The following is a 115343-nucleotide window of genomic DNA, read 5'->3' on the forward strand; positions in this document are numbered from 1 at the left end:
GTAAACGACATCGGCGAAGTCAATATCGACGCGGACCTCATCCAGAGCGAGGTCCGCACCTTGGAAGGCGGATCGCAAAACGAGGTGGTCGAGCTCTCCGGAGGCTGCATCTGCTGCACCATCCAGGGCGACCTGGCCCTCGCCGTCATGGACCTCGCCAAAAAAGGCAACATCGACCACATCGTCATAGAGGCGACCGGCGTGGCGGAGCCCACCCAGATCGTGCACACCTTCCTCACCCCCGGCCCCAACGGCAAGTCGCTGGAGGAAGTCGTGCGTATCGACAGTTTGGTGACAGTCGTAGACTCCGCCTTCTTCCTGCGCGAGTGGAAGGCCAACGCCGCCAAAGGCACCTCCCGCGAACTGCTCCGCCAACAGGACGAACGCCCCGTCTTCGAACTCATCGTCGAGCAAATCGAGTGCGCCGACATCCTCGTGCTCAACAAGATGGACGTCGTCAACGAAGCGGAACGCAGCGAAGTCCGCGTCATCCTCGACGAGCTCAACCGCCGCGCCATCAAGCACGAGTGCGAAAACGGCCAGCTGCCCAAAGACGCCATCCTGCACAACGGAGCCTTCGACCTAGACGCCACCCTATCCGGCGCCAGCTGGCTGCAAAGCCTCAATAAGCAGGACCAGGAGTCTGGCCCCGCCGACCCTATCGAAGACAAATCCACTCCCAAGCTCTTCCGCAAAGTCGAAAACTCACCCAGCGCCCTCTTCTTCCCCAGCATCTCCAAGGCACTCGACCCCATCGCCAAAGCCCAGCAAGGGCTGGTCACGCTCGTCTACCGCTCGCGCAAGCGCTTCCAGGCCGACAAGTTCGCCCACATCATCAACACCTCCATCCCCGGACTGCTGCGAGCCAAGGGCTACTGCTGGATCGAAGGCAACGACCAGCAAGTCGGCTTCCTCTCCATCGCCGGCTCCACCACCCGCTGCGACTTCATCGGCAGCTGGTGGATCACCGCCCTCGAAAAGGGCAATATCGACCGCTCGCAAATCCCCGCCGAAGTGGAAAAGAAATGGGAGTCACCTCACGGCGACCGCCGCCAAGAGCTCGTCTTCATCGGCTTCCACCTCGACCGCGACCGCCTGCAAGCCGAACTCGACGCCTGCCTCGTGGACTAGGTAGGAGCGAGCTTGCTCGCGATCCCCGTCACACCCCCAAATAGCGCCCGCTTTCCTCGAACACCTCGCCCGGCACCCCCAGCGCCGCCTTCAGCATCACATCCCGATCCCACGGGTTGCGCACTCGCGAAATCCGCCACATTTGCCCGATTGTCAGGCGAAGTGGATACAGCCAAGGCGACACCATCGGCGTATTCGTCAGCGGATGATCCGTACCGTAGAGCAGCCGCCCCTTGAGCCGCTCGTCCGCCAAAACGCGCGGCAAAAACCGCTTTCGGTTAAACTGGGTCAGGGTCGAAATATCCGCCACCAAATTCGGGAAACGCGGCATCATCTCCAGCAGTCGCTCCACGTTGCACTGCCCCTCGTTCTCGCCCGCGCTCGCCACATGAGCCGCGATCACCCGCACGCCTAAGCGCAAGGGCAGCTCCAGCAGCTTGGGATCCCCCAAGCGATTGTCGGTGCGAGAGAAAGAATCCTCGTGCCCAGTGTGCGTCAGCAAGGGCAAGTCCAGCTCCACCAGCTTCCGGTAATAGGGTGCCAGCCGCTCATCGCTGGGATCGATATTCTGAATATTCGGTAACCATTTTATTAAAACTGCCCCCTTTTCCTTCGACCATTCCAGCTCCTCGAGCGCGTCCATACGATACGGGTGCACGCTCGCTCCAAAGAGCAAGTGCTCGTACGCCGCCGCCGTTTCCCCTACGAAGCGGTTCGGCACCCAGACCTCCACCGCCTCCTCGAAGATTTCCCCGTTGTCCCGATACGGCGCGTCCATCGCCAAGATCACCGCCGCCCTTACATGCTTCGATTCGCCGATCGCCCGGTTGATGCCATCCAAAATGAAGACGTCCCCATGCTGAGCCAGCAGCTTCTCGTTGCAGCCAAAGATCTTCAGGTAGACGCGAAACCGCCAACTTGCCCGCAAAGCCGCCGAGATCCGAGCCTCGCTCCCGCCAGCCCCGATCCCCGCCGTGTGGCAATGCATGTCCACCACCCCCGTCGGCACCTCCTCCGCGACCGGCCCCATCGGCCCCTTCCAACATACGATTCGCCAAAGCTGCAGACCGCCCAGCAGCACCAAGAAAAACAAGAGGAACCCCATCCCAACCAACAAGCGGCAAAACGTCTCCGCGCACAAGCAGCGAAGCCGCCGCAGCTAAAATCTGACGTTACGAAACATTAACCGCCCGCTCGAACTCATGTCTCGCTAAAAACCGGCATTCATCCCTCTATCGCAGCCGTAAGTCCCACACATGTGGGACAACCCCACAGCCTCACTATGTCTTCCCCGCAGAAATCAAAGGCGCCACTCGCCATCCTCGTCCTTGCAGCCCTCGCCATCGCCGGCTACTTCATCTTTCGTTCCTCGGACGCCGATTCCGACGAAGGCCGTCGCGACCGCACGGCCGCCGTCGCCGTCGCCCCCATCGAACGCCGAGCCATCGAGCTGCGCCGCGTCTTCAGCGGTGCCTTGGAAGCCCACTCCAAGTTCGTAGTCGCTCCCAAAGTCGCTGGCCGCGTGCAAGACATTCCCGTGGACATCTCCGACGAGGTCCATCGCGGCGACGCCGTTGCCATCCTCGACGCCGCCGAGTTCGACCAAGCCGTCCGCCAAGCCGAGGCCGACCTAGCGGTAGCCGAGGCCAACCTCGCCGAGGCCAAGAGCGCGTTGGAAATCACCCTGCGGGCCAACCAGCGAACCACCACCCTGCGCGAACGCGGCATCGCCTCCGAGACCGAGTTCGACAACGTGCAAGCCGAGCTCCTCGCCCGGCAAGCCCAAGTCAAAGTCGCCGAGGCTCAAGTCATCCGAGCCGAATCCGCGCTCGAGTCCGCCCGCATCCGCCTGAGTTACACTCGTATCACCGCCGACTGGTCCGGAGACGAAGATCGTCGCGTCATCGCCGAACGATACGTGGACGAAGGCGAAACCGTCTCCGCCAACGAACCCCTGCTCCTCATCGTCGAGCTCGATCCCATCACCGCCGTCATCTACGTCACCGAGCGCGACTACGGCCTGCTCAAACCGGGCCAGGAAGCCCGCTTCAGCACCGACGCATTCCCCAACCAAACCTTCCTCGGCCAGATCGACCGCATCTCCCCGGTTTTCCGCGAAAACAGCCGCCAAGCCCGCGTCGAGCTTTCCCTAAGCAATCCCGACCATTCGCTCAAGCCGGGCATGTTCGTGCGGGCCAACATCACCTTGGACCGCGTCGAAGACACCACCGTCATCCCTTACGCCGCCCTCACCCGGCGAGGGACCGAAACCGGCGCCTTCGTCATCAACGAAGACTCGAAAACCGTACGGTGGCAACCGGTCAAAACGGGCATCCGCTCCAACGATTCCATCCAGGTCCTCGACGCCGACCTCAGCGGACGCGTAGTGGTCCTCGGCCAGCACCTGCTCGACGACGGGGCAGAAGTCACCATTCCCGAAGACGCAACTCTCCCTGAAGCGCCATGAGCCTCTCCGACCTCAGCGTAAAACGCCCCATTTTCACCACGATGGTCACCCTCATCGTGGTAGTGCTTGGCTCCGTTTCCCTCGCACGACTTAAGATCGACCTCTTCCCGAGCATCGAGCTGCCGACCGTCAGCATCAGCACCAGCTACCCGGGAGCCAGTCCCGAGGTCATGGAAACCCTCGTCACCCAAATCATCGAGGAAATCATCTCCACCGTTCCCGGCGTGGAGGAAGTCACCTCCCAGTCCTCTGAGGGCCGCAGCCGCGTGCGCGTGCGCTTCTCTTGGGGAACCGACATCAACGCCGCCGCCCTCGAACTCCAAGCCACCTTGGAAGACGAGCTGAACGAACTGCCCGACGGCATCGAGCGACCCCGCGTCTCCAAGTTTGACGTGGATTCCTTTCCCGTCGTCATCCTCGGCGTCTCCGGCGACATCGACCCCATCGAGCTGACCGATATCATCAACAACGAGATCCGCTTCCGCTTCTCCCGCGTACCGGGCGTCGCCCAAGTCGACCTCTGGGGCGGCTTCGACCGGGAAATCCGCGTCGAGATCGATCGCCAACGCCTGCAAGCCCTCGGCATCCCCCTCAACCAAATCCTGCAAGCCCTCCGCGATTCCAACTTGGACCGCCCCTCCGGCACTATCCAGGAAGGTCGCTACGAGATCGCCCTGCGAGCTCCCGCCCAGTTCCAAAACCTCGACCAGATCCGCAACACCGTAGTGGACACGCGAGACGGCGCGACCGTTACCCTCGAACAAGTCGCCCTCGTCAAGGACACCTACGAAAAGGAAACCCGCATCGTGCGGGTCAACGGGGTACAAGGCATCCGCGTCGCCATCCGCAAGCAGGACAACGCCAACACGGTTGAGGTTTCCCAAGCCATTCTGGAAGAGATCGAGCGTACCAACAAAGACTATCCGCTCATCAACATCGTTCCCGTCACCAACTCCGGCAACTTCATCGAACGGTCCATCGAAAACGTCTCCCGCTCCGTCCTCTACGGAGGAGGCCTGGCCATACTCGTATTGCTTTTCTTCCTGCGCGACTGGCGCTCCACCCTCGTCATCTCGCTGGCCATCCCCATTTCCATCATCGCCACCTTCGCCCTGCTCTACTTCGGGGGCTTCACCTTGAACATGATGTCGCTCGGCGGACTCGCCCTCGGCGTAGGCATGATGGTCGACTCCTCCATCGTGGTCCTGGAAAACATCTTCCGGCGGCGCGACGAGGAAGGCGAACAACCACGCATCGCCGCCGCCAGCGGAGCGCGCGAGGTGGCCACCGCCATCATCGCCTCCACCATCACCACTCTGGTTATTTTCCTCCCGCTCATCTTCGTGCCCGGCGTGTCCGGCATCCTCTTCCGCGAGCTGGCCTACACCGTCTCCTTCTCCCTTGTCTGCTCCCTCGTGGTGTCTCTCAGCCTGGTCCCCATGCTCTCCGCCAAGCTGCTGCGCGGAAAAATCTCCCGAGAGGAGAAGCGAAACAGCCCTTTCCGCCGCCTTTCCGAAACCTCCGAACGTTGGTTCCAAGCACTGGAAGGTGGATACAAGAACATGCTCAATCGAGCCCTCCGCCACCGCCGCTGGGTTCTCATCGGAGCCGGATCCACCCTGCTGCTCAGCGTACTCCTCGCCCCCATGATCAGCAGCGAGTTCCTGCCCCCGAGCGACGAAGGCGAGGTCGGGGTTTGGATGCGCGCCGAAAATTCCACCCGCCTCGAAATCGTGAATTCTCTCGCCCAAAAGCTGGAGGAGATCGCCATTCCCGCCGTGCCGGAAGCCATCTCGCACGTCACCGACGTCCGAGGCGACGGAGCCGGCATCACTTTCAACCTCGTCCCTGCCAGCCAGCGCGATCGCTCCAACGAAGAGATCGCAGAAGAACTGCGCGACCTGCTCGAGGGCAAAATCCCGGGAGTCCGCGCCGGAGCGTGGGCCCCGCGCGGGCAAAACCTGCTCAACCGCCTGCTCGGAGGCGGCGGACAAGGCATCGAAGTGGAAGTTCGCGGTCCCGACATCCCCACCTTGGAAAAGCTCGCCCTCGACGCCAAAGCCCGCATCGAGCAGCTAGAAGGCGTCACCGACGTGGACACCAGCTTCGACGACGGCGAACCCCGCCAGGAGATTGCTATCGACCGCGACAAGATCGCCGACCTCGGCCTCTCCGCCCGCGACGTCTCCGAAGTCCTGCAAACCGCCATCGCCGGTTCCCGCGCCGGAAACTACCAAACCGAAGGCAACTCCTACCGCATCCTCGTGCAGATGGCCGACGCCGAACACCTCTCTATCGACGAAGTGCTCGACCTCACCCTGCGCACGCCCTCCGGCGAACTGGTTGCCCTGCGCAACCTCGTCACCAACGACTTCGGCCGAGCTCCCTCCAGAATCGAACGCCGCGACCAACAACGCCTCGTCACCCTCGACGCCGAATTCGAAAAACGGGCCCTCGGCGACGTCTCCGCGGAAATCGACGCCGTGCTCAACGAAATCCCCCGTCCCTCCGGCTACGTTTTCCGCATTACCGGATCCTGGGAAGAGCAGCAAAAAACCTTCAACCAACTCATCATCGCCCTCGGCCTCGCCATCATGCTGGTCTACATGGTGCTGGCTTGCCAATACGAGTCCCTGCGAGACCCCACCATCGTGATGGTCGCGGTCCCCATGGCCGCGATCGGCGTCATCCTCACCCTCATCCTTACCGGCACCACCATGAACCTGCAGTCCGGCATCGGCTGCATCATGCTGGGCGGCATCGTGGTCAACAACGCCATCTTGCTCGTCGACCAAGCCAGCCAGCTCCGCCTCGAAGGCACCGGCGCCCGCGATGCCGTGGCGGAAGCGGGGCGCCGCCGCTTGCGCCCCATCCTCATGACGACCTTGACTACCGTGCTCGGCTTGCTTCCGCTGGCCCTCGGAATCGGCGAGGGAGCCGACGCCCAAGCCCCACTCGCCCGGGCCGTAATCGGCGGACTTGTCGGTTCCACCGCTATCACACTCCTCCTCACCCCCATCGTCTATTCCATCGTCCACAGCAAGCGCAGCAGCAGCGACGCTCAATGAAACCCTCCCTCTCCATTTTACTCGCCACCGCATTGCTCAGCGGCTGCGCTTCCGTCTCCCAAACGCCTCCACTCGATCCTGTAAGCGTCACGCCAAGAGACGAGGACCGAAGCGTCACGCCCTACATCGAGTGGAACCCACGCCCTCTTGCCCGCTCCGGCGACCAGCTAACCCTCTCCGTAGAAGAAGCCATCTTCACCGCTCTCGAGCGAAACCGCGAGCTGCGTATCCAAACCCTGGAGCCCGTCAAAGCAGGCGCTTTCGAGCTCATCGAACGCGGCCAGTTCCGCCCCGAGCTCTACGGCGTACTGCAGGCCGGCGAAGAGGAAGTCTCGGAAAATTCCCGAGCCACCGGCGAACAATTCAGCGTTACTGGACGCGATGCTGGCGGCGAAATCGGCATCCGCCAGAGCCTCGCCACCGGCACCGACATCGAGTTGTCCATCGAGCAAGACCGCTCCATTTCCAGCCGTACCCCCGAACAGCAAGAAGCCCGCCTCGGCCTCAGCGTCACCCAGTCCCTGCTGCGCGGCTTCGGTCCCGCCGTTAACCTCGCCTCCATACGTCAGGCTCAACTGGATACGCTCGCCAGCCAATACGAACTTCGCGGATACACCGAAGCCTTCGTAGCAGAAGTCGAGTCCGCCTACTGGCAATACGTGCTCGCTCGCGAAGAAATCGCTATCTTCGAAAGCTCGCTCGAGTTGGCCCGCCGCGAACGCGACGAAATCGAGGGCCGCATCGAAGTCGGCGCCCTCTCCCAAACCGACGGCGCCCTCTCCCGCGGCGAAGTCGCCCGCCGCGAAAGCGCCCTCATCGACGCAAGGGCCTACCTGGACGAGCAACGCTTCCGCCTCGTCCGTCTGCTCAACGCCAACCTAGACGGCTCCCTCGACTTCCAAATCCTGGCCACCAGCCAACCGGACGTCGACCACGAGCCACTGCACGAAATCGAAGCCCGCATCGAGCTCGCCCTCCAAAAACGGCCCGACCTCAACGAAGCCCGGCTCCGACTCGCCCAAGACCGCCTGCAAACCGCCGTCACCAAAAACGGACTACTGCCGCGACTCGACCTTTTCGTTACCCTCGGCAAAACCGGCTACGCGGATACCTTCCTCGACTCCTTCGAAAACATCCAAGAGGACAGCTACGACGTGACCGCCGGCCTGCGCTTCAACCAGTTTCTCGGCAACGCAGCGGCCCGCGGACGCGATATGCTAGCCCGGGCCAATCGAGCCCAAGCAGCCGACGCCGTGCTCAACCACGAGCAAATCGTCCGTCTCGACGTGCGCCTCGCCGCCAACGAAGTCGAGCGGGCTCGCCAACAAATCGAAGCCACCGCCCAAATCCGCATCCACCTCGAGGAAACCGTACAAGGAGAGGTCGAACGCCTAGAAGTCGGCTCCACCACTGCCCTGCAAGTTGCCGAAGCCCGCCGCGACCTGCTCGCCAGCCGTATCCAAGAAGTGGAAGCGCTCATCTCCTATCGCCTCGCATTGATTGACCTTTACCTCGCTGAAGGCAGCCTACTCGAGCGACGCGGCATTTCCCTTTAAACCCCGCGTCCTCTTCATTAACCCGTCCTAAACCCCATCACCACCATGCCCCACAAGCTCCTCCGCAGCTCATTGCTCCCCCTCGCAACCTCATTCCTCTTGCTGCTCTCCTCCTGCGCCGACAGCGAGAAAAGCTTCGTAAGCATCGTCGACCAAGACGGACGCTACGACTTCGCCACCTCGGACGGCAAAACGCTGCTCAGCTACCAACACGCCGTCTACCCCGCCCCCGAAGGCGTCGATCCCGCCTTCGCCCGCAGCGGCTTTATCCATCCCGTGAATACGCTCGCCGGACAACTGCTCACTCGCATCCAGCCCGACGATCACTACCACCACTACGGAATTTGGAACCCCTGGACCCACACCTCTTTCCGAGGCAAGGAAGTCGACTTCTGGAACTTGAAGAAGAAACAAGGCACCGTCCGCTTCGCCGGACTCGAACAGCTCAGCCAAGGCCCAGAGTTCGCCGCCATCACCGTCTTGCACGAACACGTCGCCTTCAACGAGGACGGGAGCGAAACCATCGCCCTGCTGGAAAACCAACGCATCCAAGTGAGCGCCTCCGAGCGCCCAGACCGCTACTACCTGGACATCAGCAGCAGCTACCAGTGCGGAACCGACGAGCCCTTCACCATCGTGGAATACCGCTACGGCGGGATGTGCTGGCGCGGCCCCGCTTCCTGGAACCACGAAAACAGCAGCATCCTCACCTCCGAAGGCATCACTCGCGAAGGCGCCGACGGCAGCCGGGCCCGCTGGGTTCTCGGCCAAGGACCGCTCGACGGCAAAACCGCCGGCATCGCCATTCTGTCCCATCCTAGCAACTACAATTCCCCCACTCCCTTGCGCGTCTGGGAAAAGGCCAACCACTACGGCGAAACCTTCATCAACATGGCTCCCACCAAAACCCAAGATTGGCGGATGGAACCTGGAGAAACCTACACCTTGCGCTACCGCATGATCGTCTATTCGGGCGAAATCACCGCAGCGGCGATCGACGCGGAGTGGGAAACCTTCGCCTCCGAGGCCCCCTAGAGCCAGCGAGAGCAAGCGCTGAGGCAAAAAACCCAGCGCATAAGCCTTTCTTCGCTATCGACTTGAACCTGCGAGTCCCTAAAAAGAAAGCCTAACTCTTGCTCTAGCTCGCTGACTCTTTCGATGAACCTCTTTCCGCGTGGAATAAAGGCCGCCTGCATTTTCGCTTGCCTCATCACAGGCTTGCTCGGGTCGCGAACCCATGCGGAGCCGATCGAGCAAGATACCGTGGAGGCCGCCATGACACTCCAGCTGCTCGGCTTCACCGAATGGCCGGACTCCGGCGATAGAGACGACCAGGCCCCTCGAACCATCGGGATCATGAACTCCAGCGCCAGCTACCTCGCCTTCGAGGCCTTGCTCAACGATCCGCGATTCAAGGGCCGTTTCGTCATCGTCCCCGTCAACGGCCAAACCCCAAACGAGGAGCTCTTCCGCTGCGACGTCCTATTCTTCAGCGACCCCGACCCCATCGAAATCCCTCGCCTGCTCAAACGAATCGAAAAGCGCCCCATCGTCCTGATCGGCACCTTCGAGGGATTCCTCGAACAAGGCGGACTCGTTAACCTCGTCAAGAAACAGCGACGCCTCGGATTCGAGGTCCACTTGGACAACTCGAAACGCCACGGCATCGAATTCCGCGCCAAGCTCCTGCGACTCGCCAGCAGGATCGTGCAAGAATGAGCTCCCCCGAATCAGGCAACGTTAGCCCGCTGTTCCGCTACTACCAAAGCCTCTCCATCCGCAAGAAGCTGGTGGCGCTCATCTCCGCGGTCGCAGGATTCGTCACCATCGCATCCATGCTCACCTCCTTCGTCATCGAGCTGACCTCCTTCCGCATGCGCCTGCTCGAGGAGTACGAAAGGACCGCCCGCATGACCGCGAGCAACTTGGAGACATCCATCAGCTTCCGCGACGAGTACGACGCCCACGACATGATCTCCGTCCTCTCCCAGAGAGAGCAGATCGTTTGCGCCGTCGTATACCTGACCGATGGATCCGTGCTCGCCCAGTTCCAGCGACAGGACAGCAACGAGAAACCCACCAGCCTCGTCTCTATGGAGGAGGATACGCGGATCTCCGGAAACTACATCACCGTCAACCAACCCATCTCCCCCAAGGGAACCTTGGACGGCTACCTCGTTTTCAAGGCGGAACTCGGCGAACTGAAAGACTTCATCTTCGCCCGCTGCCTGATCTTCTTTTCCCTCATCGTCGCCTCCCTCGGAACTGCCATCATCCTCGCGAAACAGCTGGGCAGCCACGTCTCGAAGCCCATCATCGAACTCGCGAACACCGCCGAGCGCATTACCAAAGACCACGACTTCTCCACCCGCCAACCACGCCTGAGCGAAGACGAAACCGGACAGCTAGTCGACGCCTTCAACGAAATGATGGCGGAAATCGAAAACCGCTCCGACGAGCTCGTGCAGGCTCGCGACAAGGCCGAGGCCTCCAGCAAAGCGAAAGACGACTTCCTCTCCGTCATCAGCCACGAGCTGCGCACACCGCTAAATCCAATTATTGGATACGTTGAAATCTTGCTCCGCAAAGCGAAAGAAGCGGAAGACCGCAAGCAACTGGGCCTAGTGCGCCAGTACGCCGAGCACCTACAAAGCCTCATCGACCGGGTCATCGACTACAGCCGCTTCGAGCGCGGCGCCGTCAGCCTTAACCTCGACCCCGTCAACTACCAGCGCCTCTGCCAAAACGTGGTAAACCTCATGCAGCAGCAAGCGGACGAGAAAGGCATCGCCCTAAGCTACTCCCACACCTTCGAAAACGAGGAGATCCAGAAATACACAACGATCTCCACCGATAGGGTTAAGCTGCAGCAGGTCCTGCTCAACCTCGTGGCCAACGCCCTTAAGTTTACGAACAACGGTAGCATAGAAATCCGCAGCCACTTGCGACCCTGCGACCAGCAACAAGCATGCCTGCGTATCGAAGTTCAGGATACTGGAATCGGCATCGATGAAGCGAACCGAGAACATGTTTTCCGCCCCTTCTCGCAAATCGACGTCAGCCTCACCCGACAGTACAGTGGAATGGGCCTCGGGCTCGCGATCACGCAAAAGATCGTCAACGCAATGGGTGGCCGAATCGACTTCGAGAGCAAACAGTCGGTGGGCTCCACCTTCTGGCTGGAAATTCCCGTGACCTTCACCGAGGGCAACGAGCCAGATCCGGAGTCCGCAGAGGGGCTCAAGACCATCGACTCCAAGCAATCCTGCAAAGTGCTCCTCGTGGACGACCAAGCGGTGAACCTCGAACTCGGCGAATTCATGCTCAGCAACAGCGGTCACCAGGTCACCTGCGCCCGCAGCGGAGAGGAAGCCATCGAACTGGCCCGAAAGCAGCGATTCGACCTGATCATTCTCGACATCAAAATGCCCAAGATGAACGGCTACGAAACCGCTCGAGCCTTGCGCAAGCAAGAGCCAGCAGGACAACGTACCCCCATCATCGCCATGACCGCCCACGTCAACTCGCGCGGCATCGAGCAATGCACCGAGGCGGGAATGGACGACTCCCTGCCCAAGCCATTCAACACAGATCGACTCAACGAAATCATCCGCAAGTGGCTCGCTTAGGCAGCGCTTTTCTTCTCAGACGCCGCCGCAAAAGCGCTCCCCATTTCATCGGTACCCTCATCAAAACGGCCGTCCGCGGGTAGGGAGCATGCGACACTCGCGCCTTGCGAGGACACGCGCTTGTCACGCGCCACCCAGCGTCACCCAAAAACGAAAGGAGCCCCTAAAAGCGTATCCCAGCCTTAATCGTCAACCCACGCCCCGGACCGATATGCCCTCGGTTTAGCAACAGCCCGTTGATCGGATTGCTCGGGTAACGAATCTCCGTGTCGAAGACATTGTTGAGGTGGAAATTCAAATAGAGTTTTTCCCAAACCTGCTCCCAACGAAGGTTGAAATCCATCACCACGTAGCTGTCTACCGGATCGCCAAAGTAGCCATCTTCGAACATCGGGGTCGCCTCTTCATCCACGTTGTAGAAAGACAGCATGTCATCCACATAGCGGCCGAGGACAGCAGCCGAGAAGTCGCCGCGCTTGTAGGACAGCTTGGCATGGCCGAGAAAATCCGGGGAGTAGCTCAAACGCCCCTCTGGAGTCTCCATCGACTCGGAGTGCTGCATCGTCACACCAAACTCGGCCCGCAGCCCCTCGGAAAAATCCTTGATCAACAAGACTTCCACCCCATCTGTATCCACTTTTCCACCACGCAGCAGGTCGGTATCGACCAAGCCCGACGGCTCGATTTCCAAGGCTTCGATCAGGAGATCGCTCAGCGAGTTGTGGAAGAGGCTGGCGCTGAGGTGGAGATTCTCCGAGGACCAGCTGTAGTTGATCTCGCTGGTGCGCGAGCGCTCGGACTCGAAACTCGGGTCGCTGAAATTCGGAATCTTCGTTGCGTCGCCAACCATAAACTTGAGCACTTGGGACTCGCTCGGCTGGTAGATGAGCGACACGCGCGGCGTACCGTTTTCAAAACCGCCCTTCGCGCCGCTTGGCAAAGGCGTTCCGGTGTCCACCGGCTCGTTGATGTAAACGAAGCGATCGAATCCGCTCATTTTCTCGATGCGGTACCCTGCCACCAAACTCCACGGCTCGCTCAACTGGTAGCTCACCTGCCCAAAGAGCGATCGGATATCCCGATCGTCGACCACCACCGATTCGTGAAGCAAACCCACCGCCGGCACGTGCGTGTACTCGTAGAAATTCTGCATCCGCTGCAGGTTCACCCCTCCCAGGATGCGCAAGTCGTCGGAGGGCGAGTAGGTGAGCAAGGACTCCAGCTCCCAGTTGTCGAAGTCACGCGTGTTGACGCCCACGAAACCGGGAAACAGCGCGTCGTAGTTTTCCGCGCTGTAGAAAGAGGTATAGGTCAGGCGCGTATCCAAGCTGAAGGCGTCCCCCAGCGGCACATCCACGCCCGCCGATATGCGGGCTTCCTCGCTAGAGCGACGGTTTCCCTCGTCCACCGCAGGCAAGCCAGAATAAGACTCCACCTCCGCATCGTTCAGGCCTAGCTCGAAGTAGAATTGTTTCCAAGCCGCGGAGAGCTGGAAGTACTCAGACCGCTGCTCCAGACGCCCCGCCAAGGAGGTATTGTCCGGAGTCACCCCGTAACTGGAAAGCCAATCCCTGCGATCCTCCCCCACCAGCTCCAGGAGGTCATGATCGTAGCCGTCGGTCTCCGAATAGCCCGCATTAACGATCACATGGTGGTCCTCGCCAAACTCAGACCAACGCCCCGCCGCCCGAGTCGTGCCGCGGGCTCCATAGGAAACGCTGAACTGGTCGTCGCTGTAAGATCCGTTGGTAATGATATTGATGGCTCCGAAAAAGGCTCCGTTGCCATAGATCACGCTGTTCGGACCTCGCGAGACCTCGATCCGGTCGATCGCCTCCACCGGCACTCCCAAGCCTTCCATGCGAGTCGCGAACAAATCCTGCCGCATCTGCGGCACGCCGTTCACCAGAATCGCCACGCTGCTGTTTTGCATGCGCCCATTCCAGTAACCTCGGATGCCGAAATTGCCGCTTACCCCCGTATAGTTGTCGATGTTGTAGAAACCGGGGACGTTCTCGAACACCTCCGTCAAAGTCGTGTACCCGAAGGTTTCGATGTCCTCCCGGCCTATCAGGTAAACGCTGGCAGGCGTATCCCGAATCGCCTCCGGGACCTTGCCCGGGGTCGTGACCTCCACCTTCATCAACTCGTCCAACGAAAGCGAAGCCACGTCCAAGCCCTCTCCCCAAAGCAAGCCGCTTCCGCTCAAGCCCAAGAGAGCGACGAGCCGCATCTTCGAAAACGTGCTTGGAGAGCTGACAATCATTCAGGAATGGAAGGGAGGATCGTGTAAGAGAAACGGCGAAACAACATCAGAACCAAAGCTGAAACCTTTTCAAGACCCAGCTACGATCCTGCAGTTGATGACTAAGTATCAGACGCGCCCGCGTCCAATGTTAACGCGCAGGAAACGCCTCCGACGGCCTTCGCCACCCGCACAAGCCTAGCCACTAACCAAAAATTGCAACCTAATTAAGTATAAACCCTCAGTTTTTATCCCAGAATTCGCCTCAGCTCGCCCTCCGGAAAACTCGACAGGCCAAGCCGCCTCGCCTATGCAAGGAGGCTGAGCTTTCTCCTAAATCCAACCCAAGACTGAAATGCTACCCATCGTCCTCATCCACGGCTACTCCTCCGAAGGTTCCGACAACACCGCCCAAGACATCTACGGTACCTTGCCGGCAGACCTCCGCGAGGAGTTCGGGGCGGAAACCCTCGACATCAACCTCTCCCGCTGGATCTCCCTCAGCGACGGGGTCGCCTTGGACGATGTCAGCTTCGCCATGGAACGCGCCCTCGCAGCCCACGCCGACACCCTGTCGGATGGCTTCCACGTCGTCATCCACAGCACCGGAGCCCTCGTGGTCAGAAACTGGATCAAGCGCTTCAGCCCCAAGCCCTGCCCCATCCAAAACCTCGTCCACCTCGCCGGAGCCAACTTCGGCAGCGGACTCGCCCACATCGGCCGCGGACAGCTCGCCCGCTGGGCCCGTTTCTTCCAAGGCACCGGACGCGGCGTCAAAGTCCTCGACGAGCTTGAATTCGGAGCGACCAAGACCCTCGACCTGCACAGCCACTTCACCGAAACTGGCAACGACATGTACAAGGACTACCAAGTCCAGGAATACTGCATCATCGGCTCCCAGACCCTCTCCGCCATGCGACACATCCCCGTGCGCTACATCAAGGAAGACTCCTCCGACAACACCGTACGCACCTCCGCCGGAAACCTGAACTACAACTTCCTGCGCGTCTCCCCAACCGACGCCGCCTACTCCCTCAGCGTCGACGATCTCCAATCCCTCATCCAGCAACGGCAAGACGACGAGATCCTCGACACCAGCGACATCTACCGCTTCGACCTGAGCGACGTCGCCTCCGAACGCCAAGCCGTCCCCTTCGCCATCGCCTACGAAACCGCCCACTTCGGCGACGAGATCGGCATCGTCACCGGCTCCGAAAACCGCGACCAAATCGTCCCCCTCGTCAAACGCGCCATCGCCACACCGTATTCCCAAACCAACTACGCAGCAGCCGTACTCGCCTTCGAGGCAGCCCGGCAGAAGACCTTCCAGCGAGCCGCCAAGCTTCGCTCCAGCCCGCTCGAGTGGAACAAGCAAAGCCAGTACGAAGGGCACGCCCAACTCATCTTCCGCCTGCGAGACCAGTTCGGCGCCCCCGTCGAAGATTTCGACATCACCATCAAGTCCACTCCGCAAAATACCTCCAAGAACAAGCTGGAGCACATGATCGAGGACAAGCACCTCAACAAGAAAACCAAAGGCATCATCACCTTCTACCTGCGCACCCAGAGCTTCAACAAGCGCTCCAAGAAATGGAACGAGCTGCTCGACAAAGTTACCACCGTGCACCTCGAAATCACCGCTCACGAAGACAAGTCAGACGACATCGCCTTCGCGCCGCTCAGCATCAAGCTCACCCCGAGCAAGATCCAAGCCCTCATCCAAAGCTTCCGCACCACCATCGTGGACGTCACCCTCCTGCGCCTCCCCACCACCAAGGTCTTCGAGCTCAGCAAGTAGAGCCTCGAAAAGTGTGAGCCGCAGGCGACAAATCCCCTACAACCTGACCTTGTTCGCCTTCACGCCGCGGCGGCCCGGCAAGTAGCTGGAGGCGGCATACACCAGCCCCAAGCCGAGCGTCAGGACCGCGTAGGTTTGCCAGTCGAACGGCTCCACCTCGTAAAGCCAAGCCGACAAGAGCCGACTCGCCTGGGACGCCAGCAAGACGCCCAAGCCCAATCCTACCGCTGCCAACCTCAAGTCTTGCCCCACATGCTCGGCAACCACTCGCCCTTCCGTGGCGCCGACCGCCATACGGATCGCAAACTCCCGCAAGCGCTGGGAAACCCGAAACGACGAGGCTCCATACACTCCGACGGCGCTCAAGACGAGGGCCACCAATCCCAAGCCCATGCACAACCACAACAGTCCCCTTCGTCCCGACAAGGACTGCGCGATAACCGCATCCAAACTTCCACTACGATAAAGCGGCATCCCCGCGTCCATGCGACTGACCTCGCTGCCTAGCAGCTTCAAGGCTGCGATTTCGCTTCCCTGCGTTTTCACGAAAACGCTAAACTCGTCCACCCAGCTTCCCTTGAGAGGCAGGTAAAGCATCGGCATTCCATCGTCGCCATCCAAAGCGGTCTGCTTAACCGATTCCACAACCCCTACCACAACTAGCCAATTGTTCTGGTTTCGCGGACGCCGCCCCAAATTCAACCGCTTCCCGAGCGCGCTTTGCCCCGGATACAGCAAACGGGCAAAACGCTCGTCCACCAAGACCGGCGTTTGCCACCCGAAGGAATCGGTATCCAAAAAACCACGACCTTCCAGCAAAGAAATCCCGAGCGTTTTCAAGTGCCCATCCGAAACGTAGCTCACAAAGGTTCGCTGAGGCTTTTCGCCATCCGCAGCATCGCGCTTCACTACTAACTGGTCGGGAAAACCGAATGTAGGAATCGTTGAAGAAAGAGAAACAGACTCCACTTCCACACTCGCCTCCAGCCTTTGCAAAAGTTGCGCCTTGAAGGCTTCTTTCCGCTCGCCTTCTTCGTATTTCATATCCGTGAGATGAATACGCCCTGTAACCACTCCATTCGTCTCAAACCCGTAATCCTGATTCGTCACCAAATAGAAGCTCTTCACCAACAGGCCACCCCCAATCAAGAGAGCTAAAGTGAAGGCCGTTTGCCAAACCGCCAAGCCTGAGCCCAAAACCTTGGCCCTTCGGCCCGGCGTAGTTTGCTGCCCCGAGCGAGCGTTCTCCGCCTGCTTCGAAGCCGCGACCGCTCGCTGGCCGACCAAGGCGCCGAGAGCCAACATGCATACGAAAGCTAAACCTGCCCCATAGGCTACGGCTTCCACTCCGAGAGACACCGTTCCGCTTTCGCGAAACAATTCGCTCGAATACCCAGCTAGGAATTGAATACCCGCCATCGCAATTCCCAATGCCGCCAGCCACGACAAGCCCACCAGCAAAACCGTTTCCGCCACACATTGACGCACCAACCGTCCACCACGAGCGCCCAACACCCGACGCATCCAGTACTCCTCGCTCCGGGCATTCGCTTGAGCAAGCAAGAGGTTCGCCACGTTCACGCACCCGATGAGCAACACGAGCAAGGCCCCCGCATTGAGCAACAACAAGCGCGAACTCGCCCAACTTGAGCGAACCTCCTGCACCGGAACCACCTCCCAAACAAGCCGCTCCCAGTCGTTGCTTTCTCGATACAAGGAACTCGCCCGTTCCTGAAACTGCCTTTCTAGACTCACCAGCCTCGACGCCGCCTTTTCAACGCTGACCCCATCCGCCAAACGCGCCCAGACCACCCCCGCGCTCTCGCTGCGAAGGCCTTCGTCAAACGGATCCGCCAAGGCTGCCGCGCGATCGACCTTGAGGAACAGTGAAACCTCGGGCACCACCCGCTCCGCTTCCTCCGGAGCGATTCCTAAGATCCGGTAAGGCCGTCCATCAACTTGCACCACCTTGCCTAAAACCGATTCGTCAGCGGCGTAAGCCGACTCCCAAAGCGATCGAGCCAACCACGCGGAACCGTCGGGGGTGGCCGCCCCCAAAGCCTCTCCCCGCTCTACCGACACCCCCAAGGTTTGAAAAAAGGTGTCGCTCACCCGGAGGGCATTTCCGCGAAAGCCATTTCCTCCAATCTGCAAGTTGGACCACTTCCCACCGAAAAATGCTACCTGCTCAAAGAGGTCTCCCTGGGCCGCGTATTCGTTCTTCAACGACAGGTTTCCACCTCTCTTGCTCGAGCCATCGCCCCCTTCGCTCCGGTAAATCTCCACTAGCCGATCCGGCTCCTTGAACGGCAAGTCCCGCAAAACCATTTCTTGCAAGCTCGCGAAAAACGCCATGTTGGCGCCCAAGCACAAGGCCAACGTCACCAGCACGCTGGCCGCAAAGCCTGGACGGCGACCCAGCATACGCATTCCAAAGCACAGGTCTCGCCAACAGTCCCCAAACCAAGCCCACCCCAGTTCCTCGCGCAGTTCTTCCCGCACCGCGTTTCCGTTGCCAAAAGCGAGAACTGCCCGCCGCCGGGCGACCTGCGGATCCATCCCCTCCGCCACGTACTTTTCCGTTTCCATCTCGATATGGAAACGCATCTCCTCCTCGAAATCCCCCCGCGTCGCGCGATTCATCAGCGCCCCCCGCAACCGACGCATCCACTTTGCCGCAAAACTCATCAAACCGGCCCTAAATGGTCTCCAAGATCAAGTTAACCACCCGCGAATAACGTCGCCACTGCTCCGTCTCCTCCTCCAACCGCTTTCGGCCGGCAGCCGTGAGACGGTAGTACTTCGCCCGGCGACCGTTCTCCGTCACCCGCCACTCCGTTTCCAGAAAGCCTTGAGTGCCGAGTCGCACCAGCGCCGGATACAAAGATCCCTGGTTCACCATCAAAGCCTCCTCTCCGATTTGATTGATACGCTGCTGAATCCCCCAGCCATGACGCTCCTCGTCGCGCAAAGCTCTCAATATCAACAGGTCCAAGGTCCCCTGCAGCAGATTCTTGCTTCCTTTGTCCATAGCTTCTCTAGATTGACTAGAGAAAAGAAGCGTTCCTCTAGATTGTCAAGAGAAGAGCAGGACCAACTTCGTATGTCGACCTAATGGGTCGCTTCCGGCTCGCCTAATCCGGGGTCGGAGCCAAGGTTATAAAACATCCAACCGCCTTGTAAAACGCCGCTCTTCTGGCATGTTACCAGCCCGCAAAAGCGCACCGCGCCCGAATCCAGTGAAGACCTACCGATCCACCGTAAACGCCTATCTCCTCGCCTCCGCGCTCGTCGTGACTGCGACTTTGCTTGGCATGCTGCTGGAGCCGCTCAGGCCCTACCGGGACGCCCTCAGCAACACCCTCGGGCTCCCCCCCCAACTGCTCTGGATCCTCGTCGCCCCCGTCTCCCTCTCCCTCCTTTTCGCCCTCACCGTCCAACTGAAAAAGAAGCTCTGCGCCCCCGCTCAATCCCTCAGCGAGCAGTGCGCCCTCGGGGCCGTCGCCCCCGATACCGCCTACGGCCAGCTCAAGGAGCTTCGCATCATCCGCGATTTCGTTTGCCTCACCCAAGAGCGAGCCAACAACCGCGCCGACCAAATTTCCCGCATGGAGGAAGAGCTCCACACCGCCCGCAAGACCGTCGAACGGCACCTCCGCAAGATCGAGGAGCTGGAGGACCTCGTGCACAGCTACGGCCGGATTCGCAATGAGCTCAACTACGACCTCGGCCTCCTGCGCCAGGAGAACCGCAACCAAGTCCACCGCATAGCTGCTCTGGAACGCGAGCTCGCTAACCAGCAGACGCACGCCGACGTCCCCTACCAAGCCGGACACTAGGAGGAACTGTCGTCCAGTCCCCCTGTCTCACCTCGTTCCGAGGCAACAAGAGCCTGCTCAGCCGGTCGAACCCACCGACGCGTCGCTCCATTCCCCTAGGTTTGGATGCATACCGTCTTCCCGTTTGACCTTTACCTGCCGCAGATTTGCTCTAGCGACAGCTAACACGCGAACGTTCCAGCCACACAGCAGCAAGTGAAAACCTCCAAGTCCATTCTCGCGCGGCACGCGCTCCTCATCCAATCGCTCACGGTTCTGATCGTGGTGGCCATCGCCTTGCCGCCTCTCGATCCCTACCGCCAGCAGCTGGCGGAGCTGAGCCAGCTGCCCGTCTCCGCATTCTGGATACCGCTGCTCGGACTGCTGCTGATTCTCAACGCCATGCTCTTCCGCCGCATCGGCACCCACCTCGTCGACCCCTCCGAGGAACTGGTCAACCAAACGAAGCTCGGAACCGCCTCCATCGCCTTCAAGAAGAAGAGCAAGAACTTCGAGGAAGACCACCTCAAGCATTTCATAGAGAGCCAAGCCCTCCGCTCCGCCGATCTCGAAAACGAAGTCAGCCGCATGGAAGGCGAAATCGAACGCATCAGCGAACTCTCCAAAGTCTCGCCCGAAGCGTACGAAGCCCTGCAAGCCGATCTCAAGGCGAGCAACGAGGCGAAGGAAAAGAGCGACTCCCAAGTCATCGCCGAGCAAAGCAACGTGGCCAAGCTCGAGAAAGAGCTGCTGCTCCTGCGCCGCGAGCTCAAGCAAGCCAACCGCGAGCTCGAAACCGCCCGCGAGGAAAGCGAGGCCCAACTCCTGCCCGACACCCAACGCGGCACCCTCTCTTCCATTCTCGTCGAGCGACTCAAAACGCCGCTCAGCCTCATCAACAACCTCGCTTGGCGCCTCGCCAAATCCTGGGCCGACACCCCGCCCGCCCAAGTGCGGGAAGGCCTGGAGGAAATCACCCGCCAATCCCAAGAACAGCTAGAGCTGCTCAAGCGCTACCAGTCTGAGGAGGAAGAGGAAAACGAAAAGCAACGCGACGCCCAGTAGCGCCCGCCGCCCCTACGGCCACGTGAGGCGAGCCGGACCCATCCGAGCGCAACAAGCGCTCCAACGCCGAAGCCGACTTGACAGAAGTCGGCTTTTTCGTGCCCCTCCCTCACCAGTTTTAATCCTTAAACCTTCATCCTCCGCAAATGCCTTTCACCACCCTGCTCACCCATCCCGGTTCCGCCCACAAGGACGACCTGCTCGCCTGCTGCCTGCTGCTGGCCAAAAATCCCGTCGCCATCGAGCGACGCGAGCCCGCCCCAGACGACCTCGCCAATCCGGAGACAGCCGTCGTCGACGTGGGCGACCTCCATCAACCCGAGCTGGGCAATTTCGACCACCACCAGTTTCCCCGCGACACCCCGCCCACCTGCGCCCTCTCCCTTGTGCTGCAACACTACGGGCTCTACGAGGACGCCAAAGCGTTCTGCGAATGGCTGGAGCCGGCCGAATGGTTCGACTGCCGCGGACCCAACCACACCGCCCAGTGGCTCGGCGTCGAGCGCGAGGTCATCGGCAAGCTCAACTCCCCCATCGACATGACCTTGCTGCGTCGCTTCGCCGCCTCGAACCTGCACCAGCCGGGCGAAGCGATTTGGGAAATGATGAAGCTGGTAGGCGAAGACCTCGTCAGCTACCTCACCAGCACCCGCGCCCGCATCGATTTCGTCGCCGCCCACGCCCAGATCTGGGACTGCGACGGCCTGAGCTTCCTCTTCCTCCCCCGCGTGGAGACCGACCTCGACGACCCTTCCGCCGGCATCGGCCACTTCCTGCGCGAAAAGGGAATCGAGCAAAGCGTGGCTGGCACCATCTACCCCGACCGCCGCAACACCGGCTACGGCATTTCCCGCTACAACGACCACCCCTCCCTCGACTACACCCAGATCGAAAACGAGCCGGACGTTCACTTCGCCCACAAAAGCGGTTTCGTGGCCAAAACCACCGCCACCGATCCCGATCGCCTCAAGCTCCTAGCTGCCCGAGGCATAAAGCGCTGAAATGCGCTCCATTAGGACTGCTTAACAGCGCCCGCAAAAACCCACTTTTTTCCAAAAAAACCAAAAAAGTCTGAACAAATTCCGTTCTGCTTCGTCTTTCCTAGCAGATCATCGCTTAGCGAGATCTATTTGGGGTAACAAAGAAAACAAGTGGCGGATCGCTTAGGGGTAGGCGATCCGCCTTTTCTTTGCCCAGATGGGAAACGGCCCTGACCGGCGCCATCTAGACACATCAAGGTGGAACGGCCGCTCCGCGGGCGTATTCTCCCGAGATATCAAGGTGGGACGGCCAAAGACGCTTCGCTTTGTCGTCGCAGAAGTCCCTCGGTACCGCGGGCGGCGAACTCCGCTCGCTTCCAGGTGGCGCGGCTTCTCCGAAGACGCCGAGTGAATATCTTCGCCCCCAGCCCTACACCAGCGCCGGAGCCGTCTTGCCCTCGGGAACCGTCAAAATTTCCGGTCCCTTTTCGCCCACTAAAACCGTGTGCTCGAAGTGGGCGCTAGGGCTGCCGTCGGCGCTGAGGGCCGTCCAGCCATCTTCGCCCATGGCGATCTTGTGCTTGCCCATGTTTACCATCGGCTCGATGCAGAGGACCATGCCGCGCTTCAAGCGTTGGTAGTCGTTGGGGCGACCGAAATTCGGGATCTGGGGCTCTTCGTGCAAGGTCTTGCCGACGCCATGACCCACGAAATCGCGGATCACGCTAAAGCCCGCGCGTTCCACCTTCTTCTGCACCGCGCTGGAAATCTTGCCGACCTTGTTGCCGGCCACCGCATTCTTGATGCCGTCGTACATGGACTCCTCCGTCACGTCCAGCAAGCGCTGCAGCTCGGGATCGACACGGCCCACCGGAATAGTCCGGCAGTTGTCGCCGATATAGCCGTTGTAGCGGGTGCAAACGTCCACGCTGATCACGTCGCCCTCCTTCAGCACGCGCTCCAAGGTCCCGATGCCGTGCACCACCTCGTCGTTAACCGAAAGACAGGTCCAAGAGGGAAAGATGCGCGAGCCCACCTTGTACTGGTAGCAAGCGCTCTCGCAGCCGATTTCCTCCATGAAGCGGCGGCCCGCCTGATCCAGATCGTAAGTGTTCATGCCGGGCACCACCAAGGCGCACATGCGGTCCAGCACGGTGGCTGCAGCTTGGGCGGCTTCCTTGATTGCGTTGTATTGCTCTTCGTTGCGTACGATCATGGCTCAGTCTATCGAAACTTTGTTCTGCAATAGAGAATCGGTTTCAAGGACAAAACCTGATGCCGCCAACGCTGGAGGGACGGCTTCCACGCCCTCCGCCCCGGCAAAAATGAGACATCACAAGTCGAGCTCGCCTGGACAGCGCCGCTAAGCTTCGTCCTTCAACTGCCCTTCCTCCAGCACCTCCTCCGGCAGAGCCTTCTTGGCCTTGGCCCCCAGCTCCTTGAGCCGCTGCACTTGGTTGACCAAGTTTCCACGTCCCGTCGCAAGCTTGTTCATCGCCGCCTCGTAGGCATCCCGACTGCGCCCGATCTGCTCGCCGATCTTCTGCATGTCCTCGAAAAAGCCTACGAACTTGTCGTAGAGCAGTCCGCTCTTTTCCGCGATATCGATGGCGTTGCGCGTCTGTTTCTCCTGTCTCCAAATATTGGCTACAGTACGCAGCGTCGCCAGCAAAGTCGACGGCGTCACGATCACCACGTTCTGACGAAAGGCGAAGTCGAAAAGCGTGTCGTCCGCTTGCATCGCCATCACGAAGGCCGGCTCCACCGGTACGAACATCAAGGTAAAGTCCGGAGACTCGATCCCCGGCAAGGCATCGTAGCGTTTCTTGCTCAACTCCTGCACGTGATTCTTCACGCTGAGCAAGTGCTCCTTCAAGGCCGCATCCCGCACCCGCTCGTCCTCTTCGTTCACGCAGCGTTCGTAAGCCACCAAGCTGACCTTCGCGTCGATGACCAAGTGCTTGCCTTCCGGCAAGTTCACCAACACGTCCGGCTGCTGGCGCCGGCCTTCCTCCGAAGTAAAGCTGGCCTGAGTTCGGTACTCCCGACCTGCCACCAGTCCTGATTTTTCCAATACAGTTTCCAGCACCAGCTCGCCCCAATTGCCTTGCGTCTTGGTCTGCCCCTTTAACGCCGTCGTCAAGTTCCGCGCCTCCGCGCTCATCTGCTGGTTCAGCTCGCCCAATGCCTTGAGCTGAGCCACCAGTTCCGCCCGATCCTTCACGCCCTGGTCGTGCGTCCGGTCCACCCGCGTCCGAAAGTCCGTAATCTTCTCCGCCAAGGGCAACAGCAGCTTGTCCAAGCTCTCCTTGTTGCGGGCTACGAACTTCTCCGAGTTCGCGTCCAGCACACGCGTCGCCAAGGACTCGAATTCCGCAGTCAGCTTTTGCTGCAGCTCCGCCAGCTCCTTCTTCTGCTCCTCGATTCGCGTACCCATCGAACGAATACGCTCGTCCGCAGCAGCCAACTTCCCGCTCGCCGCTCGATGCTCCTCGCGCTGCTCCACGAGCTCGACCTTGGCCTCGCCCAAGGCCGCGTCCAAAACGCGGCAGCGCTCTTCCAAGACCGCGCTTTGCTGGCCGGCCGCCGCCAAACGCTCTTCCAGCTCCGCCCGTTCTTCTTCGGGCAAGCCCTTGGGCGTTCGCAAGCGATAAGCCTGTACCGCCCACCCAGCCGCAAAGCCGGCCACCAAAGCGATCAACCAAGCCCACTGCTCGATCAAGGGGCGACCTCCAACTCCACGCTGATCTTGCGGGCCGCCTCGAAACCGAGCTGACGCTTCGCTCCGTCGCTGAACTCCAGCGAGACCACCCCCGCCTGAGGATCGCGGCCCGAAACCAGCAAGCCCCTGCCGGGAGTCAGGCCATTGCTCTCCAAGTACTGCAGAAAACGGTCTTCCTGGTCCTCGATGCGACCCACCGTCACCCTCTGGCCCTCCTCGCAGTCGACCAGCGGCAACAAGTCGCGCTCGGCGATTACCCCGCTCTTGTCCGGGATCGGGTCCCCGTGCGGATCCAGCTCCGGATGCCCCAGCAACACGTCGATCCGCTCCAGCACCCGGTCCGAAATCACGTGCTCCAAGGCCTCCGCCTCGTCGTGGATCTCGTGCCAGTCCATGCCCAAGACCTTCACCAGGAAAAGCTCGATCATGCGGTGCCGGCGCAAAACCAGCAGGGCCAGCTCCTTGCCCTGCTCCGTCAGCTGTACTCCCACTCGCGGAGTGTAGCCCACCAAGCCCGTCTTGGCCAAGGACTTGACCATGGTCGTGGCCGTCCCCGGAGTCACCTCCAGCGACGAGGAAAGCTCGCCCATGCTCACGTTCCCGCCCTCACCCTGCTCGAATTGCAGGGTGTAGATATTCTTGATGTAGTTCTCTACCGTACTGGTCGCCATGGTCTCAAAGGGGTTCGCCGCGCCTCCTCCTCGAGCGGCGCTTGAGAGCGCGCTCTGAGACAGTGCTCACGCTGGCGCTCAGAAACCGCGGCTCGATGCGAAAAGGGGCAAAAACTCCCTCCTATCGCTGACCCATCGCCTCCCGATTGCAAAGCCTTTTGTGACCGCCCGAAGCAAGTCGCAGCTCACAGCCCCACTCGCCCCCACGGCCCGCTCGCTCCCACGCCCCGTTCGTAAAACAAACGTTAATCCCGCGGCGGCTCGCACATATCCGCATAGAGTGATTCACTCACGAAGACCTTATCCGATAGACCGAGAATACAGTAGTATGAGCAGCCAATTCAAAGTCCACATTGTCGAAGACGACAAAACCACCCGCCGCCTCCTCGAAAACGTCACCAGCATGCTGGGATACGACATCAAATCCTACGAGAACGGCCAGCAAGCGTGGGACGCCTTTCAAGTGGAACGGCCGCACATCGTCATCAGCGACTGGATGCTTCCCGAAATGGACGGGCTCGAGCTCTGCCGCAAGCTGCGCGAAAGCATGAAGGACAGCTACACCTACTTCGTCCTCATCTCCGCCCAGAAGCGCTCCCGCCCCAACCTCGAGGCCGCCATCAACGCCGGCGTGGACGACTTCCTCAAGAAGCCCATCGGCTCCGACGAGATCTGGAACCGCCTCCGCGTAGCCGAGCGCATCCTCAACTTCAACCAGCAGGTCAAACGCCTCGAAAGCCTCATCCCCATCTGCTGCTACTGCAAGAAGGTGCGCAACGACGGCGACCTTTGGGAACAGATCGAGCAATACGTCAACGAGCGCACCGGGGCCGACTTCACCCACTCCATCTGCCCCAGCTGCATGGACACCCACGTCCGCCCGCAGATGGAATCCTACAAGCAGTCCCTCAAGGACAAAGCCCGCGCCACCGCCGAGTAAGGCCCAGGTAGGGCCCGCTGTCCCAGCGAGCCGCAAACCGCCTCCCAAAGCAGCGAAGTCGAAAGACCTTCGACCCCATCCACACGTCCCGCCCCCCCGTGTCCGATGAGCACTGCCTCAAGGTAGGGCGGACTGGCCCAGTCCGCCGCAACGCGCGATCAAGCAACAAGCCCGCCCCCCCCCCCCCTTTTCCCGAGAAGAAGCAGACGAAGAGCGCCTTCTCCCTCAGCCCTTCACCCCCTCCAGCTCCACCCAAGTCGCGCCCCAGCCCCCGCCCGTCTGGTCGCACAAGCCGAAATCCTTCACGCAGGCGATCTTGCGCAGCTGGGCGTGCACCAGCTCCCGCAAAGCGCCCGAGCCCTTGCCGTGGATCACCCGCACCCGCGTGATCCCCTTCTCCAGGCAAAGCTCGAAATAGTCCGGCAGCAACTCCTTCACCTCCCCCGGGCGAAAGGTATGCAGGTCCAACTCGTCAGATATCGGGAACTCCACAGGCTCGTCTTCCATAATTTCGTTAAAACAACCCCTTTCCTCCTACGAATCCACTAAAACCGCTAGACTCCCCGTCGAATTAGAAGATATGACAGGAGGCAACTCCCTGCCATTCCCACCCATGTACCGACTCGCACCCAGCATCAGCGCCGCGCTCAGCCTCCTAGCCGCCCTAGGACTCGCTTGCCGCGCCTCCGCCCAGGAGCCCAAGAGCGACGAGCTCATCCCCCCCGTCGCCATCTACAAGGTCGACCCCTCCCACCCCAGCGAGCTCTACGACCGCGGCATCGAAGGCGAAGCCATCATCATCGCCAACGTCGACGTCTTCGGCACCGTCATCGACCCCGTCGTCGACCGGGCCACCCACGACGAGTTCGGCCTCGCCGCCCTGCTCGCCGCCTCCGAGTGGATCTTCGAGCCCGCCACCAAGAACGGCGTTCCCCAAGCCGTACGCGTCAAGATCCCCTTCACCTTCAAGATCGCCTTCGAGCACAAGCTCAACGTCGAGATGGGCCGCGAAGTCTTCAAAGAGATCGACGTTCCCGTCACCCCCTCCTTCGAGCTCGAGCAAGCCCCCATGCCCAAGTTCATCCCCGCCTTCGACGAGTTCTACCCCGAGGCCTTCCTCAACACCGGCAAAAGCGCCGCCGTCAGCGTCGAGTTCATCGTCAATCCCGACGGCAACGTGATCAACCCCCGCATCGTCTCCATCTCCACCCCCGGCTTCGAGGAAGCCGCCATGCGCGCCGTGGCCCACATCCAGTACAACACCATCCGCGTCCAAGGCCAGCCCGTGCACGTCTCCATCATGATGCCCATCCAGTTCTCCCCCTAGCCGGAGAGAGACCGCTGCCACGTCGCCCCCGAGCAGCAGGAAGCGACCTCGCCAACAACACCGAGCCAGCCGAACCCGCGCCGCAATCTCGGCCCCTCACCCATTCGCCCCAAGGCGGCACGCCCGTGGGCGCTTCGCTTCGGCGGCAAGCCGAGATACCGCGTGCGTTTCCCCCCAGTTCCAATGCCCCCTCGCGCGTCCAACACCGAACGGGAGGGACAGCTTCCACGCTGTCCGCGCTGCAGGAGCACCTCCCCGATTTCACGCAAAAGCAGCGAATATCGCCAGACCTCCGCCTCCAAGAACGCATTCCAGTCCGCCAAGTCTCCGCCTTCATCCCGGATCCGCCCTCCATCCACTTCTCCTTGAGCCCCCCTCGCTTTGCGCAGCTTTTTAAAGGAGCTAACACGACGCAATCTTCAGTCTTTACGTATTTTCCTAAGCTAGATACACCTAAACCCAACACCCCCCAAAGCTCAGTCTAGCCCAATCCAGCCCAAGTAATCCCTAAATAATAACCGATAATGTTGTCGCTTTTTCCGAAAACAAAAACCGGCAAATTTGTCGCTCAATAAGACTTTCGCAAAAAAGAGATGACGACATTGAAGGCAATGTACCTATTGATAGACTTGGCTCTCTTGGTTGCCAATGCCGCATTTGCATTCATGGCTGCAGGACAAGCAAAAGAAGGAATCAATTGCTTCGATAAGCGATACCAATGGAATCCTCTAAACCTAGTGACTTTTCACCCTGAAGATCTGAATACAAAAGGAAAGAAATACAGAAAAATACATTTCGCATGCTTAGCAGGATTTGCCCTTTGGACCATTGCTGGACTCATCCTGCATTCCTACATTTCAACTTAAAAAAATAGTGCGAACCAGGCATCGCACACAATGGCGGCAGACGCTCGCCTCTTTAGTAACGACCACATGAATACTAACCTCAACAGACTTGGAACATCAACCGAAGCCGCCATCGTTTGGATTTGACGTTACCCAGAAAAAAATGCCCACGAAACCAACAATCACTCAAATTGAAAACGCCTTTTCCCCGGCAAAAGAAATCGATGACCCCCAAAGGTTTGCTGGGCGAAAAAAGTTTGTTGAGGACAGTTACTATGCATTGATATCCGAGGGAACGAACATCGCCGTAATCGGAAATCGCGGAATCGGTAAGACGTCTTTAGCTCGCCAGATAATAAACATTGCCACCGGTAGAAATGAATTGCTCAAAAAGATAAAAATAGAAACGGATCAGGACTTAGATTTCCTTTCGATCTACTATACTTGCGGTAAGACGACGGAAACTCACGAGCACTTGTTAGAAAGCCTATTAACCAATAGGACTTGCTTGCTCGATTGGATATATGACATCCCGAAAGCAAGAAGAGCTGCAGACAAATTTAAGCCGAAACTAAATGTCGGAGCTTTTTCGCTTGAAGGCGAAAAAGGCTCTGAAACGACTTACGAATCCTCTGTTTCAAATCACGGAGTAGAAACTGTCTTTACGAATGTCGTAAGCGCCATCACCGAACAGGGAATGACGAAGGATGGAGTTCTTTTTGTCATCGATGAATTCGATCAGATAAAGAACAAGCAGGGATTTGCAACCTTCCTAAAGGCGTTGGCTACAAATGTTCCAAATGTGAAATTCTGCATAGTTGGAGTCGCTCACGATGTGCAGGAACTGATTGAAGAGCATGAGTCATCTGATCGATTGTTTGCTGGAGGGATTATAGATCTACCCTCAATGTCTGACGCCGAACTCGAGCAAATCATATCTGATGCCGAACAGAGTATTGATTCTTACATTCGTTTCGATCCCAATGCTAAAAAGGAGCTAGTTCGTCTGTCTCAAGGACACCCATACATGACGCACTTAATCGGGAAATATGTGCTACGTAATGCCTATCGAGAAAGTGGACGAGACATTGGAGGACCTGATATTGCCAAGACGTTGAGAGCTATTGCCGAATCGGGTATCGACCCCATTCTGGAAAGCAGATACAAAAAAGCAGTAGCATCATCTCGCCAGAGGGAAATAGTATTGAGGGCACTTTCCGATGTTCAAAAGGACAGCGTTGAAATCCACACCGCAGATGCATACAAAAGAGCTCTAGATGAGGGGGTAGATAATCCTAGTCAATTCGTTGGGCATCTTGTTACAGAAGACTACGGTGCTGAAATCGTGAAAACACGAGAAAGATACTACCGCTTCAGAGATTCTCTTTTTGCGGCATACGTCTCAGCAAGACCCAGAGTGTTCAAAAAGGAAAATTTAGGATAACCAGTCGGTGGATACAACCGTGCGGCCAGCGCTCCTCGCTGATCCTCGCACATCGCCTCAAAGTTAGCAGAAACTAAAATGGATAAACAAGCGAAACAATGGGCCACCTTCCTTGAGTCACGTATCAACAAGTTTAGGACTCTGAGAATCATTGTTGTCAGTCTAGTCATAGCAATCTACGGAATCTACGAATACTTTCAGAAGGATGACGCTTTGTACGTTTTGATTTCAGTCCTAGCCCTAGCTTACGGCTCTCAAGCGTTGGCGAGATATGGCTACATTCTCAAACTAAAAGAACTAGAACGAAAAGTTGAAGATGAGGAGCAAAGCTAGAAGTTGAAAGATTGTGCCAACAAGGCATCGCACACAATGTGCGGCAATCGCTCGCCTCTTTGAACCAGCCCCCCTGATAAACAACCTCCCCAGAACCTTTTACCACAGATCGGGCCTTGTCGCCTGAGCTCGAAGATATGAATAAAACAATTACTGTTTTAGCGATTTACACATTGGCTATCACGGGCTGCAAAACAACTGATCGCCCAAAGAATGATGAGGGCTACGAGACTCCAAATCCCATGCTTAAAGATCGTCCCTCCGAGTTGAAAGACGTAGATATAAAGCCAACAATCATTCGCACAGGCGATCCGAAATTACCAATAGAGTTCCAGGGCGAAATCAACGCTGTGGTTAGTCTCATCGTCACGAGAGAAGGCAGACCACTTAAACCACACATAGACAAAACCAATTACCCAGAATATAATTCTCTTGTTCTAGCATTCGTAGACACATTCGAATTCAACTCCGCAAAGCACGATGGAAACAGTGTAGCTGTCTGGGTGCCCGTCCCGATCATTTTAAGCAATTAATCATATCAAATCGAGCTATACAATTCACTACAGTCGCTCCGTACGTACGCTCAGGTATCCACTCACCCTTGGCAGAAACTAAATGAATAGATTTGCAGACTACTGGAACTGTTGGCGAAAAGGTATCGTCATCCTCATGGCTTCGTTTCTGGTGCTCTTTTTGGCCTTACTACCTTTTCAGTTAGTTTCGATCTTCTACGACGGTCCCAGGAGCGAAACAAAGGACAATATTGTAGCTGTAATCGCTGCATTAGCATTGATCATCGGAGCTCCCATCTTGGCCTACAAGATTTTGTTCGAGTGGCTTGAGTGGACAACTCAACATTTGTTGAAAAAAGTTGGATACGTAAAAAAGAACGATGATCAAACTGGTTAAACAGAAAAGACTATAACCACCAGACGATGCATACAATTTCGGTAAACGAGCACAAGCGCTCGCGTCTTTACTCGACCTAGAAAAACAATGGTAGACCCAAACGAGTTCAGCACGTTGTTGAAATCTGGAGATAAAGAACTCGTGAGTCATTCGATTTGCGACATCGCCGAAAGCATTTTCTAAGATCAAGGACCAGAAGCCATCCCATATCCCTTGAAAACGGTCTTTGCTGTAGAGACATTCTATGGTCAAGTAGCGAACGGCGGCATCGAACAGTATCTAACGAATGGACATGAGTCATTGGCAGTTTACACCGCTACAGCACTTGAGGAGGTTGGCCTCGAACTGCCTGCGAAGGTTTTGCGGGAGGTTCTAGAACTGTTCCCAGCAGATATTAGGGAATCAAATGAACCAAACTACTTAGACTACCTTGATGAAATAGAAGAGCAGAGAGGACCTGAATACATCGAAGAAAATATCGAACAAGAGTTTTGGAATTGGTACCACGACGGAAACAAAGAAGCCATCCGACGCAAACTACACGATTGGATCGTATCCAACGAAACAAAATTTATAAACCAATGCTGACAAGAGCAGCTTCAGCATGCGATCCCTCTCTGGCACCAATGTTTCTACAATCTGCATCGCTGACTGAGGCGCCTTCCTCGCCGCACGCGTCCCGACACCGTCGGGGCAAGTTTGACCTTGCTGAATCGGGAGCAAACGAATCCTCTGGGAGCTCGGAGCTTGTTGGCTCCGCCCCGAAAAAACGAGATCACTTTCAGATTCGATAGTACCCAGTTAAATGAAGTTCCTGCGTTACTTCCTGCCCATCGCGATCCTAGCCGCCTGCGGCTACTTTACTTGGCACCTGCTCTCCTCGCGGCCGGAACCGGCCAGATGGAACCGGCAACCCTTCGAACCGGAGGTAGAAGTATCCACCCTCGAACTACAGGACTACCAAATCGTCCTGCAATCCCAAGGCATCATCGAGGCCCGCACCCAGAGCGCCCTCATCCCCGAGGTTCGAGGCCGCATCCTGAGCGTTTCGCCGAGCTTTCGTCCAGGCGGCTTCTTCGAAAAGGGCGAACTGTTGGTGGAAATCGACCCTAGCGACTACGAAACCGAGCTAGTGGTCGCCGACGCCACCCTCGCCCAAATGGAGCTGCGCTACGCCGAGGAGAAGGTCCGGGCCGACCGAGCTGCCCTCGACTGGAAGCGGCTCGGCAACGAGGACGAGGCTCCCGAACTCGTGCTGCGTCTCCCCCAGATGCGCCAAGCGGAAGCCAACCTCGCCTCCGCCCAAGCTCGCGTGAAGGCGGCCCGCCTCAACCTCGAACGCACCAAGATCGTCGCCCCCTACGCCGGCCGCATCCTGGAGAAGCAGGTGGACGTCGGCCAATACGTCTCCCCCGGCAACCGGCTCGCCACCATCTACGCCATCGACTTCGCCGAAATCCGACTGCCCCTTTCCGAAGCCCAACTGGGTTTCATCGATCTGCCCGAGAGCTACCGCGACTCCGAGACCGATCCGAAAATCAACAAGGACGTCCGGCTGCGCGTCAAGATGGGCGACCAGCAGCACGACTGGAGCGGCAAGCTAGTGCGTGCCGAAGGAGCCTTCGACCAACGAAGCCGTCAGCTCTACGTCGTTGCCCAAATCCCCGACCCCTACGGCAGCACCGCCGACGGGCGCCCGCCGCTCAAGGTCGGCAGCTTCGCCATCGCCCACATCCCCGGCAACCTGCTGCGGGACGTATTCGTTATTCCGCGACGCCTGCTTCGCGAGAGCAGTTACGTAATCCTCATCGACGGGGAGGACCGTCTGGTGCGCCGCCACGTTTCGCCCATCTGGGCGGACGAGGAGAACATCGTAGTGGGAGACGAGCTGAAGCCGGGCGAACGCCTTTGCCTGACCCCCGTCAAGTACGCGACCTCCGGCATGAAGGTCCGCATCAAGCTCGGCGCCGCCGAAGCCGAGGCCAAGGCCGAGCGCGACTACGCCAACTTCATCAAGCTCGTCGAGGGCCTGCCGCAAGACTTGGACCTGCCCATCCATCTCGAAATCCAAATCAAGGCCCTCAAGGCAGGGAAGGACAAGCACCAGTCTTCCGCCCTCACCGCCGAGCTCATCCGCTGGGCCAGGCAAAACGACATCGAGATTCCTAAAGGCATCGAACGCGGCGAGCCGGACCGCAAGGACAAGACCAAGGTCGCCAAGCAAGCCTAAGCCGCTACGCCCATGAAATCCGCAATCGCTTGGTTCACGCGCAACCCCGTCGCCGCCAACCTCCTCATGGCCAGCCTCATCATGGCTGGGGCCTACACCCTGCAGAACCGGATCCTCTTCCAGGAATGGCCCGACTACCCGAGCCGCGACATTTCCGTGTCCGTCTCCTACCGCGGCTCCACCCCCGAAGAAATCGAGGAGAGCATCGTCTCCCGCATCGAGGAAGCGGTTTACGATATTCCCGGCGTGAAACGCATGACCGGACGCGCCAGCGAGTCCTCCGGCAGCGTGAACATCGAGGTGGAGGACGGCTACGAAATCGAGCGCGTCTTCGACGAAGTGAAGAGCGCCGTGGACGGGATCACCACCTTTCCCACCGAAGCCCGCCCCCCGCGCGTGCGCCGCCCCCAGTGGCAGGAACGCGTCATCACGGTGGTCATCGCCGGCGACCTGAGCGAATGGGACATGAAGAAGCTCGCCGAGCAAGTACGCGAGGAAATCACCAACCTGCCAGGCGTATCCCTCGCTGACCTGCTAGCCGCCCGCCCCTACGAAATCGGCGTGGAAGTATCGCCCGGCCGCTTGCAGCAATTCGACCTTACCCTCGAGCAAGTTTCCCGCGCCATCCGCTCGTCCTCCATCAACCTCTCCGCCGGCAACATCAAGGCGGACGGCGGGGACATCCGCCTGCGGGCCCAGAACCAGGCCTACGTGCAGGAGGACTTCGAAAACATCGTGCTGCGGGCCGACGACGGAGGCAGCCGCCTGACCTTGCGCGACGTGGCAACCGTGACCGACGGCTTCGACGAAATCCCCATGGTCTCCCGCCACAACGGCGAACGGGCCATCGCCGTGAACGTCTACCGCACCGGCCAGCAAAGCGCCATCAAAGTCGGCAAGACGGTCCGCGCCTATATCGAGGAAGCCCAAAAACGCATGCCCGAGGGCATCACCCTCAGCCACTGGAACGACGACTCGGAACGCATTATCCAGAGACTGGATACGCTGGTGGACAGCGCTTTGATGGGATTCGTGCTGGTGCTCTGCGTGCTCTCCCTTTTCCTCCGACCTCAGCTCGCCTTCTGGGTCAGCCTCGGCATTCCGGTCGCCTTCGCCGGCGCCTTCATCGTACTGCCGCTGCTCGGCGTCACCATCAACCTGATCACCCTCTTCGCCTTCATCCTAGTGCTCGGCATCGTGGTCGACGACGCCATCGTGACCGGTGAAAACGTCTTTCGCCACATGCAGACGGGAGCCAGTCCGCTGGACGCCTCCATCAAGGGCACCCAAGAGGTTTCCATCCCGGTCACCTTCGGCATCCTCACCACCATCGTCGCCTTCTACCCGCTCTCGGTCATGTCCGGCTGGCGCGGCAACATGTTCGCCCAGATCCCGCTGGTGATCATCCCGGTGCTGCTCTTCTCCCTCGTCGAATCAAAGTTCGTCCTGCCCGCCCACTTGCGGCATTGCAAAAACATCGGCCAAGGCAAAGCCACTCGCGGCAACCTCAACTGGTTCCAGAAAATCCAACGCAAGGTGGCCGACTCCTTGGAGACATTCGTCAAGCGCGTCTACAGCCCTAGCCTGGACGTGCTGCTCCACCACCGCTACTCCACCCTCGCTGCCTTCATCGGCCTGCTGGCGATCTACGTGGGACTCATCGCCAGCGACTCCCTGCAGTACCGCTACTGGCCACGCATCCCCAACGACACCCTGCGGGCTAACCTGACGATGCCTACCGGCACCGCCTTCGAGACAACCCAAGCCCATATCGACCGCATCGAAGCGGAGGCCCTGCGACTGAAGGACGAGCTCAACGCAGCCAGCGACTACCCGATCATCACCGACGTTTTCGCCACCGCCGGCGGCCAGCCCTTCGGACGCGGCTGGGGCGGATCTCGGGCCGGAGTCGCAGAGCGAGGCGAGCTCGTAGTTGCCATGTCACTACGGGCTTCCAGCGAAAGCGAAATGGATACCGGAGACCTGTCCCGCATCCTTCGCCTGCGTATCGGAGAGATTCCTGGAGTGGAACGCTTTTCCCTCTCCTACTCTGGCGGCGGCGAGGCCCTCTCGGTCGACATCCGCAGCCGCGACTTCGCCAGCCTCGTCGAAGCCTCCAAGAAGCTGCAGGAACGGCTCAAGGAATTCGGCGGACTCTTCGACATCAGCGATTCCTTCGAGTCCGCCAAGGACGAGTTTCAAATCAAGCTCAAGCCGCAGGCGGAACAGCTGGGCCTCAGCGCCAGCCAGATTGCCGGACAGATTCGCCAAGCCTTCTTCGGCATCGAGGCCCAACGCATCCCGCGCGGGCGAGACGACGTGCGGGTGATGGTTCGCTACCCGCTCGAGTACCGCAAGTCCTTGGCCACTCTGGAAAACATGCTCATTCGGGCAGGCAACGTGGAAGTACCCTTCTCCTCCGTCGCCGAGCTGGTACCGGGCAAGAGCTTGCCCAGCATCTACCGCATCGACGGCAAACGGCAGATCACAGTTTCCGCGGACGCCAACCCGGTCGAGGTCGACCTGGAAAGCATTCTCGCCGAGCTGCGCGAAAGCATTATGCCGCAAATCGCAGCCGACTTCCCCGATCTCGAATACGAGCTCAGCGGCGATTCCCGCGACCAGTACGAAGCCGAAAAGGAGTTTCTCAACGGCATCTGGTTCGTGCTCATCGGCATCTACATTCTCTTGGCGATCCCGCTGCGGAGCTACAGCCGCCCCATTGTAGTGATGTCGGCAATACCGTTCGGCATCGTCGGCGCATTGATCGGCCACCAGCTGATGGGCTTCTACGATCAAAACCTGAACATCCTCTCCATGATGTCCTTCCTCGGCATGCTCGCGCTCTCCGGCGTGGTCGTGAACGACTCTCTCGTGATGGTCGACTACATCGGCAAAAAGCAGAAGGAAGGCACGCCCATCAAGGAAGCGGTCCGCCAGGCTGGAGCCCGACGCTTCCGCCCGATCCTGCTCACTTCGCTGACCACCTTCTTCGGACTGGCCCCTCTGATGTTCGAGCAAAGCCGCCAATCCAAGTTCATGATCCCCATGGCCATCTCGCTCGGCTGGGGCGTCATCTTCGCCACCTTCATCACCCTTGCCCTCGTTCCCGTGATCACGCTGGTGTTCGACGACATCGCGAAGTTCTACCAGAAACTGTACGGCAAGCAGAACGACGACGAAGAGGAATCCTAACTAAACATATTCATTGTAGGAGCGAGCTCGCTCGCGATTTGCTCGGCCTAGAATCGCGGCGCAAGGCCGCTTCCCACAAAAACAGCGTTCCCTACAAATAGAAAGAAACCACCGCGCGGATCGCCTCCACCCATTTGTCATACGTATCCGGTTTCCTCACACAGGCATTTGCTCCCGCCCGATAGACAACTTCTGCATCTTCCAGGAGGTCGCTCGAGGAAAACACGACAATCGCCAACTCATCGAGCGGAATATCTTCGCGCAAGATACGCACCGCCGAGCAGCCGTCCAAGACGGGCATGTTGACATCCATCAGAACCAAATCCGGCAGCCGACCTTCCCGCTTCAAAGCGGTCAGCGTCTCCACCGCCTCTTTTCCATTGCGAGCCACCGCGCAACGAATCCGCGAGTCGATCGCCCCAAAGGCCTCCCGAAAGAGTACGATATCGTCGTCGCTATCGTCGGCTAGAAAAACGTGAAATCCCTCAGGAGCGAGGCTACCACCCATATTAAGCGTATCCAACTTACAACTATCGCGAAAAGGTTATCGTAAACTTGGAACCCCCGCCGCTGCGCGGCTCGTACCAAGCGTCTCCGCCATGCTTGAGAGCAATCTGCTTGACGATGGCAAGCCCCGCTCCCGTTCCCTCAACGTCTCGCCCCACCGCTCGCTGGAAAAGCATGAAAATACGATCGAGACTTTCTTCCGGAACGCCCGGCCCCCGATCCCGTACCTCGATTCCGACAAAGCGGTCCGCATCGCTCACGAAAGGCGTGATTTCGATATCTGGAGCCTCGCCGGGATTAACGAACTTGAGCGCGTTGCTCACCAAATTGGAAAGCGCCTGCTTGGCGTAGGTGTAGTTGGCCTTGATGTTAGGCAGATCGCTTGAAACCACGACCTTGGCCCCCGTCTTCTGGATGGAGTCCTCCAAGCTTCTGAGTACGGACTGAACCAGTTCCGACCCGGAAACCATTTCAGAATCCGTATCCATCTTGTTTATACGAGACAGGCTCAGCACATCGTCAAGCAAAGCGGTCATGCGAACCGCAGCCCTTTCGATGCGATCCAAAAAGTCCTGTCCCGAACCTTCAAGCTGGTCCCGATAACGTTCCCCGAGCAAGGCCGAGAAGCTTTGGATGGCTCGCAATGGCTCGCGCAGGTCATGGGAAACGACGTACAACAAAGTTTCCAGGTCGTTCTTCTTCTGCAGCACTTGCTGCTCGCTCCACTTGGTCTTGGTCTCATCCCAGAGGATGCCGCTGATCTGCCTCACCTCCCCATTCACGCCGCGATAGACCACCGCGCGGGTGGACAGGTAGCGAAACTCTCCATCGGAAGCGACGAAGCTCCAGGAGTCCTGAATGGCGGCATCGCTGCCATCCTTGGAGCCTGGCTCGCGGGATAGAAATCGCTCCACCGTGAAATCCACCTTCTTGAGAAATGCGTCTCGGTCCTGCTTGCTGCCACCCGCGAAGCCAAAGAAACGCTCCACCCGGGAATCGCACTCGAAGCTGCCCTTCGTCACGTCGAAGGTCCAAACCCCGAAGTCCGCGGCCTCGAGGGCCATCTGCAAGCGGCGACGGCTCTCGGCGACTTGAGTTTCCGCCTGCTTCAAGTCGGTGATGTCAATCAGGGCGATCACAGCGCCCGTCACCTCATCCTTGCCTGTCCTGAAAGGAAGGATACGCACCAGCAGCAATACCCCCGCTTCCATGCGGGCCTCCGTTTCCATTCCCTTTCCTTCTTCGATCACCCGCCTAGTGTCGCTGACCAAGCTTTTATAGCCGATGAGGTTGTGCGAAATGTGGTCGATCGGGCGACCGATATCGGTGGGCAACAGATTCAAGATGGCGTGAGCCGCTGGAGTGAATTTTCGGATACGCAGGTTCGCGTCGACGAAGACCGTGCCAATCTCGGTGCTGCTGAGAAAGTTGTTGATATCCTCGTTCAAGGAAACCAAGTCGCGGTTCTTGCTCTCATACTCGGAGTTGACCGAGAAGAGTTCCTGGTTCACCGAGTGCAGCTCCTCGTTGGTCGTCTGCAGCTCTTCGTTGGAAGTGAGCAGCTCCTCGTTGGCCAATTGCAAGTCGTGGTTGCTGGTCTCGAGTTGCCTCACCGTTTCGCTCAAACGCAACTTCATCAGACGCAGCTCGTCCCGCAACTCCGTTTCCGAATCAGGACCTTCCTTCCCCTTCAGAAAGCTTTCGTCGATCGGCTCAATCACCGATTCTGCCTCGCGGAACACCTGCTCGTCTCCGAAAATCGCCAAGACGCAATCTTCGAACTGACGAATGCCCCGCAATGGCTCCACCGAGAGGCTTAGCTGCTCCGCTTCCCCTGAAGGTCGAACGATGGTGCAGCGGCAGGCCACCTTGGACTGCGAATGCAAGGCTCGAGAGCGCAGCTGATGCAGGGAGAGCTTAAGCTCTGGAAGCACCCGATCCTCGTAATACAAGCTGACGCGTCCGGTCATCGGTCGCAGGTAGGCCTCGCAATCTCCGAAAGTGTGCAAAATCTCGCCCAAGTCGTCGATCACGATGCTGGGGGGCATGAAACGCTCCATGATAGCGTTGAGCCCACTGATTTGCGACGGCTCCGACAGGTTGCTCGTCGGAGCGAGGGAAAGCGAATCCACATTGAAGCGAGTAGCAGAGGTCGGCGAGAGAAGGGTCGGCGACAAAAAGGTGTCGCTTTTTTTCAGGAAGATCCGGGCTTGGTTGTCGAATGCCTCCAGCTGACCGTGGTAGCTGTTCGGGGTCTCGGTCAACCCAAGGCATAACAAGCCTTGCAGCTGCAGGGAAAAGAGCATCATCCCGATGGCCTTCTTTTGGGCTGCCGGCTTCAGATAGGACACAAGGTTCCGGCAGCAGACCAAGTCGAGACGGCTGAAGGGCGGATCGCGCAAAATGTCGTGCCGCGCGAATACGACTCGCCGCCTCAACTTGGGAGTCACACTAAATCCTCGCTTGGTCCGGATGAAAAAACGGTCGATTCGCTCGCTGGAAAGGTCTTTCAGGGCAGCGTCCGGATAGAAGCCCTTCACGCTGTCTTTCAGCGAGGTCGTATGCACGTCGGTTGCGAATATCTTGAAGTTTGGCGACTCGATCCCCTGCTCCGCAGCGTGTTCCTCCATCAGCATCGCCAGCGAATAGGCTTCCTCGCCGGAAGCCGACCCCGCCACCCAAATGCGAATCTCGGAGCCGTCCGCATGCCGCTCGAACAGCCTGGGAATCACCTTCTCAACGAAAGCCTCAATCACCTCCGCGTCCTTGAAGAATCGCTGGCTGCCAACGATGAACTCCTGGTAGAGGGCCTTCGGCTCCTCCAAGTCGGAACGAGCCAGCTCCAGATAGTCAGCAAGCCCCTCTAGGTTCCTGCGACGCACGCGGTTGAAGACGCGACGCTTGAAGACTTCGCTCTTGTAGAGTGAGAAGTCCACCTTGACCTCCTCCGCCATCAGCTCGAAGAGGCTGCGCAGCTGGGCCTGTTCCCGCTTTTCCTCCTCGGATACGGAACTCTGGGCCATGCCGAAGTGCTCCCGCAAGGCTTCTTGCATGGAGACGACCGAGAGGACACGGTCCACCCAAGCCGAATCCTGACCCGCTAGCTCCTCTCGCTCCTCCTCCAAAACCAAGCCGCCGCAACGACGAAACTGATTCAGGCTCGCCGACTCCAACAACGGCGTATCCGCGATCGACACCAAGGCCGCCCGATCAGCCTTCTGCGAAAAGGCCGTCAACATCAGGGCTAGGGTTCCGCGATTGCGCAGGTTGCTCCGGTTCGCCTCCACCGTGAGCTGCTCGCCAACCAGCGCGACCTTGGTGAAGCCGGGACACAGATAGATGGCGTTCGGCTCGAGCTTGAGCGTCGAATCGACGGCGTAAACCGGCAGCATGCTCACGCTTTTGAGCAACTCGTAGATGCGGATGGAATGCCGCAAGGGCAGGTCCGCGCAAACGAAGTAGCAAACGCCGGATTTGGGGTCCGCCTCGGCAAAAAAGCGTTCCAAGGACTCCGTGTTTTGGTAGCCGCAAGAGAGAACAACGTAACCGGAAATTCGAGTCGTTTCGGACATTGGGATTCCTAATTTTGTCGACATGCAAACGGCGTGGAGCGGCCTGAGATCGCATCCTCTGCGGAGCACCCGCTCGTGCCCGCTCGCCAGGGGTTCGTGAAAAATCTTTTAGAAACGCATTTCCGTTGGGCAGCCCCTTGAAAAAACGGCCGATCGGAAGCATAAGAGACGAAGCGTTCCACCCAAGCCTTCGAGCAAGAGAAGAAAATCCATGCAAGCTGACCAAAGAAAAATCCTGCAACAGTATCAACAAGCAGCCGAGCAACGGCAGCGACTTGCTGAAGTGAAGCAGCGCTTGCGCGACTTGAACGCGATTTTTGAATACGCGCCACGGAACGCGCAGCGGATCGACGGAAAACGCCGAGCCAGCTAAGCGCTACCCAGTCTCGCCTCGTTTGCTTCGGCACGCCGCTAGACATCTTCAGGTCGGGACGGAAGCGTAAAGGAAACGCAGGTACCGATACCTGGCGTGGAATCCAAGGAAATCGTTCCCTTGTGCTTGAGAGCGATGCGTCGGCACACCGCCAAGCCCACGCCCAATCCTTCCGGATGCTGCTCCGGCTTCTCCTGATAGAAAATCTTGAAAACCGTATCCTGGTTCACCGGCTCGATCCCGCGGCCGTTGTCGCGCACGGAAACGAGGGTCTGACCGTCCTGAGCCTCCGCTTTGACCACAATGCGGGGCGGTCCCGCTCCGACGAAGCAAAGGGCGTTGTCGATCAATTCGGAGAGCAGGTACACCACGAACCGGCGTTCGCCGTAGACAATCAAGTTGCATGACTCGCTCACCACTTCCGCGCCCTTCTCCTCCAAGGCTACCGTCTTGGTGGCCAGGACTTCGTTCAAGGCGCTCTCCAAGGAAAACTCCTCGAAATCCGCGGCCCGCGTTTCGATACGGGTGTAGGTGAGTAGGCCGTTGATCATCTCCTTGAGCTTGAAGGCTCCGGAATGGGCAAACTCTAGGTACTCCTGCAACTCTTGGTCCTCCCCTTCCAAGCGCTTCTTCAAGAGGTCCAAGTAACCGCTGACGGCGCGGAGCGGCGTTTGCATGTCATGGGAAACTGCATACGCGAACTGCTCCAAGTCGAGCTTCGCGTTGCTGAGAGCATCCGTGCGCGACTTGAGCGCTGCTTCTGTCTCCTTGATCGCTGAAATGTCCACCAAAGTCAGCACCGCGCCCGCCGATTGCTCGCGGCCCGTCATGTAAGGATAGATACGCATCAGATGCCAATTGCCCGAACGGTCGCGCGCTTCCCTGATGATGGGCTCGCGGCTCTCGATAACCCGGTCGACCAATTGCGAAATGTTTTCGCTGTCCACCAGATTGAAGGTGATATGCTCGAACGGACGCCCAATGTCCATCGGCAGCAGATTGAAAACCGACGCGATGGCTGGAGTGAATTTTCGGATACGCCTTTCGCTGTCGATAAACACCGTTCCGATCTCCGTGCTTTGCAGCAGGTTGTCGATATCAGTATTGAGCAGGATCAGCTCGTGGTTCTTCTTCTCGTATTCGGTGTTAACAGTGAAGAGCTCTTCGTTCACCGACTGCAACTCCTCGTTGGTGGACTGCAGCTCCTCGTTGGAAGCGAGCATCTCTTCATTGGTCGCCTGCAGCTCCTCGTTGGTGGTTTCCAACTCCTCGATCGTCGCCTGCAGGTTTTCTCGGGTGTACTGCAACTCCTTCTCCAAATCAAAGATACGACTGAGCGATTCGGCATCCGCATCGAAGCTCATCTCCGAAACGTCGTCCGGCGTCGTCTCTGCCCCTCGACGTTCCAGGAACTGGACCAGCAAGTACTGTTCGTCCCTCAGCGGCTTGACCGTAATGTCCAGCAAGACCCGCTCCTCAGCGTTCTCGTCGAGCGGCACGTTGTTCAAAGTGAAGGCGACCCGCTTGTTTTCCACCCGCTTGAGAGCGGTGCTGACCGCCAGGCGCAAGCTGCCTTCGATCATGTTCAACACGTCCAGCGAAGTCCTTCCCCGCGGAGTCCGAATATAGTTCGAGGCATCCCCGAAGATCTGGATCAACTCGTTCTTGGGCCCCACCAGCAAACTCGGCGGCATGTACTCGCCCAGCAGCGCATCGTAGACATGCAAGAGCTCCACGTCCTCCCTGCGCTGCCGCGATACGCCAAAGAGAGAACTGTTCTGCCGATTCCGTTCGCCGGAACGGGCGGCGATATCGACTTGCTCCGGCAGGTTGATCAGCGGGGCGATGCGCACGTCCTTGCGCTTCACATACATGTTCCAGGTGCGGCTGATGCTGTCGAACTCGCCCTCCAGATCGCCCAAGGTTTCGCTGGGGCCGAGAAAGAGAGTGCCTCCCACGTTGAGGGAAAACAGGAACATGGAGATCACCTTCTTCTGGGCTAGCGGCTGGAAGTAGATGAGCAGGTTGCGGCAGCTCACGAAGTCCATCTTGGTGAAAGGCGGATCCTTCAACAGGTTCTGCTCCGCGAATACGATCATCTTACGCAGGTCCGCATTCACTTGGTAGGCCTCGCCGTGCACCTTGAAATGCCGCTCCAGGCGAGACTTGGAAATGAGCTCCAAGCTTTCCGGCGAATAGATTCCTGCAGCGGCAAAGGTTACCGACTCCGCATGCAGGTCAGTCGCGAAGATCTTCACGTCCAACTTCAAATTGAAGCGCTCGATGGCCTCCTGAAAGAGGATAGCGATCGAGTAGGCCTCCTCGCCGGTGGCGCAGGCCGGCACCCATATGCGCACTTGCTCGCCACTGGACTTGCCTCGCACGATCGAGGGTATGACCTTGTCCTCCAACAAGGCAAAGGCGTCCAGGTCGCGGAAGAATTTGGTAACGCCAATCAAGAGGTCTTGGTAGAGCAGGTGAACCTCCTGAGGCTTGCGATCCATCACCGCGACGTACTGCTCGAGCGTATCCACCTTGTGATGCTGCATGCGCCGCTCGATACGCCGATTAACGGTCGTTGCCTTGTAGTAGGAAAAGTCAGTTTTGAATGCCGAACGCAAGCGCTGGAAAATTGCCAAGTACTGGTCCATCTGCGTCTTGGGCCCCGGGGCGGCCACAATTCCAGGGTCCGATACGGACCCCCCAATGTGCTCCAGCAGCACCTTCGGCATTTCCGTGGGCGACAAGACGAAGTCCACCAGGCCGGTGTCGGTCGCGCTGCGCGGCATGCCGTTGAACTTGGCGGACTCCTCGTCCTGAGCGATCACCAGCCCTCCCGCGTCATGCACGTCCACGATGCCGCGCGAGCCGTCCGACCCCGTGCCCGAGAGCACGATTGCGATCCCCTTGGCCCCGATGTCCTTGGCCATGGAGGTGAAAAACACGTCGATCGGCAAACTCAGGGAACCACGCGTCTCCTTGTCCTTGAGATAGAGGCAGCGATCCGACATCTCCATCTCCTTCTTGGGCGGAATCAAGTAAACCGAGTCCGCCTCCACCTCCACCTTGTCCTCCACCAGATGGATCGGCATGTCCGTGTGCCGCGAAAGCAGCTCGTCCATCACGCTCTTGAAATCGGGCGAGAGGTGCTGCACCACCACGAACGACAGCCCGGTACGCGAGGGCATTTCAGAGAAGAACTGAACAAGGGCTTCCAAGCCACCCGCCGACGCTCCAATTCCAACGATATATTCTGGTTTCATTCAAAAACGTTAATCAGGCCGCAACCGTATCTGTTTCTTAGATACATCAACAATTGCCGCAAAAAATCTACGAAGTCGCCTTGCCGACATGCAAGACCGCAGCCTTCAGTTCATCAATTTTGAAGGGTTTGCTCAGGAAGGCCGCATCCTTTTCCTGCACCCATTTCGGATCGAGCACACCTGCCCCGTAGCCGCTCATTACCACGATGCGCAGCCCTTCGCGCAAGTAGACCGCCCGGTTCGCAAGCTCGATCCCACCCAAGAGCGGCATGTTGATGTCGGTCAACAAAACGTCGCAAGGCTGAGTGATGTCTTCCAAGTACTCCAGCGCGTTCAGGCCGTTTTCCGCGCAGCGGACCTCGCAACCGCAAGCCTCCAGCAAGCGAGCGATGCTGAAGCGAATGATCGGCTCATCATCCACCACCAGCACCGTGGTCGATTTCCCGATCGCCTCCTCCGGCTTCGCCGCCTCGGGCGCCGCCACCGGCTCCTCCTTCACGGGCGCCTCCAGTTGCTCCACGTTCTCGAGAATAATGCGAAACTCGGAGCCGCGGCCCTCCTCGCTATCGAACTCGATCCAAGCGCCGTGCTCCCGCAGCAGGTTGCTCACCACCGACAAGCCCAGACCGCGACCCGCCTTGGTATCCTTGGTCGTGAAAAACGGCTCGAAAACCCTCAGCTGGTTCTCCGGCGAAATCCCGCATCCCTCGTCCCGCACGGAAATGCAAACGTGACGAGCCCCTTGGCGAGCGCGCGCCCGCTTCAGCTTGCTCGATTCCATCAAAACCGGGCGGATACGCACCCGCCCCCCATTGGGCATCGCGTCGCAGGCATTCGCCACCAAGCCCGCCAGCACCTTGCTCAAGCTGCGTTCGGATATGCTGATGAAAGCGGGTTCCATATCCAAGACGAGATCCACCGAGTGCTCCAGTCCCACGATCGACTCCAGGTAAGGTTCCCAAGACCTCAGGAAGGACACGACTTCCACGGTAGTCTCCTCCGTGTTCGCTTGCTCCTCTTTCCCGTAAAAAGTCATCAGCTGCCTCACTAGGTTCGATCCACGCTCGCAGGCCATCTGCAAGTCCTCGATGTGAGCCGCCCAAACCGGATCCACCGTGCTGAGCGTTTCCAGAAAGTCCGCCTTGGTGCGGGTCATGGCCAAGAGGTTGTTGAACTCGTGGGCGACTCCAAAACAAACCCGGGCCACCGTCTCGAGCTTCTCCCCATCCGCAGCCCTTCGCTCCATGTCCTTGCGCTCCGTGACGTCCATCACCGTAACCAAGCGGACCGCCCGGCCTCGCCATTCGGACTCCGTGGCCCGCACCTCAAGCAACTTGTCGGCTCCGCTCGCGACTCCAAAGGAAACCTCGCTCATTCCCGAACGAGGAACCGGCAGCAAGCTGGAGGTACCCTGCAAGTCCTTGCTCTCGTATTCAAAAATTTCACACGCTGCCTCGTTGCAGTGGACGATCCGGTTTGCCTCGTCCAAGACCAGCAGCCCGATCTGCTGCGTATCGAGCATGAAGTCCAGCTCCCGGGTCTTGTGTTCGAGCTCAGTCGTTCGAGCATGGCGCGCCACCGCGAAACGAATCGCCTTCTCCAGCTCCACCGAGTTGTAGCGCCCCTTGACCAGAAAGTCCTGGGCCCCCGACTTCAAGCAACTCAGCATCATCGCCTGGTCGTCGTTCCCCGTCAGCAAAACGATCGCCGCCGCGGGAAAGAGTTTCCGAGCCGCCTCCAAGGTCCGCGTCCCAAAGCTTGGCCCCAAGTCCAAGTCCAGTAAAACCACGTCGAAGCCACCGCCCACAGCCAAGGACTCGGCTGCCTCCAAGGACTCCGCCGTACGCAACTCTATGGGAAAGGAAAATTCCTTCACCCGCTCCGAAACCAGAAAACGATCATCGGAGCTATCGTCTACAAGCAAGACGCGGACGCGTTTGTCTAGAGCGGCAGAGAGGGACACGGCTTCAGCTTACAGTTTATCCGAGAATCGCAAACCCCTAAGTGAAATCTTATCTAATTCCTTAGAGGATTTGCATTTATGAGTAATTACACTCTATTGGTAGCCGAACTCTAATTCGCATGTTCGCGCGCGAACGCTAATGACGGATCCAACTCCATCCTCGAATCAACTAGAGCGAGCCTTGACCGTGCTCATCGTCGACGACAGCGAATCCGACGCGGAAATCGTCGCCTACACTCTGGAAAACAAGCAACTGCGCCGCAGCTACCGTACGCATCCGGCGAGAGACCTCGCCACCGCCCTGCAGCAACTCGAAGCCCGATCCTTCGACATCGTCCTGCTCGACCTCGGACTGCCCGACTCCCAAGGAATCGCCTCCGTCAAAAAAGTCCTCGAGAGCGCCCGCTGCCCCATCGTCGTGCTGAGCGGACAAGACGATGAAACAGTGGCCATCCAAGCCGTGCAATCCGGAGCCCAAGACTACCTGCTGAAAGACGAAATCACCGCCCGCTCCCTCGAGAAAGCAATACTGTATTCAATTGAAAGATACGCGCTGCAAACGGAGCTAAGCCTCTCGAAGGAAAAGGCCGAAGCCGCCAACCAAGCCAAAAGCGACTTCCTCGCCGTCATGAGCCACGAGTTCCGCACCCCCATGAACGGCATCATCGGCAACCTCAACCTGATGCGCTCCCTGGACCTGCCGATCGAAGCCTGCGAACTGCTCTCGGACATGGAAATGTGCGCCAACAGCCAGATGGATCTCATCGACGACCTGCTCGACATATCCAGCATCGAGGCCAGCAAGCTACAAATCGAAGCCGAAGCCTTCGACCCCCATCAGCTCATCCGTTCAGCCGTCAAGATCGTGAGCTTCAGCGCCAAAAGCAAAGGGCTGGACCTGCTCACCTCCATCGATCCCAGCATTCCCCAATACTTCGTCGCGGACCAGCACCGCCTCCGCCAAATCCTCATCAACCTCCTCGGCAACGCCATAAAGTTCACCCACAAAGGAGAGATACGCCTGAAAGCGCAACGCTCCGCTCCCAACGAACTCTTCATCTCCGTGCACGACACCGGAGTAGGAATCGACCCCGACAAGACCCACACCATCTTTGACGCCTTCACCCAAGCGGACTCCTCCTACGACCGCCCCTACAAAGGCAGCGGACTTGGCCTCACCATCTGCAAACGGCTCGTGGAAATTATGGGCGGAAAGATCGGAGTCGAGAGCACTCCGGGAGTCGGCTCCGTTTTCAGCTTCACCGTCGTCGACCACTCCCAGTCAAAAGGCAAGAGACCCCAGCAAGGAAAACTCAACCCCGTTCCCATCCCACACATCTCCGTCTTGCTCATCGAAGACGAACCCCTCAGCCGCAACCTGATGGTCGCAACCCTCGAATCCCGCGGCATCACTCCACTGGTCGCCCAAGACGGCTTGGAAGGCATACAGCTCGCCCTCAACTACCACTGCGACCTTATCCTCGTCGACTTGCGCATGCCCCTGCTTGACGGATACGAAACCACCCGCCGCATCCTCGCTAGCCTGCCCAGCTCACGCCCCCATCCTTACATCACCGCCCTCACCGCCTGCGACTCAGATCGCGACCGGCAAAAGTGCAAAGAGGTCGGCATGGACGACTTCATCCCCAAGCCCGTGCGCGACGAAGACCTAAATCGCGTCCTCTCCGCCGCCGCCCAACGCGCCCACGCCCCCCACGAGAAGCCAAGTCCCGACCGCTCCACTCACTCTCAAAAAGCTTCCAGCTCCCAATTCCGCTCCTGGCCCTCAAGCCACTAGAGCAGGCGACACAACTCCAACAAAAAACCGCCACTCGCGGAGAGTGACGGTTTTAAGAAAATGGTACCCCGTAGGGGATTGGTTCGCTACGCTCAGGGCTGCGCCCCGACCTGAAGGTCGCCCCTCTCCGCTCGCAAGCTCGCTCCGTCGAACCCCTTCCACGGGCTTCTCATCCCCGAACCGCAGGCGACACAACTCCAACAAAAAACCGCCACTCGCGGAGAGTGACGGTTTTAAGAAAATGGTACCCCGTAGGGGATTCGAACCCCTGTCGCATGGATGAAAACCATGTGTCCTAGGCCGGGCTAGACGAACGGGGCGTTAGCCAAGAGTCGCGGAAGCTAGGACTAAGTCCCTCCCATGCAAGCAAGTTTTACCAAAAAGTTCTCCTTTCCCCGAAACCGACACCTAGGCCCCCTTTCCATCAGATCCATCAAAACCAATCTGAGAAATCTGTGGTCCCCCTTCTTCGCCCAACAAAAAACCGCCACTCGCGAAGAGTGACGGTTTTAAGAAAATGGTACCCCGTAGGGGATTCGAACCCCTGTCGCATGGATGAAAACCATGTGTCCTAGGCCGGGCTAGACGAACGGGGCGTTAGCCAAGAGCCGCCGAAAGTAGAAATCCGACTTCCCTGCGCAAGGCTTTTTTTCCAGAAAAACCTATCTATTTCCCAATCAACAGCTTTCAAACTGTTCGAAACCGCCCTACCCGCTCTTGCCATCCCCCGAAACCGTCCCCACTCTCCTCCTCGTAGCCAACCTTCCCGCCTTCCTCCTTATGGGCTTTCTCGACTTTTTCCGTCCTAAGATACGCCTCGCCATCGGCGACTGCTCCACCCGCACCCTTAGCCAGGCCGACAGCTTTCCGGTCAACCTGAGCGGTCGCAAGAGCGACGGAACCAAGTCCCCCCTCTGCCGCATCCACCACCTCGACGGCGACTTCTCCCTCGAACCGCTTTCCACCAACGTCCCCCTGAAACTCGATGGCCAAACCGTCGCCCGCGAAACTCCCCTCAAAGCCAACCGCAACTACGGACTCGCCCTCGACACCCACCTCATCGTGATCCGCATCACCCGTCGGCCAGACCGCCTGGGCGACGGCTTTAGCGAGGGCAATTGGGACATCGCCCCTCGAGAAAACCCCGACGATCGCGAAACCCTCCCCCCTTCGCAACTCAGCGCTCAACGCCTCTCTCATCACGTCAAGCACACGGAGGACTACCTCGCCTTCCCCACCTACGGCGACACTTGCTTCCTCCTCTCGGACCTCGTCGCCAGCCTCGATCCCGACACCGCCAGCCAGTCCCAAAAACCGGAGCCCAGCCCCGCACAAGCTCCCCCGAACAAGGCTCCGCTTCCTCCTCGCCCCGCCCCCTCAAGCTCCCATGGAATGCAGCCCCGCCCGAACAGCGAAGCGCACGCCTGCCCCTACTGCTGGAAACCCTTCGCCCCTGGAGACGCCCTCAACATCGCCGTGCACGAATCCCTCACCGGCGACCCCATCCTCGGCTCCCACGTAAAGCTTCGCTTCGCCGCCGAGCGCTTCAATTCCCTCGGGCAAGCCCTCGACTCCGAGGGCACCCCCTGCCCCGACCTCGCTTGCCCCCACTGCCGCGGACGCCTCCCGCCCTCCTTCTTTGCCCAACCCCAGCACATCCTCTCCCTCGTCGGCGCCCCCAGCTCCGGCAAATCCTACTACCTTTCCGTCCTTCTCCGCCAACTCCCAGAGGACCTCATCCGCCACTACTCCGCGAACCTCCAAGATGGCGACCCCTCCGGCAACGCCCAGCTCAACGAGATGAAGAACCGACTCTTCTCGGCCACCAACCCAGAGGACGCGTTTATCTCCAAAACCGACTTCGAAGGCGTCATGTACGAACGCCTCTACCGCGACGGCAAACTCGTCCCCCTGCCGCGCCCCTTCGTCTACTACCTGCAAAACCTGGAAAACCCGGACCAGCGCGCATCCCTCGTCTTCTACGACAACGCCGGCGAACACTTCAAACCCGGCATCGCCCTCGACGATTCCCCCGGCGCCCTCCACGTGGCCGCTTCCGCCGGACTGCTGTTTCTCTTCGACCCCTCCTCTTCGCCCCCCTTTCGCAAGCTCCTCCGCCGCAAGCGCGACCCGCAGCTCCGCACCGACGCTACCGACGAGCAAGACACCATTCTCTCCGAATTGGGCGTGCGGGTGAAAAAGATGAGAGCACTCGAAAGTCACGAAAAAGTGGATACACCGCTCGCCATCCTCGTCGGAAAATTCGACCTCTGGCAAAGTCTGCTCCCACCCGACACGCTCCACCTTCCCGAGGACCGCCCGCTTACCAGCGAGGAAATCGCCCAAAACTCCCGCCACGTACGCAGCTTGCTCGCCCAACTCTGCCCCACCATCGTAGCAAACGCCGAATCCATTTCCTCCAAAGTCACCTACTTCCCTCTCTCCTCCCTCGGCCACTCCCCCAAAGAAATTGCCGAAGGCCCTCTCGCCGGACGACTCGCCCCCAACCCCAAGCGACTTAACCCCGTCCTTCCCACCACGCCCGTCCTGTGGATTCTCTCCCAGCAAACACCTAATCCTTTGGAGGGAACGAGCCACCAAGCCTGAGGCACGACCGACACCGATTCCGGCCCTAGCTTCGATCCGGTCCTAGCCATCCTCCGCCCTCCCACCGAACCTCCTTTTCACTCCTCCAAGTGAGCTTCCAATACATCCACACCAGCGCCAAACGCGGACTCGAACCCGGCAAGTCCGGCTTCTGCTGCGTGGCCCGCGATCGCAGCCTGCCGCCCGATCTCATCGCGGAGCTGGAAAGCCAAAGCCGCTACAGCGTCGACTCCCAAGGCACCCCCCCGCTTATCCTCCGCCACCGCATCGTCACGCTACGCTCCGGAACCTACCACATCCTAAGCCGTATCCAGGAATCGGGCACCGACTACTCCAAACGCAACAACCACATCGCCCATCACCTAGCCTTCTCCCAAGACGACTTCCCCGGCCTCCCCAACCCCGCAGCCATCCTGCTGAACTGGCGCGGCTGGCGAGACAAATGGGTCGAGCCCCCACGCATCCTCGAGCCCTTCGAGACCTTCTACCTGCAAGACGTCGAATCCTTCTGGTCGACCCCGTCCCTCCCCGACTCCTTCAAAAACATCAGCCACAACGGACAACTCATTAGTCGCATATTCAAACTTTCAATCCACGAGGAACGCCTTCTGATCGAGCACCTGCGCCGTTCCCTAAACGACTTGCCAACCCCTCAACACTGGCAACACACCTTCACCAGTTGCCTGCTTCCCACCGACCAACCACACGACTACTCCTGGGCCGGCTACTTGCCCAGCCTTCCCCTCCCTTACGAACTGCCCACTGAAAACATCCCCCTGCTCGCGCCTCCCGCCGAACCAGAGCCGCCCCCAGAGCCCCCCAAGCCCTCCCAAAAAAAGACAACCAATCCGTCGAGCAAGGACACCATCGCGGAACAAGGCGAGACGACCTCCGAAGCTCCCTCCCCCGCCAAGCAAAAAAAATTCGCCGCGCCCGTCGTCGAGATCCCCAAGGAATACGACCACCGCAAACGCAAGCGCCCCAAGCGACGCTACGGCCAGCGCGAATTCACGCGGGCCATCAATATCGCAATCGCCGGCAGCGCCGTCATCTGCATCGCCCTCATCGTCTTTTTCGTGCAAACGCACCGCAGCAAGAACCTGGACCACTACACCTTGCCCAGCCCCAGCGATACCACACGGGCCTTGCAGGCACGCCAAAACGTGTGGAAGCAATTCGCCGACGCCGGCTATCCCCGAGCGGAACTCGAAAACGCTCGAGCCACGGCCCAATTCCTCGCCAAAGCCGGCGAGGACGCCCCCCTGCAATCCATCGCCTTCCTCGAGCGCCTGCTCGACACCACAAGCGATCAGCCAAACCTCTACATACCCGTACCCAAACCCTTGATACAAAGCCAAGGCACGACCTACGAACTTCCCCTCTCCACCGTCAGCTACCCCGCCCTTACCCGCCTCGCCCTGCTGCCCCAAGCGGTGGCCGCCCAGCTCGACTTCCCTCCGCTCGAGCAAACCTTGGCTCCGCTCTCCACCCTGCCGGCAGCTACATTCTCCCTGGAAGCCTTCTCCCAATCGCTCGACGCCTACCTCCTGCTCGCCGATACCCCCTACGACAATCTGCCGCAAGCCACCCGCCAGGCCATGCAGTCCTACTTCGCCCAGGTGCGTGAGCTCCAAGACAACTCCCAGTTCGCCCCTTTCCTGGATTTTCCCGAATCCATCGGCCTCGGCTCCGAATCCGCCTACATCGCCATCAATTCCGACGGCCTGCTCATTCCCGGCGCTCCCATGAGCCTCTCGCAATACCTGCGAGAGCTCTTTTCCTCCCTCGTCCAAAGCTCGAAAGACCAAGCCCTCCAATCCACCGCCTTCCAAACCGCCCTCGCAAACCTCCAGGCCAATACCCGATCCACCCCCTCCGAGACAGCCAACCAAATCAGCGCTGCCCTCGCCGAGCTCCCGCTGCAAAACCGCAGTCCCGAGGATCCCCTGCGAAAACTCCGGGCCCAGTGGCAATACACCTTCACCCACCCCGACCTCATGGAGCAGACCATCATCGGCTATAACCTCGAAGCCCTCGAAGCCGCCAAGCTCCGCCTCGCCGAAACCCGCAGCCAGTTCAGCCAAGCCGACCTCGCCCTTCACCTCGCCAGCCGCGAGCGGGCCCAGCACGCAGCCACCCTCAAAGCCACCGCCAAAGAAGCAGTATCCAGCAAGGATTGGATTGTCATCAGCAAGCAATCCACCAAGGTTCCAAACTCCCTGCCATGATCGCCTCCGCCTACCCAGAAGCCAACCGTCTCGCCTACCGCATCCGCACCGCCATAACCGGCGAATCCACCGGACTGGAAACCGCCAAGCTCGCATGGCAGCAAGCCGAAGCAGTCGACCGAGCCAACGCCGCTCTGAAGCAAGCAGCCCAACTTCTCGCCGAAGGAACCCTGCTCGACTGCCTGCTTCTCGAGAATCGCCACCCAAAACTTCTGGAGACCGCCCGCTCCCTCGACCACCTGATGGTCGAGGCCTGGAAACAACGCTGCGAAACCTACGCCTGGCGCCTCACCGCGCCCGTCGATACCGACACCGTATCCAAAATCCAAACCGCCATCGACGAGCAAGGCGACCTGAAGGACTGGCTCTTCAAGCAATACCGCACCGCCGTTCGCTCGAAAAAAGAAAGCGGCCGCGCTTACCAAATCATCGAGCTCATCGCCGATCGCTTCCCCGAGGACGCCAACGCCCGAGAAGAAGTCGCCGCCAAAAGAGCCCAAATGGTGGAGCAAGCCGCCGCCGAGGTGAAGGACGCCACCGAACAGCTCATTCCCGCCGAAACTCCCCAAGCCGTCGCCCATCGCTATATGGCCCTCGGCCTGCCCCTTTCCGACAGCCACGACTCCACCTTAGCCAGCACCTTGGCGGAAGCCGCCGCCGAACACCTCAAGGCCCTCGCCGAAAAAGCGAGCGCCGTCGTCGACAAAGCCAAGGACCTCGAAGAGTCCGGCAACTGGCAGGAAGTCGAGCGAGCCTACCTCGCCTGCGACTATACCCTCGCCATCCACGAGGCCCGCGGCGAGCTGTCCCCAGATCTCCGCGACGCATTCGAACAGGTCGCCACGCGACTCTCCCGTATTCGAGCGAAATACGAATCCAGCATTTCAATACGCCTCGCCATCGCCGAAATCCGCAACGGCAAGGAAAACAAGGGCAAACCCGTCCCCATCGCCAACCGCGTCGCCAAGCTCAAGTCCCTCGAAAGCCAAGCCCTCAAAACGGGATCCCAAATCCCCGGAGACCTGCAGGAAGAGATCAAGGCCGCCTACGCCTTCGCCCGCCGCAAACGCGTCCCGCTCTACGGAGGCGCAGCTGCCGCCCTCGTGATCTTCGCCGGAGCCTCCTTCTTCTACCTTCAACAAAAGGAGCAAGAGGAAGCAGCAGCAGCCCAGCAGGCCGAAGCGCTCGCCGCCCTCCAAGCTACCGAGCAATCCAGCAACACCGCCCAAGTGCGCGAAGCGCTCGAAAGCTGGGAAAGCCAAATAGCCATCGCAGAACCCAACTCCAGCTTGGCTAACCAAGCCTCCATACTACGAGAGTGGCTAGAGCTGCAAGCGTCCTTGGAAGACGAATACAGCAAGGACGTCGCCGACTTGCAAAAGCTCGCCAGCAGCCCCGACTCCCTCGAAAACGCGCCCGCCATCGAAGTCCTCGCCAAGGACCTGCGCGAAGCGCGCGGAGACCTCGCTCCGGACCTCGGAAAGGAGGAAGACGCCAAACTTGCCGCCTTGCTCGCCGACTACCAAAAACGCCAGGCCGCCGCCCTGGAGCAAGACCGTCGCGAGCTCGCCCGCGTGGAACGCGAGCTGCGCATCGCCGCCAACAACGCCACCCAAGCAAAAAGCCGCTCCGAATTCGAACGCTTGCAAGGCGCCGCCGAATCCCGCGTGCAAACCCTCAACGCTCTGCTGCAGGAAGACTTCGCCGCTGATCGTCGTAGCCAGCTCGCTCCGTTCCTCAAAAGCGTCACCCAACAGCTCTCCGCCATCGAAACCAAATGGGCAGCCCTGGACAACGCGTGGCTCCAACTCGCCCAAACCAAGGAACTTAAGCCTTACCTCGCCCAACTCGAGCGTATCCACAGTTTCGATATCCTTCCCGCCGAACAGAAAGCAGCCCTCTCCCAAACCCTTCGCCTGAAAGACGCTTTCGCCAACCTGAAAAGCAGCCAAAGCATCTTCTCCAGCGCGGAAGCCGCAGCCGCATTTCCCGGAAACGAAAGCTACCTCGACACCAACGTGGAGCTCAGCGCCGAGGAACGCGCCTACCTCACCCGCCTGCAAGACCTCGATAGCTTCGCCAACATCTACCAATCGACAGTGCAGTACTTCGAGGGCGACGCCGATCCGCAAAGCGAATACCGCATCTACCTCGTCGAGCCAATTTCCAAGTCCGACTCCGAGCAAACGGACTCCAGCGTGACCTTCACCTTTAGCGTACGCGGCTTCGACGAGTTTGGAAATCCCGAACCTGCGCCACGCCAAATCCAATTCATCAGCCGCGCGGACGGATCCTTCTGGGGCTTCTTCTACAAGCCTTCAACTCTGTCACCAGAATCCGAATACTATCAACGCTCGATATCCAACACCTTGACCCACCTGCTAGGCGGAGCAAACCGGCTCGCCATCCTCGACCAGCTCGCCGACCTGGAAAAGCAAACGGACCTTAGCCCCGCTTTCCGCGTCTACTGGCAACAGCAATTCGTCAACTTCACCCAGCTGCACCCCTGGAAGTGGGGGCTCGCGCTTAGCCCCACCCTCAAGAAGCACGCAGCCCAACTGGAAAAGCTTCCCCGGAGCGAGGAAAACGAACGGCTCTGGCTCTCCATCATTGAACAAACCGTCCCTTCTCCCGATATCAGCATCCTTGCCAAGAAGGAGCTGGGCGAACTACCACGCAAAGAAATCACCGCCCTCTCCAAACTCTACCAAAACGCGGCCAACGGACAGTATCTGCTCGCTGGATACGTACTCGCGGACGGCAAGGTCGACCTCCTGCAAGGCACCGACTCCAATGCCGCCCTCTGGAGCGTCAACGCCCTCACCGGCAGCATCGATCGCATCCAGCCGGACCAGAAGCTCACCCCCTACGCCCCCGTGCTCGTCTACGCTCTCGCCGGTGGCGACACCCCTCAAAAGCAACTCGAAAAAGCCGCTTTCGCATCCGGCCTCAAGCTGCGGGAAGCCCCCTACGCCCAACTCCTTCCCGCCCTCTACCGGTAGGAGCTGGAGGGACCGCTTCCACGCGGTCCGAACCCCGATCCGTCGGAAGCGACCTTCCCAGGGGCACTCAGCTCGCCGAACGCGTACCGCGGCACGCCATGCAAGATCCCCTCACCCTTTACTTCTACCACCGTTCCGGAAAGTGGAACGGAAAGCACGGCGAACGCTACACCGTCTTCGACTCCACAGGCGTCACTCTTGCGGAAGGCCTCGGCCGACAAAAAAGCTTGGTCCTGCAACTCGAAGTCGCCACTCCTGCCGGCCCGCTGCGCTTCAACAACCAACTCCGCAAAACCTTCGCCTTCAGCGGCAAGGTCGACGCCCTCCTTCCCGACGGTTCGCTTTCAGCAATCGTCACCCGCAGCCTCAAGGTTCTCGGAGCCGACGAGGAAGAGCTGCTGCGCCTGCAAGATCCCACCAGTTGGAAGGAAAACCTCGCCGAGTCGCTCGTCGACGCCCTCGGCAACGCTCTCCTTTCCGGCGGCGACACTCCCGGCGGAAGCGCTCGCCATCGCTACCTCCTTCTGCGCAACGATGCTCCCTGCGGCGCCTTGACCCGAGAGAAACTCCCTTTCTTCCCCCAAGCGCCCCGCGAGCCAGGCCCCCTTGGCAAACGCCTACGCAAACTGCTTCCCAAGCGCTGGACAGCGCCCCAAACGCCTCACGCCTGGAGCCTGAGAATCCAATCGCCTGACACCCTGCGGATCTCCGAGCCCGCCCTCCTCAATTCCTTGGCCACGCTTCTTGAGCTGATACGCTGGTCCCGATAGCTTCCGCTCAAATTTCTACCCCGTTCAGGACCGATTTCGATCAAATGTATGAGCGAGATCGATACAAGGCGGCCAAGCTGTCAAAAAGTCGCGAAGCGGTCCCTATCAGCCCCTCCGGCGCGAGCGCTGCTGAAAAGACGTCCAACTCTTTTTTCCCATGCAAGTGCTCGAATCCCAGTCCCAATCCCTTTCCAAACGGCTCGAGTCCCTTATCGCAGAGATCGAACGTTCCGCCAAGATGGCGAAAATGGTTTCCATGAACGCCAGCGTCATCGCCGTGCGCAGCCGCACCGACTCCAGCGAGGCCTTCGCCTTCGAAGCGGTCGCCTCCCAAATCATGGACATCAGCGAAGCCTCCCTCAACCGCATCGAAGGCCTGCGCGAAATCCTGCGCGAGATGGACAGCCTCACCTCCATCATCAACAAAGCGGGCCGCCAGCGCATGCTCTCCCAACGCTACATGAAGCTCGCCCTCACCGCCCGCCTCGCCGGCGACTCCCAAGCAAACGCGGACCAGCAAAAGTTAAGACAGCTCTTCGAGACCAGCTTGCGCGAGCTGCTGCAGTGCCCGCTCAATAGCCAGCAAGTCACCCAACAACTGCAGCACACCCAAACCTGCTGGGAATCCTTCTTGCAGAGCATCGAGCAAAACGATTTCGAAGCCGCCACCCAAAAGAACGAAATCGTGCTCACCGAGATGAACAAAGCCGTCGTCCTCTACGAAAAGCTCGTGCACGACAAGTAGAGGCCGCGACCTGTGTGAGCGTGCTTGTCACGCGATTCTCACCGAACCACTGTTGGAGCCTTGTGGGAAATGGCCTTGCGCCACGATTCTCACCTTTATCGCGGCGCAAGGCCGCTTCCCACGCCAACAGAACCATGCCATCCCCCACAATCCGCCCCGCCACCGACAGAGACGGCGCCGCTATCGCCGCCATCTACAACCACTACATTGCGAGCACCGTCGTCACCTTCGAGGAGCTCGCAGTCGACGCGACAGAGATGGCCGCTCGCATTGCCAAGGTCCAAGCCGCCCACCTCCCTTGGCTCGTCGCCGAGGAAGATGGCGAGGTGGTGGGATACGCCTACGCTGCGCCCTGGCATGTCCGCGCCGCCTACCGCCACTCCGTCGAAGTATCCGTCTACCTAGACCATCAGGCAACCGGCCGCGGTCTCGGCAGCCTGCTCTACGAAGCCCTCTTCCCCATCCTCAAATCCAAGAAAATCCACGTCGCCATCGGCGGCCTCACCCTACCCAACCCCGCAAGCGAAGCCCTCCACCAAAAGTTCGGCATGCAAAAGGTCGCCCACTACCACGAAGTCGGCCGCAAGTTCGGCCAATGGCTCGACGTCGGCTACTGGCAGACAAAAATCTCGGAAGCCGAGTAGGGCTGGCGTTTACGCCACGTCGCAAGTCCGAGAGAAGCCCCGTTTTAGGCTTCCGTATTTGTACCGTAATTGGTTTCAACATACCAATGACCCGTGTTCCCCTGCTCTCAACGCTCTTGTTTTCCATTGTCTTGACCTGCCTAGCCGAGGCAGACGATAGCGGCAGCAGGGACGCAGCCGACCGTTTCTGGGATGCCTGGAGCACGAAACTCGGGTTGAGAATAAGCGACCAAACCGTGTCAGAGCTCGCAGAACACTATCGAGGAGCTGGAATTCCTGAATCCGCCCAAAAGGAGATCGACGAGATCGAGCAAGCCGCCCGCGAACGAGTGGAAACCTACGACACATTCGCCCTCAAAAGCCTCCGAGAAAATCTCCCCATCGAGCATTTCGAAATACTTCATGCGCTCGCCAACCAGGGCTCACGGATAGCCGCGCTCCGCGGCCCCAATCCTTACGAAATCGAGCTCGACCGGCTGCCAACCCGCGAGAAAAAACCAACCTTCCCAGGAGACTATTCCAATGAACAAGTCGAACGTACGTTGGAAGCCTACAAAGCAGTCCTAAAAACGGATCTCACCCCCGCGATGCAAAGCCTCTTCCATTACGTGGAAGATCGCTTCCATCCGGCCCTTCTAGAGGTATTCGATCAACACGACCCTACCGCCGTCTATTACGGAGCGGAAAAACCGATTCTCATCGACAACACCCTTACCTTGCTCACGCCACCCCTGAACCCAGTCCGTGAATACATGGAGGAAAACGGAATGGAGGAGAGCTCTCCACTGAACATTGACACCAGCGACTTATTACCGCGAACAGGCGACAGCGTGACTGCGCTGGTCTCCCAAGGAAAACACACCGCAGACGAGCAGTGGCTCGTTCGGCTAACCGCAGTGGAAAAGAACGCAGCTGAAGAAGCGAGAAGCAGTTCCACAAGACCTATCACCCTCTATACTTCCACCGGAAGCTCCCATACCTTCGCGTCGGAACAGACCGCGATCGAAATCGAAATTATCGGCCCCTTCAAAGCGGGGAAAGCTAAACCCGAAAATCCCAAAGCCGCCAAAACCCGCGTCCTCGTGAAGAGAGACTACCTCGAACTCGGGCTTCACCGAGCCGTCGCCTTCCTCAATCGAGTCAACAGGGACTACCCAAACGAAGCGTTCAGCATAGCGACAGGTGGCAAAAACAGCTTCACCGCTGAATCGATCGCCTTAGCGCAAGAGCAGCTCGAGCCCTTCAAGATTACCCCCGCCGAGTACGAGGCCCTAGCCGCAATGCGATTGGCTCGCCGAGAGTTCTTCAGGATCGTTGCGTACAATCCTGAACTTAAGCCACTTCTCCTCAAGGTGGCCAAATGGCCATCCTTGATCGCGATCGCAACCAAGAGCATGTCTCCCAACTTCGAAGGAAAAGTGTCGATGATAGAGGAGGTCGAACTCAAGGACGTGATCAATACCCCAGTCTTGAGCTATCCGATGGAGCTCGCCGCCTACGACCAGCCGAGCCTACTGCTCCGTCTATTCGTCACCGATCCCCAACCCCCGCTGGTGAACACAGCTGGCATCTACGGACTCGTCGCAGGCCATCCGAAAAAGGCCAACCAGCGACTGGTCGTTCGAGTAATCGAAGCCAAGCGAGGTCCAGCTCACCAAGCGGAAATCGACATATCTGGCCACGCCTTCAAGCCCACTCCCCCCAACAAAATCCTTTCCAAGGAAGGGCCGCCCGCTACAGTCGCCCCATGATTTCCGGCGAAGACCTAAAAGCAGCCCTCCCAACCGAGCCCGTACGCGACCTCATCGAACCTATCGACGCGCCCAAGATCGCCTCCGGCAAGGTTCGGGAAATCTATGACCTCGACGACTCCGTGCTGCTGGTAGCCACCGACCGCATCTCCGCCTTCGACGTCGTCCTGCCCGGCGGCATTCCCGGCCGCGGCCTCATCCTCACCCAGCTCAGCCACTTCTGGTTCGAGCAAACCAAAGGAATCGCCCCCAACCACATCATTCCCAACGAGGAAGAAATCCTGCGCGACTCCCTCAAACTCTCCCGCGACTCCCAGCTTCGCTCCATGGCCGTTCGCAAGCTCAAGCCCCTCGAGATCGAGTGCGTAGTACGCGGCTACATCGCCGGATCCGGTTGGGAATCCTACAGGCAAAACCGCACCGTCTGCGGTATCGAATTGCCCGCAGGCTTGCAGCTGGCATCCCAACTCCCCGAGCCCATTTTCACCCCGACCACCAAGGCCAGCGAAGGACACGACATGCCCGTCACGCCCGAGGAGGCCGCCAACATCGTCGGTCAAGACATCTTCGAGCAAGTTCGCGAAATCAGCCTCAAGCTCTACGACTTCGGCAGCAAGCTCGCTGCCAAGGCCGGTATCATCCTCGCGGATACAAAATTCGAGTTCGGCACCGACGAAGACGGCACCATCTATCTCATCGACGAAGTCCTCACCCCCGACTCCTCCCGCTACTGGGACGCCGCAGAGTACAAGGTCGGCAGCAGCCCCGCCAGCTTCGACAAGCAAATCATCCGCGACTACCTCGAAACCCTGAAGGACTGGAACAAGACCGCCCCCGGCCCCGAACTTCCTCCGGAAATCGTGGCCAAGGCCCAGTCCCGCTACCTCGAAGTCTACAGCAAGCTCGTCAGCGTCGTTTAAGTTTCATCTCCAAGGTGGCGCGGCTTCTCCGAAGACGCATTCGGGAAACGCGCTACCCACGCCACGGCGCCACAAAAGTCCAAGACGTAGCGCCGAGCTTTAGCCGGCGACCTCACTGCACGATCTATTCCCTGTGGCCGCTGGCTAAAGCTCAGCGCTACGTCGCATGCGACATTCGACCCGTGACAGGACGCTAGTGGCTACAGCGGTCTCCGGGACGAAAAACGAACGCTTCCGGATTGCCGTAGAACTTTCCCTTCATCCAAAGGTGCTGCACGATATCGTAAGCGTCGAGCCCATGTCCGGAACAGGTGTGGAAAGTGGCGTCTTCGCCAAACGCCTCCACAATCTCAGCCGACAGGCTTTCGTTCGTATACGTTTTCCCAGTACGGATCATCATCTCAAGTATCTCGTGGGCGTGAATATCCGGCTTTCTCAGGTCTGTGAATTTGCTCATCGTTTTCTTTGTAGTTTAATTTTAATACGTTTAGGAAAAATTTTGTTCGATACGCGTCATGCGAACCCCACCCTCGCGGACAATTAAAGTATCCCACCACTCCGCGCCTTGATATCCGTAACGGATCTGCAGCCCACGTGCTTGTCCGGAGCGGAGCAGGGACTTACCTTCCCGCAGCTCGACCGCTGTCGGGGCGACGTAGCCAGGCCCCTTTTTCGGGATCACTGCGAACACCTCCGCGCACTCCTGAAGGTCCAAAAAATATCTGTCTAGGGTTTCCTCGTCCAAGTCAGCTTGCTGCAGGTCTGGCAATTTAGGAGTTTCGTCTTCTGTATTCATTACGTCGTTACGTTCCAATTTTCAATCAAGCAGGAGAATCGCATTCCGAGGAGCCGGACATAGATCGTGGCAAATGCCGCAGCCGGTGCAGGCATCCGCATCCACGCGCGGAATCCCCCGCTCCGTCACGATCGCCCCCTCTTCCGGACAACGTTCGGAGCAAACCGAGCAAAAGTTGTTTTGGTAAGCCAGACAGTAGCGCCCCTGAATCACGGCAGTCCGATACTTCGGCTCGGCGCTCGGGCGATCTCGGCCGCCCTCCGTCCGCTGCTCCGCATCCTCGCGAACGTGCTTGAGGAAGTTGCTGAAGAAGTCCCGGCGGGAAAACTGTCGCTTGCCGTCTGACATAGGAAACCTGCAACTACTCCGAAGCCTCCCCCTCGGACAAGCGCTCCCAAAACGGGAAGGGCGACTCTGAAAAATTCGTCTTATCGACCTCTAGGCCAGGCACATGGCACTGGTTGCAGCTTTGGCGCTCCGGATGGCTGGTGCGGATCGGACTGGTGCCCAACGGTCCATGACAACTCATACAATTTTGCCGCATGTGCACATTGTGAGGAATGGTCGGCGGCGAATCCGGATACGCCTTCTTCCCTTGCAAGGCCTGATGGTAACCGCCGAATCGATTGCCCGTATGCAGGTCGAAGTCCGCAGTGTTCCATTGGCTACCCAAGCCCTTGGTGGATACATGGCATTGCGTGCAACTCGTATATTCAGGATGCGATATCGCCGGAGCTACCACGTCCCCAATTCGCAAGGCTTGACCATGGCACTGCAAACAGCTTTCGGCGGTGTGTTGGTCAATCGGATGCGGCACGACAGGGGGAGCCCCATCGTAAGCCCGACGTCTCTCGCGGCGAAAACGCAGCTCCTCGACATCCGAAGTCACCATCGAATCAAAGGCATCGTTCGGAGCGAGATCGCTCAAGCGACTCTTCCAAGCCGCATTCGGACTGTAACCAGCCTTCCCGATTTCGGAATAGCTCGGAGCAGGGATCGCCGCCGAATGCGTATCCGTTTCTCCATGACTCTTTTCTGTCAATACAAGCTGGGCGCTCGATTCGCTCACCGTTTGGCGCAAGCCCATGAAGAAGCCGCTTACCGACACGGTGAACACCGCGGCCACCAGCACGGTAGTCGCCGCCGTCGACTTGTTTCGTTTGGGGTTAGGGGCGTTCATGGCTTAACGAATCGGGGAAGGGCTCCCAGCTCGAGATCCTGCGGGACGTTTGTAGACCACCGCCGCGCACTTCTTGTAGTCGGGTTCTTTCGAGATAGGGTCGATGTCGCCGAGCGTGATCTCGTTGATGAGCAAGTTCTCGTCGAAGAAGGGAACGAAAACCGTTCCCTTCGGCGGGCGCCCGCGTCCATTAAGCCAGACCGGCAGCTCTATCTTGCCGCGACGCGTTTCAATCACCGCCAAATCGCCATTGCCCAATCCCTGTGCTGCCGCGTCCTCGGGGTGCATTTCCACGTACGCGTGCGGCATGGCATTACGCAGCTGCGGTACGCGACGGGTCATGGTGCCAGAGTGCCAGTGCTCGAGCACGCGGCCGGTACAAAGCCAAAGCGGATACGCTTCGTCCGGCTCTTCCGTGGCCGGCTCGTAGGGACAAAACCAAATGAGCGCCTTGTCGTCCTTGGTCACGGAATGGTAGAATTGCAGCTGCTTGCCCTTTTCCACGTAAGAGTCGCTGAACTCCATGAAGCGGAAGGGCGTTTCATGCCACTTGCCGTCCGCCTTCTTGACCACCGGCCAACGCAAGCCGCGAGCCTTCACGAGTTCGTCGTAGGGCGCTACGTCCTTGTGTTTCAAATACGTCAGCTTGCGGTACTCCTCGAAGAGCTGCTTGTCGGCGTTGACCTCGTAATAGCGCTCCCATTCCCAAACAGGCACCTCCGCTCCGGACTCGTCCTGGATGCTAAAGATGAAATTGCCGTCCTTGTCCTTCATGCCGGGATGACCCATCTCGAAAAGCCGTCGCGCCACCGCGATCGTCATCCAACAATCGTCGCGGGCTTGGCCAGGAGGATTGACCATCTTGAACCACTGCTGGGTGCGTCGCTCGCTGTTTCCGTAAACCCCATTCTTCTCGACCCACATAGCCGCAGGCAAAACGAGGTCCGCCAACTTGGTCGTAGCCGTCGGATAGACTTCCGAAACGATGAGGAACTTGTCCTTCAAGCCTGCCTTGTTCGTAAAGTGCTTCTTTAGGTGGGGCAAGGTATGTCCGGGATTCGTAACTTGTACCCAAACCGTGGATATGTCCCCGCCCTCTTCGGTCGGCGTGCAAAACTGCTCCCACATCTTCACCGTGTGGTAGCCGGGCTTGGGATTGATTCGCCCCGCTGGCATGTTCCAAACCTCCTCGCAGTCGCGGCGATGGCTTTCGTTGGCCACCACGCGACCGCCGGGCAGGGCGTGGGCCAGCGTGCCGACCTCGCGAGCCGTGCCACAAGCCGACGGTTGCCCAGTCAGGCTGGTCGGCGCGTCGCCAGGCTTGCCGAAATGTCCGCTCAGCAAATGAATGCCATGCAGCAAGCGGTTCATGTTCGTACCGCGGGTATGCTGGTTCACTCCCATGCACCAAAGGCTGGTGATGCGGATATCCTTGCGACCGAAAAGCTCTCCGAGCAGCCGTATTTTATCTACGGGTACACCTGATAGCTGCGAAACGTACTCCGGGGTGTAAGGCTTCAAGAGCTCCGCATATTCCTCGAACGTGCTGGCTTGGCCAAAAAGCGACGCCTCCTCCGTATCCTTTCTGAAATTACAGAAACGCTCCACGAACTGCTTGTCGTAGGTTCCGTTTTCGATGAGTAGATGGGCGATTCCGTTGGCGATCGCTAGGTCCGTCTGCGGTCGGAACTCCAGGTACTCGTCGCTGTATTCGCTCGTCCGCGTACGGCGCGTACCGATATCGATCAGCGTGACCTTTTCCCCCTTGGAGCGGCGGTCGATCACTCGCGAAAACAGCACCGGATGCATCTCCGCAGGATTGTTTCCCCACATGATCAGCACGTCGCACTCGTCGAGATCCGTGTAGCAGCCCGCAGGTTCGTCGACCCCGTGGGTGGACAAGTATCCCGTTACCGCCGACGCCATGCACAAGCGGGCGTTCGGGTCGATGTGGTTGTTGGACAGACCACCCTTGATAAACTTTTGGGCCGCGTATCCTTCGGGTATTGTCCATTGGCCGCTGCCGTAGATGGCGAATTGCTCGGGCTTGTCGTAAATGCGCTTGGCAATCACGTCGATCGCCTCGTCCCAGGATATCGTCTCCAACTTTCCATTACGACGCAACTGCGGCTGGGTGAGCCGGTCCTTGCCATACAAAATGCCGCCAACATGGTAGCCCTTCACGCAAAGCAGGCCCTTGTTCACCTCGGCCAGCTGCTCGCCTTGGATAGCGACCACCTTGTCGTCCTTCACGCCCACCCTTACATGGCAGCCCGTCCCGCAAAACCGGCAGGGTGCCTTGTCCCACTTCACCCCGTCCGCTCCTTGGGCAGCCTCCAGCTGCGTGTTTTCATACTTTCCGAAGGCACGTTGGTGAGCGGCGGCTACTGCCGCAGCCATAGCGGTTTGCTTCAAGAAGTGACGACGATCGATTGTCATGAGGGTACTTTTTTCGAGGGTTGGGGAAAATTGGGTTTCAGTCGGCGTCGGCGTCCGCGTCCGTCGCGCAGAAAACCACGTCGACGTTCGAGACGCCCGGCAGGGCTTCCAGCCAGCGATGCAATCCGCGTGCGTCCACGTCCTCGATCACGATCGGCAGGTAGTTTCCCTCCAGCGGCGCGGCCGAAATCGAGGGATGCTCTAGAATTCTGGCATGCGCATGGGCCGACACCTCCGGTTCCTTCGAGAGGGTCACTATCAAACTCGTCAGGCGAGTGTTCCATGGGCGCTGCTTGCTCATCTTGAAACACAACTTGAGGGCGCTTTTCGCTGAGTTCAATATTTAAATACCTTTTTATCTTGAATATAAACACAAGGCTTTCCAATCTCGGCCAAGATGAAACCCCGTCCCCTCCTGATTGCGGCAATACTCGGCTTCGCCGTCGTGCTCTGCCTGGCGTCCTGGTGGATCTACCAGAGATCCTTCGCCTCCTTCGAGGAAGCCGTCAGTCACCGCCAGGTCCAGATCGCGCTCGACACCGGCGAGGCCCATCCGGTCACCATCCAAGGCGCCCCCACGACCCCGACCGTGCTCGCCGATCTCTCCCAGAGCGGACGCGCCCCCACCGAAGTCGCCTGCACCACCTGCCACAGCACCCGCACGCCCCAACTCGCCCAGCGCGATTCCGTCCAGCTCGACGAATTTCACCAAGGCTTGCAGAAGCAGCACGGCACGCTCTCCTGCCTCAGCTGCCACAACGCCGACAACTACGACACCCTGCGCCTCGCCGACGGAACCCCCGTTGCCTTCGAAAATACCATGCAGCTCTGCGCCCAATGCCACGGACCTCAGTTCCGCGACTACACCAACGGTTCCCATGGCGGCATGAACGGCTACTGGGACCTCAAGCGCGGCCCTCGCACCCGCAACGCCTGCAACGTCTGCCACGATCCCCACTCCCCCGCCTACCCGCAGCTCATCCCTGTCTTCCCGCCCAAAGACGTGCAGTTGCGCAAACAAAAGTACGGCGACTCCTACCCGGACCCCGACCAACACGCCCATTAACCGATCCGCCATGACAGACGTGAAAAAGACTTCCGGCATCAGCCGCCGCACCGCCGTCAAAGGCATCGGCGCCACCCTTGGGGCCGCCGCCTTCGCCAAGGCTATCGCCCCGCTCACCAGCTGGGCCGCCAACCAATCCATCGACGAGTTCCTGCAAAAGCACTACCAAGAGCTCACTCCCGCACAGATGCAGAAGGTCCTCAAGCGGCTGGAGGAGGACACCAAAAAAGACTACGGAGCCGAGGTCACCATCACCGACCCCAAGCCTCAGCCGGGCGTCAAGTTCGGCTACGCCCTCAACCTCTCCATTTGCGTGGGCTGCCGCAAGTGCGCCCAAGCCTGCCACGTCGAAAACAACCATGACCGCAAGTCCGGCAATTCCTACATTCGGGTGCTGGAAATGAAGAAAGGCTCCCTCGACATCGAGCACGGCAAGGTCGACTACAAAGGCCCCGTCCCCAAGTCCGACTCCTTCTACATGCCGGTCCAGTGCCAGCAGTGCGACAACCCGCCTTGCGTAGACGTCTGCCCCGTCGAGGCCACCTGGAAGGAAAAGGACGGCATCGTCGCCGTAGACTACAACTGGTGCATCGGCTGCCGCTACTGCGAAGCCGCCTGCCCCTACCACGCCCGCCGCTTCAACTGGACCAAGCCAGAAATCCCCCAGGAAGAAATCACTCCCGTGCAAGGCTACCTCTCGAACCGAGTCCGTCCGCAAGGCGTCATGGAGAAATGTACCTTCTGCATGCACAAGACCCGCAACGGGGAGCTCCCCGCCTGCCTTCAAGCCTGCCCCACCGGCGCCCGCGTCTTCGGCAACCTGCTCGACCCCGAGTCCGAGATCCGCTGGGTCCTGGAAAACAAGCGCGTCTTCGTGCTCAAGGAAGAGCTCGGCACCAAACCCAGCTTCTACTACTTCTTCGATGAATAAGCCCGCCGCCACTCTTCCCCCACCCCACCTCAGCCATCTGAACAGCTACCCGCGCTTCATCTGGCGCATGATGGTTCTGGCCACCGAGGGCAATTGGCTTTTCTACGCCTGGATGATCGGTCTCTCCGCCGTCGCCCTCGTCGGGCTCAACGCCTGGGCCATCCAAGTCACCAACGGCATGGGCGTCACCAACATGTCCGACCACGTCTCCTGGGGGCTCTACATCGCCAACTTCACCTTCATGGTCGGCCTCGCCGCGGGCGGGGTCATGATGGTCATCCCCGCCTATCTTTACCACGACGACGACATGCACGACGTCGTCATCATCGGCGAGCTGCTCGCCATCGCCGCCATCGTCATGTGCATCGGCTTCGTGGTGGTCGACCTCGGCCGCCCTGACCGCGTCTGGCACATGCTGCCGGGCATCGGAAAATTCCACTTCCCCGTCTCCATGCTCACCTGGGACGTCATCGTGCTCAACGGCTACCTGCTCATCAACCTGCACATCTGCGGCTACTTGCTCTACCAACGCTACCGCGGCCGCCGTCCCAACCCCAAAATCTACGTGCCCGTGGTCTTCCTCTCCATCGGCTGGGCCATCTCCATCCACACCGTTACCGCCTTCCTCTACCAAGGCCTCGGCGGGCGCCCCTTCTGGAACACCGCCCTGCTCGCCCCACGCTTCCTCACCTCTGCCTTCGTCTCCGGCCCCGCCTTCATCATCCTCGCCCTCGAAGCCATCCGCTACCTCAGCAGCTACAAGGTAGGCGACGGGGCCATCCGCATCCTCGTAAACATCATGCGGGTGACCATCCTCATAAACCTGCTGATGCTGGCCTCCGAGGTGTTCACCGAATTCTACACCGGCGGCTCCCACACCGCCGCCGCCCGCTACCTCTATTTCGGCCTGCACGGCTTCGACGCACTCGTGCCCTGGATCTGGAGCTCCATCGTGCTCACCCTCCTCGCCGCCCTCCTGCTGCTCTGCCCCAAGGTCCACAAACACCCCGTCATGCTGGTCACCGCCTGCTGCTTCGCCTTCGCCGGCATCTGGATCGAAAAAGGCATGGGCCTCATCATTCCCGGCTTCATTCCCTCCACCCTGCACGAAATCGTGGAGTACACGCCCAACGGTATCGAGTGGCGCATCTCCGCCGGCATCTGGGCCGCCGGACTGATGATCTACACCCTCGCCATCCGCGTGGCCATGCCGATCTTCTCTGGGGAAGTCTCCCTCAAGAAAGACATCGAGGACCACGCGTGAACGCCGCCGGGCCAGCGAACGAGAGGAGCAAGCTGCGGAGCGATAGAAAGGAAAGCCCAAATGGTCCCGCCCCGCCTCCCCAACCATCAAAACGCCACCCCCTTTCCTTATTGTTTAAATAAATACCTCTTTATCTTGATTAACGTGCAAAGACTTTTCAATCTCAGCGTGGGCGAACACGGCGCCCGGGACTGACTAGTCCGCCAGCGAGCCGCGCCTTCCCCGTCGCAAAAACAGTCCAATCAGCAACCTTTCCGCAAAGACCATGCTCAAGTACGGCAAAACTGCCCAAAACGCCATCATGGCCATCAGCCACCTCGCCGAGGTCTACGATGGCGGCACCACACGCTTGAGCTCAAGGGACATCGCCCGAAACCGGAACCTCCCGCAACCCATCGTCGCCAAGCTGCTGGTAAACCTCTCGCAAGCCGGACTTGTGCAAGGCGCGCCCGGCCCCAAAGGAGGCTACTGGCTCGCCAAAAACCCCGCTGAAATCAGCCTCTACGAAATCGTCTCCACCTTCGAAAAAGTAGGCGACACCCTCTCATGCCCATTCGGCACAGGCGCCTGCGACGCAAGCGTTCCTTGCCCCCTCCACCACAAGCTGCTGGAGCTGGACAAGCAGCTCGTCGACTTCCTCAACGAAAGCAAGCTCGACGCCTTTTCCAAGCACCTCCCCCGCCAGCCCGTGTTTTAAGGCGCCCCGCTTTTTGGATTGGAACAGAGGCTGCAACGCCACCTAGTACTTCCACATCTCGTCGTCCTCGACCACGACCGGTGCCACTTCGTTCTCGGCCTCCACCGCCTCGTCCCGGTCCCGCCAAAGCTCCGACAAGTCTCGCATAAGCTCGCAGGCCGCTTCCAAACACTCAGAGTTTAAGCGGAAGCGATTGACCTTCCCCTCCCTCACCCGCGTCACCAAGCCCGCCCGTTCCAACACTTTCAGATGCTTGGAAATCGCCGGCGCCGACATCGCAAACGGACGCCCCAACTCTCCCACCGTTGGATCGCCCTTGGCGATCTCCTCCAAAATCGCCCGGCGAGTCGGATCTGCTAAGGCATGAAAGGTTTCATCTAGCGAGCTTCTATTAACCATACGGTTAAATTTAACACAGAATTCCCTGCGAATTGTCAACGCCGCGAGCGGTCCTTGCCCCCTTCCAAATGGACAAACTTGGATCGATACTCCCGAGGACTCATGCCTGTCCGTTCCCTGAAGCGGCGATTGAAGTTCGACAGGTTCGAAAACCCGCAAGCGAAACAGACCTGAAGTACTTGCTCGTCGCTGCGCTGCAATTGCTGACACGCTTGTCCGACTCGGATCTCCGTCAAAAACTCAGTAAAGGTCCGGCCCGTGTGTTGGCGAAAGAACCGGCTGAAAGAAGATACTCCCATTCCAAGGGCCCGCGCCACTTCCGCCTGAGTCAACCCCTCTGCAAAGCGCTCGTTAACGATGGAGTACGCCCTGTCGATCCTCCGCTCCGCCCCGTTGCCGCTGGGCCCCACATAGCCGCGGCTGCTCAAAGGCTCCGCCTTCGAACACTCAGCCAAAATCCGCCAGATCCGCAACAAGGTCTCCAATCGCTGAACGCCCGTCGCAACGACAAGCCTGCCCATCTCCGCCACCACGGCATCCCTCGTTTCGCCATCGAAACGCAAGCCGCGCTCCGCCTCCTTCCACAAAGCGCGCACCCCTACCATTTCCGGCGCCGCCCCAAAAGCGTCGCCCAGGAAATCCTCCCTGAACTGCAAGACCCAGGACCGCGCCCAACTACCGCCCTCTCCCTCCGGCAACGGATCGCTGAAGTACATGTGCGGCAAGCCACGGCCTAGCAAAACCAAGTCTCCCGCTTCGTAGCGGCCGATGTGGTCCCCCACAAATCGCCGCCCCGAACTGCTTTCGATGTAGGTAAGCTCCAATTCCGGGTGGTAGTGAAACGGGCAATCGAAGCCTCTCCCCTCGTACACATTGAAGCGAAACGAACCATCCTCCGGCGTCCTCACCTTTTCGAATCGCAGCTTCACCCTGTTCTCAAAGCATACTCCTTTCCCCTATCTCAAACCTATTATCCTGTTTCTTGCTAACATAGTACCGGATTTTGCACGAAGCGGGCAGGACTCAGCTTATGCAATCCATTAGAGTAGGCACCGAATTCCCTTCGACGGAAGCGGCCGCCCCCTTGGCGTTCCCTGTGAGACGGAGGGCCCCAATCAAACGCTATTACCGAAAAGAACAATGCCTACCCAAACCCTCGACCTCGACTCCCACTATGCCCTCACCGACGAGCAAATCGCCCGCTTCCGCCGCGACGGCTACATCAAGCTCAAGCACGTGCTTTCGCCCGAAGTTCTGGCTCACTACGAAACCGAAATCTCCCACATGGTCGAAAAGCTCCGCCAAGAGCACCGCGCCATGGAGCAACGAGATATCTACAGCAAAGCCTTCCTGCAAATCTCCAATATTTGGACCCAAAACGAAGCCGTGAAGGAATTCGTCATGAGCAAACGCCTCGGCCGCATCGCCACCGAGCTCATGGGAACCAACGGCGTGCGAATGTACCACGACCAAGCCCTCTACAAGGAACCCAGCGGCGGCTACACCCCTTGGCACGTCGACCAGTTCTACTGGCCCCTGTCCAACGAAAACACCGTCACCGCCTGGATTCCCCTCGTCCCCGTGCCCATGGAATGCGGCCCCCTCGAATTCTCCATCGGCAGCCAAAAGATCAAGTTCGGCCGCGATTTCGCCATCAGCGAGGAAAGCGAGAAGAGGATCGACCAACACCTGAAAGTCTCCGACTTCCCCGTCGACTCCAGCCCCTACGACCTCGGCGAGGTCAGCTTCCACTACGGCTTCACCTTCCACCGTGCCGGTCCCAACACATCTAAGAAAATGCGCAAGATCATGACCATCATCTACATGGATAAAGACATGAAACTGCAGAAGCCCCTCAACCCAAACCAGCAAAACGACTGGGACAACTGGATGCCCGGCGCCCAAATCGGGCAAACCATCGACAGCCCCCTCAATCCTGTCATCTACCAAGAGGATCATTGACCCCCTTTCGTGGGAGCGGGCTCGTCACGCGAAAAAGGCGTCCGTCTCCCGACGAGCGCCTTTCCCTGAAGACGAGCGACCAGGCCAAGCCAATCGCTCCTAAGCCTCCGCCATCTGCATGCGATGCACGTCCGCCGCAGTCAGGCAATGGCCGCCGATTCCCCAATTCCCTTCCTTCACCTCGTCGATCTTCACCCAGGTCACTTCCCGCAGGGCTTCCCCCTCGATCGAGGTCATGGTGTCCGTGATCTTCCGGATGATCTCCTTCTTCTGCTCAGGGGTGAATACGTTTTCGATGACTTGTAGGTTTACGAGTGGTACATCTTTTAACCTTTTGGTTTATAGTTTCGATCTGAGCAGCGAGCAAGCGCAGTACACACGACATGGAGATCGCCCCCAATGACGTAGACTCTGGAGGCACCCATTCCACGCGGTTCGCGAAGTGCGTTTCCAAAACACCGGCAAGAGGATCCCCCTCCCAGCGGCCACGAAACAGCCGTTCCACCTTGGTGATCCAGTTGCAAAGCGACTTTCAATAGCGGTCGGCGCCTGCGCTTGACCTCTTACCGCCCTAGACTGGCGTTATATTTTGATTCAGGTTGAAGACGTTGTCCGGATCGTACTTGGACTTCACTTCAACGAGGCGTCCATAGTTGGGCCCGAAGCCATCCTTGATGCGGTCCGTTTCCTCGCCTGTGAGGAAGTTGATATAAACGCCTGGGGCCGCAAACGGCTTCGTCGCCGCAAAGAGGTCGCGGGCCCACTGGATACAAAACTCGTCGTCTCCCGCGTCCTGCCAACGCCCGTGCATGTTCACCACCCACTTGGTATGCCGATGGCTGTAGGCGGTCTCCTCAGGAGCGACCGAGTTGCAGCACCCTTCGATGTATCCAAAAAAGATTTCACACTCGGGGCTGGGCAATGCGGACGCATACTCGATGGTCGCATCCAAAAATCCATCGGAGAGCTCCGTGAAGTTGTGAGATTTCCAATAGTTGCGCGCGCCTGGCGTCAGCAGCGGATCGAAAGCTTGCTGCCAGCCGGCAAAAGGCATTTCGCCTGCATGCACGCCCACTGGATTACCAAACGAAACCAGTGTATCCACAATCTTCTGACCTTCCGCTGCATCTCCATTGTGGCAGAATGCCAGTACCAGCACGTCCTTGCCGTGTACATCTTCCGGGAGGAAGGGCAGCGGGGGAGCTTGACGCAGTACCACCCAAACGGCAGAGCTGGTTGGCAACGTCACGCAGTACTCGCGATAATTTTGCAGGACGCTCTTCCGCTCCTCCGCCGGGAAGACCACCAAACCAGCGGTCACCGTGCTGACCGGATGAGCTTGGAAGGTCCAACGTGTTACGATGCCGAAGTTTCCACCACCGCCTCGCAACGCCCAGAAGAGATCGGCGTTTTCCGTTTGGCTCGCTTCCAGCACCTCGCCGGTCGCCGTGACGATTTGCACGGAGAGCAGGTTATCGGAGGTCATGCCATGTTCACGTGTCAACCAGCCAATCCCTCCACCAAGGGCCAGCCCGCTGATCCCGGTGGTCGAATTGATCCCCATGGGCACCGCCAAACCGAATTCCTTGGTCTCGTGGTCGATGTCTCCAAGAGTTGCGCCTGGGCCAGCGGTAACCGTTTTGCTGTAAGGGTTTACGGATACAGAACGTAGAGCCGACAGATCGATCAGAAGTCGGTCGTCCGCAATCGCGTTGCCCGCAATATTATGCCCCGCCCCACGCACCGAGACCTGCAAGTCCACTTCCCTGGCAACGGCCAAGCAAGCCTTCACGTCCGCCACACCGGTGCAACGTACGATAAGAGAAGGACGCCGATCGATCATGGCGTTCCATATGGCGCGGACTTCGTCGTAGTTCGAAGCATCCGGGAGAACGATATCTCCGCGAACGGAGGCTTTGAGAGAGTCTAAGTTGGGTTGGGCAAGCGTGGTCATGATGGTTGGTATAAAGTTGATGCACAAAGAGGTTACGCGGCCGTCGCCCTCCGACGGCCGCGAACAGGATAAGCTAGGAGGCAGCTCCTGCCACCTGCGCATGAATGTGGTTCACCACCGCACAGTGCTCGTGTTGCGGAGAGAAGAGGATAATCTCCGAGTCGGATTCCGCCCGCACCGTGTGGCCTGGAGGCCAGTAAAAGAGATCGCCGGTCTTGGCCTCCTCTTCGCTTCCATCGGTGTAGGTGATGATCATGTGACCCTCGATCATGTAGCCCCAGTGAGGCGATTGACAAAGGTCGTTTTCAAGTCCTTTGAGGAGTCCAGAGATGTCGGTGCCCGCTCCCATGGAGAAGTACTCGCCTGCCATCTTGCTATAGCCGGTAGCATCGCCAAATTCGAGGGCTTGCCGGGCAGTCGCACCGGGAACATCGATTTTAACAGGTACGTCAGCTTTGTTGATTCTCATGATGATTTATTGGTTTTGAGGTTTCGAGTGAGCAATTTGTCGTTTCCGGAAACACTCTAGCGCCCAAAGCGTTTCTAAAGCGTTCCGCGAAGCGTTTTTCTCGGAAAAAAAAAGAAAAAGGTGGGATGCGCTCTCCGAACGCGCAGAAAACGCATCCCTCCGAAAAGCAGAGCGACAACGCTAAGCCGAAGCCATCTGCATGGCATGCACGTCGGCCGCGGTGACGCAGTGACCGCCGATACCCCAATTCCCTTCCTTCACTTCGTCGATCTTTACCCAAGTGACTTCGCGCAGGGCCTCCCCCTCGATCGAGGTCATGGTGTCGGTGATCTTTTGGATGATCTCCTTCTTCTGTTCTGCCGTGAATACGTTTTCGATGACTTGTACGTTTACGAGTGGCATGATGATTATCTCCAATTAATTAGTTGAATTGTCCCGAGGCGACCGTCGCCTCTTTTGACCCAACCACTCTAGCCAAAGCAGCGTTTGCCCGGCGTTCCTCCCAGCGTTTCTTAGCGAAAAAATGCGGAAATCTTCAAAAAATCGCGTTCAGGAAACGTTTATTCCGCCAAAAAAGCGCTCACCGCCCGTAAGTCCGGACGATCAAAGCCTTCGCTGAATCGCCCGAAAACGGCCTCCAAGTCCTTGCGGCTTTCCGATTCCCGCTCCGAACCGCGCCAAAGCTTGGCCAAGCTCAATCGCGCCCGCAACTCCATGAGCAAGCTCCCTTGCTCCTGGGCCACCGATAAAGCCTTGAGATACAATTCGTCCACCTCTGCTTCGGCGCGTCCCAACCCGTGCAGCAACTCTCCTCTGATTCGCAGCAGCTCCGCGTCGTAAAAGGTTTCTTCGCTCTGGTTCAAAGCATCCCCTAATGTATCCAAAACTTGGAGTCCTTCTTTGAACTCACCCAATTGAGCATGCGCCCGCGCGAAGTAGACGAGGTGAGACGAAAGGCTAATCGTATGCTTACGCTCCAAGCACAGCTCGAAGTTCTCCCGCATTCGCTGAAATCCTGAGCGATCCCCTTCCTCTATCACTTGCAGATAGCCAGTCACCATCTCGCAACGGGTCTCCCAGAAGAGAAGCTGATGCTCCGCCGAAATCCCCCGGAACTTCTCCACGCAACTTCGCATCAACGCGTGATCGCCGAGATCCATGCACACCTGCCCGCTGAAGCTCAGCGTGTAGCCCTCCGTATGCGGATGATCCACCGCCTTGCCCAGCTCGATCGAACGCCGCACGAAATCCGCGCCCTGATCGAGCTTTCCCAACATCACCAAAGTCCATCCCATGCGGCACAGGCAAATCGCCTTCGGATCCTGGGCATAGTTGGCGACGTGCAGATGGCTCAACGCCGGGTTGTACCGCTGCAACGAATTCTCTAAGTGAAGCCGGCTCTCCTCGAATCGCCCGAGCCAAAAAGTCGCCACCCCCAGCACGTACTCAGATTCTACATACAGTACTTCGTCTTTCGTTTCCTCGTAGTAGGACCTCAAGGTTTCCGCCTGAGCAACCGTCACATGCAAGTTGCCAAACACCAGATTAAAGAGGGCCAAGCCTCTCACCACTGGTGCAGAAGTCGGACGATTGAGGAGCGAGCACAGCTCCTGCGAACGCTCGTAGATCTGCTTCATACGTGGCGTCTGGTATCCAAATTCCGCCACCATGCAAACACCCAACGCGGTACACAGTTCCAGTTCCTTTTCCCTATTTTCCGGCGTCGAAGCGAGGCGTCCCAACAAGCTGTTCGCCTTCTCAAAGAGGCGGATCGCTTCCCGCGTCGCATTCAATTCCTTGGCCGCCAAGCCCGCCTTCAGGTAAGCGTCCGTCGCTTTGGTCACCTGTCCCGACTCCTCGTAGTGCGAAGCCAACTGGGCCATTACCTGCCCCAAGTCGCCAGCAAAAAACGCTTCCAGCACATCCGACGACTTCTTGTGCAAGAGTCGACGCTTCGGAGTACTGATCTGCTCGTAGGTCACCTCGCGCAGCTTGTCATGGGTAAAGTCATACAAGCCCGCCTCCTGCTCGCAAAGGATCCGCTTATCCCAAAGTTCGTCCAACAAACCGATCGCTTCCTCCTCCGACTTTCCACTGACGTCCACCAACATCTCGATAGTAAAGGCTCGCCCAAACACCGCCGCGATGCGTGACAGCTCCAATGCCGCCGGCGAGAGCTGAGCCAAACGCGTCGTGAAAACCGCATGCACCTTGCGCGGCAAGGCCGTCGAAATTTCCAAGCCCTCAAACGAGTCCAGCGAACTCTCATCCCGATTCCGTAAACCCGCTCGCACGCTCTCCACTACAAATAGTGGATTTCCCTCCGTCGTTTCATACAGCCGCGAAGCCTCCCGCAAACTCAAGCCACGGCCCGCCACGCCTGCCGCGATCAAGGCGGCTTCTTCCTCCGAAATCGGTCCCAGATGAATTTCACTCAACTGCCCGTCGCGACTCAATTCCCGCATCATGGGGCGCAACGGATGGTCCTGCGACAGCTCCTCCTCGCGAATGGTACCCGTAATCAAGAGCTTTCCCTTCGGGGCAAAACGCAGCAAATAACGCAACCACTCCAGCGACTCCTGATCGGTCCACTGCATGTCGTCTAACAAGAGCATCACCGGTTCGTCCTTCGCCAGGATGGCCCGAGACAAAGCTTCGAACAGCAAATGCCGCTGCCAATTCCCCTGTTCCATGGACGATTTCGGCAACTCCGGAAACTGAGCCTTCAGCTCCGGCATCACTCTCGCAATTTCCGCCAACCATACCGGATCCATATCTGATAAAACTGGATACAACACCGGCGACCGCAGCCACTGACAAACCGGAGCATAGGCCAAACGACCTTCCGCCGCATAAGAACGCGTGCGACACGTCGCCACCCCTTGCCGCGCCAACGACACGTAAAGCTCCTCCGCCAAACGCGACTTCCCGATTCCCGCCTCGCCAATCAAAACGATCAATTGGGCCTGACCCGCCAAAGCGCTCGCCCAAGCCTCCTTGAGCAAAGCCCACTCCGCTTGCCTGCCCTGCAAAGGCAACTCCGGTTCGCTCGCCGCACCCAAGGTCGTTGGCTTCGCAGCAGACTCCAGCGGCTCCTCTGCCAGCAGCTTGCGATGCAATTCCTTGGTTCGCTCGCTGGTTGAAACGTCGAGCTCCTTACGCAAAACGTCCTCACAATCTCGATACACCTGCAGCGCTTTAGCTCTGTCTCCATTGAGCGCATACAAACGCATCAAGCTCGCATACGCCTTTTCGCGGGTCGGCTCCAAGCTACGCAGCTTTTCCCCGTATACGATCGCCCCCGCATAGTCTCGTTTCGCCTCCAGGCAAGCTGTCGCCTCTTCCAGCAACTCCGCGAAACGTCGCTTCAGCTCCTCCCGCTTCACCTCCACCCACTCGTCATAATGCCCCGGCAAGAAAGCGCCTCCGTACGCCGCCACAGCCTTTTCGAACTGAACCACTGCAGCAGTCCGATCACCCCGCTTGCAAGCCACTGAGGCCTCTTGGCACGCCGACTCGAAACGCTCCACGTCCAGCTCTACCGGAGCATCTAACCGCCACTCGATCGTCTTGCTGTTGGTTTGCAGGCAGTCGTCCGCCTCCGGCAGTTTCTTGCGCAGCTCATGCAGCAAGTGGCGGAAATTGGTCAAGGCCTGCTTCTCCGTCGAATCCGGCCAAAAGGAGTAAGCCAGCCGCGAACGCTGCAAGGCCTCCCCCCGTTTCAGCAGCAAAAAGGCTAGCAGGCCACGCAGGCGAATCGTATCGATCGCCGTATGAGCGGTCCCGTCGAGAGAAAGCGAGAACTCTCCCAACAGTTGGACTTTAAGTTGAACTGGCAAGGTGAGGACAAGAGGAAGCCTCAGACTATCAAAAGCTACCTATAAATTGCTAGCCCCAAAATGCAGCAGGCACAGGAGTAATTGCCTGAGCACCGATCAAACACCTTTGAAGACTTACCCAACAGCCACTATACGAGGACGCCGTTACTCAACGAAAGTGATAGCTGGTCTGCGGAGGATAGAGGTAGCCCATGGCTTGCTGGGCGACGTCGTTGCGATAGAGCGGGTCGTCCATGAGGAAAGGACGTCGGCTTTCGGTGGGAATCGTCGTCGTGTAGATTCTTAATTCACCCGGGTAACTGACGACAACTTCCTCTCGCCAGTCCCCTAACAGATCTGCAATGGCAACGATGTTCCCTTCAATGGTTCCCACTTGGCCACCATCGTATTCAAGAATTCGATTCACTTGCATTCCCGTCCGCTTGCCCCAAGGAATTTCCGGGATGTAGGCCTTGCTTCTTTTGCCCGTCCAAAAAAGCGCCCGAGGACTGAGTCCGCCCAAATTCTCTTCGGACAAGAGATAACCTGTCGCCGCATCGTAAAGCCAATATCCCGTGCCGTTCTGCTCCCCCGAATAGAACTCGATCCCTGGATTGCTGGGTACGAAGTCGCCGAACATTCCCTGGTCATGGATGTGAGCCGTCTTGTAGGGATGCCCCCAAATCATTTCGCCTGTCCGCGCATCCAATAAACAAATACCGTTCCGTTCCTGAGCGGATTCGTATCCAAGGATGATCTCCAAGCCCGGGCGGCTGGGAATCACATCAGTCAAGTACCCCATGTCATTGTGCCCCATATTCGTATTCCACATAACAGTGCCGTCATCATCCAAAGCAACCGAACCGAGAATGACCTCCTCTCGTCCATCGGCGTCTAAATCAGCTGCGTGCAATCCATGGGAACCTTGACCGCGAACCGGCGGAGTCGACTCGTCACCATCCCAACGCCACCGCTTGACCAGCGCTCCGTCAATCAAGTCGTAGGCATCCACCACCATACGCGTGTAGGTGCCGCGGCAGACCAGCAAGCTCGTTCGCTCTCCATCCAAGGAAGCGATGCCGATCTGGTTTCGGTTAACCCGATTGCCTCGGTTGTCGCCCCATGCTTCAGGATCGCCCCGCTCCACCCAATCCGTTTTCGTGATCTCCTCACCGGTCATCCCATCCAGGATCGAGCAATACTCTGGACCTGAGATCACGAACCCATCGGCAGGACCGCCTTTCTCCGCATAGGACGCTTCGTAGCTCGCAGCGAAGGGCGCGGTCTTCAGAGCGACCTCCGCCTTTCCGTCTCCATCAAAGTCATACACGATCATAGGCGTCCACCAGATTCCCATGTTCATGTTCCAGCCCAAGTCTTTCCGCCAAAGGAAAGTGCCATCATGAAGATAGGCTTCCACTTTGTAGGTCCCCGGGCTCTTGCGGGCCGATCCGGGGTCTAAGCCTCGCTCAGGCTGCTTGATGACGTAGTCATATTTTCCGTCGCCATTAAGATCGGCGATGCCCACTCGCTGAAAACCATAGTCCCCCTGCAGCGGGAACGAATAATAGGAGGTCGCTGGCCTGTGGGCAGCCAATTCCACTCGAGCCAATTCTTCGCCCTCGATAGAGGGACGCCCGCGCCGGAGCGTAACGGACTTGATCCAATAAGCGTTATCTTCGTCCAAGCGAACCGATGTATCCAAAAAGTTAGAGCCATCGCGAATCGGCGCTCGGTTCAACTTCACCGCCTCCTCTCCATTGGTGGAACGATAGAGGTTGAAAACCAAGCCAGCCGGGTCGCTTTCGAACAAACGCCATCCGATGTAAGCTGCGTTCTCATCCGTAGGCATCGCAATCATGCCGCGATCCAGCTTCTCAGCAGCGCTGCCGGTCGCTACCGTGGTCGCTCCGACCAACAGCGCAATCCCGACCCGCGGTATCTTCAGAACCGGCATGAAGCGATTCAGTTTAAGTCTGCACGGAATGGTTGGGGTAATGAAATGGGGTACCTTCATACCTGGAGACTCTACACCCAGCTTGGAAAAGGGTCACTTGAAAACGTATCGCACCGAGACGGCTGGGAAAGCCTTCCCTCGATCGACCTGAAGGGCTGCGGTTGCCCTTTCTGCAGGGGGATTCCCGGCTTCAGGCTTGGCATCTAAACGAACAAAACGATGCCCAAAATCTGACTGGCAGGCTAACTAAAAGCCAGAAGCAGTTGTCCCCTCACCTCATTGAGATCATTCTGAAGGTTAAGCTACCCCGGCTTCATCAAGACCTAACCCCCACCCCAAAGACTACCCCCATGAAACCCTATCTTTTCTCTTTTTGCTCACTCTTGGCGGTGCTCGCCACAAGCCTTTCTTCCGCCGACGAATTCTACGTTCATCCCGACGGTCGCGACTCGAACCCTGGAACCATCGAGCAGCCCTTCGCATCGATAACGAGAGCCCAAGTCGCCGCGGCCCCGGGCGATACCATTTGGATACGAGGCGGCGAATATTTTTTCAAGGGGACCGAAATCGCCACCGGCATCCTTCTCGACAAGAGCGGCGAGGAGGGAAAACGCATCAACTATTGGGCCTACCAAGACGAGATCCCCATCCTCGACTTCTACCAATTGCTCACCCCTGCCCGAATTCGCGGCATCAGCGTCACCGGAGACTGGCTACACCTGCGCGGGATCGAGATTCGGGGCGTGCAGCAAATCCTCACCAACACCAACGAGTCCTGGGCGATCCGCGTCGAAGGGGGCAGCCATAACATTTTCGAACTGCTCAACCTGCACCACAACGAGGGGCCCCGGCTCTTCATTTCCGAAGGGGGACACAATCTGGTACTGAACTGCGATTCCCACCACAACTACGATCCTGATCGCGGCGGCGAAAACGCAGACGGTTTCGGCGGCCATGCCAGCATGGAAGGCAACGTCTTCCGCGGCTGCCGGGCCTGGGCCAACAGCGACGACGGCTACGACCTGATCCATGCTCTGGGAGCCCACAAGATCGAGCACTGCTGGGCTTGGAGCAACGGTTTCGTGCCGGACACTCAGGAAGAGGCAGGCAACGGCGGCGGATTCAAAATGGGAGGATGGCTGCTCAATCCAGAGCGATTTCCGGGACACGTCGCCGTCCACTCCGTAAGCCACAGCCTCGCCTTCGACAACCGAGTGGTGGGCTTCAACACGAACTACCACCCAGGCCTCGTGCGTTTCTACAACAACACCGCCTTCAACAACCCCCAGCAGTTCAACCTGAAGGTCGCCCAGCGGCAGCCCAAGCCCGTGACCCACGTGCTACGCAACAACGTAGCGCTCGGCGAAGCGCCCCCCGTGTCCGGAATCGAACGCTTTCTGCCAGATGACCAATTCAATTCCTGGAACCTAATCGAAACGGGCAACGTCACCTCCGAGGATTTCCTGAGCGTGGTTCCAAAGGGAGTCGACGGACCACGTCAACCCGACGGGAGCCTGCCGCAAATCGACTTCATGCGCCCGAAGCCGGGAAGCCGGCTCATCGATGCCGGAATCGACGTCCGCCTGCCGTTCAAGGGCAAGGCCCCCGACCTCGGCGCCTTCGAGACGGAGCAAGCTACCTTAATTTCCGTTCCCCCAGAACGAGCTATTCTACCGGCGCCGCTTCCGCCTCGAGTCGCGCTCGCTGCTCGAACGATTGAAGCATCATGTGTTGCCGCACCCGCGTTTGTGTAATGTCCGCTAGGATACGTTCCTCGAATATGGCAAATTGAGCAGGCTCTAGCAAGGCTTCGGCTTCGTCCAGCATTTCAATGTTGTTGTTGATCGAACGCTCAGTCACCTCAATCACCGAAGCCGCATCGTTCATACGCACCCCCACCTGAATCGTATTCGAAAGCAGGTTCCAGATAGGCAAGTATTGCTCTTGGGTAAGCGGTTGGTTGCCGAATCTCATCAGCGTATCGATTTCTTGTATACGGGCGAAAGATAGAGGTTTGGTTTCCGCTTTAAGAAAGAGCTCGGCCATAGAATCGCCAACAAGGGAACGAAGCTCCTGCTGGTAGCTCGCCTCGATATCTCGCCTCTCCTCCTCTGGCAAAGCTTCCAGTCCAAGTTGATTCAGGTCGGCTCGGTTCGCGTAGCGAGCAGTAAGCAACTCGACGAGCCTCTCCTTCTCTAACGGCCCCACCTCTGACAATGCGATCAACGAGGCAAAGCGACGCGACTGGTCGGCGCGTATCCAATCCAAAGCTAAGTCCACAGTCGATTCGTCGTGGAGCATCGCAAGCATCGGGTCCCCCGGATGGGTCAAGCCCGAGCCGGCTTGGGACGCCCTTGGCCGCTGCCTTCGCGCATTGTAGACCGACAATTCGTTTTTCAGCTCGGCCACCTCCTTTTGCAGAGCGAGATTCTCCTCTTTTAGGATCTCGTACTCGGACGAGCTCTCCACGAAGCCGCCTAGCGACTCCTCCAAGTCGGTTACAGGGAAATCTTGTTCGATTTCCGAGAGCCGTTCGAGGTCCGATTCCGGAGCCGATTCGGGCGAAGCCTTTTCCCCGTCCTTCTGTATCAGCAGGAAAGCGAAAAGCAGATTACTAGCGAGCAGCGAGGGTACAACGAGCTTGGATATTTGCATAAGGGTAACAAGGGTTGCGATACCCTAGAACAACTCCAAAGCATCGCAACCCGCTCAAATTCCAAACGTCAGACTGCTGCCCTAAAACACTCAATCCTCCGGACGCTCTCCGGCCGGGGCCATCTTCACCAGACGCGGAAAGAAGCGCGCCAGCGGATCCACCAGGTCGGCCTGAGCCGCCATGACTTCGTCGATGTCCTTGTAGACGTACGGAACCTCGTCGATCCCGGCCGACAACAGGCGGACTCCGCGTTCCTGCAGGAGCTTGTTGGCGTCCTTCCAGTTCAACTTCGATGCGGCTTGCTTACGGCTCATCACCCGGCCCGCACCGTGGGAGGCGGAGTTCAACGACTCTGGGTTGCCCTTGCCTCGCACTACATAAGCGGGACTCGCCATTGAACCTGGGATCACTCCCAGCACGCCTTCGCCTGCTGGAGTCGCGCCCTTGCGGTGCACGATGACTTCCTTGCCGTCGTGCTGCTCCTTCCACGCGAAGTTATGGTGGTTCTCCACGTCGAGGATTGGCTCGAGACCCAAGTTCGCTGCCACATGTTTATGGATACAAGCATGGTTCGCAGCTGCGTAGTGCCCCATCAATTCCATGGCTTGCCAGTACTCCTGGCCCGCCTTGGAATCGAGACCCAACCACGCCAAATGCTGCAGCTCCTTCGGCAATTCCGGATGCGTGTCCTTAGCCAACTTCGAGTAGTGAGCGGCTACGTTAGCACCCGTTCCCCGGCTCCCGCTATGGCTCATCAGAGCCACATAGGTTCCCGGTTCCACGCCCAGCGACGTATCCGAAATCTCGATCTCTCCGAACTCCACGAAGTGGTTTCCGCTTCCGCTGGTTCCCAGCTGCTTCCAAGCCTTGTCCTTGCATTGCTGCGTGATCGGCGAAACCGACCAGTCACGATCCATCACATCATGCAGACGCTTCTCCTTGAAGAAACCGCCCACTCCAAACTTGGTCTCCGTATTCAGAGCTCCCGTGAAGCGACCGTTTCCTTCGTCGCGCAGCAAACGCTTCACCGGAATATCGAATACGCTCAACTTCATACGGCAAGCTATGTCTACACCGACAGCGTACGGAATCACCGCATTGTTCGTCGCCAAAACCCCACCGATCGGCAATCCGTAGCCCGGATGTGCATCCGGCATCAAGGCGCCGCGCTCCGCTACCGGCAGGCTACAACCATTCAACATTTGCTGAATAGACATGTCCTCCAGGTCCGAGCCCCACTGACGGTAAGGAGCGGGCGTTTCACGGGCGATGTAGCGCTTTCCGGCTAGCTTCTCAGCAAGGCCGCCGAGGATCGCATCCTCTAAATAACGGTCCGGCTTTTCCACCACGGCGGAGAGAATCAAACGCATATCCGAGGATCGCTTCCCCCCGGTGGCCAGCTGCTTAACGATATTCATTGCTTCCCGAGCGGGTTCTCCCGCGGGGATTCCTATATTTAATAAATCTTTGTTTTTCATTTGGTGTCTTACTCCTGAGGGTCTGGTCTCTTCCAGATCAGCTCATTGTTCTTGTACACTTCTCGTACGCGATGGAAGGGGATGTCATGATATAGTTTGTCCCCACAAAGAGCGGTAAAGGAAAAGGAGTTTCCTTTTTCGAATTCCACGTTCTCCAGACCCACCCTCTCGAGTGCGGTCTGACCACGTTCGACATAGGCTATTTCGAAATCGCCTTTTCCGAACACTTCGTCCCAGCGAATTCGGCTCAGCAGTTCATGTATTGGTTGCATGGTTACATCTTTCGTTGTGGGAAGCGGCCTTGTGCCGCGATATCGATTGTACAGATCGCGACGCAAGGTCGCTTCCCACACGGGCATTGCCCTTTGGTAATCAGCTAAGGATCTCCACCAGCCAAGAGAGTCGGCTCTCCCGCGTGGTCTGGATCTCAATATCTAAAAATTTCTCTATAATATCTTTGTTTGTCAAAAAATGCTGGCTCAAGGCCAGGGTCCGAAAGCTTCCGCCTCCAGCAAGGGCGAAGGGAAGCAACAATTGATCCGCAAGGTAGTCGCCCACCGGGGCTTCTTCCTTGGCATAGCGAACCGCTTCTTTCGCAACCTGTTTCGCTACAAACTCAGAGGTCACTCCCTTCTCGCCAAAGCCAGTGACGATCTCGGTCAACTCCTCGAATTCGTAAGCCATGGAAAGCACGTTGCCCACGCCTGCTGACCCTTCGTACTGATGGACCTCCATCTCCTTGAGGCTCAGATCAAGCACCTTGGAAAGCTCGGAAAGCTCCCGCTTACCGATACGCTCCTCGAGATTGCACAAACCGGCAACTGCCCGACGGGACTTCAGCGCTCCACGCTGCAGCAGCTCGATCGATTCAAGCAATTTGGCCGAGCCAATCTCCGCTACGAACTGCCCTTGGCCAGCCGGATAAAATCCCGCCCGCACCAACTCGAGTTCGACCTCCGCCCCCATGCGACGCACGACGGGCAGGAAGACCTTTGAGAGGTAGTCAAAGCTAGGCGCCTTGCTATTGTGGGTGCCGCCCTCGAACTGAACGATGGATTCGCCTTGGGCGAGCAAGAGCGGCAGGAAAAGGGTTTGGAATACAAGCGAAGTGCTGCCCGCCGTACCCACGGCAAAGCTGTATTCGCCCGCCTTAACCTTACCCGGGACAAAGCTCAAATTCTGAGACTTCATTTCCGCCCCTTCCACCCTGGCTCCACAGATCTCCGTGGCTGCACGAACGCAGGTCAAGTGCTGCCGCATCAAGCCCGGCTTCGCACGCTTGGCACGAATCTTCTCAATTCGGAACGGCTTACCCGTGATCATCGACAAGCTCAAAGAGCTGCGAAGCGCTTGACCACCGCCCTCGCCCAGAGAGCCATCTATGTTGATTGTTTTCATTGCAGTAATTGAAATTTGGATGCAGCGACAAATCTTTGACGAAACTGCAGGATTCGAACCTGCACTACCTTTCGGCTTCTACCATTGTAGTTCCGTCAGCATTCGCTGCAGCGTTAAGGGGTCGACAAGTTCATGCTAGAGACAGGACAGTTGTAAATGTAGTCCCTAACGGCATTCGACCAGAATTGAAAAATGCGACAAGGTTTTATCATGACGATACTCCTGCGTGTCTACTTCCACCACTGGCAAGACGTTAACCAGCCGGGATTCGATACCCGGACGACCTTTCGGTCACAGAACCCGATGTAGTCATGACAGCATTCGCATTTAGAAGAAATTCAGACACGCGACTAAGTTTCGATGAGACATTTGCTACTGCTCTACCGAGTTGAGCTACGCCAGCCAATGTAGGTGACGGCAGGACTCGAACCTGCAACCTGTAGATTCTGATGTAGTCCCATCAGCATTCGCGTGAAAGGTTTAAAAAGAACAAGCGCGACAAGGAATTGGAAAGACGAACGTAAGCTGCTCTACCACTGAGCTACGCGCCGATGAATTGGGCGGCGCGACGGGACTCGAACCCGCGACCTGCTGCACATGAAGCAATGTAGTCCTTCCGGCATTCGCGCAAAAGTAATATAAAGAACAGTGTTAGTATTTCAGTTATACTGGGCGACGAACCACGCCGCCCAGTGATCAATAGTTTATGGAATCTGCACATCTTCGATCTTGGAAACCCAATAGTCTCCGTCGATCGGGTGGCGGGCGAAATCTGCGATTGCGGAAAAAACCGAATCTGAAAATCCACCGACATTCAATATGTCACGACGCGAGGTCGCCTGAGCCGTGGAGTAAGGCTGGATATCGATGCATACCAGCTTCGCTTTCGCGTTGCGGCGCTTCAATACTTCCCACTCCTGCATCATAGCGGTTCCTTGGCGAGATGGACCGGAATTCACCCAAGACTCGTTGTCAGAAATAAAGACTACCAAGTCCGGAGCTTCGCGACGATCGTTCAACCACTTCAAAGGCGCGGAACAGTTGGTTCCACCCCAGCCTAAGCTGGAGAGCGTCTTCGCGTTGGTCATCACGCTATCGCGGGGATTCAGTTCGACATTTCGCACCTTCTCCATGAACGGAAGTACCTGGGCATCTTGATTCTTTCGCAAGAAGGCGGCAGCCACCAACGCGGCCACATCCACGCACTTCACGGCAGTCGTAGATCCGCGGCGGTGTCCAGTAACTGGGGACTGCATCGAACCGGACGAGTCCGGGCAAAGCACAACCTTACCTTCGATGGACGGAACGTTCTCGACAGCGATCTCCAAGGCATCTTGCAATGCGTTCTTGATCGCTTGAGGCAAGCTTGCCTCCGCGTTCATGTACGCAGCCAACAGCTGGTACGGGAACACGCGGGCCTTCTTGATGCGTTCCGGATTTCGCAAACGATTCGCCACCCTGTTTACGAGGTCAGGATGCTCGAACAATCCGTGACGCTGAAACGTATTCAAATTCATACGCGTCATCTGCCAAGAAGCGTTCTTCGCGATGCTTGCCCACTCACGGAGGCCGAGCGGCAAAGCCGTCAACATCTGGAAGGGAACGTCGGGAACATTGGCATCGAAGTCGAAACCCTTGCTCTTTCGCAGCATTCGAAGCGCCTTCTTCAAAGCAGGCGGGTTCGGTCCGTTCAAAGCGCGGTCCTTGAAAGCTTCGTATTCAGCCACCAATGACGGAAGCGCTTCAGCGTCGTAGTCCTTGCCAATCAAGTACGCGTAGAGAGCGGCACGATTCGCATCTCGAGGGCGCGGGTGAACCATCTTGATAACATCCGAGATCGATGGATTTTGACCGACCGACGAACGGAACAGCTGCTCGTCGGAGAGCTTGTACAACCACTCCTGCACGAATCGCTTCGGACGTGTACCTAAAGACTTTCGACCCACCGCTCCGGAACGCATGATCTGCACGAACACGCGAACCATCTTGGCATTGTCGAGAACCTCAAAAGCCACCCGGTCGAACAGTTCCGCATCTCGGGTGCTCAACACCGCGCAAAGCAGAGCCGGCATGTCCTTCATGTAAGCAGAGCGACGAGCGTAGACCGCAAGACGGGCGATGAAACCGGCATCAACCGCCTTGCAAAGCTCGACCACTCGATCCAGTTGCTCATCCGCCGAAGCGTAGAAGGTTCCGTTCAAACATCCCGTAGCCACATACTGAGCGAGGGCTTGCGTGGCAGAGCGCTGGTAGGCCACGGCACCTTGCTCGTTGCGAGCGTTGGCGGCAGGGACTCGTGAACCACGCTTTGATGTGAAAAGTGTCTTGTTAGCCATTCGTATCGTTCTCCTTTGAGTTGAATTGCATTTCAGCGTTTTGCTGAACTTGCCCCTCTAATAACACGACACGTGCCAGCCCTTGGGCTACCGACCATAAAAACCTCACTAGTAATTGGTGTCCAATTACTTAAAAAGTTTTTATTTTTCTCTAGTTCAATTTCACTAAAAATCTCGATGTTATTTTTCCTGTTTTATCTAGATTATTTTCTACTTTTTTATTCTTCTATCTAGAACATGAAGAAGCTCGTTTCCATCGGCATTCTGGGAGTCCAGCTCGATTCCTTCGACCCTCGGCGGCGTTGGGACCGCTGGCGGCCGACCGTTTCCCTTTGCCAACAAGAAGACCTGCTCATCGACCGCTTCGAGCTGCTCTACGAGCCGAAGTTTGCCAAGCTAGCTCAGACGGTGGCTGACGACATGCAGGCCGTTTCGCCCGAGACCGAAGTAAACCAGCACCTCATCTCGATGGGAGACCCTTGGGACCTGGAAAGCGTCTACGGAGCGCTCTACGATTTCGCCGCCTCCTACCCTTTCGATACGGAAAACGAGGACTACATTGTCCACATCACGACCGGCACCCACGTCTGCCAAATCTGCCTATTCCTGCTTGCCGAATCGCGGCACCTGCCCGCTCGCCTGATCCAAACCTCGCCTCCCAAACGCGACCCTGCGACCACGCCGGGTGACTACCGCATCATCGACCTCGATCTCTCCCGCTACGATCAACTGGCCGCCCGCTTCGAGATCGAAAAACGGGATACGGAGACACAACTCAAGTCCGGCATCGCCACCTTGAACGCCTCGTTCAATGCCATGATCGGCGAGATCGAGCAGGTCGCCATCCGCTCCCCTCACCCCATTCTGATCACCGGCCCTACCGGTGCGGGAAAGTCGCAACTCGCCCGACGCATCTACGAGGTCAAGCGAGCCAAACGCGGCGTCAGCGGATCTTTCGTGGAGGTCAACTGCGCCACCCTGCGAGGCGACGGAGCCATGTCCGCGCTTTTTGGGCACAAGAAAGGCTCCTTTACCGGAGCCCTCGACGATCGAGGCGGACTGCTCAAAGCCGCCCACAAGGGCGTGCTATTCCTCGACGAGATCGGCGAGCTCGGCCTTGACGAGCAGGCCATGCTGCTGCGAGCCATCGAAGAAAAACGCTTCCTTCCCCTCGGCTCTGACCAAGAGACGGAAAGCGACTTCACCTTGATTTCCGGAACCAATCGAGAGCTCTCGGAGGAAGTCCGAAAAGGCAATTTCAGAGAGGACCTTCTGGCACGCATCAATCTCTGGTCCTACCAGCTCCCGGGCCTCAGCTCGCGAAAGGAAGACATCGGGCCCAACATCTCGTATGAACTTTCCCGATACGCCAAAGACCACGGAAGACAAGTCGCCTTCAACAAGGAGGCGCGACGCAGCTACGAGAAGTTTGCCACCAGTCCCGACGCTAAATGGACCGGCAATTTCCGCGACCTCAACGCCAGCATCACTCGCATGGCTACGCTTGCCGGAAACCGTCGCATCAACGCTGAGATCGTCGAATCCGAAATCGATCGCCTGCAACGAAGCTGGCAAGGCCCTAAAAACGACAGTCAAGACGAGGAGCTGCTCCGCGATGTGCTCGGCACTCAGGCAGAGGAAGTCGATCCCTTCGACCAAGCCCAACTCGCTCTCGTCATACGCGCCTGCCGTGAATCGCGCAGTCTCTCCGAAGCGGGTCGCAAGCTCTTCGCCGTGTCCCGCCTGAAGAAAAAAACCAGCAACGACGCTGACCGCCTCCGCAAATACCTTTCGAAATTCGGGCTCAGCTGGGACGATTGCCTCGCTTGAAGCGAGCGACGCCTCACCCCAGCGACGAGTGCGTGCCGTCGCAGAAGGGGGCCTTGCCGGTGCGCTTGCATTGGCAGAGGAAATAGTCTCCGTCCTTCTCGACTTCGAAGAGCTTGGGGGCGAATCCGGTTCCCTTGTGGGAGCCGTCGCAAAACGGCTGCCCGCTGGACTGCCCACAGGTGCACCAAGCGTAACGCTTTCCGGCTTGGAGGCTGACTTTGCTGGGGGATTTGGCGGCGATCTTTGGTTCTACCATGCCGAACACTCAGGCAAACCGGCACTCTACCACAGAAGCGTCGGCTTCGCTAGCCGGGCTCGCATTTCTCGAATCGTAAGCACCAATCCTATTGGCAGGGCGCTCAGGGTGAATCCGATAGCTCCGTTCCGCATTGCCAAAATCGGGAGTTCCGCGTGCAATTTCCCAACATGCCCTCCCCGCTCGAAAACGACCTCAAGCGCCTCGACCACATCGCGACCTTCATGGACTCCGCCTTTCGCATCCCTGGAACCCAGGTCCGCATCGGATGGGACCCGCTCATCGGATTGATTCCCGGAATTGGCGATACCTTCAGCCTCCTTGTCCTCTTCTACTTCCTAGCGGTCGGTTGGCGGCACGGCGTCGCAAAGAGGGTTCTGCTCCTGATGGTGGGACGTCACCTGATGGACGCCCTGCTCGGCTCCGTTCCCGTCGCCGGCGACCTGTTCGACGTCTTCTACCGCGCCAACGAAAAGAATCTGCACAGCATCCGCGAAGCCCTCGCCCAAAAAGCCGAAAGCCCAAAGCTCGTATCATGAAACTTAAATCCCGCCTCAGCGCCTTGGCCCTTTCCATCGCCGCCGCGAGCTACGCTTACGGACAACGCGAAATCGTTTCCCACGACAGCCCCTACCCCACTCTCGGCAGTATCGAAAGCTATTCGCCGGAGTTCGCCGCGCTCATCGACGCCGACGCCCCAATGGAAGTCCTCGCCCAAGGCTTCCGCTGGTCGGAAGGCCCCCTCTGGGACCCCTCCAACAATCGCCTGCTTTTCACCGACGTCCCCGAGAACACCGCTTACCATTGGACACAGCAGGATGGCGTATCCATATTCCTGCGACCCAGCGGCCACACGGAAGTCAGCCCGGAAGGGTTCCGCGAGTCAGGAGCAAACGGGCTCGCGTTTTCCCCTGAAGGACAACTCGTGCTTTGCCAGCACGGCAACAAACAAGTCGCCCTCTACGACGAGGCAAGCCGCACCTTTACCCCACTGGTTAACCGCTACGGGGAGCGCTCCTTCTACAGCCCCAACGACTTGGTCTTCTCCACCAATGGAACACTCTTCTTCACCGATCCGCCCTACGGGCTGCACCGCGAACAACAGCAAACCATCGACACCCACTACGTCTACCGCCGCGCGGCAGATGGCACTGTCACTGAAGTTACCGATGCAATCCGTTACCCCAACGGCATCGGACTCTCGCCCGATGGCCGCACCCTCTACATTGCCAGCTCGGATGGCCGATCACCCGCGATTTACGCGTACCCACTTGATGGAGACGAATTCCCAACTGGCGAATCTACTTTGCTCTTTGACGCCAGCCAATACCGTAGCGACACCCGCAAGGGCGGTTGCGACGGCATGGCCATTGACAGTCGCGGAAACATCTGGGCAACCGGACCAGGAGGCGTTTGGGTCATCAAGCCAAGCGGTGAAGTGATCGGTTTTCTGGATACAGATGGACGCCTCGCCAACTGCGCCTTCGGCGGCCCCCACGGGACCACCCTTTATATCACCGCCGCCGACAGACTCTTGCGTATCGAGACGAAGGTAAAGGGCCTCGTTCGTTAGCAAACGCTCCCACATCAAGAATGTCTCGCTCTTTCCCATGACTCTTCTCGAATACGGACTCTATAGCTTCGTTTCGCTCTTCGTCATCGTCGAGCCCATCACCATCGCCCCGGTGCTGCTCGCCATGACGCCAAACGACAGCGTCGCCTCGCGTCTCCGCATGGTCCGCATCGCCTGCCTGACCGCCGCCGGAGTCCTCCTCGTGTTCGCATTGACCGGCAACGCTTTGCTGTCCTTCCTCGGCATCACCATCTCCGCCTTCCAAGCCGCAGGAGGAATTCTGCTCCTTCTCATCGCACTGCAAATGCTGCAGGCCAAAGCCGAAACACCCGAGCGCATCACCCCAAGCGAAACCGCCGCCGGCAGGGTCAAGGACGACATCGCGATCAGTCCCCTCGCAATCCCTCTGCTCGCTGGGCCCGGGGCTATCTCCACCTCCATACTTCTCTACCAACAAGCGGAGACCTGGCCCCACAAAGCTGTGCTCTGCCTATCCATCACGCTCGTCGCCATCGTTTCCTACGGCATCCTGCGCCTCGCCTCGCAAGGCGCCAAATGGCTCTCCCCCTTGGTCCTCCGGCTTACCACTCGCCTCATGGGACTGCTGCTGGCGGCCCTCGCCGTGCAATTCATCTTCAACGGCGTCCGCGCCGCTGAACTCTTCAGCCCGCAGTAAATTCGAATTAGCACTGCGAAAGGTAGGGCGGCCTGGCCTAGGCCGCCGCAACGAGCCGATCCTCCAACGCGGCTGACTGGGCCAGTCAGCCCTACTTTTTGAAGACCATCTCCCTACGGCCACAAAAACCACAGGTAGCCTGCATAACCCGCCAGCAAGAGCAGGCCTTCCACTCTCCGCAGCATGTATCCGCTCCAGATCAACGGTAGCATCGCCACGGAAAAGAGGACCATCGCTCCCAGGTCGAAGACTTTTACTTCGCTCCCTGCGATGGGACCGACCATGGCCGAAACGCCTAGAATTCCCAAGATATTGAATACGTTCGAACCGATGATATTGCCGATCGCCATGTCTGGCTGACGCTTGAGGGCAGCAGTGATCGAAGTCACGAGCTCGGGCATGCTGGTGCCGGCCGAAACGATGGTCAGGCCGATCACCGCCTCGCTCACTCCCCATCCCCTGGCCAAATCGGACGCCCCCCAGACCAGCAGCTTCGATCCGCCGATCGATAAAGCAAGCCCGACCAAAAACCAGACAAGATCCAACCAAGCAGAGCGACTCTTTCCACCTGCTTCGGCCCTAGCCTCCGTCAGTTGCTCTGAACCCGCTCCGGCATCCGCTTGCCTCAAGTTCACCACCGTGTAGATCATGCAGCCAACAAGAAAAGCCGCTGCCTCGATCCGTCCTAGGCTTCCATCCCACAGAAACCAACAAGCCAGCAAAGCGACTGCGAGCATCACCGGCGCATCCACTTTTACGATACGCCGTTCCACGCCGATCGGACAAATCAGAGCGGTTATCCCTAGAATCACCCCAATGTTAAAACTGTTGGAGCCAACGACGTTCCCGATGGCGATATCCGAGGTCCCTTGTAATGCGGCCTGTACGCTCACCACCAACTCCGGAGCGCTGGTGCCATAGGCCACGACCGTCAAGCCAACCGCCAAGGGCGAAAGCCCTAATCGCTCCGCAAAGGAAGACGCTCCGCGTACCAGCAGAGAAGCTCCCGCAAACAAGAGCCCGAGCGATAAGAGGATGGCGAGGATCGTCATGGGAACGAGTTAAAGGTCCGCAAAAGCGCTTTCGGAAAGCCGGAAGGTTTTAAGCGACAGGTTCACGTCGTGCAGGAACAAGCCCAGTCCCCCGAGAAAACAAAGCATGCAAGCCCCGAAGAGAGCCAGAATTGCCCAGGCCCAATCGAGTCCCAAAAACGTAATCGTGAACAGCACGCACACCAGCAAGGCCGCAAAGAGCAAGCTCAGCGTGACCGATAGGATCGCGAAACGCCCGCTCCGCGCCCGCTTGGCCAAGATCGCCAATTCTTGCTTCGCCAAGCCGTCCGGCAGCCTTCCCGCAAGCTCCGGATTCTCACGCAAGGCACGGGCCCGATCCGTAACCCGTCCGTAGCGATTGGTCATCGCCAAAAGGATCAAGCCGATACCCGAAATCAAAATCATCGGACCAATGGCAAGCTGCAGGGTAGGAACGAGTTCGTTGAGGTTCATGGCTTTGTACGATGAGCGCTTCCCGAGCCGATTACGATAAAGGACTTCGGGATTCTTAAAGCACGCACCCACATCAAGAACCCCTTACTTCAACCCACCAGAGCGACTCTGGCCGACAAACGAAGATCTCGACTGGAGGCGCCCAGTAGCAATTCAAAGCCACCCGCTTCCGCGACCCAGTCCTCGGCCTCCGGCGACCAAAAACTGAAGTCCGCTTTCCGCAAGACAAAGGTCACCGCTTGCGACTCGCCCGGAGCCAGCTGCAGCTTGCGAAAGCCCTTCAGTTCCTTGATCGGACGCGGCAGGGAACTCTCCACATCTCGCACGTAAAGCTGGACAATTTCGGAGCCAGCCACTTCCCCAGCGTTTCTCACGGTGACGCTCACCTCCACCTCTTCATCTTCAGCGAAGCTCTGCTTCGACACCTGCAGGTTCGAGTATTCGAATTTCGTATACGACAAGCCATGGCCGAACGGATAGAGCGGCTCGATCCCCTTGCTGTCATACCAGCGGTATCCCACGAACACGCCTTCTTCGTACTCGATGTCGTAAACCTCGCGAGCAGTTTCCCATTGGTCGTTCCAACTTGAATACAAGTGCTCGCCTTGCGGCACGTAGTCCGGGTCCACGCTGTCGGCGAACTCGCGCTCTATGGTCATGGGCAACTTGCCGGACGGGTTAGTCTTGCCGGAGAGAATTTCCGCTACCGCCGTGTGCCCGTTCTGGCCGTTGTACCAACAGTAGACGATGGCAGCAGCCCGCTCGTTCCAGTCCGTCATGCGAATACCGGAACCGCTTTGCACCAGCACCACCACGTTCGGGTTCAAGCTCATGACCTTGCGGGCAAATCGCTCGTCTCCCTCGCCAAGCTCGAAGGGTCGGTCCCACCCTTCGCTGTCCATGGTTCCGACGCTCAAGATGAGCCGCTCCGCCGCCGCAATACGCTCCCAGGTAGGAGCCTTTTCGTAAATAACGCGGTCGCCAAACTCCTCCACCAAGGCGTCCAGAAGATGCACCGTATCATAGCCGTCCACTCGGGCCGAGCCACCGCCATGGGCTTTGTTGGTGATGAAATCCCCGATGAGGAGAATCTCCTGTTCGCCCACCAGCGGCAGAATCCCCCGGTCGTTCTTGAGCAAGACCGTTCCCTCACGAGCGGTCTGCAGCGCGACTTCCTCGTGCTTTGGAAAGTTCGCCACCAAGTCCTGACGCGGCTCGAGATCGAAAAGGTCCATCGCCTTGAGGGTCGTCAGGATTGACTTAACCATTCGGTTAACATCAGCCTCGTCCACCTCGCCAGAGCGAACCTTGTCGGCCAATCCGACGGTAGCCAGGCAAGCGGGCATCTCCAGGTCTTGCCCGGACTTGGCGACCTTGGCCCCGTCGAAGACCGACCACCAATCCGTCATGACCAGCCACTTGAAGCCGAGGTGCCCGCGCAGGAGCCCCTTGATCACCTGCTCGCTCTGGCCCGCCCACTCGCCGTTGACCAAATTGTAGGAGGTCATGGCCGCCAGCACGCCCGCTTCCACGCCGGCCTTAAAGGCGGGCAGATAGATTTCGTTGAGCGCTCGCTCGTCGACCACGGAGTTGCTCTTGCGACGGAAGTAGTCGGTGTTGTTGGCCACGAAGTGCTTGATGGTCGCCACCACGCCCGTGTCCTGAGCGCCCTTGATGTAGCGCTCGATCATGCGGGAGGTCAGGAAGGGGTCCTCGCCGAAGTACTCGAAGTTACGCCCGCACTGGGAGTGCCGGTAGATGTTGAAGCCCGGCCCCAGCAAGACGCCGATCCCCGCAGCGAGGGCCTGTTCCGCTACGCTCTTGGCAAACTCCTGCGAAAGCTCCGGGTTCCAAGTGGCCGACAGCTGCAACGGACAGGGAAAGGCCGTCGATTTTTCGATGGGGTTTTGGTAAGTGAACTCGTGGAAACGGTCCCGCAAGTGGATGCCCGCCGTGGCGTCGCTCATCATGACCCGCTTGATACCGAGCCGCTCGATGGCCTTGGTATAGAAAATGTCTTCGCCGCCCACGTAATCGCACTTCTCGTCGAGCGTCATTTGGGAAAGGATACCTTCCGCCCAAGCGGAAGCTTCTTCGAAAGATATTTTTGGATACATGGAAAAAGGGTTTTGATATAAACTGTCGACTGCCCCTCTCGTGTTCCTAGCTCGAGGCAGGTTTTATTTGGAGGGACGAGTTCCACCTCGTCCGCAGCGGTTTTGATCCTGCACCGCGGACCACGTGGAAGTCGTCCCTCCAAGCCATGAGAGACACAATGAAACGCCCCCGACAAAAAGGCGAAGGGTGTTTTCGTTTGCTAATTCAGAGAGAAAACCGAGTTCTACCGCAGCACTTCACCGACTCCAGAGAAACTCCGTTCTCCCTATCCAGTAGAGCTGCAGCAAGGCGCGGCGCTTGCGCCGTGCCGCCAGAACTTGAGACCAAGCAGGCCGAGGCAGCTAGTTTTCGCTCATCAAAACGTTGCCGACTTCATCCACCGAAACGCACCCTCGGTACTTGCCGGGAACTGGATCGTAGCGAAGCATCGTTTTGGCAACCTCCTCCGAAGTGAAGTATCCCGTAATCGTGAGCTCGCGCAACTGGCGCAGAAACGACGCGGAGGTCTTGCTTGGCGACTTCAAGAAGGAGAGCTGCTCGCTCTCCTCAAGGGAGACGAACCGTGCCTGCTGCAGTTTCGCCAGACCGCCCTCAAAGCGCTGCTTCTCATCATCCAGCATGAATTTCCCGAAAATCAAGTCGATGAACTGCGGTACTCCCACGTCGATCGCACCCGGCGTATCGCTACGAGGCAGAATCAGCTCAGATGCCACGCTCACGATACGCGCCTGGGCCTCACTCAAGTGCGTGGGCGACCACGATGCTCCCTTGCCCAGCTCTGCTCGCTGCGCATGAAGACTGCCCGCTATCGTTGACGAGGCAAGTGCCGACCCCAGAAGCAAAGCCGCCCTCTTGATCGCCTCTCGGCGGACCATTCCGTATCCACTTTCCTGATCTTTCATAGACTCGCTCATCTTAGAGATTTCCTTTCTTAAGTTCGTTCACTGCATGGTCGGCTGCCCGGGCAGTAAACGCCATGTAGGTCAAGGATGGGTTTTGGCAGGCGGAAGAAGTCATGAAGGCCCCGTCCGTCACAAAAACGTTGGGCGAAGCATGCACTTGATTGAAACCGTTGAGCACCGATGTCTTGGGATCGCGCCCCATGCGAGCCGTTCCCATTTCATGGATACATTGACCAGGAGCCGAAAGCGTATCGAAGCCACGTATGTCCTTAAAGCCCGCTGCCTCCAAGATTTCGATAGCGGAGGCTTGGGCGTCCTTGCGCATCGCCATTTCGTTTTCCTTGTAATCGCAATCGAAGGTCACCGTGGGCAGCCCCCATTTATCCAGATTTTCGTAGTCGAGGGTCATCTTGTTGTCGTGGTAAGGCAGGTGCTCGCCCCAAGCTCCCATGCCCATGCGCCAAGGACCCGGCTGGACGAGGTCGGCTTTGAATTCGGCCCCTAGGCGATCGAATTCGCCAATCCCGCGAGCCCAATTCGTACGGCTGGCGCTTCCTTGGTAGCCATAACCTCTGACAAAATCGCTCCGATTCGTATCCTTGCTCACATTACGAAAACGAGGAATATAGAATCCAGTAGGCCGACGTCCGCTGTAATACTGGTCTTCAAACCCGTCGATCACGCCGCTGGCTCCCACTTTGAAGTGGTGGTCCATCAAGTTGTGTCCCAGCTCGCCGCTGTCGTTGCCGAAGCCTTCGGGGAATCGATCCGACTTTGAATTCATCAAGATGTAAGTCGAGGCCACCGCCGAGGCGCAGCAAAAGATCACCTTGGCGAAGTACTCGATCACCTCGCTGGTCTCCGCATCGACAATACGCACGCCAATGGCTTTGCCTTTCTCATTGTCGTAGATCAATTCGCTCGCGATCGAAAAGGGGCGCAACGAAAGATTTCCAGTGGCGTAAGCCGCCGGCAGCGTCCCCGAGTTACTGCTAAAGTATCCAGCGTAGGGACACCCTCGGATGCAGCGGTTTCGGGCTTGGCAAGGTCCACGGCCTTTGTGCGGGACGGTAAGGTTCGTGGTTCGTCCCATCGTAATAATCCGGTCGCCAAACTTCTTGCGAACTTGCTCGGCCGCATGCTCTTCCACGCAGTTGAAATCCCAAGGCGGAAGAAACTTGCCGTCCGGCAGATGGGCCAGCCCCTCTGCCTTCCCGCTGAGCCCGACGAACTCTTCGACATGATCATACCAAGGAGCAAGTTCCTTGTAGCGAACCGGCCAATCTACTCCGTGCCCGTCCTTGGCATTTGCGGTGAAATCAAGATCGCCCAAGCGGTAAGATTGTCGTCCCCAAAGCAGCGAGCGCCCCCCCACATGATAACCGCGCATCCAGTCGAAGCGCTTCGTCTCGTTGTAGGGATGGTCGATGTCGTCCACAAACCAGTGGGCGCATTGCGGGTGCGTGGTGTATCCGGTGCGCCCTTGCTTGGCCTGGCGAACTTGACTCTCTTTCGTCACTTTGCCGCGACCCTCGAAGTCGAAGGTATCCATCATAGCGGTCGGATACTCTCCGTGCTTCACGTCGCGTCCGCGTTCCAGCACGAGAGTCTGCAGGCCCTTTTCGCAAAGCTCCTTGGCTGCCCAGCCGCCGCTGATGCCAGATCCGATTACAATCGCGTCGAAAGTGTTCGCCGCCGTTCCCTTGCCTTGAATGTTCACTGTCTATTTGGGGTTTAGTATTGAATCGCCCCCTGACGGCACGCCGAAAGCATCAGGATCGAGCGAAGTCCAGGAAAGAAAGGGGGCACTGTCGAGGTAGACGGTTAGCAGTAAAAGGGGCGAATGACCTCCGAGTCAATGCCTACAGATGTAGCCAGATTATTAATCCGGGATCGACGCCGCACAAACGATTGGGCTTCCAGTACCGATCAGCGGCCCTTCAAAGCCTTCTTGAGCACCGGCTTGAAAACTTCCGCCTGGCGCCAGAAGCCGAGGTCGGTCGGGTGCGATCCGTCCACCGTGCCCTCGCTGTCGTCGCCGAACAAATGGTCGCCCTCGATGTAGTACAGGCGCTTCACGCCCGCGGACTTGAGCGTCCGGTAGGCTTCCTGCAAGGCCGCGTGGTTACGGTCGTGGAAGGCATCCTTCTCCGGGCGTATCCAGGAATTCGCGTAACGGCGATCCTCCACCAATACGATAGGCGTATCCGGATGAGCCTTACGCAATTGGTTGACCAGGGGAACGCAGCGTTCGCTGACCAAATCCGGCCCCATGTTGGGCAAGCAGTCGATCACGAAAACCGCCGCGTCCAAACGCTCCAAGAAATCGCCCACTTCCTTTTCCATACGACCGTTTCCGCCAAACCCGAGGTTCACCACCGGGCGATCGAAGTGGCGCCCCAAAATCGCGGTGTGCACCATGCCCGGACGCGAAGCGGCCACGCCGTGGTTGATGGACGTGCCGTAGAATACGATGGGGAGCTCTTGTCGCGGAGCCAAACCGCGGAACTCAGTCCCGGCGGGCACGCCAATCTCCAACTTGTTGACCGGATTGCGCAGCGGCAAGTAAGCGGCGTACTCGCGGAGCTCGGGAGAGATGTCATCCAGAAGCTTCGTCTCGACCTCTTGGGAATAAGGACGGGCCGCCTGCACCCAGCGCCACTTGCCCTCGCCGTCTCGAGCGTAAAGATCCAAGCCGCTCACCCCTGTCGCCGGAAAATGAGCCAAAGCGATCTTTTCGCTTCTCAGCTCGTAGCGTACCCAAATTTCGGATGCGTCCGTCTCGAAGCGGGCCATCATGCCAGTGGGCGACTCGCTGAGGTTCCAAACCGCTTCGCGCAGGGTCTCTTTGCCTTGGGCCGGAAATCGGTCAAAGTAGTTGAAACGTTCCTCTTCCGTCCACGCTCGCCCTTCCACGCCCCAATCGGAAACGTCATGCCAAACGAGTTCCGGCTTTTCCGTGTCCTCCGCCCACAAGGACGAGGCCAGAGCGGAAAGACAAATAACGAACGGGGTGAAGCAAAGGGTATGCAATCTCATAACTACAACGAACCCGTACAGGGTCACCAAGATCGGCTCAAGCCAATGCATACATAGAGCGAGAATCGATTTAGAAATTTCAATTACACAGACCCACCGCCTTCACCAACTGGCAAAAAAAAGAAGCTGCCCTCGCGAAGGCAGCTTCTGTCAAAGGATAGAAAACCGTTTCGGGAACGCTCCTAGAAACCGTTTTGCTTCACGGTTGCGGCGTACCACTTGGCCGAAGCCTTGGGCTGGCGCTCGCCGGTTTCGTAGTCGACCCAATGCAGGCCGAAGCGACGCGTGTAGCCTAGGGCCCACTCGAAATTGTCCATCATGCTCCAGCACATGTATCCACGCAGGTCGACGCCGTTCTGGATCGCCTCGTGGCAAGCGCCGATGTAGCCCTTGAGGAACTCCACGCGGCGGGTGTCGTTGAGGGCGACTTGGCGATCGTCCTCGCCCGGCATGGCGCAACCGTTCTCCGTGATGTAAATCGGCGGATGGTCGTAGCGCTTGTCGATCCACTCCAGCAGCTTCCGGCAACCCCAAGGCACGATGTTCCAGCCCATGTCGGTTTGCTCCCACTCCGGATCGCCCGCGAGCTCGACCTGCTGGTCTTCCATCATGCCGCCATTGCCCTTGATGTCGCCGGGACCGCTGACTTGCTGCTTCGGCTCCGACGCGATCATGGTCGTGTAGTGGTTCAAGCCGAAGAAGTCGGACGAGCCCTTGAGAAGCTTGGCGTCCTCCGGCGTGAACTGAGGCAAACGCTCGCCCACGCGCTCCCGCATCACCGCCGGGTAGTCGCCGAAGTAAACCGGATCCGCGAACCAACCGAGGAAGAACTCGAGGGCCCGCTGCGCGGCGGCCTTGTCTCCCTCCGAATCGCTGGCCGGCTCGCGCCAGTCGCAATTGTTGGTGATGCCGATCTGCCCCTTCTGATCGGCTTGGAATTCCTTGCGGTACACGTCCACGATGTAAGCGTGGGCCCGCAGCAAATTGTGGGCAGCTAGGTAGGGCTCGGATGCGGAAGCCCGCCCCGGCGCAAAATAGGCATTGCCATGACCGAGGAACGAGCTGCACCACGGTTCGTTGAGCGTGATCCAGTTCTTCACCCGGTCCCCAAAACGCTCGAAGCAAATGCGCGCGTAATCCGCGAAGCGGTAGGCGATGCTGGGCTTGAGCAAGCCATCTTCTTCCAGCTGCAAGGCCAGCGGCAAATCCCAGTGGAAAAGCGTGACCCAAGGCGTGATGCCCGCCGCGACGAGGCCGTCGATGAGCTTGTTGTAGAAAGCGATGCCTTCCTCGTTGATCTCGCCCTTGCCCTGCGGCTGGATGCGCGACCAAGAAATGGAGAAACGGTAGCAGCCCACTCCCATTTGCTTCATCAGCTCGATGTCCTCCTCCCAGCGATGGTAGTGGTCGCAGGCGACGTCGCCGGTGTGCCCCTCCGCCGTCTTGCCGGGGATATGGGAAAACGCGTCCCAAATGCTGGGCCCCCGTCCACCGGTAGCGGCAGCGCCTTCGATTTGGTAGGCCGCCGTAGCGGTGCCCCACAAGAATCCGTCTGGAAAAGTCTTCATAATTCGCAACATCCCCACAAAGCCGGGGATGCCAAGTCACAAACACCGTTTTCCAGGCGAACCCGCCCGTTTCCTCACCTTTCTTCCACTCGCACAAATGAGCGGATCAGAGCTTCAAGCGCCTGAAGCTGATCGCCGCAGCTCGGCCCAACAAGCGCCCGAACAAACGCCAAGCCCAACGCCTCCAAAACGGCAAGTGATCCACGTAAACGTAGCTGTACTCCATCTCCCGCACAGCGCCCCGCGTCCGCTTGAAGGCCTCTGCTCCGGAACTGCGGTGAATCCAACACCCCAAACGCTCCCCTTCCAACGTGAGCAAAGCTGTTAGCTGCCGATACAATCCCAATTGCGGCGACGCCTCCGTATCGTAGCCCAGAACTGGAGCCGTGATCCAGCCTTCGCAGCGATGGTACCCGACCACGCCGACCAGTTGCCCTCCATTACGCAAGCCAACGAATTTCAGAAATCCACAGGACGAGGCCGCGGTAAAGAAGGCGGCCGTAAAGTGGGGATTCAATGCCGTGTACTTCTCCAAATACAGCTTCCGGTAGAGTTCCTCCGCCCGCTCCCAATCAGCCCCCTCAAATTGTTCGCCTCGCGCCACCTCCAAACCTGACTTTTGCAAGAGTTCACAGTCGCGACGAAAATTGGAGCGATCACGCTGAGCTCCTGACGGCGTATCCAAAAGATAGATCACCCGACTCGCCAGAGCCAGGAACCCCGATTGCTTCAGAGACGCAATCAAGGCGCCATTACAGGTTTCGTTCAGCGAGCGAAAGACAATCGCTCGCTGAGGTTCGTCACCACCCAGGCGATCCCGAATGGATTCAATCCGCGACTCCAAGCCAGCAGGATAGAGGTTCGTCGAAAGCAGCCAGTTGTTTACGAAAACCACCCGCTCGCTGCCCGCCAACCTGAGCAAACCGCCAAGCAAGAGGATCACCCCTTTCAAGGGAAAAGCGAGGGAGCCGAGATCCCGCTCTTCTAACTCGTAAGCGGCATAGTCGAGGTACTGAGACCGTAAGGAGCAGACGTAACAATTTTCGTAACCCGTTTCTGGATACACAAAAGGAATGTCATCCCCTTCCCCTTCAAGGCTCCGCACATCCGCTTTCACATTTCGCACGAACTCGTCAACTCCCCTATCCAACAGGAGATGAAGATACGCTCGCCGAGCGAAACGCTCCTTTCGCCTGCTCTCCAAGAGCGAATCGTGTGGCTTACTCAATGGGTTCTCCATTCCAACAAAGGTCATGCACGAGCTCCTCCTCTAAGCTACGTCGATTCCACAAGGCCCGAAGCAGGAAGCCAAGGATCGTCACGCATTGCGCCAGAGCGGGTAGCGGATCCGCCCATCGGAAAACCACATCCTTGAAGTCGTCCCTCGCACCCACAAATAAACTGGGTAGTCGAAGTCCCTTGGGCTTCAGCCTCGTTTTGCCAAGAGGACTAGGCGCTCCATCAATAATCGCTCGAACCACGGCGGCGTCCTCCGCTAAGAGATGCAATCCACTCGTCGCTCGCGGATTGCACTCGATCGCCCGAGCCGTTCCCGCGGCATCTACGATAAAGTCAAACGAGATCTGGCCCGAGAAGGCGTTCGCTTCCACGAAGCGGCGTAGCCATTTCTCAGCCGAAGAACACTCCACTGCCTCGAAGGCGATCGAGGGTCCCGTCGCTGCCTCCTTGGCCAAGGCTTTATAAATCACGCCTGATAACACTCGTCCCTCACGGGCAATTGCGTAGGCGTGCAGCCCCTCGCCCTCGAGGAAGGTCTGCACCACCCACTGTCGTCCTCTGCCTTCCCATCTCAGATCCTTTCCTGAGACGATCTTGGTTTCGCATCCGAACCGTGAATACACCGGCTTTACCACATACTTTCGCGAACGATCTATCGCAGCCAAAACTTGCTCGCTCAACACCCACGTTTCAGGAACCGCTAAGCCCAGCTCATGAGCGTGCTCGATGAAACGATCCTTGCAGTGCAGTCTCTCCAAAATTGAAAACTCCGGAGCGAAGACCTGACAATAGCGAGACAACCGTCCCCGATGTCGCGAAATGTAGAAAATCTCCTCGCAAGTTGGCACTAGAATGCCAACCCCTTCAGCCCTCACGATTTCCAGCAGAGCGGCGATGAAGGCTGCTGTTCGAAACCGAGGCGAAGGCACCTTGTAGTATGCTTGCACATAGCGACTCGCTGCACAAAGCAAGCCTCCCTCGCTTTCCGCCACGACCACCGTCCATCCTCGCCTGCCAAACAGGCGACACATTTCCAGAGCCACCGGCGAACGGCCGCCGGTCACCAGCACAGTGCCCAGCCTTTCCCTCAACACGATCTCACCAGGCGACACTCCGCCTCCTCCAAAGATACGCGACAGTGCGACGGTACGAACTTCCAGTTCGGATGAGAGAGAGCTAAACGGTGCAGCTTCTCCAGGTTTTCCAACAAAGCTTTCCAGTCGTCATGGATCCACCGAGTCAGGCTACTGGGAGGACAGTTTCGCGAAATCGCCTGACTGCTCCAAGCCGCATCCGAAACCAGAAAGCAAGCGGCATCCGGACCACCCAGCATACAGGCGACTTGCCGCGGAGCATGCCCATCGATCAAGACGCACCTCACCTCGCCATCGCCAAAAAGGTCGTAAACCTTCCCAAACACTGAAAGCAGAGAGTCGAACACCATGGAAAGATCTTCCACATAATCGCATCGCGTCTCGAAATCGTCCGGCAATAGATCTCGACGAAACCCTAGCCGCCTTGGATGGCGAAGAGCAGATTCGTATCCAACCCTTGAACACAAAAATCGACTTTTCGCAAATAGCCGAGCACCCCCTATGTGGTCGGGATGGAAGTGTGAAAGCACCACTAAAGAGATATCCTCTGGACGCAACCCCAACTTCGCCAACCCCGCAACGACGCTCGTTTTCCTTGAAACATCAACGTTCATCACCCGAGCGTAGAGCCGCATCGAAAAGGACGCAGTCGCAGCGCCTATCTCGGGATCGTATCCAGTGTCGTACAAAACCCACCCCAACTGCGGATGCTTAAAAACGGAACAAAGGGCCGGAAAACCAACATCGCGCCAAGGAGACCCTCTCAAGCTCAGCGCCTCCTTTTGCGAGCAACATCCCGCGGCAAAAAACCGAACGCATTCGATACTATTCACCCTCAGCCTCCTTCATCGATTCGACGGTGCGTCGCACTCCCTCCTCTATCGTGCAGCACGGAACATAGCCCAAGCGCTCGCGAGCGTTCGAAATATCCAAAGTTTGGTCATGGCACAGGAGCCCCACCGTGTAGCGAGTGAGCGGTGGCTCCCCCAAGCCCAAGACTCTCGCTAGCGATTCAACTCCACTGCCGACACGTTTCATAAGCCAAACGGGCGTATTCAACTTTCGTGGACAAACACCAATCCCTTTCATCACTTGATCGAAGAAATCTGCGATAAGCACCGGCTGCCCATTAGATACATTGTAAACCTGCCTCCAAGCCGCTGGCTCCGCTTTCACCACGAGAGAAACCAGTTGCACAAGATTTTCCACATAGGTCAAATCCACCCAAACCTCCCCTTTTCGGGGCAAGGGGAACCAACCCTTGCGAGCGATCCGCAATACCCGTGGAATGATAGATCCATCGCCTGGACCAAAAATCCCCCGCGGGCGCAGGACGACCCAATCAAGCCCCTCCGCTTCCATGATCACCCGCTCCGCAGCTACCTTCGAACGCGTGTAGCAAGAGGGAGAGGGCTCCGCCAAAGCGGCCGACTCGGCTATCTCGAAGCGATCCCGAAAGTTGAAATAAACACTGGAGGAAGAGATATAAACGAGCTTTCCAATCCCATTCTTTCGACAGGCCTCAACAACATTCTTCGTACCCAATACATTGATACGATAAAATTTCTCATAGGGTCCCCATACCGACGAGAGAGCCGCCGCATGAACGACGATGTCCAAGCCTTCGAACGCCTGCACAAGACCTTGCCGGTCCTGCAGGTCGACCGACACGAATCGCAAGCCTTGAAGCTCCAGCCCTCTCCCTTTTTTCCCGTCGCGCCCCAAAGCCAGCACCTCATGCCCTGCGGCTTGCAAGCCGCGGCATAGGTGATGCCCCAAGAATCCGGTGGCTCCTGTAATTCCTATTCGCATTCGTACAAAGCTATATCTCAAAAAGTAGGCTCGCTATGGATACACCGGCCGAAGTTCCCACCAGCAGCAACTTGTCTCCCCTTTGCAATGGAGTTCTCTTCCGCAGCTCGTGCAAAGCCATGGGAATGCTCGCAGCGATGGTATTGCCCACCTGAGGATAGATTCGCAGCAGCTTATCCTCTGGAATGCCTAGCCGCTTTCCCAAAAGATCGACCGCAGGTCCGGAAGCCTGGTGGGGAACAACCGCTTTGATGTCTTTCCAACGCAAGCCTTGCTCCTGCATCAAGGAGGAAACCTGGGCGCCAAGGTGCTGGGAAACTAACTTGAAGAGCTGCTTCCCCTTCATCCTGAACAGGTAATTCTCGAGACGAAACGCCCGACGCGTCGGATGGTACAAGCTTCCGCCGCCTTTCAACTCCGCCAGTTCCAGCCCCTCAGGAAAAGTGCGCATCTTGAAGGCTAGGACCTTGCCCGCTCCCGCCTCTCGACTAAGCAACACCGCCGCCGCCCCGTCCCCCATCAAGGCAGCGCTTTCTGCGTCGGTGAAGTCGATGCCCGCGGAAGCGATTTCCGACGACACCAGCAAAACGCAGCGGGAACGGCCGGTGGAAATCAATTGAGCGGCGTGATCGAAAGCCACGAGAAAGGATAGGCACGTAGCGTTGATATCGTAAGCCGCAAGGTGAGAAGCGGAGTTATCCATCGCCCCCAATATGCGAGCCGCAGTGCAGGGAATCGGCTGTTCCGGAGTGCCGCTCGCGCAGATCAAGGTGTCGACTTCCCTCAGGTCGACCCCCGCCTCAGCCAATGCCTGCTTCGCCGCCATCGCGCCCATCTCCGACTGCGTTTCCTTTTCCACCCAGCGCCGCTCCAAAACCCCTGCATGACGGGCCGTCCAACCTTCCGCTCGACCCATCATACGATCCAACTCGGACGCGGACACAATCCGGGATGGCAGGTAGGCGCCGGTTCCAGCGACACCGAAAGTCATACTATTATCGTTCGTTTTGTTCATGAGCTACAAAGCCTTGGTTTTCTTCAGCAACCTACTTTGGCATCAGTTGCGCCAAGACCTCGCCTTTTAGCTTAAGCCAATAGCAAACAATGACTTAAGAAACCAACAAAATTGCAGTCTACTTTCGATGGACAAAAAATGCCAAGCGGCAACCGGCGTATCGCGCCCCCTAACCAATCCCCAACACTAGGACTGCTTTTCACGAAGCGAACTTAGAGAATTTCTGAATCCGTACTGAGAGTTCCTACGAATCATTAGTCGCTTGCCGGCAAGCTTACGTGGGACGCCCTCCGCGTTCCGTATTTGAACCTCAACTACGTAAGCTAATATGAAATCTGTGTGTGATCGTGTGTGGCGCAGCCTCGCTTGCAAAAGCGCGGCCTGCACGCTTGCAGGGCTCCTCCTCGGCGGAACCCTTGCCTCCCAAACCGAAGAGGAGGAAGAAGAGATATTTGAATTGAGCCCTTTCGAGGTAACTGGAGCGGCCGACGTCGGCTACCGAGCGACCTCGGTCTTGTCCGGCTCGCGTATCAATACGAAACTCGGCGCTACGGTAGGCGGAGCCCAAGACATCCGTTACATGCGAAGCTTGGTGGAGGACGGCGTCATTCCCAGCTCCGCCAGCTTCACTCCCGAAGGCCTCTTCAGCGAGCACGACCTACCCATCGGTGGGCTGGCTCCGGAGGGCTGGCTCTTCGACATCGCCGCCCAAGCCATGCCCTTCCACTCCAGCAGCCAGCCCAGAGTCGAGGCGCTTGCCCAACTCGGCTTCGTCTCGGGCATCGACGCCGCCACCTTCCAGCCCGCCCCCTTGAATCTGGTGGCCGTGGTCGACAAGTCCGGCTCTATGAACGGACAACCTCTTGATCTCGTGCGTAAAAGCCTCAAACAGGCAGTCAGCCAAATGGGGAGCGACGACCAAATCTCGATCGTACTTTACGGCAGCTCCACCGAAGTGCACTTGCAACCAACAGTAGTCACGGAAGATAACCGTACCCAAATAATGGATTCAATCGATAGAATCCAAAGCTACGGCAGCACTGCCATGGAAATGGGACTTCAGCTCGGCTACGAAACGGCAAGAAAAAGCCAGAAAACCTTCTCTGGTCGAACTCGCCTGATGCTCTTCACCGACGAGCGACCCAACGTTGGCCGTACCGACGCCCACAGCTTCATGAGCATGGCAAAAGCAGCCTCCGAGGAGGGAATCGGACTCACCACCATCGGCGTCAGCGTACACTTTGGAGCGGATCTCGCAGAAACGATCAGCTCCGTACGCGGCGGAAACCTCTTCTATTTCGAAGATCAGGAATCAATGGAAAACACATTCCGCAAGGAATTCGACACCATGGTCCTGGAACTTGCTTACGACATGAATCTGCGAATCGATCCTACCGAAGGAGTCTCAATCACTGGAATGTATGGAATCCCTGGAGACGCTGTAAGCTGGGAAGAAGACGGCAGCCTCAACCTCGAGGTGTCGACCCTCTTCGCCAGCCGCAACAAAGGAGCCATCTACCTAGGTTTCGGCCGGGCAGATCCTTCTGAGCAAGCTTCGCTCGGCGACGGTCCTCTCGCCACCGCCTCAATCACTTATACGCAGGCTGACAACCGAAAGAATCGCCACTCCGAGGTCCCCATCGTCTTCACTCCCGCAAACCAAAGACAAGAAGGCCTCCTCAAAGGCAGCTACCTAGTAGAGCAATACGCGTCGATGAAGCTTGCCACCCTCTTGTATGAATCGTCCCAATACGAGCAGGCTGCAAAGCTTGCCCTCGAATTCGCCGACAGGGACCTTCCCCTCGCCGACAAAGGTCTCGAGCAAGAATGCAAATTAGCCAATGAGTTCGCCAAGCACCTCCTCGACGACTGCAAGCAACGCGGCATCGCTGTCGCCGGCTACCATAAGGAAAAACGCAACGGCAAAAGCGATTCTCTCTTCGGTGAATGGGTCGAGCGCGACTCTGGCCTACTCGATGAGACCAAAGAAATACTGCGTATCACTCCCGAGCAAACCGCAGAGCTCTACGACTCTACCGAGACGAATCCGCTGCGCTTCATCGACGAATCAAGTATCGAGATCAGCCGTCGCTACATAGTATTCAAAGACTGGGGACAAATGTTTCGCTACCGCCTAGGCAAAGACACGCTTGAGCTGCAGGATGGCGACAAAACCACCACCTATAGGAGATCCCCCGGTCTCGCCCAAGTCCGAGAGAGCTCTCTCCTGGACCAACTGAGAGCGAAAGTAAGCGGCTTGCCCGAACCACGCGGGCCCGACGTGTTCTCCGCTACACGCTGAGGCACTCTATTGGAAGAGGAGGCAAAAGCGCAGTGAGATTCGACCTCGTGGAGTTGACCGGTTTGCTGGTTCGGAATCCTTTTACGGACCGCAGACAGAACTATGAAATCCCAGATCAAACTCCTGCTCCTCGCCCTCCTCACCATGAGCGCCGCATGCCAGCATACAGAATCACCGCCTCCCCCCACGCTCTCCCAACTGAGGGTAGAGGGCACTCAACTGGTCGACGCATCGGGCCAAGCCGTCGTCCTGCGGGGAGTCAGCTACGGCTGGCACAATTGGTGGCCGCGTTTTTATAACAAGGAGAGCGTACAGTGGCTGAAGGACGACTGGGGAGTCGACGTCGTTCGCGCGGCTATGGGCATCCACTACGACGAGCCGGAGCTCACCTACAACGCCGAGCCCGAGAAGGCGGTGGAAATCATCTCGAAAGTGATCGACGGTGCCATCGAGAGCGGGGTCTACGTCATTATCGATTTCCACAGCCACCATCTGGAACTGGAGCTCGCCAAGACCTTCTTTGCTGACATGGCAAGCAAGTATGGCGAGTATCCAAATGTCATATACGAGATCTACAACGAACCAATTCACGACTCCTGGGAAGAAGTGAAAGCCTACGCGGAAGAGGTCATCGCAGTCATTCGCGAGATCGATCCGGACAACGTCATTCTCGTGGGCAATCCCCACTGGGACCAGGACTTGCACATCGTGGCGGACAACCAAATCGAGGGCGTATCCAACATTATGTACACGCTGCACTACTACGCGGCAACCCATGGCGACTACCTCCGCGAACGCGGCGACTACGCTCTCAGCAAAGGAGCCCCCATCTTCATCTCTGAGTCCGCTGGCATGGAAGCCTCGGGCGACGGCCCCATGGACTACGAAGCGTGGCAAGTCTGGCAGGACTGGGCCGAGGAGAGGAAGATCAGCTGGATCACTTGGTCAGTCTCCGACAAAGACGAAACCTGCTCCTTCCTCAAACCCAGCGCCTCGTCCAAAGGCGGCTGGAGAGAGAAGGATCTGCAAGAATCCGCCAAGGCCACGCGAGCCATTCTGCGTCAGAAAGCAGGACTCGAATAACTCTAGAGGAATTCTTGCGACGTGTCATACGCCAAACGTAGCGCCGTGCTTTAGCCGGCGTCCGCGCTGCAGGATCCAAAGTTCCTCGCGGGCCTAAGCCCCGGAGCTACTTGCCCAAAGCGTTCACAATGGTGTCGACGTTGTACTTGAACATTCCCAAGTAGGTGCCGACGTCGTACCGCTCCCCATCGGAGCCTTCGTGCATTTCGCCGAGCGCTCCTAAGGCGTCGGAAAACAATTCTCCGCCCACCGAGGCGCCAGAATCGCGGCTGATCCGCTCGATGGTAGCGGGCGACACACTGCTCTCCACGAAAATGGCCGGAATCCGGCGCCGCTTTATGAAGTCGGCCGTGTTGGTGATGTCGGCAATCCCCGCCTCCGTCGCGGTCGACACGCCTTGTACGCCTACCACTTGAAACCCGAACGCTCGGCCGAAGTAGTTGTAGGCATCGTGACTCGTCACCAGCACCCGAGCGCTTTCTGGAATCGCCTGGATTCTCTCCCGGGCCCAAAGCGCCACCGCTTCGACCTCGGCACTGTAGAGTGCAGCCCGCTGCTCGAATACAGCCGCCTTGCTGGGATCCGCTTTAGAGAGCGAGCTCTTCACCGCGTCGATCACGAACGCCCAAAGCTCAGGGTCGAACCAGACGTGCGGATCGTGGGCATCCTCGTAGTCTGCCGAGGCGAGCAAGCGGTCTTTCGGAATGGCCTCGCCCACCGCCACAACGGTGCGGCCCTGCTTGTTCACCTTGGAGAAGGTTTCCGCCAAACGCCCCTCCAGGTGCAGCCCGTTGTAGAGAATCAAGTCGGCCCGCTGCAGGGAAATCACGTCGCGGGCCGTCGCCTTGTAGAGGTGCGGGTCCACGCCCGGACCCATGAGAACCGTGAGGTCGACGTCCCGCCCGCCCACGTTTCGCACGATGTCCGCGATCTGGGAAGTACTCACCACTACCCTCAGTTTCCCGTGGACAGCTGTCGCGGCGAAAAGCCCGATTGTGAGAAGGAGGACGCGTAAAAGGATCGAGTTCATATCTAGTACAAAGAAGCAGCCCGTGTTGTGCCAATTTCTTTGAGACCCTGTCAATCGCAACTTTGATCTATCAAAATTGGAAATTTCCTGAGAAAACCGGCTCATTTCCGGAAAGTGGCGAGCATTTGAGGGCATACGGGCTTGACAGCACCACGGGGCGACGACCATTTTCTCGCTCTTTTTCCAATTTTCACGTCATGAGACCTACATTCAGACCACATCGCCTCAAGAGAGTACGCAAGATCGGCTTCCGTGCCCGCATGGCCACCCGCGGTGGACGTGCAGTCATCAAAGCACGCCGCAAGAAGGGCCGCGCCCGTCTCTCCGTCGCGTAACCGCGCAGCGTCTACACGCCCGATCGGCTCGACCATGGTCAGGAGATTCAAACTCCGTCCTGTTAGCCGTTTGCGCCGCAACGCCGACTTCCTACAAATTCGGAGTCATGGCAAGCCCTACCGCTGCCAGTACTTCGCCCTATTTTCCCGCATCCGTGCTGTCGAAGGCACGGATGTTTTGTGTCCGCGTATCGGCATCTCCGCCGCCCGACGCGTAGGCAACGCGGTCACCCGCAACAAGATCAAGCGGCGCTTCCGCGAGCTGTTCCGCCTGCACCAGCACGAGCTTCGCCCAGAGGCCGACATCGTGCTGAGCCTGCGCCAACCCGCCGGCAAGGCCAGCTACCAGGAGCTGGAGCAGCGCTTCCTGCACGCCCTCAAATTCAAGAAGCTGCTCAAGCGGAACGAAGCGCCGGAGGAGCGTTCCCAAGTCGAGGAATAGCTTGCTAGCTCCCAAGCCGAGCCTTTTATGAGCGCTTTCCTCTGACGGAAGCTCGTCGGACACCCAAATTTTCCCAGCACATCGATGGACAAGAAGAACACTATAATAGGGGTATCGCTGCTGATCGCCGGCACGGTCCTCATGTTCAAGAACGGGCAAGAAGCTCAAAAGCAACGCCTCCTCGAGGAACAGGCCGCTCGCGAAGCCGCTGAAGCCGCCGCCCAATCGGCCCCCGCCCTCAACGAAGACGGCACGCCTGTCGAACCAACTGCTGCCCCAATCAACGGAGCGCCGGCTCCCACCGCCATCGTCGCCAACGGCCACGCCCAGATCGAGGTCAACGACGAGAAGTCCGGCGAGGAGATCGCCGTCCTCGAGAACGGCCTCGCGGAATTCCGCTTCACCAACTACGGCGGCGCCCTGCGCGAAATCGTGCTCAAGGACCAGCCCAAGACCCTCGACAGCGACGAGCCGTACATCATGAACCACCTGCGCTACGCGCCGGCCCTCAACCTCACCACCTACCTCGGCGACGCCCGCAGCATTGCCTTCGAGACAATCTCCTCCTCCAGCGACAGCGTCACCTACCGCGGCGTGCTCAACGACCAGCTGGAAGTCATCCGCACCTACCGCATTTCCCAAGAACTCACCGGCCCCTCGCCTTACACCGTTTCCCACGAGCTCACCGTGCGCAACCTCACCGACGGCCTGCTGCCGCTCGGAGAATTGCTCATCAACATCGGTACCGCCGCGCCCTCCGGCTCCCAGGACCGCTTCCTGCAAACCTTCGGCTACTCCAACGGCGAAGACGTAGAGTTCACCGAGCAAAGCGACTTCATGGGCGGTGGATTCCCCGGATTCCGCAAGGACCCCAAGGACCTCGAACAAGTCAGCGACCGCATCGTTTGGGCCTCCATCAAGAACCAGTTCTTCATCACCCTGCTCACCCCAGGCGAACCGGGAGCTGGGTACGTGGCTCGCCCCGTCGACTTCCCGGGCAGCACCGACAGCGAACCCAAGACCGGCATCACCGCCGACGTGAAACTCGAGGCCATCAACCTCCCGGTCGGCGCCAGCGTCACCAAGACTTTCGACTTCTACGCCGGCCCCAAGGAACACGGCCGCATCGCCAAGCTCAAGCAAGGCCAAGAGCAAGCCATGCAATTCGGCTTCTTCGGCTTCATCTCCAAGATCCTCCTCCAGATCATGAACTGGCTGCACGGCATGGTCGGCAACTGGGGCATCGCCATCATCCTGCTCACCCTCATCGTTCGCGGCTCCCTGCTCCCCATCACCCTCATGAGCATGAAGTCCATGAAGAAGATGTCCAAGATCTCCGAGCCCATGAAGGCCGTTAAGGAGAAGTTCCCCGACGACACTCAGAAGCAGCAGCAGATGATGATGGAGCTCTACAAGCTCAATAAGGTGAACCCGGTGGCCGGCTGCTTGCCCATGCTCATGCAGATCCCCATCTTCTTCGCCCTGTTCTACATGCTGCGCAGCGCCGCGGAGCTCCGTTTCGCCGACTTCCTCTGGATCGCCGACCTCTCCAAGCCCGACACCGTAGCCACCATCCCGAACATGCCGTTCTTCGGCGATTTCGCGGTCAACCTGCTCCCCTTCGTCTGGCTCGTCTCCCTCGCCTACCAGATGTGGACCATGCCCACCCCATCGGTGGACAACGCTCAGGCCAAGATGATGAAGTTCATGCCCTTCATCTTCTTCCCCTTCACTTACACCTTCTCCTCCGGCCTCGTGCTCTACTGGACCGTGAGCAACGTTTTCACCATCGGCCAGCAGTGGCTCGTCAAGCGTGGCGGCGAAGAGTTCGACGTCATCCTCCCTCCCGCCCTCAAGAAGGCCATGGACGGTGGCGACGACAAAAAGAAGCGCCGCAAGAAGAAGTAAGCCCCCAAAAATTCAACCCAATCCCTAGCATCTAGGACCGAAAACCCGAAAGCATATGGCAGGACATAGTAAATGGGCCAACACCAAGCACCGCAAAGCGGCCGTCGACGCCAAACGCGGTAAGATCTTCAGCCGTCTTTCCAAGGACATCACCATGGCGGCCAAGGCCGGCGGGGGCGACCCCGACGCCAACGCCAAGCTGCGTACCCTCCTCAACAAAGCCCGCGCCGCCAACATGCCAGCCGACAATATCGACCGCGCTGTCAAAAAGGGCACCGGCGAGCTCCCCGGCGTCGTCTACGAAGAATTCGTCTATGAAGGCTACGCCCCTAACGGCGTCGCCGTAGTCGTGGAAGTCACCACCGACAACAAGAACCGGGCCGCTTCCGAGATCCGCTCCACCTTCACCAAGCGCGGCGGCAACCTGGCCGGCGCCAACGCGGTCGCCTTCATGTTCAACCGCTGCGGCCAGTTCCTCATCGCCAAGGACCAGACCGACGAGGAAAAGCTCATGGACGTCGCCCTGGAAGCCGGAGCCGAGGACATCAAGGTCGAAGACGAAGGCTTCGAAGTGCTCGCGCCCATAACCGAGTACGACTCCGTTTCCCAAGCCCTCTCCGACGCCGGCATCGAAGTCGCCAGCTCCGAGCTCGCCTACTTGGCGGAGACGCTCACGCCCATCGACGACGCAGCCGCAGCCAAGTCCATCATGGCCCTGATCGACGCCCTCGACGACTTGGACGACGTGCAAAACGTCTTCCACAACGCCGACTTCGCCGACGGCCTCCTCGACGACGAAGAGTAGACTGGTGGGCCGGCCGCTCCCGCGGGCGGCTGACAGGAAGCAGTCTAGCCGCAAAACCAAAATCGCGACACAAGGTCGCTTCCCACAAGATCCATTTAGCAAAAAAGGCCGTCCCATTTCGGGACGGCCTTTTGATTTCTGAAAGTCTACTCTAGTCCTACGACTGCTGCGAACGGTACTCCTCGAGCAGGCGGACGACTTCGTCGAAGATGTCGGCGGGGACCGTGTTGTTGCGGATGAGCGAGTACGCTTTTTCCGAAGCCTTTTCCCAAGACTCGGTGACCGCTTCGTCGAAGTCGCGGATCTTCAAGCCCCACTTTTCCTTCATCACGCGGATGGCTTCTTCGTTCTCCTCGCGTCCCGCCAAAGTCATTTCGCGGCCGTAACGGCGGGCGGATTCAAGCATGACGGCTTGGTCTTCCTCGGAGATGCGGCTCCAAGCCTGCTCGGATACCACGATGGCTCCCACGATGGGAGTGTAACGAATGTCCAACATGTAAGGAGCGGGACGGTAGCTCTGGGTAGCCAGAGCAAAAAACGGCGGTAATGGTACGATGTCCACCAAGCCGGTCTGCAAGCTGGAGGTCACCTCGGTGGCGTCGATCGGTACCGGGCGGAAGCCCATGTTCTTGAGCAAGTCGGTCTGCTTGTTGTCGCCCGCCCAAGTGTAGAGCTTGCCCTTCTTCATGTCCTCGGGCGTGGAAAGCTCCTGCTTGCTGAAGATCTTGACCCAGCCGGAATCGACCCAGCTCAAGACGATGAAGCCCTTTTCCTTGATGCGGGCTTCGAGCTTGGGCCCGAGCTTTTCCATCACGTATTCAAGTTCTTCATACGTGTGAAACATCATGGGAATCTGCTGCAAGCCTGCCACTCCGGGGTCGATGTCCGCGAGGCCAACGCCCGAGATGAGGGCCGCCTGCAGTTGGTTGACGCGCATGCGGTCGATCATGGCCGTCTCGCCGCCCTGTACGCCGCCGGAGAATACGATGAGGTTCACCTGCCCGCGCGTTTCGTCCTTCCACTCCTGCCCCATCTTGCGCAGCGACTTGTCGAAGGACGAATCCTTGGGCGCCAAGGTGCTCAGGCGAATATTCATGCGACGGGCGTCGGCGTCCGGCGTGACCGTGAAAGTGGCCGCGGCGATGGCGCCGAGGGCTAGGATACGGGTAAATTTCGAAAATACAGTCATCATACGAGAGGGTTTGAAAGGCTCGCTTAGTCCGTAAGACGGACAAAGCCCCCTGAAGCTTCAATGTTTTATACAGGAGTGACGGGTAAACGTTTCATTCCCGCCACACTTTCTGCCTACAAAAACAACCAATCCAGACGCGTCAGCAGCCACTCGGCCCGCCGCTGGTAGAGCAAGTTGTTGAGGCGCAGCGACGGGTTTGCGTCCACGTCGATCTCAAGGGCCTTGTTAAGCATGGCGAGAAAAAGCTCCTTGTCCTGCTGCTCCACAGCCACCGATTCGGCATAGGCCACGTAGACCGACGCC

General features: G+C 58.4%; 92 protein-coding genes, 2 tRNA genes and 1 pseudogene (2 of these 95 cut by a window edge). 46 read left to right on the forward strand and 49 right to left on the reverse strand.

Annotated elements, in window-relative coordinates; translation table 11 throughout:
• Positions 1-1131: the 3' portion of a CobW family GTP-binding protein gene (locus IEN85_RS15005; protein ID WP_191617917.1), read on the forward strand. The gene continues 120 nt to the left of window position 1, outside the view; 1131 of the gene's 1251 nt are visible here — the last part of the coding sequence; its start codon lies off the left edge, out of view; the stop codon is at positions 1129-1131.
• A 28-nt stretch (positions 1132-1159) separates the two neighbouring features.
• Here IEN85_RS15005 and IEN85_RS15010 read toward each other — a convergent pair whose 3' ends face one another.
• Positions 1160-2236, reverse strand: coding sequence for an amidohydrolase family protein (locus tag IEN85_RS15010; RefSeq protein ID WP_224772661.1), 1077 nt, complete (start codon positions 2234-2236; stop codon positions 1160-1162).
• Positions 2237-2413: 177 nt separating this feature from the next.
• On the opposite strand from IEN85_RS15010, the gene IEN85_RS15015 reads away from it, so the two are divergent.
• The 6 genes from IEN85_RS15015 (at position 2414) to IEN85_RS15040 (ending at position 11851) form a co-directional block, all read left to right on the forward strand.
• Positions 2414-3598 (forward strand): efflux RND transporter periplasmic adaptor subunit, encoded by a 1185-nt coding sequence (locus tag IEN85_RS15015; RefSeq protein ID WP_191617918.1) that lies wholly within the window; start codon positions 2414-2416, stop codon positions 3596-3598.
• Positions 3595-6666, forward strand: a complete 3072-nt coding sequence (locus tag IEN85_RS15020) for an efflux RND transporter permease subunit (protein ID WP_191617919.1) — start codon at positions 3595-3597, stop codon at positions 6664-6666. Before IEN85_RS15015 ends, IEN85_RS15020 begins: the two co-directional genes overlap by 4 nt.
• A complete protein-coding gene (locus tag IEN85_RS15025; protein ID WP_191617920.1) occupies positions 6663-8222 on the forward strand; it encodes a TolC family protein in 1560 nt (519 codons plus the stop codon). Before IEN85_RS15020 ends, IEN85_RS15025 begins: the two co-directional genes overlap by 4 nt.
• A 45-nt stretch (positions 8223-8267) precedes the next feature.
• Complete coding sequence (locus tag IEN85_RS15030) at positions 8268-9257, forward strand: DUF6807 domain-containing protein (protein WP_191617921.1); 990 nt, start codon at positions 8268-8270, stop codon at positions 9255-9257.
• A 123-nt stretch (positions 9258-9380) separates the two neighbouring features.
• Positions 9381-9941 (forward strand): YfiR family protein, encoded by a 561-nt coding sequence (locus IEN85_RS15035; RefSeq protein WP_191617922.1) that lies wholly within the window; start codon positions 9381-9383, stop codon positions 9939-9941.
• Complete coding sequence (locus IEN85_RS15040; RefSeq protein WP_191617923.1) at positions 9938-11851, forward strand: response regulator; 1914 nt, start codon at positions 9938-9940, stop codon at positions 11849-11851. The genes IEN85_RS15035 and IEN85_RS15040 overlap by 4 nt, the downstream gene beginning before the upstream one ends.
• A 163-nt stretch (positions 11852-12014) precedes the next feature.
• Here IEN85_RS15040 and IEN85_RS24460 read toward each other — a convergent pair whose 3' ends face one another.
• Positions 12015-14117, reverse strand: coding sequence for a TonB-dependent receptor plug domain-containing protein (locus IEN85_RS24460; protein ID WP_191617924.1), 2103 nt, complete (start codon positions 14115-14117; stop codon positions 12015-12017).
• A gap of 334 nt (positions 14118-14451) precedes the next feature.
• Between IEN85_RS24460 and IEN85_RS15050 the strand changes: the two genes are divergently transcribed.
• Positions 14452-15894, forward strand: coding sequence for an esterase/lipase family protein (locus tag IEN85_RS15050; protein ID WP_191617925.1), 1443 nt, complete (start codon positions 14452-14454; stop codon positions 15892-15894).
• A gap of 36 nt (positions 15895-15930) precedes the next feature.
• On the opposite strand, the gene IEN85_RS15055 is transcribed toward IEN85_RS15050, so the two are convergent.
• Together IEN85_RS15055 and IEN85_RS15060 are read right to left on the reverse strand one after the other, a co-directional pair.
• Positions 15931-18582, reverse strand: coding sequence for an ABC transporter permease (locus IEN85_RS15055; RefSeq protein ID WP_191617926.1), 2652 nt, complete (start codon positions 18580-18582; stop codon positions 15931-15933).
• A 10-nt stretch (positions 18583-18592) separates the two neighbouring features.
• On the reverse strand, positions 18593-18925 hold the full coding sequence (locus tag IEN85_RS15060; protein ID WP_191617927.1) for a PadR family transcriptional regulator: 333 nt from the start codon (positions 18923-18925) through the stop codon (positions 18593-18595).
• A gap of 208 nt (positions 18926-19133) precedes the next feature.
• On the opposite strand from IEN85_RS15060, the gene IEN85_RS15065 reads away from it, so the two are divergent.
• From IEN85_RS15065 to IEN85_RS15075, 3 genes are all read left to right on the forward strand, one after another.
• On the forward strand, positions 19134-19733 hold the full coding sequence (locus IEN85_RS15065) for a hypothetical protein (protein WP_191617928.1): 600 nt from the start codon (positions 19134-19136) through the stop codon (positions 19731-19733).
• A gap of 195 nt (positions 19734-19928) precedes the next feature.
• Positions 19929-20777, forward strand: a complete 849-nt coding sequence (locus IEN85_RS15070; protein WP_191617929.1) for a histidine kinase — start codon at positions 19929-19931, stop codon at positions 20775-20777.
• Positions 20778-20923: 146 nt separating this feature from the next.
• The gene (locus tag IEN85_RS15075) at positions 20924-21778 is read left to right on the forward strand and encodes an MYG1 family protein (protein WP_191617930.1); all 855 of its coding nucleotides are present in this window, start codon (positions 20924-20926) and stop codon (positions 21776-21778) included.
• Between the two features lie 409 nt (positions 21779-22187).
• On the opposite strand, the gene map is transcribed toward IEN85_RS15075, so the two are convergent.
• The 3 genes from map to IEN85_RS15090 all read right to left on the reverse strand — a co-directional run bounded on the left by map (position 22188) and on the right by IEN85_RS15090 (position 25150).
• The gene (gene map, locus IEN85_RS15080) at positions 22188-22973 is read right to left on the reverse strand and encodes a type I methionyl aminopeptidase (protein ID WP_191617931.1); all 786 of its coding nucleotides are present in this window, start codon (positions 22971-22973) and stop codon (positions 22188-22190) included.
• A gap of 147 nt (positions 22974-23120) precedes the next feature.
• A complete protein-coding gene (locus IEN85_RS15085) occupies positions 23121-24479 on the reverse strand; it encodes a DNA recombination protein RmuC (RefSeq protein ID WP_224772662.1) in 1359 nt (452 codons plus the stop codon).
• Positions 24476-25150: a metal-dependent transcriptional regulator gene (locus IEN85_RS15090; RefSeq protein ID WP_191617932.1), complete on the reverse strand. Its 675-nt coding sequence runs from the start codon at positions 25148-25150 to the stop codon at positions 24476-24478. The genes IEN85_RS15085 and IEN85_RS15090 overlap by 4 nt, the downstream gene beginning before the upstream one ends.
• A 328-nt stretch (positions 25151-25478) precedes the next feature.
• On the opposite strand from IEN85_RS15090, the gene IEN85_RS15095 reads away from it, so the two are divergent.
• A complete protein-coding gene (locus IEN85_RS15095) occupies positions 25479-26090 on the forward strand; it encodes a response regulator (protein ID WP_191617933.1) in 612 nt (203 codons plus the stop codon).
• 225 nt (positions 26091-26315) lie between these two features.
• On the opposite strand, the gene IEN85_RS15100 is transcribed toward IEN85_RS15095, so the two are convergent.
• Positions 26316-26597, reverse strand: coding sequence for a Smr/MutS family protein (locus IEN85_RS15100; RefSeq protein WP_191617934.1), 282 nt, complete (start codon positions 26595-26597; stop codon positions 26316-26318).
• Between the two features lie 106 nt (positions 26598-26703).
• Between IEN85_RS15100 and IEN85_RS15105 the strand changes: the two genes are divergently transcribed.
• The 8 genes from IEN85_RS15105 (at position 26704) to IEN85_RS15135 (ending at position 36373) form a co-directional block, all read left to right on the forward strand.
• Positions 26704-27417 carry a TonB family protein gene (locus tag IEN85_RS15105; protein WP_191617935.1) on the forward strand — a complete coding sequence of 238 codons (714 nt, stop codon included), beginning with the start codon at positions 26704-26706 and terminating at the stop codon, positions 27415-27417.
• Between the two features lie 593 nt (positions 27418-28010).
• Positions 28011-28283 (forward strand): hypothetical protein, encoded by a 273-nt coding sequence (locus tag IEN85_RS24475; protein ID WP_224772663.1) that lies wholly within the window; start codon positions 28011-28013, stop codon positions 28281-28283.
• Between the two features lie 142 nt (positions 28284-28425).
• Positions 28426-29706 (forward strand): nSTAND1 domain-containing NTPase, encoded by a 1281-nt coding sequence (locus tag IEN85_RS15110; protein ID WP_191617936.1) that lies wholly within the window; start codon positions 28426-28428, stop codon positions 29704-29706.
• 470 nt (positions 29707-30176) lie between these two features.
• Positions 30177-30572, forward strand: a complete 396-nt coding sequence (locus IEN85_RS15115) for a hypothetical protein (RefSeq protein WP_191617937.1) — start codon at positions 30177-30179, stop codon at positions 30570-30572.
• Between the two features lie 82 nt (positions 30573-30654).
• On the forward strand, positions 30655-30948 hold the full coding sequence (locus tag IEN85_RS15120) for a hypothetical protein (protein ID WP_191617938.1): 294 nt from the start codon (positions 30655-30657) through the stop codon (positions 30946-30948).
• Positions 30949-31149: 201 nt separating this feature from the next.
• Positions 31150-31536 (forward strand): DMP19 family protein, encoded by a 387-nt coding sequence (locus IEN85_RS15125; RefSeq protein WP_425503172.1) that lies wholly within the window; start codon positions 31150-31152, stop codon positions 31534-31536.
• Between the two features lie 217 nt (positions 31537-31753).
• Positions 31754-33178, forward strand: a complete 1425-nt coding sequence (locus tag IEN85_RS15130; RefSeq protein ID WP_191617940.1) for an efflux RND transporter periplasmic adaptor subunit — start codon at positions 31754-31756, stop codon at positions 33176-33178.
• 12 nt (positions 33179-33190) lie between these two features.
• Positions 33191-36373 (forward strand): efflux RND transporter permease subunit, encoded by a 3183-nt coding sequence (locus tag IEN85_RS15135; RefSeq protein ID WP_191617941.1) that lies wholly within the window; start codon positions 33191-33193, stop codon positions 36371-36373.
• A gap of 91 nt (positions 36374-36464) precedes the next feature.
• Here the strand turns inward: IEN85_RS15135 and IEN85_RS15140 are convergent, their stop codons facing one another.
• Both IEN85_RS15140 and IEN85_RS15145 read right to left on the reverse strand, forming a co-directional pair.
• A complete protein-coding gene (locus IEN85_RS15140) occupies positions 36465-36896 on the reverse strand; it encodes a response regulator (RefSeq protein ID WP_191617942.1) in 432 nt (143 codons plus the stop codon).
• A 7-nt stretch (positions 36897-36903) separates the two neighbouring features.
• Entirely contained in the window at positions 36904-40452 is a 3549-nt protein-coding gene (locus IEN85_RS15145; RefSeq protein WP_191617943.1) for a CheR family methyltransferase, read from the reverse strand.
• A gap of 211 nt (positions 40453-40663) precedes the next feature.
• On the opposite strand from IEN85_RS15145, the gene IEN85_RS15150 reads away from it, so the two are divergent.
• On the forward strand, positions 40664-40825 hold the full coding sequence (locus tag IEN85_RS15150; RefSeq protein WP_191617944.1) for a hypothetical protein: 162 nt from the start codon (positions 40664-40666) through the stop codon (positions 40823-40825).
• 38 nt (positions 40826-40863) lie between these two features.
• Here the strand turns inward: IEN85_RS15150 and IEN85_RS15155 are convergent, their stop codons facing one another.
• Both IEN85_RS15155 and IEN85_RS15160 read right to left on the reverse strand, forming a co-directional pair.
• Positions 40864-44088 carry a chemotaxis protein CheB gene (locus IEN85_RS15155; RefSeq protein ID WP_191617945.1) on the reverse strand — a complete coding sequence of 1075 codons (3225 nt, stop codon included), beginning with the start codon at positions 44086-44088 and terminating at the stop codon, positions 40864-40866.
• A gap of 67 nt (positions 44089-44155) precedes the next feature.
• Positions 44156-46051 carry a hybrid sensor histidine kinase/response regulator gene (locus tag IEN85_RS15160; RefSeq protein ID WP_191617946.1) on the reverse strand — a complete coding sequence of 632 codons (1896 nt, stop codon included), beginning with the start codon at positions 46049-46051 and terminating at the stop codon, positions 44156-44158.
• Positions 46052-46190: 139 nt separating this feature from the next.
• Here IEN85_RS15160 and IEN85_RS15165 point away from each other — a divergent pair, with 139 nt between their 5' ends.
• Positions 46191-47849 carry a hybrid sensor histidine kinase/response regulator gene (locus IEN85_RS15165; protein ID WP_224772664.1) on the forward strand — a complete coding sequence of 553 codons (1659 nt, stop codon included), beginning with the start codon at positions 46191-46193 and terminating at the stop codon, positions 47847-47849.
• A gap of 242 nt (positions 47850-48091) precedes the next feature.
• On the opposite strand, the gene IEN85_RS15170 is transcribed toward IEN85_RS15165, so the two are convergent.
• Positions 48092-48169 (reverse strand) — tRNA-Glu (locus tag IEN85_RS15170).
• A 198-nt stretch (positions 48170-48367) separates the two neighbouring features.
• Positions 48368-48445: transfer RNA gene (locus tag IEN85_RS15175), tRNA-Glu, on the reverse strand.
• Positions 48446-48566: 121 nt separating this feature from the next.
• Here IEN85_RS15175 and IEN85_RS15180 point away from each other — a divergent pair.
• From IEN85_RS15180 to IEN85_RS15215, 8 genes are all read left to right on the forward strand, one after another.
• Positions 48567-50456, forward strand: coding sequence for an FHA domain-containing protein (locus IEN85_RS15180; RefSeq protein WP_191617948.1), 1890 nt, complete (start codon positions 48567-48569; stop codon positions 50454-50456).
• An 89-nt stretch (positions 50457-50545) separates the two neighbouring features.
• Positions 50546-52684 carry a GAP1-N2 domain-containing protein gene (locus IEN85_RS15185; protein ID WP_191617949.1) on the forward strand — a complete coding sequence of 713 codons (2139 nt, stop codon included), beginning with the start codon at positions 50546-50548 and terminating at the stop codon, positions 52682-52684.
• Positions 52681-55686, forward strand: a complete 3006-nt coding sequence (locus IEN85_RS15190) for an AAA family ATPase (protein WP_191617950.1) — start codon at positions 52681-52683, stop codon at positions 55684-55686. Before IEN85_RS15185 ends, IEN85_RS15190 begins: the two co-directional genes overlap by 4 nt.
• A 98-nt stretch (positions 55687-55784) precedes the next feature.
• The gene (locus tag IEN85_RS15195; protein WP_191617951.1) at positions 55785-56456 is read left to right on the forward strand and encodes a hypothetical protein; all 672 of its coding nucleotides are present in this window, start codon (positions 55785-55787) and stop codon (positions 56454-56456) included.
• 157 nt (positions 56457-56613) lie between these two features.
• Positions 56614-57201, forward strand: a complete 588-nt coding sequence (locus tag IEN85_RS15200; RefSeq protein ID WP_191617952.1) for a type IV pili methyl-accepting chemotaxis transducer N-terminal domain-containing protein — start codon at positions 56614-56616, stop codon at positions 57199-57201.
• 134 nt (positions 57202-57335) lie between these two features.
• On the forward strand, positions 57336-57845 hold the full coding sequence (locus tag IEN85_RS15205; protein WP_191617953.1) for an arsinothricin resistance N-acetyltransferase ArsN1 family B: 510 nt from the start codon (positions 57336-57338) through the stop codon (positions 57843-57845).
• Between the two features lie 86 nt (positions 57846-57931).
• A complete protein-coding gene (locus IEN85_RS15210; protein ID WP_191617954.1) occupies positions 57932-59596 on the forward strand; it encodes a hypothetical protein in 1665 nt (554 codons plus the stop codon).
• Entirely contained in the window at positions 59593-60516 is a 924-nt protein-coding gene (locus IEN85_RS15215; protein ID WP_191617955.1) for a phosphoribosylaminoimidazolesuccinocarboxamide synthase, read from the forward strand. The genes IEN85_RS15210 and IEN85_RS15215 overlap by 4 nt, the downstream gene beginning before the upstream one ends.
• Positions 60517-60709: 193 nt before the next feature.
• Here the strand turns inward: IEN85_RS15215 and IEN85_RS15220 are convergent, their stop codons facing one another.
• The 6 genes from IEN85_RS15220 to IEN85_RS15245 are packed head-to-tail and all read right to left on the reverse strand — an operon-like array spanning position 60710 to position 65271.
• Entirely contained in the window at positions 60710-60973 is a 264-nt protein-coding gene (locus IEN85_RS15220) for a YecH family metal-binding protein (RefSeq protein ID WP_191617956.1), read from the reverse strand.
• Positions 60974-61003: 30 nt separating this feature from the next.
• Complete coding sequence (locus IEN85_RS15225) at positions 61004-61312, reverse strand: hypothetical protein (protein ID WP_191617957.1); 309 nt, start codon at positions 61310-61312, stop codon at positions 61004-61006.
• 21 nt (positions 61313-61333) lie between these two features.
• Entirely contained in the window at positions 61334-61660 is a 327-nt protein-coding gene (locus IEN85_RS15230; RefSeq protein WP_191617958.1) for a 4Fe-4S binding protein, read from the reverse strand.
• Positions 61661-61673: 13 nt separating this feature from the next.
• Positions 61674-62492, reverse strand: a complete 819-nt coding sequence (locus IEN85_RS15235; protein WP_191617959.1) for a nitrate reductase cytochrome c-type subunit — start codon at positions 62490-62492, stop codon at positions 61674-61676.
• Between the two features lie 3 nt (positions 62493-62495).
• Positions 62496-64931 (reverse strand): molybdopterin-dependent oxidoreductase, encoded by a 2436-nt coding sequence (locus IEN85_RS15240; RefSeq protein ID WP_191617960.1) that lies wholly within the window; start codon positions 64929-64931, stop codon positions 62496-62498.
• 37 nt (positions 64932-64968) lie between these two features.
• Positions 64969-65271 carry a hypothetical protein gene (locus IEN85_RS15245; protein WP_191617961.1) on the reverse strand — a complete coding sequence of 101 codons (303 nt, stop codon included), beginning with the start codon at positions 65269-65271 and terminating at the stop codon, positions 64969-64971.
• A 57-nt stretch (positions 65272-65328) separates the two neighbouring features.
• Between IEN85_RS15245 and IEN85_RS15250 the strand changes: the two genes are divergently transcribed.
• From IEN85_RS15250 to IEN85_RS15265, 4 genes are all read left to right on the forward strand, one after another.
• Positions 65329-65997: a hypothetical protein gene (locus tag IEN85_RS15250; RefSeq protein ID WP_191617962.1), complete on the forward strand. Its 669-nt coding sequence runs from the start codon at positions 65329-65331 to the stop codon at positions 65995-65997.
• 10 nt (positions 65998-66007) lie between these two features.
• The gene (locus IEN85_RS15255) at positions 66008-66928 is read left to right on the forward strand and encodes a 4Fe-4S dicluster domain-containing protein (RefSeq protein WP_191617963.1); all 921 of its coding nucleotides are present in this window, start codon (positions 66008-66010) and stop codon (positions 66926-66928) included.
• Positions 66921-68192, forward strand: coding sequence for a sulfate reduction electron transfer complex DsrMKJOP subunit DsrP (dsrP, locus tag IEN85_RS15260; RefSeq protein WP_191617964.1), 1272 nt, complete (start codon positions 66921-66923; stop codon positions 68190-68192). Before IEN85_RS15255 ends, dsrP begins: the two co-directional genes overlap by 8 nt.
• A gap of 265 nt (positions 68193-68457) precedes the next feature.
• On the forward strand, positions 68458-68889 hold the full coding sequence (locus IEN85_RS15265) for an RrF2 family transcriptional regulator (protein WP_191617965.1): 432 nt from the start codon (positions 68458-68460) through the stop codon (positions 68887-68889).
• A 42-nt stretch (positions 68890-68931) separates the two neighbouring features.
• On the opposite strand, the gene IEN85_RS15270 is transcribed toward IEN85_RS15265, so the two are convergent.
• Positions 68932-69288 (reverse strand): ArsR/SmtB family transcription factor, encoded by a 357-nt coding sequence (locus tag IEN85_RS15270; RefSeq protein WP_191617966.1) that lies wholly within the window; start codon positions 69286-69288, stop codon positions 68932-68934.
• Positions 69289-69323: 35 nt separating this feature from the next.
• A complete protein-coding gene (locus IEN85_RS15275) occupies positions 69324-70217 on the reverse strand; it encodes an AraC family transcriptional regulator (RefSeq protein WP_191617967.1) in 894 nt (297 codons plus the stop codon).
• 211 nt (positions 70218-70428) lie between these two features.
• Here IEN85_RS15275 and IEN85_RS15280 point away from each other — a divergent pair, with 211 nt between their 5' ends.
• A complete protein-coding gene (locus IEN85_RS15280) occupies positions 70429-71250 on the forward strand; it encodes a phytanoyl-CoA dioxygenase family protein (protein ID WP_191617968.1) in 822 nt (273 codons plus the stop codon).
• 99 nt (positions 71251-71349) lie between these two features.
• Here the strand turns inward: IEN85_RS15280 and IEN85_RS15285 are convergent.
• The 6 genes and pseudogenes from IEN85_RS15285 to IEN85_RS15310 all read right to left on the reverse strand — a co-directional run.
• Positions 71350-71556, reverse strand: a pseudogene (locus IEN85_RS15285) (tautomerase family protein); the annotation flags it as partial.
• Between the two features lie 265 nt (positions 71557-71821).
• A complete protein-coding gene (locus tag IEN85_RS15290; protein WP_191617969.1) occupies positions 71822-73204 on the reverse strand; it encodes an FAD-binding oxidoreductase in 1383 nt (460 codons plus the stop codon).
• A 73-nt stretch (positions 73205-73277) separates the two neighbouring features.
• Positions 73278-73673 (reverse strand): cupin domain-containing protein, encoded by a 396-nt coding sequence (locus IEN85_RS15295; protein WP_191617970.1) that lies wholly within the window; start codon positions 73671-73673, stop codon positions 73278-73280.
• 180 nt (positions 73674-73853) lie between these two features.
• Positions 73854-74075 carry a tautomerase family protein gene (locus IEN85_RS15300; protein ID WP_191617971.1) on the reverse strand — a complete coding sequence of 74 codons (222 nt, stop codon included), beginning with the start codon at positions 74073-74075 and terminating at the stop codon, positions 73854-73856.
• Between the two features lie 158 nt (positions 74076-74233).
• Positions 74234-77512 carry an ATP-binding protein gene (locus IEN85_RS15305; RefSeq protein ID WP_191617972.1) on the reverse strand — a complete coding sequence of 1093 codons (3279 nt, stop codon included), beginning with the start codon at positions 77510-77512 and terminating at the stop codon, positions 74234-74236.
• Between the two features lie 148 nt (positions 77513-77660).
• On the reverse strand, positions 77661-79508 hold the full coding sequence (locus tag IEN85_RS15310) for a rhamnogalacturonan lyase family protein (RefSeq protein WP_191617973.1): 1848 nt from the start codon (positions 79506-79508) through the stop codon (positions 77661-77663).
• 290 nt (positions 79509-79798) lie between these two features.
• Here IEN85_RS15310 and IEN85_RS15315 point away from each other — a divergent pair, with 290 nt between their 5' ends.
• Positions 79799-81202, forward strand: a complete 1404-nt coding sequence (locus IEN85_RS15315) for a right-handed parallel beta-helix repeat-containing protein (protein ID WP_191617974.1) — start codon at positions 79799-79801, stop codon at positions 81200-81202.
• On the opposite strand, the gene IEN85_RS15320 is transcribed toward IEN85_RS15315, so the two are convergent.
• The 5 genes from IEN85_RS15320 to IEN85_RS15340 all read right to left on the reverse strand — a co-directional run bounded on the left by IEN85_RS15320 (position 81114) and on the right by IEN85_RS15340 (position 87316).
• Complete coding sequence (locus IEN85_RS15320) at positions 81114-82103, reverse strand: hypothetical protein (RefSeq protein ID WP_191617975.1); 990 nt, start codon at positions 82101-82103, stop codon at positions 81114-81116. The two genes, IEN85_RS15315 and IEN85_RS15320, sit on opposite strands and share 89 nt — an antisense overlap.
• A 90-nt stretch (positions 82104-82193) precedes the next feature.
• On the reverse strand, positions 82194-83522 hold the full coding sequence (locus IEN85_RS15325) for an RtcB family protein (protein WP_224772665.1): 1329 nt from the start codon (positions 83520-83522) through the stop codon (positions 82194-82196).
• Positions 83523-83590: 68 nt separating this feature from the next.
• The gene (locus IEN85_RS15330; protein WP_191617977.1) at positions 83591-83854 is read right to left on the reverse strand and encodes a DUF504 domain-containing protein; all 264 of its coding nucleotides are present in this window, start codon (positions 83852-83854) and stop codon (positions 83591-83593) included.
• Between the two features lie 100 nt (positions 83855-83954).
• The gene (gene rtcA, locus IEN85_RS15335; protein ID WP_191617978.1) at positions 83955-84980 is read right to left on the reverse strand and encodes an RNA 3'-terminal phosphate cyclase; all 1026 of its coding nucleotides are present in this window, start codon (positions 84978-84980) and stop codon (positions 83955-83957) included.
• Positions 84981-85684: 704 nt separating this feature from the next.
• Complete coding sequence (locus IEN85_RS15340) at positions 85685-87316, reverse strand: TROVE domain-containing protein (RefSeq protein WP_191617979.1); 1632 nt, start codon at positions 87314-87316, stop codon at positions 85685-85687.
• Between the two features lie 237 nt (positions 87317-87553).
• On the opposite strand from IEN85_RS15340, the gene rtcR reads away from it, so the two are divergent.
• Entirely contained in the window at positions 87554-89146 is a 1593-nt protein-coding gene (gene rtcR, locus IEN85_RS15345; protein ID WP_191617980.1) for an RNA repair transcriptional activator RtcR, read from the forward strand.
• Positions 89147-89159: 13 nt separating this feature from the next.
• On the opposite strand, the gene IEN85_RS15350 is transcribed toward rtcR, so the two are convergent.
• The gene (locus IEN85_RS15350; protein ID WP_191617981.1) at positions 89160-89402 is read right to left on the reverse strand and encodes a CDGSH iron-sulfur domain-containing protein; all 243 of its coding nucleotides are present in this window, start codon (positions 89400-89402) and stop codon (positions 89160-89162) included.
• Positions 89403-89572: 170 nt separating this feature from the next.
• Between IEN85_RS15350 and IEN85_RS15355 the strand changes: the two genes are divergently transcribed.
• From IEN85_RS15355 to IEN85_RS15365, 3 genes are read left to right on the forward strand one after another with little or no spacing between them, the layout of a single operon-like run.
• Positions 89573-89941 (forward strand): DUF4112 domain-containing protein, encoded by a 369-nt coding sequence (locus IEN85_RS15355; RefSeq protein ID WP_191617982.1) that lies wholly within the window; start codon positions 89573-89575, stop codon positions 89939-89941.
• Entirely contained in the window at positions 89938-90975 is a 1038-nt protein-coding gene (locus IEN85_RS15360) for an SMP-30/gluconolactonase/LRE family protein (RefSeq protein ID WP_191617983.1), read from the forward strand. The genes IEN85_RS15355 and IEN85_RS15360 overlap by 4 nt, the downstream gene beginning before the upstream one ends.
• A 37-nt stretch (positions 90976-91012) precedes the next feature.
• Positions 91013-91651: a MarC family protein gene (locus tag IEN85_RS15365; RefSeq protein WP_191617984.1), complete on the forward strand. Its 639-nt coding sequence runs from the start codon at positions 91013-91015 to the stop codon at positions 91649-91651.
• Positions 91652-91764: 113 nt separating this feature from the next.
• Here IEN85_RS15365 and IEN85_RS15370 read toward each other — a convergent pair whose 3' ends face one another.
• From IEN85_RS15370 to IEN85_RS15425, 12 genes are all read right to left on the reverse strand, one after another.
• Entirely contained in the window at positions 91765-92703 is a 939-nt protein-coding gene (locus tag IEN85_RS15370; protein ID WP_191617985.1) for a calcium/sodium antiporter, read from the reverse strand.
• Between the two features lie 9 nt (positions 92704-92712).
• A complete protein-coding gene (locus tag IEN85_RS15375; protein WP_191617986.1) occupies positions 92713-93156 on the reverse strand; it encodes a DUF2721 domain-containing protein in 444 nt (147 codons plus the stop codon).
• A gap of 89 nt (positions 93157-93245) precedes the next feature.
• Positions 93246-95273: a beta-glucosidase family protein gene (locus tag IEN85_RS15380; protein ID WP_191617987.1), complete on the reverse strand. Its 2028-nt coding sequence runs from the start codon at positions 95271-95273 to the stop codon at positions 93246-93248.
• Between the two features lie 342 nt (positions 95274-95615).
• Positions 95616-96176 (reverse strand): gluconate 2-dehydrogenase subunit 3 family protein, encoded by a 561-nt coding sequence (locus IEN85_RS15385; RefSeq protein WP_191617988.1) that lies wholly within the window; start codon positions 96174-96176, stop codon positions 95616-95618.
• A 13-nt stretch (positions 96177-96189) separates the two neighbouring features.
• Entirely contained in the window at positions 96190-97896 is a 1707-nt protein-coding gene (locus tag IEN85_RS24800; protein ID WP_191617989.1) for a GMC oxidoreductase, read from the reverse strand.
• A 209-nt stretch (positions 97897-98105) separates the two neighbouring features.
• Positions 98106-99215: an SGNH/GDSL hydrolase family protein gene (locus IEN85_RS15395; protein WP_191617990.1), complete on the reverse strand. Its 1110-nt coding sequence runs from the start codon at positions 99213-99215 to the stop codon at positions 98106-98108.
• Positions 99216-99397: 182 nt separating this feature from the next.
• Entirely contained in the window at positions 99398-100783 is a 1386-nt protein-coding gene (locus IEN85_RS15400) for a GH1 family beta-glucosidase (RefSeq protein ID WP_191617991.1), read from the reverse strand.
• A 106-nt stretch (positions 100784-100889) separates the two neighbouring features.
• On the reverse strand, positions 100890-102011 hold the full coding sequence (locus IEN85_RS15405) for a GNAT family N-acetyltransferase (RefSeq protein ID WP_191617992.1): 1122 nt from the start codon (positions 102009-102011) through the stop codon (positions 100890-100892).
• Complete coding sequence (locus IEN85_RS15410; protein WP_191617993.1) at positions 102004-103134, reverse strand: ATP-grasp domain-containing protein; 1131 nt, start codon at positions 103132-103134, stop codon at positions 102004-102006. The genes IEN85_RS15405 and IEN85_RS15410 overlap by 8 nt, the downstream gene beginning before the upstream one ends.
• Positions 103110-103949, reverse strand: coding sequence for an MBL fold metallo-hydrolase (locus tag IEN85_RS24985; RefSeq protein WP_425503171.1), 840 nt, complete (start codon positions 103947-103949; stop codon positions 103110-103112). The genes IEN85_RS15410 and IEN85_RS24985 overlap by 25 nt, the downstream gene beginning before the upstream one ends.
• On the reverse strand, positions 103942-104928 hold the full coding sequence (locus IEN85_RS15420) for an NAD-dependent epimerase/dehydratase family protein (RefSeq protein ID WP_191617995.1): 987 nt from the start codon (positions 104926-104928) through the stop codon (positions 103942-103944). The genes IEN85_RS24985 and IEN85_RS15420 overlap by 8 nt, the downstream gene beginning before the upstream one ends.
• Before the next feature lie 10 nt (positions 104929-104938).
• Positions 104939-105943: a 3-oxoacyl-[acyl-carrier-protein] synthase III C-terminal domain-containing protein gene (locus IEN85_RS15425; RefSeq protein WP_191617996.1), complete on the reverse strand. Its 1005-nt coding sequence runs from the start codon at positions 105941-105943 to the stop codon at positions 104939-104941.
• Between the two features lie 328 nt (positions 105944-106271).
• Here IEN85_RS15425 and IEN85_RS15430 point away from each other — a divergent pair, with 328 nt between their 5' ends.
• Positions 106272-108245, forward strand: coding sequence for a vWA domain-containing protein (locus IEN85_RS15430; RefSeq protein WP_191617997.1), 1974 nt, complete (start codon positions 106272-106274; stop codon positions 108243-108245).
• A 102-nt stretch (positions 108246-108347) separates the two neighbouring features.
• A complete protein-coding gene (locus IEN85_RS15435; protein WP_191617998.1) occupies positions 108348-109328 on the forward strand; it encodes a glycoside hydrolase family 5 protein in 981 nt (326 codons plus the stop codon).
• A gap of 106 nt (positions 109329-109434) precedes the next feature.
• On the opposite strand, the gene IEN85_RS15440 is transcribed toward IEN85_RS15435, so the two are convergent.
• Positions 109435-110358 carry a metal ABC transporter solute-binding protein, Zn/Mn family gene (locus tag IEN85_RS15440; protein ID WP_191617999.1) on the reverse strand — a complete coding sequence of 308 codons (924 nt, stop codon included), beginning with the start codon at positions 110356-110358 and terminating at the stop codon, positions 109435-109437.
• Between the two features lie 197 nt (positions 110359-110555).
• Between IEN85_RS15440 and rpmH the strand changes: the two genes are divergently transcribed.
• From rpmH to IEN85_RS15460, 4 genes are all read left to right on the forward strand, one after another.
• Positions 110556-110693 carry a 50S ribosomal protein L34 gene (rpmH, locus tag IEN85_RS15445; RefSeq protein WP_191618000.1) on the forward strand — a complete coding sequence of 46 codons (138 nt, stop codon included), beginning with the start codon at positions 110556-110558 and terminating at the stop codon, positions 110691-110693.
• Positions 110694-110727: 34 nt separating this feature from the next.
• A complete protein-coding gene (gene rnpA, locus IEN85_RS15450; RefSeq protein ID WP_191618001.1) occupies positions 110728-111135 on the forward strand; it encodes a ribonuclease P protein component in 408 nt (135 codons plus the stop codon).
• A gap of 84 nt (positions 111136-111219) precedes the next feature.
• Positions 111220-113043, forward strand: coding sequence for a membrane protein insertase YidC (gene yidC / locus IEN85_RS15455; RefSeq protein ID WP_191618002.1), 1824 nt, complete (start codon positions 111220-111222; stop codon positions 113041-113043).
• Between the two features lie 55 nt (positions 113044-113098).
• Positions 113099-113848 carry a YebC/PmpR family DNA-binding transcriptional regulator gene (locus IEN85_RS15460; RefSeq protein ID WP_191618003.1) on the forward strand — a complete coding sequence of 250 codons (750 nt, stop codon included), beginning with the start codon at positions 113099-113101 and terminating at the stop codon, positions 113846-113848.
• Positions 113849-114005: 157 nt separating this feature from the next.
• Here IEN85_RS15460 and IEN85_RS15465 read toward each other — a convergent pair whose 3' ends face one another.
• The gene (locus tag IEN85_RS15465; RefSeq protein WP_191618004.1) at positions 114006-115040 is read right to left on the reverse strand and encodes a TRAP transporter substrate-binding protein; all 1035 of its coding nucleotides are present in this window, start codon (positions 115038-115040) and stop codon (positions 114006-114008) included.
• Between the two features lie 113 nt (positions 115041-115153).
• A protein-coding gene (locus IEN85_RS15470; protein WP_191618005.1) for a TRAP transporter TatT component family protein crosses the window boundary here: on the reverse strand, positions 115154-115343 show its 3' end. It continues 686 nt past the right edge of the window; 190 of the gene's 876 nt are visible here — the last part of the coding sequence; its start codon lies off the right edge, out of view — the gene reads right to left on this strand; its stop codon occupies positions 115154-115156.

The sequence above is a fragment of the Pelagicoccus enzymogenes genome, from assembly GCF_014803405.1.
Classification (GTDB): Bacteria; Verrucomicrobiota; Verrucomicrobiia; order Opitutales; family Opitutaceae; genus Pelagicoccus; species Pelagicoccus enzymogenes.

Excerpts from the sequence above, each read along its gene's own strand:
- IEN85_RS15240 (WP_191617960.1), bottom strand. The coding sequence starts at position 64,931 with ATGACAATCGATCGTCGTCACTTCTTGAAGCAAACCGCTATGGCTGCG.
- IEN85_RS15225 (WP_191617957.1), bottom strand. The coding sequence starts at position 61,312 with ATGAATACAGAAGACGAAACTCCTAAATTGCCAGACCTGCAGCAAGCT.
- IEN85_RS15100 (WP_191617934.1), bottom strand. The coding sequence starts at position 26,597 with ATGGAAGACGAGCCTGTGGAGTTCCCGATATCTGACGAGTTGGACCTG.
- IEN85_RS15040 (WP_191617923.1), top strand. The coding sequence starts at position 9,938 with ATGAGCTCCCCCGAATCAGGCAACGTTAGCCCGCTGTTCCGCTACTAC.
- IEN85_RS15280 (WP_191617968.1), top strand. The coding sequence starts at position 70,429 with ATGCCTACCCAAACCCTCGACCTCGACTCCCACTATGCCCTCACCGAC.
- IEN85_RS15365 (WP_191617984.1), top strand. The coding sequence starts at position 91,013 with ATGACTCTTCTCGAATACGGACTCTATAGCTTCGTTTCGCTCTTCGTC.
- dsrP (WP_191617964.1), top strand. The coding sequence starts at position 66,921 with ATGAATAAGCCCGCCGCCACTCTTCCCCCACCCCACCTCAGCCATCTG.
- IEN85_RS15135 (WP_191617941.1), top strand. The coding sequence starts at position 33,191 with ATGAAATCCGCAATCGCTTGGTTCACGCGCAACCCCGTCGCCGCCAAC.
- IEN85_RS15075 (WP_191617930.1), top strand. The coding sequence starts at position 20,924 with ATGCCTTTCACCACCCTGCTCACCCATCCCGGTTCCGCCCACAAGGAC.
- IEN85_RS15340 (WP_191617979.1), bottom strand. The coding sequence starts at position 87,316 with ATGGCTAACAAGACACTTTTCACATCAAAGCGTGGTTCACGAGTCCCT.
- IEN85_RS15290 (WP_191617969.1), bottom strand. The coding sequence starts at position 73,204 with ATGACCACGCTTGCCCAACCCAACTTAGACTCTCTCAAAGCCTCCGTT.
- IEN85_RS15375 (WP_191617986.1), bottom strand. The coding sequence starts at position 93,156 with ATGAACCTCAACGAACTCGTTCCTACCCTGCAGCTTGCCATTGGTCCG.
- IEN85_RS15400 (WP_191617991.1), bottom strand. The coding sequence starts at position 100,783 with ATGAAGACTTTTCCAGACGGATTCTTGTGGGGCACCGCTACGGCGGCC.
- IEN85_RS15015 (WP_191617918.1), top strand. The coding sequence starts at position 2,414 with ATGTCTTCCCCGCAGAAATCAAAGGCGCCACTCGCCATCCTCGTCCTT.
- IEN85_RS24475 (WP_224772663.1), top strand. The coding sequence starts at position 28,011 with ATGACGACATTGAAGGCAATGTACCTATTGATAGACTTGGCTCTCTTG.
- IEN85_RS15235 (WP_191617959.1), bottom strand. The coding sequence starts at position 62,492 with ATGAACGCCCCTAACCCCAAACGAAACAAGTCGACGGCGGCGACTACC.
- rtcR (WP_191617980.1), top strand. The coding sequence starts at position 87,554 with ATGAAGAAGCTCGTTTCCATCGGCATTCTGGGAGTCCAGCTCGATTCC.
- IEN85_RS15120 (WP_191617938.1), top strand. The coding sequence starts at position 30,655 with ATGAATAGATTTGCAGACTACTGGAACTGTTGGCGAAAAGGTATCGTC.
- IEN85_RS15315 (WP_191617974.1), top strand. The coding sequence starts at position 79,799 with ATGAAACCCTATCTTTTCTCTTTTTGCTCACTCTTGGCGGTGCTCGCC.
- IEN85_RS15205 (WP_191617953.1), top strand. The coding sequence starts at position 57,336 with ATGCCATCCCCCACAATCCGCCCCGCCACCGACAGAGACGGCGCCGCT.
- IEN85_RS15115 (WP_191617937.1), top strand. The coding sequence starts at position 30,177 with ATGAATAAAACAATTACTGTTTTAGCGATTTACACATTGGCTATCACG.
- IEN85_RS15395 (WP_191617990.1), bottom strand. The coding sequence starts at position 99,215 with ATGAGATTGCATACCCTTTGCTTCACCCCGTTCGTTATTTGTCTTTCC.
- rpmH (WP_191618000.1), top strand. The coding sequence starts at position 110,556 with ATGAGACCTACATTCAGACCACATCGCCTCAAGAGAGTACGCAAGATC.
- IEN85_RS15035 (WP_191617922.1), top strand. The coding sequence starts at position 9,381 with ATGAACCTCTTTCCGCGTGGAATAAAGGCCGCCTGCATTTTCGCTTGC.
- IEN85_RS15295 (WP_191617970.1), bottom strand. The coding sequence starts at position 73,673 with ATGAGAATCAACAAAGCTGACGTACCTGTTAAAATCGATGTTCCCGGT.
- IEN85_RS15265 (WP_191617965.1), top strand. The coding sequence starts at position 68,458 with ATGCTCAAGTACGGCAAAACTGCCCAAAACGCCATCATGGCCATCAGC.
- IEN85_RS15150 (WP_191617944.1), top strand. The coding sequence starts at position 40,664 with ATGCAAGCTGACCAAAGAAAAATCCTGCAACAGTATCAACAAGCAGCC.
- IEN85_RS15215 (WP_191617955.1), top strand. The coding sequence starts at position 59,593 with ATGATTTCCGGCGAAGACCTAAAAGCAGCCCTCCCAACCGAGCCCGTA.
- IEN85_RS15425 (WP_191617996.1), bottom strand. The coding sequence starts at position 105,943 with ATGAACAAAACGAACGATAATAGTATGACTTTCGGTGTCGCTGGAACC.
- yidC (WP_191618002.1), top strand. The coding sequence starts at position 111,220 with ATGGACAAGAAGAACACTATAATAGGGGTATCGCTGCTGATCGCCGGC.
- IEN85_RS15440 (WP_191617999.1), bottom strand. The coding sequence starts at position 110,358 with ATGAACTCGATCCTTTTACGCGTCCTCCTTCTCACAATCGGGCTTTTC.
- IEN85_RS15165 (WP_224772664.1), top strand. The coding sequence starts at position 46,191 with ATGACGGATCCAACTCCATCCTCGAATCAACTAGAGCGAGCCTTGACC.
- IEN85_RS15370 (WP_191617985.1), bottom strand. The coding sequence starts at position 92,703 with ATGACGATCCTCGCCATCCTCTTATCGCTCGGGCTCTTGTTTGCGGGA.
- IEN85_RS15355 (WP_191617982.1), top strand. The coding sequence starts at position 89,573 with ATGCCCTCCCCGCTCGAAAACGACCTCAAGCGCCTCGACCACATCGCG.
- IEN85_RS15230 (WP_191617958.1), bottom strand. The coding sequence starts at position 61,660 with ATGTCAGACGGCAAGCGACAGTTTTCCCGCCGGGACTTCTTCAGCAAC.
- IEN85_RS15105 (WP_191617935.1), top strand. The coding sequence starts at position 26,704 with ATGTACCGACTCGCACCCAGCATCAGCGCCGCGCTCAGCCTCCTAGCC.
- IEN85_RS15430 (WP_191617997.1), top strand. The coding sequence starts at position 106,272 with ATGAAATCTGTGTGTGATCGTGTGTGGCGCAGCCTCGCTTGCAAAAGC.
- IEN85_RS15320 (WP_191617975.1), bottom strand. The coding sequence starts at position 82,103 with ATGCAAATATCCAAGCTCGTTGTACCCTCGCTGCTCGCTAGTAATCTG.
- IEN85_RS15385 (WP_191617988.1), bottom strand. The coding sequence starts at position 96,176 with ATGAAAGATCAGGAAAGTGGATACGGAATGGTCCGCCGAGAGGCGATC.
- IEN85_RS15010 (WP_224772661.1), bottom strand. The coding sequence starts at position 2,236 with ATGGGGTTCCTCTTGTTTTTCTTGGTGCTGCTGGGCGGTCTGCAGCTT.
- rnpA (WP_191618001.1), top strand. The coding sequence starts at position 110,728 with ATGGTCAGGAGATTCAAACTCCGTCCTGTTAGCCGTTTGCGCCGCAAC.
- IEN85_RS24460 (WP_191617924.1), bottom strand. The coding sequence starts at position 14,117 with ATGATTGTCAGCTCTCCAAGCACGTTTTCGAAGATGCGGCTCGTCGCT.
- IEN85_RS15270 (WP_191617966.1), bottom strand. The coding sequence starts at position 69,288 with ATGGTTAATAGAAGCTCGCTAGATGAAACCTTTCATGCCTTAGCAGAT.
- IEN85_RS15025 (WP_191617920.1), top strand. The coding sequence starts at position 6,663 with ATGAAACCCTCCCTCTCCATTTTACTCGCCACCGCATTGCTCAGCGGC.
- rtcA (WP_191617978.1), bottom strand. The coding sequence starts at position 84,980 with ATGAAAACAATCAACATAGATGGCTCTCTGGGCGAGGGCGGTGGTCAA.
- IEN85_RS15325 (WP_224772665.1), bottom strand. The coding sequence starts at position 83,522 with ATGAATATCGTTAAGCAGCTGGCCACCGGGGGGAAGCGATCCTCGGAT.
- IEN85_RS15030 (WP_191617921.1), top strand. The coding sequence starts at position 8,268 with ATGCCCCACAAGCTCCTCCGCAGCTCATTGCTCCCCCTCGCAACCTCA.
- IEN85_RS15420 (WP_191617995.1), bottom strand. The coding sequence starts at position 104,928 with ATGCGAATAGGAATTACAGGAGCCACCGGATTCTTGGGGCATCACCTA.
- IEN85_RS15095 (WP_191617933.1), top strand. The coding sequence starts at position 25,479 with ATGAGCAGCCAATTCAAAGTCCACATTGTCGAAGACGACAAAACCACC.
- IEN85_RS15110 (WP_191617936.1), top strand. The coding sequence starts at position 28,426 with ATGCCCACGAAACCAACAATCACTCAAATTGAAAACGCCTTTTCCCCG.
- IEN85_RS15465 (WP_191618004.1), bottom strand. The coding sequence starts at position 115,040 with ATGATGACTGTATTTTCGAAATTTACCCGTATCCTAGCCCTCGGCGCC.
- IEN85_RS15250 (WP_191617962.1), top strand. The coding sequence starts at position 65,329 with ATGAAACCCCGTCCCCTCCTGATTGCGGCAATACTCGGCTTCGCCGTC.
- IEN85_RS15380 (WP_191617987.1), bottom strand. The coding sequence starts at position 95,273 with ATGTATCCAAAAATATCTTTCGAAGAAGCTTCCGCTTGGGCGGAAGGT.
- map (WP_191617931.1), bottom strand. The coding sequence starts at position 22,973 with ATGATCGTACGCAACGAAGAGCAATACAACGCAATCAAGGAAGCCGCC.
- IEN85_RS15020 (WP_191617919.1), top strand. The coding sequence starts at position 3,595 with ATGAGCCTCTCCGACCTCAGCGTAAAACGCCCCATTTTCACCACGATG.
- IEN85_RS15360 (WP_191617983.1), top strand. The coding sequence starts at position 89,938 with ATGAAACTTAAATCCCGCCTCAGCGCCTTGGCCCTTTCCATCGCCGCC.
- IEN85_RS15190 (WP_191617950.1), top strand. The coding sequence starts at position 52,681 with ATGATCGCCTCCGCCTACCCAGAAGCCAACCGTCTCGCCTACCGCATC.
- IEN85_RS15145 (WP_191617943.1), bottom strand. The coding sequence starts at position 40,452 with ATGTCCGAAACGACTCGAATTTCCGGTTACGTTGTTCTCTCTTGCGGC.
- IEN85_RS15130 (WP_191617940.1), top strand. The coding sequence starts at position 31,754 with ATGAAGTTCCTGCGTTACTTCCTGCCCATCGCGATCCTAGCCGCCTGC.
- IEN85_RS15060 (WP_191617927.1), bottom strand. The coding sequence starts at position 18,925 with ATGGACAAAGGAAGCAAGAATCTGCTGCAGGGGACCTTGGACCTGTTG.
- IEN85_RS15055 (WP_191617926.1), bottom strand. The coding sequence starts at position 18,582 with ATGAGTTTTGCGGCAAAGTGGATGCGTCGGTTGCGGGGGGCGCTGATG.
- IEN85_RS15460 (WP_191618003.1), top strand. The coding sequence starts at position 113,099 with ATGGCAGGACATAGTAAATGGGCCAACACCAAGCACCGCAAAGCGGCC.
- IEN85_RS15300 (WP_191617971.1), bottom strand. The coding sequence starts at position 74,075 with ATGCCACTCGTAAACGTACAAGTCATCGAAAACGTATTCACGGCAGAA.
- IEN85_RS15195 (WP_191617951.1), top strand. The coding sequence starts at position 55,785 with ATGCAAGATCCCCTCACCCTTTACTTCTACCACCGTTCCGGAAAGTGG.
- IEN85_RS15350 (WP_191617981.1), bottom strand. The coding sequence starts at position 89,402 with ATGGTAGAACCAAAGATCGCCGCCAAATCCCCCAGCAAAGTCAGCCTC.
- IEN85_RS15050 (WP_191617925.1), top strand. The coding sequence starts at position 14,452 with ATGCTACCCATCGTCCTCATCCACGGCTACTCCTCCGAAGGTTCCGAC.
- IEN85_RS15330 (WP_191617977.1), bottom strand. The coding sequence starts at position 83,854 with ATGCAACCAATACATGAACTGCTGAGCCGAATTCGCTGGGACGAAGTG.
- IEN85_RS15210 (WP_191617954.1), top strand. The coding sequence starts at position 57,932 with ATGACCCGTGTTCCCCTGCTCTCAACGCTCTTGTTTTCCATTGTCTTG.
- IEN85_RS15220 (WP_191617956.1), bottom strand. The coding sequence starts at position 60,973 with ATGAGCAAATTCACAGACCTGAGAAAGCCGGATATTCACGCCCACGAG.
- IEN85_RS15155 (WP_191617945.1), bottom strand. The coding sequence starts at position 44,088 with ATGAAACCAGAATATATCGTTGGAATTGGAGCGTCGGCGGGTGGCTTG.
- IEN85_RS15310 (WP_191617973.1), bottom strand. The coding sequence starts at position 79,508 with ATGAAGGTACCCCATTTCATTACCCCAACCATTCCGTGCAGACTTAAA.
- IEN85_RS15255 (WP_191617963.1), top strand. The coding sequence starts at position 66,008 with ATGACAGACGTGAAAAAGACTTCCGGCATCAGCCGCCGCACCGCCGTC.
- IEN85_RS15090 (WP_191617932.1), bottom strand. The coding sequence starts at position 25,150 with ATGGCGACCAGTACGGTAGAGAACTACATCAAGAATATCTACACCCTG.
- IEN85_RS15200 (WP_191617952.1), top strand. The coding sequence starts at position 56,614 with ATGCAAGTGCTCGAATCCCAGTCCCAATCCCTTTCCAAACGGCTCGAG.
- IEN85_RS15435 (WP_191617998.1), top strand. The coding sequence starts at position 108,348 with ATGAAATCCCAGATCAAACTCCTGCTCCTCGCCCTCCTCACCATGAGC.